We start from the raw sequence: 112,586 nt of genomic DNA, 5'->3' as shown, positions 1-112,586 counted from the left end.
TGCTGGGATGCCAGCCAGGTCACCGACTCGGATGAGGATGTGATCATCGCGCACAACTGGGACGAACTGCGGCGGTTCATGTGGGACTACGTGGGCATCGTGCGCACGAGCAAGCGCCTGCAGCGTGCCGAGCATCGCGTGCGCCTGCTACTGGACGAAATCGACGAGTTCTACAGCAACTACAAGGTCAGCCGCGACCTGATCGAGCTGCGCAACCTGGCACAGGTGGCGGAGTTGATGATCCGCTCGGCGATGCAGCGCAAGGAAAGCCGCGGGTTGCATTACACCCTGGATTACCCCGGCATGTTGGCTGAGGCCAAGGACACCATACTGAGTCCGGCCTGAAGATCGGTACCCCTTCGCGGTTAAAACCGCAAAGGGGCGACCCGGCACCTGCCTAGCGGGTCGCGACCTCAGCCCACCTGCGCCGGCTGAATTTGAGCCGTACCCGCAGACGCCGATGCTGATCCGCCCCCAGGGCATCCCCGGCAACGCATTGGCTCTCGCACAGCCAGTGCCCAGGCCTTGCGAACCGCACTACCACCAGGCCCGGCAGCGCCACGCTGTCGCGACACAGTCGCACCGCCTGCCAGCCCCCCGCACGGCTGAAAAGCTGCCAGCCAGAAGCATCCCGACGCAGGCCAGTGACGGCTTGAGCATGGGTCAGCAGTATGCGTCGGGGGATCACCCACCCGGCATGGGCCAGACAAGCGACTGAGGCAGGAAGGGAAAACCACCAAGGCAGTGCACCCAGCCACAAGGCAAGCAACGCCAGCACCTGGCAGATCAGGTAGGCCGTCAGCAGCAGGCGCGAGCCCTGCCAACGGCACTCGAAACACTCACTTGGGCTGGACACGGTCCAGAATGATGCGGACCATGCGCTGTAGCTCCGGGTCTTCGGACTCGGTACGCTCCATGAACCAGCCGAACATGTCCTGATCCTCACAGCTCAACAGGCGAACGTAGAGTTCGCGGTCGGCTTCGCTCAGGGTCGGGTAGACCTCCTGGGTGAAAGGCACCAGCAGTACGTCGAGTTCAAGCATGCCGCGGCGGCTGTGCCAGAAAAGCCGGTTGAGTTCAGTTTGTTCGACCATGGGGCCCTCCTCAAATGGGCGGCCAGTATACAGCCAGGCGCACGAAGCGGCACGAGGCGTTGGTCTAGTCACCTACCTATTTTGTTACTGGCGTTCTATGATGGCCGCCAGTCTTTAGCCACCGCGATCCCCCATGGCCGATTCCGCTTTCTACAGCCCTCTGTCCCACGAGGGCATCCTCGCCGTCCGCGGCTCCGACGCCGGCAAGTTCCTGCAGGGCCAGTTGACCTGCAACATCAACTACCTCAGCCCCGAGCAAGCAAGTCTGGGCGCCCGCTGCATGGTCAAGGGGCGCATGCAGTCGAGCTTCCGCATCCTGCCCGAAGGCAACGGCTACCTGCTGGCCATGGCCAGAGAACTGCTCGAGGCACAGCTGGCCGACCTGAAAAAATACGCCGTGTTTTCCAAGGCCACGCTCAGCGACGAAAGCGCCGCCTGGGCGCGTTTCGGCCTGCAGGGCGGTGATGCGGCGCTGCGGGCCTTGGGTTTGAAGGTGCCGACCAGCGCTGGCGCCACCGAACGCCATGAAGGCCTGATCGCCGTGGCCGTTTCTGAGGGTCGCGTGGAACTTTGGGTTCCGGCGGACGCCGCCGCCAGCGTGCGTGAAAAACTGGCAACCGCATTGCCTGAAGGGCCTCTCAACGACTGGCTGCTGGGGCAGATCCGTGCTGGCATCGGCCAGGTCATGGGCCCGACCCGTGAGCTGTTCATCCCGCAGATGATCAATTTGCAGGCGCTCGATGGCGTGAGTTTCAAAAAGGGCTGTTACACCGGCCAGGAAATCGTTGCGCGCATGCAGTACCTGGGCAAGCTCAAGCGACGTCAGTACCGCTTGCTGCTGGACCAGCAGGATATTCCTGCCCCGGGTGCGCAAATCTTCTCGCCGACCCATGGTTCATCGGTTGGCGAAGTGGTCATTGCGGCCACCACGGGCCAGAGCTGCGAACTGCTTGCGGTACTCGGTGCCGAGGCCGTGGAAGACGACAACCTGCACCTGGGCAGCCTGCAAGGCCCACGCCTGAGGGTTTCGAGCCTGCCTTACGAACTGGATCGCGACCGGGAAATCCAGCGCTGACCAGCCCGCCACCCCTGCTGTAGAGAAGTACATGAACAAGCTGGCCGAGATGGTTCAAGCACAGTTGCTGGCTGCCATCGCCAACGATGACCTGGTTCTGCCTACCCTTCCGGAAGTTGCCCTGAGCATCCGCGAGGCCGCCGAGGACACGGAAATCAGCGTTGCTGCCCTGAGCAAGGTGATTGGCCGCGATGCGGCCCTCTCCGCCCGCCTGATCAAGGTGGTGAACAGCCCACTGCTGCGGGCGGCGATCGAGGTCACCGACCTGCACACGGCCATCACCCGCCTGGGTATCAACTACAGCTGCAACCTGGCCATCGGCCTGGTGATTGAGCAGATCTTCCATGCACGCTCACCGGCAGTTGAGCAAAAATTAAGGGATATCTGGGCAAACAGCCTCGAAGTTGCGGGCATCAGCTATGAAATCTGCCGCCGCTTTACTCACCTCAAGCCTGACCAGGCCACCCTCGGCGGCCTGGTCAACCAGATCGGCGCGCTGCCAGTACTGATCTACGCCGAAGAGCACAATGAACTGCTCTCCGACCCGGTCTGCCTGCACTACGTGATCGAGCAGATCCAGCCTGTGCTGGGCGACAAGATCCTTTCGTCATGGGAATTCCCCGAGCAACTGGTGAATTTGCCAAGCCAGGTGCAGGACCTGGACCGGCGCACCGACAAAGTCGACTACATCGACGTGGTGCAGATTGCCCGCTGCCTAAGCCAGCGCGGACGCAGCAGACCGTTGGCGGCATTGCCCGCCTACCGGCACCTGGGGTTGCCGTTTGGCACGGAGCTGGAGATTGGCGAACTGCTGGAAGCGCGGAGCATGCTGCGCTAGCCAGCGCCATGTCCGCCAAAGGTTCTACGCAGGCAAGAACTCAGTCAGCGATAAAACTCACACGTACTTTCAACCCCCCATTCTCGCCGTCATGCAGACTGATCTGCGCCAGGTGCGCGCGACAGATCTCACCGACAATCGCCAACCCCAAGCCAGTCCCCTGGGCACTGCGGCGATAGAAACGCTCGAACACCCGTTCGCGCTCATCTTCGGGAATACCGGAACCATCATCTTCGACCTCCAGTACCGCTGGCGCCAAGACCCGCAAAATCACATTACCGCCCGCAGGGGTATGTGCCAGAGCGTTGTCCACCAGGTTGCTGAGCAACTCATTGAGCAAGGTCGGCTCCCCCTTGATCCATACCGGCGCCGTGGCCTCCAGCGCCAAGGCCACACCCCGTTTATGCGCCAGAGGTGCCATGGCCATGCCCAGCTCGCGGGCCAGCTGGCTGAGGTCCAGGCGCTGAGCGCCACCTTCGGCGATTGCCCGAGCGCCATTCTCCACCCGTGCCAACGATAAAAGCTGGTTGGCCAGATGGGTCAGCCTGTCAGTACCTTGGGCGGCAGACTCCAGCGTCTGGTGCCACTCTTCGGGCTGCTTGGAGCGCAAGCCCAATTCGACCCGTGCCTTGAGCGCTGCCAAAGGCGTGCGCAGTTCGTGGGCGGCCTCGGCAATGAACTGCGCCTGGCGCTCGAACTGCCCTCGCAAGCGTTCGGTGAAGTGATTCAAGGCACGCACCAGCGGGTCAAGCTCACGCTGCACCTGCACCAGCGGCAGCGCGCGCAGGTCATCCGGCTGGCGATCTTCCACGGCTTTGCGCAGACGCTCCAGCGGGCGTAGCGCCGCACTCACTGCGAACCAGACCATCCCCAATGCCCCCAGCGCCAGCATGCCCAGGCGCAGCAGGGTATCGGCCATCAGCCCGCGGGCCATCCTCACCCGCGCCTCCTCCGTCTCGGCCACACGAATTTCAGCCATGCCGTTCATGTTCGGCTCGCTGACCGCCTTGAGCAGACTGACCACGCGCACGTCCTGCCCGAGGTAGGTGGCGTTGTAGAAGCGCGCCAGCGCCGGGTAATCGTCGGTACGCGGTGTGCCCGGCGGGGGTGGCGGCAGGTTCTCGTAGCCCGAGATCAGTTTCTGGTTTATGTCCAGCACCTGGTAGTAAATGCGCCCGGCACTGTCGTAGGCAAACGTGTCCAGCGCCACGTAAGGCACGTCCGCGCTGAGCGTGCCGTCTCGCTGGGACAGGCCGGCAGCGATGGTCCGCGCCGATGCCAGCAAGGTCCGGTCATAGGCGGTATCGGCAGCCTCGCGGCCATTCCAGTAGGCGCTCAGGCCGCTGGCCAGCATCAGCACTACCAGCAACAGCGCCAGGTTGCCCAGCAAGCGCCCGCGCAGGCTGCCATTGTCACGCATCACGGTGCTCGAGCAGGTAGCCCAGGCCGCGGAACGTGACAATGGCCACCGACTGGCCGTCGAGCTTCTTGCGCAGGCGGTGGATGTAGATTTCGATGGCGTCGGGGCTGGCCTCTTCGTCGAGGCCGAAGACCTGGGCGGCCAATTGCTCCTTGCTCATCACTCGGCCGGGGCGTGCGATCAGCGCCTCAAGTACGCTCTGCTCACGGGAGGTCAGGGTCAGGTTGTCCTCGCCCAGGGCGAACCGCCGGGTATCAAGGTCATACACCAGCGGGCCGCAGCGCTGCTGGCGCTCACCACCGAGCACGCTACGCCGCAGCAAGGCCTTGACCCGTGCTTCCAATTCGGTCAGCTCAAAGGGTTTCGCCAGGTAATCATCGGCGCCAAGGTTCAGGCCATGCACCCGGTCCTTCACATCGCTGCGCGCGGTCAGCATCAGCACCGGCAGGGTCTTGCCGCGCCCGCGCAGGCGGGCCAGCACTTCAAAGCCGTCCATGCGTGGCAGGCCCACATCGAGCACGGCAACAGCATACTCCTCGCTGGCCAGGGCCAGATCGGCGGCCACGCCGTCATGCAGCACATCCACGGTCAAACCATGGCTCTTCAGGGCCTGGGCCACGCTTTCGGCCAGTTGTACGTGGTCTTCGACCAGCAGCACACGCATCGGATTCTCCCTGCTCGGGTGGGGCGGTGGCGCGGAGTGTACCGCTGTAGCCCGGTCTGTGAAGCCCCTTGTAACAAACCTTTCAGGCTGAAAGGTTAGCGAAAGGTTCGTTACCTAGCATCGCACCACGGTCGCCCTATGCGCCGAAAAAAGCACCAGCAAGGTGCATCGAATAAGAACAATAACGGAGTCATCCTCGATGCTGTCATCGCAGCCGCAGGCGTTCGCGCCTACCCGTTCCCTTTCCGCACGCCCATACGCATGCGCTTGCGCCTTCGCGCTTGCCGGCGTCGCCCCGATGAGCCAGGCCGCCTTCTTCGAAGACAGCACGGCAACCTTCGAAACCCGCAACATGTACTTCAACCGCGACTTCCGCGACGGCACCAGTGCGCAGCAATCCAAGCGCGACGAATGGGCTCAGGGCCTGATGCTCAACTTCGAGTCCGGCTACACCGACGGCACCGTGGGCTTTGGCCTGGACGCCTTGGGCATGCTCGGCATCAAGCTCGACTCAAGCCCCGACCGCGCAGGCTCCGGTCTGTTGCCGACCCACGATGATGGCAAGGCCGCCGATGAGTACTCCAAGCTCGGCCTGACAGGCAAAGTGAAAGTGTCCGAGACCGAACTGAAAATCGGCACGCTGATCCCCGAACTGCCGACCCTGCAGCCCAACGACGGGCGCATCCTGCCGCAGACCTTCGAGGGCGGCCTGGTCACGTCAAAAGAGATCAACAACCTCACCTTCACCGGCGGGCGCCTGGAGAAGGCCAAAGATCGCAATGACACCAACTGGGAAGACCTCGCTCTGAACAACAAGAATGGTCGCTTCGGCGGCACGTTCTCGGCAGACAACCTAGACCTGGCGGGCGTCGACTACCAGTTCACCGACCGCATCACCGGCAGCTACCACTTCGCCCAACTCGACGATATCTACCGCCAGCACTTCCTCGGCATGATCGCCACCCAGCCTTGGGGCCCAGGCACCTTCGGTGCCGACCTGCGCCTGGCAGTGAGCGACGATCAGGGCCAGGCCAAGGCCGGCAACATCGACAACACCACCGTCAACGGCATGTTCAGCTATGCCTTGGGCGGGCATAAAGTGAGCGCCGCCTACCAACACCTGTCAGGTGACAGCGCCTTCCCTTATGTCGATGGTGCCGACCCGTACCTGGTCAACTTCGTGCAGATCAACGACTTCGCCGGTGCCGACGAGCGCTCCTGGCAAGTGCGCTACGACTACAACTTCGCGGCGTTGGGCGTCCCCGGCCTGACCTTCATGACCCGCTACATCAACGGCGACAACGTCAGCCGCGCCGATGGCAGCGAGGGCAAGGAGTGGGAGCGCAATACCGAGTTCAAGTACGTGGTACAAAGCGGCCCGTTGAAAAACGTCGCCGTGCGCCTGCGCAACGCCACCTTCCGTTCGAACTTCGCCCGCGATGCCGACGAAGTGCGGCTGCTGGTGAGCTACAGCGTCGCCCTGTGGTAACCCATAACAACAACGCTCACGGAGATAGACGATGACCTTTTCACTGCGCCGCCTCGCCCTGGCTACCGGCTGCCTGCTGCTGGCCGGCAATGCCCTCGCCGCCGAACCCAAACGCCCCGAATGCATCGCCCCGGCCTCGCCCGGCGGCGGTTTCGACCTGACCTGCAAATTGGTGCAAAGCGCCCTTGTGCAGGAAAAGATCCTCAGCAAACCGATGCGCGTCACCTACATGCCAGGCGGTGTCGGCGCAGTGGCCTACAACGCCGTGGTAGCGCAGCGCCCGGGCGATGCCGGCACGCTGGTGGCGTGGTCCAGCGGCTCCTTGCTCAACCTGGCCCAGGGCAAGTTCGGCCGCTTCGACGAAAATGCCGTGAAATGGCTGGCGGCGGTCGGCACCAGCTACGGCGCCATTGCCGTGAAAAGCGATTCGCCCTACAAGACCCTCGATGACCTGGTCGCAGCGCTGAAGAAAGACCCGAGCAAGGTGGTGATCGGCTCCGGTGGCACCGTCGGTAGCCAGGACTGGATGCAGACTGCCCTGATCGCCAAGGCCGCCGGCATCAACCCCCGCGACCTGCGCTACGTGGCCCTGGAAGGGGGCGGTGAAATCGCCACCGCGCTGCTAGGTGGCCACATCCAGGTCGGCTCCACCGACATCTCCGACTCCATGCCACACATCCAGAGCGGCAACATGCGCATCCTTGCGGTGTTCTCGGAAAACCGCCTGGACGAGCCGGAGATGAAAGACATCCCCACCGCCAAGGAACAGGGTTACGACATCGTCTGGCCGGTGGTGCGCGGTTTCTACCTTGGGCCGAAAGTGAGCGATGAAGAGTACGCCTGGTGGAAGGACTCCTTCGACAAGATGCTTGCCTCTGAAGACTTCGCCAAGCTGCGTGACCAGCGCGAGCTGTTCCCGTTCGCCATGACAGGTGACGAACTGGACGGCTATGTGAAGAAGCAAGTGGCGGACTACAAGGCACTGGCCAAGGAATTCGGCCTGGTTCAGTAAGCCTGGGTGCCGATACTGGCCCCATCGCCGGCAAGCCGGCTCCCACAGCTACAGCGTTGCTCACACCGTGGGAGCCGGCTTACCGGCGAATAGGCCTGCACGGCCACTGCAACCTCAATGAGGATTCCCAATGATCCTGCAACGTATCTTCGCCCTGGCTTTGCTGGCGGTGTGCGCCGCCCTGGCCGTGATGGCCTGGCCCTACCAGGCGGCCTTTTCCTACGAACCGGTCGGCCCACGTGCCTACCCGCTGTTGATGCTTGGCCTGATGAGCCTGGGCCTGCTCTATCTCGCCATACGCCCCACGCCCATCGTGCACAAGGACGACGAGCCTGCGCTGGACCGCGCAACCCTGACCAAGATTACCGCCTGCGTCGGCCTGCTGCTGGTCTTCGCCAGCACCTTTGAAGCCTTGGGCTTCATCATCAGCGCCATCTTGGTTGGCATCCCTATGGCCCGCTTGTACGGCGGCCGCTGGTTGCACAGCACCCTGGTGGTGGTGGGCATGAGCCTGTTCCTCTACTGGCTGTTCGACCGCGTGATGGATGTGCCCCTGCCCCTCGGCCTGCTGAGCGTACTGGAGAACTGACAGATGGATACCTTGAGCTACCTGGGCCAGGGCTTCGGCGTCGCCCTGACCCCCTACAACCTGGTTACCGCCCTTTCGGGCACCCTCATCGGCACCGTGGTCGGCCTGCTGCCGGGCCTGGGCCCGATCAACGGCGTGGCGCTGCTGATCCCGATCGCATTCGCCCTCGGCCTGCCCCCAGAGTCGGCACTGATCCTGTTGGCAGCGGTGTACCTGGGCTGCGAATACGGCGGGCGGATTAGCTCGATCCTGCTGAATATCCCGGGCGAGGCCTCGACCGTGATGACCACCCTCGACGGCTACCCGATGGCCCGCAACGGCCTGGCTGGCGTTGCCCTGTCGCTGTCGGCGTGGAGTTCGTTCATTGGCGCACTCATCGCCACCTGCGGCATGGTGCTGTTCGCCCCGCTGCTGGCGAAATGGGCGATTGCCTTCGGGCCGGCGGAGTACTTCGTGCTGATGGTGTTCGCTATCGTTGCTTTGGGCGGCATGGCCGGGGACAAACCGCTGAAGACCTTCATCGCCGCACTGATCGGCCTGTTCCTGTCAGCGGTCGGTATCGACGCCAACAGCGGCGTATACCGCTTCACCGGTGATAGCGTGCATCTGGCCGACGGTATCCAGTTCGTGGTGCTGGTGCTGGGCCTGTTCTCGATCAGCGAAATCCTGCTGCTGCTGGAGAAGACTCATCATGGGCATCAAGCGGTCAAGGCCACAGGGCGCATGCTGTTCAACTTCAAGGAAGCGGCCTCGGTGTTCGTCGTCAACATCCGCTGCGGCCTGCTTGGGTTCATCATGGGCGTGCTGCCAGGTGCGGGAGCGACCTTGGCCAGCGCCGTGGCCTACATGAGCGAGAAGCGCATCGCTGGGGAAAGCGGCAAGTTCGGCAAGGGCGATGCCCGTGGCCTGGCTGCCCCGGAAACAGCCATCGGCGCATCCTGCTGCGGCGCGCTGGTACCAATGCTGACCTTGGGTGTTCCCGGGTCGGGCACCACGGCGGTGATGATCGGTGCACTGACCCTGTACAACATCACCCCCGGCCCCCTGCTGTTCGAACAGCAACCTGACATTGTCTGGGGGCTGATCGCTTCGCTGTTCGTCGCCAACATCATGCTGGTGATCCTGAACATCCCGATGATCCGCATCTTCACCCGCATCCTCGCCGTGCCGAACTGGGCGCTGGTGCCGGTAATCGCGATCATCACCGCGATCGGTGTATACGCGGTGCACGCCACCACCTTCGACCTGTTCCTGATGGTTGGCATCGGCATCATGGGCTACATCCTGCGCAAGCTGGACTTCCCGCTGTCGCCTATCCTGCTCGGCTTCATCCTGGGCGGCCTGATGGAGCAGAACCTGCGCCGTGCGCTGTCGATTTCCAATGGCGAGCTGGGCATTCTGTGGTCGAGCTCGATCAGCATGGGCATCTGGGTACTGGTGGTGTGCATGCTCTGCCTGCCGCTGTTGCGCATCTGGCGCAAGCGTAGCCGGCAGCGTCGGGCGATGGCCGATGCCTGATCGGTCGTTGCCGCTGTACTGGGCGACAGGGCTGGTCGGCCTGGCGGGCGGGTATCTCGCCAGCCAGGTCGGCTGGCCCTTGCCCTGGATGGTCGGCTCCTTGCTGGCGATCATCCTGGTGCGCTGCCTGACGCCCTGGCAACTTTCAGAAATCCCCAATGGCCGCAAATGCGGCCAATGCATCATCGGCTTGGGTATTGGCCTGCACTTCACCCCTGCCGTGATCGAACAGGTCGCCAGCCATTTCGTGCTGATCTTCTTTGCCGCATTGCTGACCACCGTTTCCAGCGTGGTTGGCGTGTGGTTGCTGCGGCGTACCGGCGAAGACCGTGCCACGGCATTTTTTGCCAGCATGCCCGGCGGCTCCGGGGAGATGGTCAACCTCGGCGCGCGTAACGGCGCGGTGCTCAGCCAGGTGGCTGCGGCGCAAAGCCTGCGTGTGCTGGCAGTGGTGCTGTGCGTACCGGCGCTGTTCAAATTCCTGATCGGCGACGGCGTGCCGCTCAATCATGCCGGCAGCGTCAGCTGGGGCTGGCTGGCGCTGATCGCACCGCTGGGTGTGGCGGTCGGTTTCGCCTGGCAGGGCTTGCGCCAGCCTAACCCCTGGCTGTTCGGGCCGTTGCTGGTAGCCTCCACGGTAAGCCTGGCGGGCAACCTGCAGATCGCCCTGCCCGACGGTGCCAGCCAGATCGGCCAATGGTTGATCGGCAGTGGCCTGGCCTGCCACTTCAATCGCGCATTCTTCCGCCGTGCTCCGTCGTTCTTGCTGCGCACGTTGCTCGCCACTGCGCTATGCATGCTGATCGCGGGCACTGCCGCCTGGGGGTTGAGCGTGATGACTGCGCTGGATCTGCGCTCGCTGACGCTGGGCATGATGCCGGGCGGCATTGCCGAGATGAGCCTGACCGCAGAGACATTGCAGCTGTCGGTGCCGTTGGTGACGGCGTTGCAGGTGATGCGATTGCTGTTCGTGCTGTTTCTGGCCGAACCGCTGTTCAGATGCTGGGTGAAAGGCCAGCACTGAAAGCTTTGCAGGTGATCGCCGGCAAGCCGGCCACTGAGCACCGGCTCGCCCCTTAAAGCGGCGGTAACGCCCAGTTGATCGGCGCCAGGCCACGCTGTTCGAGGAAGCCGTTGGTCCGGCTGAAATGCCCGCAACCCAGGAAGCCACGGTACGCAGACAGTGGCGACGGGTGCACCGATTTCAGCACCAGGTGCTTGGTGCCATCGATCAGTTTCTGCTTGCTCTGGGCATGTGCGCCCCACAGCAGGAACACCACATTCGGGCACTGCTCGCTGACCACCTGGATGATACGGTCGGTAAAGAATTCCCAGCCTTTCTTGGCATGCGAAGCGGCATTGGCGCGCTCCACGGTCATGGTCGTGTTGAGCAGCAGCACACCCTGCTCCGCCCAGCTCTGCAGGTAACCATGGCTGGCAATGGGAATGTTCAGGTCGCGATGCAGTTCCTTGTAGATGTTGACCAGCGATGGCGGCGTCGGCACACCCGGCTGCACCGAAAAGCACAGGCCGTGTGCCTGGCCCGGGCCGTGATAGGGGTCCTGGCCGAGGATGACGACTTTCACCTGCTCAAGCGGCGTGGAGTTGAGCGCATTGAAGATCATCGGGCCTGGCGGGTAGATTTCCTTGCCGGCGGCGTACTCCTGGCGCAGGAATTCACGCAGCTGGTGCATGTAGGGCTGGTCGAACTCGGCACGCAGGGCGTTTTTCCAGCCGGGTTCAAGTTTGATGCGATCGTCGTCAGTCATGAGGCCATCCGTAAACAATGGCGCGACACTAGGTAAGCCATCCCCCCTTGTCAATCGGTCTGACCTATGGCCTGCATGATCGCCCAGGCAAGCCATACTTGAGCGATGACTTGAACGAGGTAGTCCATGGCCATTCATTGCGAGGTACTCACCGGCGCCGATGGCGCCCGCATCGGCATTGCCACACTGGATGCGCCCAAGGCGCTCAATGCCCTGAACCTGCCGATGATCGAAGTGCTCGGCGAATACCTGCAAGACTGGGCCCGCGACCCGGGCGTTGTCTGTGTATTGCTGCGTGGCAACGGCGCCAAGGCATTCTGCGCCGGTGGCGATGTACGGGCACTGGCCCAGGCCTGCCGCGATCACCCCGGCAGCGTGCCACCGCTGGCAGCCACGTTCTTTGCCGCCGAATACCGCCTCGACTATCTCCTGCACACCTACGCCAAGCCGGTGCTGTGCTGGGGCCACGGCCATGTGCTGGGGGGCGGCATGGGGCTGTTGCAGGGGGCGGGGGTACGCATAGTCACGCCTAGCAGCCGCCTGGCAATGCCGGAAATCAGCATTGGCCTCTACCCCGACGTGGGCGCTAGCTGGTTTCTTGCGCGCCTGCCGGGCAAGCTCGGGCTGTTTCTGGGGCTGACCGGCGCCCCCATCAATGCCCGGGACGCAATCGACCTGGGCCTGGCAGACCGCTTCTTTGGCGAGCATCAACAAGAAGGGCTTATCGAAGAATTGTTGCAACTGAACTGGCAAGAGCAGACCGACCTGCAGCTGAACAGCCTGCTCAAGGCGGAGCAGCACCGCGCCTATGCCGAACTGCCGGAGGCGCAATGGCTGCCTCGGCGCCAGATGATCGATGCGCTGCTCGATGTTGCAGACCCGGCGGCCGCGTGGCGTGCGCTGGAAGGGCTCAAGCAGCATGACGACCCATTGTTGGCTGATGCAGGCCAACGCCTGCAGGAGGGCTGCCCGCTCACGGCGCACCTGGTCTGGGAACAGATCCGTCGGGCCCGGCATCTGTCATTGGCCCAGGTATTCCAGATGGAATACAGCATGAGCCTCAATTGCTGCCGTCATCCCGAATTCAGCGAAGGCGTGCGCGCCCGCCTGCTGGACAAGGACAACCAACCACGCTGGCACTGGCCGGATGTTGCGCAAGTGCCGGCCGCCGTGGTCGAGGCCCATTTTGCGAAGGTATGGGAGGGGCGCCACCCCTTGGCCGATCTTGCCTGACCTGCGCCGCTCTGCGCCCGCGTCACCCGTTACCGTTGCCAGTTGCGATCACCACCGCGCCCACCATCCGGGCGGCGATCACGATCACCCCGTCCATTGGAATGCCAACGGTCATTCTGGTACCGCCGGCTGTCATTGCGGTAATCATGCCGGTCGCGATCACGGCCGTAGTCATAACGCTGGCGATTGCCATAATCATGACGCGGGTTGCCATGCCACTGCTTCATCCCCGGCTGCGGGTGCGGACGGTATTGCGGCACGGGCGCAGGCCGGTAGTAACGCGGTGCCGGCTGGTAGTAATAGCGCGGTTGGGGGGCTACGTAATAGCGGTCATGGCGGTAATAACCCGGCGAGGCATACCGGTCAGCGGTGTAGTAATCGGTACGATAGTAACGGCCTCCCTCGTGGTAGGGCACGCAGGCGGTTGTCATCAGGCCCAACAGGGCGATCAACAGAATTCGATAGGACATGGCGGCCTCCTGGACCGCTGGGGTGCCCGTACAGCGGCGCTGCCGAGCGTCGAAGCCAAAGCGAACATCGACAAGGATTCAGACATTGCCGCCATCGTGCAGTGCCATTTGCGCAATAATTTGAAATAGCTTCGATACCCCAATAAACCTGCAGTCTTTTCCCGGCCATATCACTAGAATGAGCACCTCAATGATGCAAGCAGGCCGGCCGCAACCGTGCCTGCATTGAACACCCCGGACTAGTGTATGAATGACAGCCAGCGCTGCCCTGCCTGCGGCGCCCTCAACCAATGCACCCTGGCCGACCCGCGCACTGCGGCAGCAGCCTGCTGGTGCTACGCCGTGAGCATTGACCCCGCAGTTCTGAAGGCCCTGCCAACCGAGCTGCGCGACAAAGCCTGCCTCTGCCCGCGCTGCGCCGCAGGGGCGGCTCTGCCCGAGAACGCGCCCGCCCAGGTCGAGGCAGAAAAGCGCTAGACTGCGCGCCCCTCCCCTCGACGTCCTCGATGCCATGCGCCTTGACCGCTTCCTCGCCAACCTGCCCAGCTATAACCGCCAGCAAGTACGCCTGCTGCTGGTGCAGCGCCGCGTGCGGGTGGATGGCGAAACGGTAGCCGACCCACGGGCGGAAGTCCGCGAATTCAGTCGAATCGAGGTGGATGATCAACTGCTCCAGGCGGGGCGCCCGGCGCGCTACCTGATGCTGCACAAACCGGTCGGCTGCGTCAGCGCCACTCACGATTCACAGCATCGCACTGTACTCGACCTGCTGCCTGAGCCGTTGCGCGCGGACCTGCACATTGCCGGGCGGCTCGACTACAACACCACCGGGCTGATGATCCTGACCAACGACGGCCAATGGTCGCGGCGACTGACCCAGCCGGCGACCAAGCTGCCCAAGCACTATCTGGTGGAAACGGAAGATGAAATCGGCGCGCATTACATCGAAAAGTTTCGCGCAGGCTTCTATTTCGCCTTCGAAGACCTGACCACCCTCCCCGCGCAACTGGACATCCTTGGCCCGCGCACGGCGAGGCTGGCCATCATTGAAGGGCGGTATCACCAGGTCAAGCGCATGTTCGGGTACTTCGACAATAAGGTTGTAGGGTTGCACAGGGAAACCATGGGTGCGATACAGCTCGATCCAGGCTTGGCGCCAGGTGAGTTCCGGGCGCTAACGGCTGCGGAAATCGCCTCGGTCCAGACCGGTTGAGGCGCTGTACGGACGTCATACGACCGCCCGGCGACAAAAGTCACAATTTCACCCAGCCGGCACTTGCGTGATCCCCAACCCACTGCTTGACTCCTAACTTGTCGGTCCGCGCGTGACTCGTCAGTCACGCTGCGCGCCAAGACATCTTTTTGCCGGCTACCCAAGGCCTCGATGCCTTGGAGCACGTCAAATTGCCCGCCAAAAACAATACCGTCGACACATGTGCCAAGGATCGACACAGGGCCCGGTAATTCCTTCAGGCAAATGCCTACCTGTCATAAAGAACGTGCACCCTAGGTGACGCGAACACCCTTTTTGCGCCAGGAGTCGATGACATGAGGCCAGAAATCGCTGTACTTGATATCCAAGGTCAGTATCGGGTTTACACGGAGTTCCATCGCGCGGATGCAGCCGAGAAGACGATCATCCTGATCAATGGCTCGCTGGCCACCACGGCTTCGTTCGCCCAGACGGTGCGTAACCTGCACCCACAATTCAACGTCGTGCTGTACGACCAGCCCTACTCGGGCAAGTCCAAGGCGCACAACCGCCAGGAACGCCTGATCAGCAAAGAAGACGAGGCGCATATCCTGCTTGAGCTGATCGAGCACTTCCAGGCCGACCACGTGATGTCGTTCTCCTGGGGCGGTGCCTGCACCCTGCTGGCGCTGGCGCACCAGCCTCGTATAGTGAAAAAGGCGGTGGTCAGCTCGTTCTCGCCGGTGATCAACGAACCGATGCGCGACTACCTGAACCGTGGTTGCCAGTACCTGGCTGCCTGCGATCGCTACCAGGTCGGCAACCTGGTCAACGACACCATCGGCAAGCACCTGCCATCGCTGTTCAAGCGTTTCAACTACCGGCATGTCAGCAGCCTGGACAGCCACGAGTATGCGCAGATGCACTTCCACATCAACCAGGTGCTGCAGCATGACCTGGAACGGGCACTGCGAGGCGCGCGCAACATCGACATCCCGGTGCTGTTCATCAACGGCGACCGTGACGAGTACACCACCGCAGAAGACGCTCGCCAGTTCGGCAACCATGTCGGCAAGAGCCACTTCACGGTGATCCGTGATGCCGGGCACTTCCTGGACATGGAGAACAAGACGGCCTGCGAAGCCACCCGCAGCGCGTTGCTCGGCTTCCTCAAGCCGACCGTGCGCCAGGCACGGGCACGCACCCCGTTCAACGCCAGCCAAGAGCAGCATGCATGGGCCATCTGAGTGCATCGGCGCCCTGTAGCCATGGCCTGCAGGCTACGGGCGCCGACAGTTTTTTTCACCGGTTTATAACGAGGGCTTCTAATTCCGGGCAGGTTCTGGTAAAAAGTCGGGCGCAGACGCGGGTATAGTTTAATGGTAGAACAGTAGCTTCCCAAGCTTCCGACGAGGGTTCGATTCCCTCTACCCGCTCCACACCGCATTCCCGCATGGCGTTCAACCAACGTCATCGCTGCCCTTGAGGCGAAGATCATCCGCAAGCCGCCCTGCTTGCCGCCTTCAACAGCTCAGTACCCCAGCCTTTTCAGCAAACCCGACTCGCTTTCAGCCGGGCGATCATAAAAGCGCAGTAGCGCACCCGCCCTGTTGGTAAAGATCCCATCCACCCCTGCCTTCATGCTTGCGGCGAAGTCCTGCGCGTCATCGAGCGTATAGACGTGCACCAGCAGCCCGCGCTCATGGCTGGCCTGGTTCATCCATGGCTGAATGAGATCGGCATAGCTCTGTTCGCCCAGCTTGCTGCGCTTGGCAGAAGGCCCGGTACCGATCGCACCGCCCTGCTTGGCGAAATCCAGCCAGCGCAGGAACTCAGCCCGGCTCTTCGGTTGCTGGCGTGCATAAAAGGCGGCCTTGTCGCTTTCGCCTGAATCCGCGAAATCTTGTCCCGAGGCCGGTGCGATGGCCTTGGTACCCACCCACAGCAGCAGAATCTTCGGTACCTGCGGCATCGCCTCGTGCAGCAACGCCAGGCTGTTGCGATCGAATGTCTGCAGCACCACGCGCCCAGGCCGGTCGAGCCAGCCACGGGCCTCCAAGCGCTCTTCGAGCTGCTGCTCAATGCCTGGAAACTGGCTGGGAACCTTGGTCTCGATGTACAGACCGGGCTGGCGCTGCGGGTTGCCTTCGGCAATATCGATGACTTCGTCAAGGGTAAGGATCGAGAGTTTGGCGAACGATGCCCTGGCACGTGCCGGGTAGGCGCTGTTGAACCAGCTGCCGGCGTCCAGGGACTTGAGCTCGGCGAGGGTAAACGCACTCACCGGGCTGTGTTTGCGCTCGGGGAAACGCTCGGCGACATCGCTGGTACGTGACAGCTCATCATCGTGGACCACAACCAGCACGCCGTCGCGCGTGCGCTGCAGGTCCAGTTCCAGGTAGTCGGCGCCCAACTCGCGGGCCAACAGGTAGGCGGGCCTGGTTGATTCCGGTGCGTGGTAAGAGGCCCCGCGGTGAGCAATCACGGCCGGGTATGGTATGCCGTGGGCTCCGGCGAGGGCTTTGCCGTCCGCTGCCAGGGCCACTGAGGCCGGCCCCAGAGATGCCAAGGCCAGCATCCCGATCAAACAATTGCGCATGTGAAGTCCTCTTTCATTCTGCGAACCTTGTCGTGGCTGTGGCGCAACCCTCGCACACATTGCATGACATGCTAAAGTCGCCACCGTTTCCCGCTCCAGCGAATGGACCCATCATGCCCGCACTAGACGCCCACCTCGCCACCTGGCAGGAACTCGCCCAACGCCACCCCTGCGATGCCCTGCTACTGGGCAACGGCGCCAGCCGCGTGCTGTGGAAAACATTCGGCTATTTCTCGCTGTTCGAGGAGGCCCAGCGCGCCGGCCGCAAGAAAGGCCTGGCGATCAGCGACCAGGCCTTGTTCAAGTCCTTGGGCACCGAATTGTTCGAACCGGTGCTGAGCACGCTGAACCAGACTGTGCGCGCCAATGCCGCCCTGGCGATCAACTCTACTGCGCCGCTGAACCGCTACTACTCGATCAAGGAAGCGCTGATCCACGCCGTGCGTACCGTGCACCTGCCATGGCCGAAGATGCCAGCGACAACCTTGGCATCGATCAACCAAGCCTTGCGCGGCTACCGCAGTGTCTATACCAGCAACTACGACCTGATCCTGCCTTGGGCAGTGCAGTACGCACCCCAGGGCTTCGCCACGCTGTTCGATGAACAAGGCTTCTTCGACGTACGCCGCACCCGCAGCGAAGGGACGCGTGTGCTGCATTTGCACGGCGGCCTGCACCTGCTCAAGCTGCCCGACGGTACCACCCGTCAGCGCAGCGCCGAAAGCGCCGAGCTGCTGGACGGCTTCGCCGTGAACATTCCGGGTGAAGTACCGCTGTTCGTCAACGAAGACCGTAGTGACGAAAAACTGCGCGCCATCCGCAACTCGGACTACCTGGCTTGGTGTCTGGGCCAGTTGGCCCAGGAAAACCAGGGGCTATGCCTGTTCGGGCAGCACCTGGACAGCAGCGACCAGCATCTGCTCGACGCCATTCGCCAGGCGCGGCCGCGCCATCTTTCGATTGCCATAAGGCCGTTGAGCGAGGCTTCGGTGGTCAATCAGAAGCAGCACTTTGTGGACCGCTTTGGTGATCTGGCGGGGACAGCGCTGCATTTCTTTGATGCGGGTACGCATCCGTTGGGGTTGGCGGAGTACGCGGTTAAGATGCCAGTGCATGCAGAACACTGACAGGCGCTCGGGGACGAGCGCCACAGCCGACTTACGCTGAGATGGGGGGAATCAACCCGTCGTTGCGCAACAACGTCTCCAGGCAATGCTCCTGCACCCCATAAAACGCTTTCAGTTGCGCAATCTTCTCCAGCAGCGCTTGCGCCGCTACGGGCTGCTTGCGCTTCACCGCAAGAATCATCTTGTTCTTGTTGGTGTGCTCAAGCGAGATGAACTCGAACACCTTGGTCTCGTAACCACAGGCTTCCAGATACAGCGCGCGCAAGCTGTCGGTGAGCATCTCCGCCTGCTGCCCCAGATGCAGGCCATATTGCAGCATCGGCTGTAGCAAGCCCGGGCTGTGCAGTTGCGGGCGAATCTGCTTGTGACAGCACGGCGAGCACATGATGATCGCGGCGTTGCAACGGATTCCGGTGTGGATCGCGTAATCGGTGGCAATGTCGCAGGCATGCAGGGCGATCATCACCTCGATGGCCTCGGGTACTACGCTGCGTACGTCACCGCATTGAAACTCCAGGCCTGGGTGCTGCAGACGCGAAGCCGCTGCATTGCACAAATCGACCATGTCCTGACGCAGCTCCACCCCTGTCACCTGCGCTGCGCGGCCCAGGCTGTTGCTCAGATAGTCGTGCATGGCGAAGGTCAGGTAGCCCTTGCCTGAACCGAAATCGGCTACCCGAAGCACCTGGTCAGGCGGCACCGGCGCATTGGCCAGTGCGTGATCGAACACTTCCACGAATTTGTTGATCTGCTTCCACTTGCGCGACATGGACGGTATCAGGGCGCCTTGCGCGTCAGTCACGCCCAGATCGCGCAGGAAGGGCCGCGACAGTTCCAGGTAGCGCTTCTTCTCGCGGTCGTGGCCCGTGCCGGCAGCAGCCTCGCGCGGCGCCTGGGCACCGTGGCGCTGGAGCATCGGTTTGCCCTTCTTGCTGAAGGTCAGTTGCACTTCGCCGTCGGCGTCGAACAGGTGGGCGTTGCGAAAGCTCTGCCCCAGCAGCTCGGCGATCAGTGCCTGGGCCTGGTCCAGCGGCACGTTACGGGTGATGTCGCGGGTCTGGTGGCGGTAGACCAGCGACAGGTTGGGCTGCCCTTTTACCTGCACCGGCTTGGCGATGATCCGCTGCAGGGTCTGGTCGGCGCCGACATGGCGCGCCAGCACCAGTTTGACCAAAGTGTTGCCGTGCAAGACAGCGCTCAGCAGGTCGAGAAACTGGGCGCGCGCATCCGGCGCGGTAGAAGCGGAAGTACTGGCGGACATGGAAAACAGGTGCCTCGGATAGCGGTGAGCGCGTTGCGCAATGCCGCGCATTCTACGTTGATGCCTGGCTCAGGCGAAGGTTTTCGCGATGGGCGTGGTTCACTCTAGAATCACCAGACGGTTCGGCAGCTCGTTGCGTGCGTGGGTGCGCGGCACGTGCTCGCACAGCCGTTCACCGCAGGCGTCGATGCACTCGACAAAACCCTCCACGGTGCGGCCCTGGCGCACCTGCTCGGCAAAGCGGGCGCCAATCACTGCACGTGTGTCAGCATCGAGATAGCAATCGATACCTTGATCGACCAGGATCTCCACATGCAGCTCCACCTCGGCCACGAAGATCAGCACCCCGGCCCCCTTGGCCGTGCAATGCAGGTTCTGCTCGCGAAACTGTTGCCGGGCCAGGCGCGATGCCTGCCAGCGGCGCAGCGCAGGGGGGATCAACCAAGCGTTCAAGCGTGGGGCGCGTAGCAGCACACACAGGCCGATGAACAGCAGCACGTTGGCCACCAGCAGCCCGTGCCCTCCGGGCCAACCCAGCAGCAGTTGCATCAGGCCCGGCAACACCAGCGCCAGCACCGCGGCCCAGAACAGCGGAAGGTAAGCGTAATCATCGGCACGCCGAGCCAGCACGGTCACCAGCTCGGCATCGGTGCGCCGTTCCACGCGCGCTATGGCCTCAGCGATCTGGCGCTGCTCGTATTCGTCGAGGGGAGTCATGCCTTCGGTCTCTGATCGTTTTTATAGTTGTTGTCCCGGCACTCGGGTGATCCTCAGCGAGCGACATAATCAGGCATAATCCGCCGCTGGAATTAATGCCGGTAAATCGTACAACAATAGCCGCCTGAAAACTTCGGCCGCGCACGTATCACCGTGGATACGGCACAGGCCTCGACAACGGAATTCATGATGAAACTGTCTTTGCTGGGCCTGGCCTTGGGCCTTGCCAGTCAGGCGGCCCTCGCCGCCCCCACCGCCCCGCCCCTGCAGGACAAGCAGGCATTCATCGAGCATCTGATCAGCCAGATGACCGAGGCTGAAAAGATCGGCCAGCTGCGCCTGATCAGCATCGGCCCGGAGATGCCACGCGACAAGATCCGTGAAGAAATCGCGGCAGGCCGTATCGGCGGTACCTTCAACTCGCGCACAGCCCCTGAGAACCGGCCCATGCAGGACGCAGCCATGCGCAGCCGCCTGAAGATTCCGATGTTCTTCGCCTACGACACCATCCACGGCGAGCGCACCATTTTCCCGATCGGCCTGGGGCTGGCTGCCACCTGGGACATGGACGCCATCGCCAAGGTCGGCCGCACTTCAGCCATCGAAGCCGCCGCCGACGCTCTGGACATGACCTTTGCGCCCATGGTCGACATCGCCCGCGACCCTCGCTGGGGCCGCACCAGCGAGGGCTTCGGTGAGGACACCTACCTGACCTCGAGGATCGGCCAGGCGATGGTCCGCTCGTTCCAGGGCAGCAGCCCGGCCAACGCCGACAGCATCATGGCCATCGTCAAGCACTTCGCCCTGTATGGCGCGGTGGAAGGCGGGCGCGACTACAACACGGTCGATATGAGCCTGCCGAAGATGTACAACGACTACCTGCCGCCCTACCGCGCCGCGCTCGACGCCGGTGCCGGCGGGGTGATGGTGGCGCTGAACTCGATCAACGGCGTGCCGGCCACCTCCAATACCTGGCTGATGAACGACCTGTTGCGCAAGGAGTGGGGCTTCAAGGGCGTTACCATCAGTGACCACGGCGCCATCCAGGAGCTGATCCGCCACGGCGTGGCCCATGATGGTCGCGAAGCGGCCAAACTGGCGATCAAGGCCGGCATCGACATGAGCATGAACGACACCCTGTACGGCGAAGAGCTGCCCGGGCTGCTCAAGTCAGGCGAGGTCACCCAAGCCGAACTGGACCAGGCCGTGCGCGAAGTACTGGGCGCCAAGTACGAAATGGGCCTGTTCAAGGACCCGTACGTGCGTATCGGCAAGGCCGAAACCGACCTGAAGGATTACTACGGCGAAGACCGATTGCACCGTGACGCCGCGCGCGACGTGGCGCGCCGCAGCCTGGTGCTGCTGGAAAACCGCAAGCAGACCCTTCCGCTGAAAAAAGCCGGCACCATTGCCTTGGTCGGCCCGTTAGCCGATGCGCCGATCGACATGATGGGCAGCTGGGCTGCCGACGGTAAGCCGATGCACTCGGTCACCGTGCGCGAAGGCCTGCGCCGCGCCGTCGAGGGCAAGGCCAAGCTGGTCTATGCCAAAGGCTCCAACGTCACTGGCGACAAGGCGATCGTTGATTACTTGAACTTCCTCAACTTCGATGCCCCGGAAATCGTCGACGATCCGCGCCCGGCCGCGGTGCTGATCGATGAAGCGGTCAAGGCAGCGAAGCAGTCCGATGTAGTGGTGGCGGTGGTGGGTGAATCCCGTGGCATGTCCCACGAGTCGTCCAGCCGCACCACCCTGGAGATCCCGGCCAGCCAGCGCGAGCTGATCAAGGCCCTGAAAGCCACTGGCAAGCCGCTGGTACTGGTGCTGATGAACGGCCGGCCGCTTTCGATCGCCTGGGAACGCGAACAGGCCGATGCCATCCTGGAAACCTGGTTCGCTGGCACCGAGGGCGGCAATGCCATCGCCGACGTGCTATTCGGTGACTACAACCCTTCGGGCAAGCTGGCCATCACCTTCCCGCGTTCAGTCGGGCAGATCCCGATGTACTACAACCACACGCGCATTGGCCGCCCGTTCACCCCTGGCAAGCCGGGCAACTACACCTCACAGTACTTCGAAGAGCCAAACGGCCCGCTGTACCCGTTCGGTTACGGCTTGAGCTACAGCACCTTCGAGCTGTCGGGGCTCAACCTGTCACACAAGGACCTCAAGCGTGGCGAGACGCTGGAGGCCAAGGTGACGGTGAAGAACACCGGCAAAGTTGATGGCGAGACCGTGGTCCAGTTGTACCTGCAGGACGTAGCGGCATCCATGAGCCGCCCGGTCAAGGAACTTAAAAACTTCCAGAAAGTGATGCTCAAGGCAGGTGAGTCGCGGACCTTGGCCTTCCGCATCAGCGAAGAAGACCTGAAGTTCTTCAATGGGCAGCTGCAGCGGGTGGCTGAGCCTGGCGCGTTCAATGTCCAGGTCGGGCTGGACTCAGAGGCCGTGCAGCAAAAGAGCTTCGAACTGCTGTAACCGGTCTGCAAGCCTTACCGCCCTATCGCTGGCTTGACGGCGATAGGGCGGTACTTATACCCCCTTCATCCGGACCTGCCCCATGCAATTTTCCTTTCGCGCCCTGCGTTTGGGGCTGATCACCCTGCTGATCCTGGCCGGCACCGCGCTCAGTGCCGGCTGGGCCATGCAGCAGGCCAAGCGTCAAGCCATGGAGGATGACGCCCGCCGCGCCAGCCAACAGTTGGGGCTGTACGCTACGTCGCTGCATACCCTCATCGAACGCTATCGCGCCCTGCCCGCCGTCCTGGCGCTGGACCCGGAACTGATCCAGGCACTGCGCGGCCCGATCAGCGAGCAGGTACAGGATGCGCTCAACCGCAAGCTCGAACGAATCAATGGTGCAGCCAATTCCTCCACCCTGGAGCTGCTCGACCACACCGGGCTGGCCGTGGCGGCCAGCAACTGGCGCTTGCCCACCACCTACGTAGGCTCCAACTACGGCTTTCGTCCGTATTTCAAGCAAACCCGCAGCCAGGGCAGCGGCCGCTTCTATGCCGTGGGCGTGACCAGCGGCGTGCCGGGGTATTTCCTGTCCAGTGCAGTCACCGACGAACAAGGGCGCTTTCTCGGAGCCATGGTGGTCAAGCTGGAGTTTCCCGAACTTGAACGCGAGTGGCGCCAGGGCAGCGACATCCTGCTGGTCAGCGACGCACGCGGCATCACCTTCATCGCCAACCAGGACGGCTGGCGTTACCGCGAGCTGCAACCGCTCAGCGGGCCCGATCGGGCAGAGCTCGCCGAGACCCGCCAGTACGACAAGCAGCCGCTGGTACCGCTGCAGCATCAGGTGCTGACCCGTTTCGCCAGCAACAGCACCCTCAGCCGCGTGCAGGGGCCTGATGGGCCTGCCGAGTACCTGTGGGAAAGCCTGCCGCTGGAAAGTGAAAACTGGACCTTGCACCTGCTGCGCAAACCACAACTGGCCGCTGATGGCCGTAACGCAGCTTTGGGCGCAGCTGCCGCGTGGCTGAGTTTGGTGTTCGCCGCGCTGTTCGTCAGCCAGCGCCTGCGCCTGGCCCGCTTGCGCCAGCGCAGCCGCGAAGAGCTCAAGCGCCAGGTCGAGGAGCGCACCCGCGAACTGCGTACCGCCCAGGAGGGCCTGGTGCAGTCGGCCAAGCTGGCCGCACTGGGGCAGATGTCAGCGGCCATGGCCCACGAGATCAACCAGCCGCTGACGACCCAGCGCATGCAGCTGGAAACCCTGCGCCTGCTGCTTGATCACGGCCGCTACGACGAGGCACGCGCGGCGCTTGAACCGCTGGAACAGATGCTCACGCGCATGGCCGCGCTCACCAGCCATCTGAAAACCTTCGCCCGCAACAGCCCGGTCGGCCTGCGCGAGCGGCTGGACCTGGCGACCGTTGTCGATCAGGCCCTCCATCTGCTGGACACACGCATCCGCAGCGACGAGGTTGAAGTGGCCCTCTACCTGGCGCGCCCGGCATGGGTACGCGGCGATGCGATCCGCCTTGAGCAAGTGTTGATCAACCTGCTGCGCAACGCCCTCGACGCCATGGCCGACAAACGTTACAAACGCCTGGAAATCCGCATCGAACCCGAGCACGATCAATGGCGATTGAGCGTGCTCGACTCAGGCGGCGGGATTGCCGAGACCGACCTGGCCAGGGTGTTTGACCCCTTCTTCACCACCAAACCGGTGGGTGAAGGGCTCGGCCTGGGCCTGGCGATTTCCTATGGCATCATCCATGAGGCCGGCGGCCAGTTGCAGGCCGAAAACCTGCCAGGCGGTGCGCGCCTGAGCCTTACCCTGCCCCGCGACCTGGAGCCTGTATGTTGAATTCAGTGATCGTTGTCGATGATGAAGCCAGTATTCGCAGCGCCGTCGAGCAATGGTTGAACCTGTCCGGTTTCAACGTGCAGTTGTTCGCCCGCGCCGAGGACTGCCTGGCTCAGTTGCCCTGTCATTTTCCAGGGGTTGTCATCAGTGACGTGCGCATGCCGGGCATGGGCGGCTTGCAGCTGCTCGAGCGCCTGCAGGCCGATGATCCGGACCTGCCGGTCATTCTTCTGACCGGGCATGGCGATGTGCCGATGGCGGTCGAAGCCATGCGCAACGGCGCCTACGATTTCCTGGAAAAACCCTTCACCCCACAGCACCTGCTCGGGAGCCTGCGCCGCGCGCTGGAGAAGCGCCAGCTGGTGCTGGAGAACCGCCGCCTGCATGAGCAGGCAGACCTCAAATCGCGCCTGGAATCCACGCTTCTGGGTATGTCACAGGGCCTGCAGCTATTGCGTCGGCAGGTACTGGACCTGGCCAGCCTGCCGGTCAATGTACTTATCCGCGGCGAAACCGGCAGCGGCAAGGAACGCGTGGCCCGCTGCCTGCACGACTTCGGCCCGCGTGCCAGCAAGCCCTTCGTGGCGCTCAACTGTGCAGCCATCCCTGAATCGCTGTTCGAAGCCGAACTGTTCGGCCACGAAAGCGGTGCCTTTACCGGCGCCCAAGGCAAGCGCATCGGCAAGCTCGAATATGCCCACGGCGGCACGGTTTTCCTCGATGAAATCGAGAGCATGCCACTGGCCCAGCAGGCCAAGCTGCTGCGGGTGATCCAGGAGCAGAAGCTGGAAAGGCTGGGGGCCAATCAGAGCATCAGCGTCGACCTGCGAATTATCGCTGCCACCAAGCCCGACCTGCTCGAAGAGGCACGCGCCGGGCGTTTTCGCGAAGACCTGGCCTATCGCCTGAATGTCGCCGAACTACGCCTGGCACCGTTGCGCGAGCGGCGCGAGGACATCCCGCTGCTTTTCGAGCATTTCGCTCATGCCGCAGCACAGAAGCTCGGCCGCTCAGCCCCGCCGTTGTCGGGTATGCAACTGGCGCAGCTGCTGTCACATGACTGGCCGGGCAACGTGCGGGAGCTGGCCAATGCCGCCGAACGCCACGCGCTGGGCTTGGGTTCGCCGAGCCTTGACAGCTTGCCTGCAGGCCAGTCTTTGGTTGAGCAGATGGAAGCGTTCGAGGCGCAATGCCTGCGAGCGGCATTGCGCCTGCACAAAGGCGAAATCAAAGGCGTGATGCAAGACTTGCAACTGCCCAGGCGCACCCTCAACGAAAAGATGCAGCGCCATGGGCTGGTACGCGAGGATTTCGTTGTAAGGGAATGAGCGGAAATCCGCCTATTGGCTTATCTCAATAAGCAAAAATCCGCTCACTTTCACTCTTTTTCATAAGCTGCCCCTGCAGTTCATCACGTGCAAGCCCACGCCGATGAAACTGCGGGCGGCCAGCGGCAGCGCGGTTCCCATGGGCACGGCACGCCCGCGAAGGGCGCGACGCGCCCTCAAATGAATCACAACGCACCCGTTTGGCACACCTTCTGCAATCTCGCTGGCAAGCTGCGCTTCAGCGCGCTCCACAAAAACAACGAGAAGGTATCCCTGATGGATAACGCCACCTCCCTGCCAACCGGGGCAGCCGTCGCGCCCGCCGCAGAAAGAACCACCGCCAGCCGCCTCAAGTCGATTTTCAGCGGTTCCATCGGCAACATGGTCGAATGGTACGACTGGTACGTGTACGCCGCATTCTCGCTGTATTTCGCCAAGGCCTTCTTCCCGGCCGGCGATTCAACCGCACAACTGCTCAACACGGCCGCCATTTTCGCCGTGGGCTTCCTCATGCGCCCGATCGGTGGCTGGCTGATGGGCCTTTACGCCGACCGCAAGGGGCGCAAAGCCGCGCTGATGGCGTCTGTGCTGCTCATGTGCGCAGGCTCCCTGGTCATCGCCCTGACCCCGGGTTACGAAACCATCGGCGTCGCCGCCCCCGTCCTGCTGGTCATCGCCCGCCTGCTGCAGGGCCTGTCGGTAGGGGGTGAATATGGCACCTCGGCTACCTACCTCAGCGAAATGGCCAGCAAGGAGCGCCGTGGTTTCTTCTCCAGCTTCCAGTACGTGACCCTGATCTCCGGCCAGCTCATCGCCCTGGCGGTGCTGATCGTTCTGCAGCAGACGCTGACCACCGAGCAACTGTATGCCTGGGGCTGGCGCGTACCGTTCGTGATTGGCGCGCTGTGCGCGGTGGTCGCGCTGTACCTGCGCCGTGGCATGGAAGAAACCGCCTCGTTCACCAAGAAGGAAAAGGCCAAGGAAAGCCTGATGCGCACCCTGATGCGCCACCCCAAGGAACTGATGACCGTGGTCGGCCTGACCATGGGCGGCACCCTGGCCTTCTATACCTACACCACCTACATGCAGAAGTACCTGGTCAACACCGTAGGCATGAGCATCAGTGATTCGACCACCATCTCGGCGGCCACACTGTTCCTGTTCATGTGCCTGCAGCCGATCATCGGCGGCCTGTCGGACAAGATCGGCCGTCGCCCGATCCTGATTGCCTTCGGCGTGCTGGGCACCCTGTTCACCGTACCGATCCTCAGCACCCTGCACACCATTCAGACCTGGTGGGGCGCGTTCTTCCTGATCATGGCTGCGTTGATCATCGTCAGCGGTTACACCTCGATCAACGCCGTGGTCAAGGCCGAACTGTTCCCCACCGAGATTCGCGCCCTGGGCGTTGGTCTGCCTTACGCCCTGACCGTCTCGATCTTCGGCGGCACCGCAGAATACGTAGCCCTGTGGTTCAAGAGCGCCGGCATGGAGAGCGGTTTCTACTGGTACGTCACGGCGTGCATCGCTTGTTCGCTGTTGGTGTATGCGACCATGAAGGACACCAAGCAGCATTCGCGGATTACTACTGACTGACAGTGATCCTGCGGTTTGAAAAGGGGCGCCCAGTAACTGGGCGCCCCTTTTTTTGGTTGCTCGCAAAGCCTTTGTGATGTCGCTGGTTGCATGGCTTGAGTGTTCTGGCGCCCTTGACACTCACCCGACAGCCCAACAAATCCCCGCCTTAACCCCGAATTAATACCGCTGCTGCATCCTGCGTAGGCTGGAGAGCCCAATTGCACTCCGGAACGCATCCCTGGCGTTGCCGGGCCGTACCAAGTGCGAAGTGACAATCGGCGCGCCCAGAAACATCTGATAATTCGATTATTTAACGCCAACTTTTGCGCTTTTTAATCAAATTAATCGGCGTAGCATTGAACCCATAGAAACAAACAACCTCTTGAACCTAACGGAGCAACCACCATGAAAAACAAACTGATCCTCACCCTGGCCCTCTCGGTTTTCGCCGCTGGCGCCTTCGCCGAAGATGGCTTCGACCGCACCAACGCCCACAGCTTCGCAGCGGCCCAGAGCCAAGCGGCCACTTACGCTGAAGACGGTTTCGACCGTACCGGTGCACAACGCTTCGCCGAAGACGGCTTCGACCGCACTGGCGCCCAACGCTTCGCCGAAGACGGCTTCGACCGCACCGGTGCACAACGCTTCGCCGAAGACGGCTTCGACCGCACCGGTGCACAACGCTTCGCCGAAGACGGCTTCGACCGCACCAACGCCCACCGCATCAGCTGATCCCTGATGCGTGCAACCAGCCCGGCCTCGGTCGGGCTTGATCATTTCCAGGCGAGCACAAGCTTGGCACACTAGGCGCCTCGTCCCCTCTGGAGGTAGGGCCACAAGCCCGACAGATGTACTACTACGAACCTGCCCAAGGCCACGGCCTGCCCCACGACCCGTTCAATGCCATCGTCGGCCCACGCCCGATCGGCTGGATCTCCTCCCAGGACCGCGAAGGCCGCTTGAACCTCGCGCCCTACAGTTTCTTCAACGCCTTCAACTACATCCCCCCGATCATCGGTTTCTGCAGCGTCGGGCGCAAAGACAGCCTGAACAATATCGAGCAGACCGGCGAGTTCGTCTGGAACCTGGCCACCCGCCCGCTGGCCGAAGCCATGAACCAGAGCTGCGCAGCCGTACCGGCAGAGGTGAACGAGTTCGACTTGAGCGGGTTGACGGCAACCCCGTCGAGCCTGGTGAAGGTACCCCGCGTGGGCGAAACCCCGGTGGCCTTCGAATGCAAGGTGAGCCAGATCGTCCAGCTCAAGCGGGCTGACCAGGAACATGTGCCGAGCTGGCTGATCCTCGGCGAGGTGGTGGCGGTGCACATCGCTGAGCACCTGCTCAAGGACGGTATCTACGACACCGCGGCCGCCGAGCCGATCTTGCGAGGCGGTGGCCCGGCGGACTACTTCGAGCTGGGCAACCTTTTCAAGATGAGAAGGCCGCAGGCCTGATCACCAGACCAACTCGCCTTCTTCACCAACGCCCTTGAGGCGTTCGAGCTCGGCGCAGGCGGCCTCGTCGGCCGCCATGGCGCTCTTGAACACCTGACCGCCGAGCACCTTGTGAAAACGCGGCGCACCGCCCATGCCCAGCGCCTTGACCGCGATGGCGGCGTGGTAACCGCCGCCTTCCACCGGGACCATCGCCGAAACCGCTTCGAAATGCGGGAACTCTTTACGTGCCATGTTGCAATCCGCGTCGTTGATCGAGGGGCGGCATTCTACCCCGCGCGGCGCGGCATTCAACCGAAGGTATGCAGATCCAGGCTGCTGACCACCTGGGCCTGCACCAGCTCGCCAAACACCTGCAAAGTCGGCGACTCGAAATAACCTGTCATCGCCTGCTGGTCACGCCAACTCCCGCTGAGCAGCCACAGATCGGCATCGGCCTGCGAGCGCTGTACGGTAAAGCTTAGGCAGCCAGGCGCGCTCAGCGACGGTTCGAGCAGGTCCCGCAGACGCGCGCCGAGCTCCGCCGAACGACCGCTGCTGGCACGGATGAAAGCCAAATGGGTGACCGGTTGTAGAAGGGCCATTGCACGATCTCCTTGGAGCAGACGGACGGGAAAACCAGGCTGCCAAGGTTAGTGGCGCGCCCGCGCGGCGCGTTAGGCCATTACTGCACGTCGATTGCCTGATCCTGCCGTGCGGCAGGATCAGGCAATCGACATGCAGCTTTGGACTAGCGCCCGCCATTGCCCAAACCTATGCTGCGTCGGTCAGCAGAGGAAAGCCATCATGACCACCGCCCAGTCCATTGATCCGACCCTGGAAGTGCAACGCCAGGAACTGGCAGAGCTGATCGGACGCCATGCCGGCGAGGCCCAAGGCCCGGCGTCGGCCATCGACGACCTGTACCTGGTGCGCTACACCGAAAATGTGCGCTCGGTGCCGACCTTGGCCCAGCCGGCCCTGTGCGTCCTCGCACAAGGCAGCAAAAGCCTGTTTCTGGGCGACGAGCAGTACGCCTACGACCCGCTGCATTACATGGTGGTGTCGGTAACCCTGCCGCTCAGTGGCGCGAAGCTCGATGCCAGCCCGGAAAACCCCAGCCTGGGCCTGCGCCTGGACCTCGACCCGGCCGAGATCAGCCAGCTGATTGCTGAAAGCGGACCCATGCTGGTGCCCAATCTGCCATCGGGACGCGGCCTATATGTGGAAAGGACAGATCCGCAACTGCTCGACGCACTGCTGCGCCTGATTCGCCTGCTGGACGCCCCGCGTGACATCGCCATGCTCGCGCCGCTGATCCGCCGGGAAATCCTTTACCGACTGCTGCGCGGCTCTCAGGGCTACCGCCTGTATGAAATTGCCCTGGCCAACAGCCAAACCCACCGCGTGTGCCAAGCCATCACGTGGCTCAATCAGAATTATCAGCAACCGCTGCGCATCGAGGACCTGGCTCGGGAGGTCAACCTCAGCACGTCAACCTTGCACCACAGGTTCAAAGCCGTGACCTCCATGAGCCCATTGCAGTACCAGAAGCAGTTGCGCCTGCAAGAGGCCCGCCGGCTGATGCTCAACGATGGGCTGGAGGCAGCGGTGGCGGGTTATCGGGTGGGTTATGAAAGCCCGTCGCAGTTCAGCCGCGAGTACAGCCGGCTGTATGGCGCGCCACCGATCCGGGATGTAGCGCGGTTGCGGGCTAGTGCCGGCTGATTGTTTGAATGGTCAGCCCTCTACCACTGCCTGCCACTGGTTCTGATCGACCTGGATCAACGTCGGCCCCTTGCGCTCTACAGCACGCCCCAGGGCCGCCTGCAGCTGCTGCACATCACCAACCTGTTCCGCTTCAGCCCCCAAAGCACGAGCCACGCCGATGAAGTCCGGGGTATGGATATCCACCCCGACCGGCTCGATGGCACGATTGACCATGTATTTCTTGATCTCTTCATAGCCCTGGTTATTCCACAGCAGCACGATCAGCGGCACCTGCGCCTCCACTGCACTGGCCAGCTCCGGCAAGGTGAACTGCAGCCCACCGTCCCCGATGAGGCAAACCGCCGGAGCACGCGCGGCCGGTTGCTCGGCGCTGCCCAGCCACGCCCCCATCGCCGCCGGCAGTGCATAACCCAAGGTGCCGTAACCGGTCGAGGCATTGAACCAGCGGCGTGGCTGATCCATATCCAAGGTCAGGTTGCCGGTGTACACAGGCTGAGTCGAATCGCCCACCAGGATGGCGTTGGGCAAGCGTTCCAGAATGCTGGTCAGCAGGCGGGTCTGGCTCAGGGTTGGCTGGTCCCAGGTAGCCCGCAGTGACGTGCGCAGGCGCTGCGCGCGTGCCGCCCCCCACGTGCCATCGTGGGCAGGCTGTGGCAGGTCGTGCAAGGCATCGAGCAATGCCTGTGCTGCCAGCTCGGCATCGGCGACCAGCGCCAGCTCCGGCAGGTAATTGCGCACGGTCTGGTCCGGATCGATGTCGATGCGCAGCAGTGCGCCGGGGATATCAAAGCCGCCCTTGAACGTCACGTCGTAGTCGGTTTCAGCCAGCTCGGTGCCAATCGCCAGCACTACATCAGCCTCAGCCACCAGCGCACGGGTGGCGACCAGCGACTGGGTCGACCCGATCTGCAACGGATGGTCAGAGGGCAGCAGCCCCTTGGCATTGATGGTCAGAGCCACAGGGGCCTGCAGGTACTCGGCCATGCGTGCCAGCGCAGAGCCAGCAGCCAATGCACCGCCGCCTGCCAGGATCAAAGGCTTGCGTGCCTTGGCCAGGCGTTCGGCCATCTGTGCCACAGCCTGCGGCGCGGCGCCCGCACGGCTGCTGCGTACAGGGCGCCCCGGTAGCAGGTGGTCAGCAGGTTCGACCAGCACATCCAGCGGAATCTCGATATGTACCGGACGCGGCCGGGCGCCATCGAACACCGCAAACGCGCGCGCCAGTAACTGCGGCAAGTCATCAGCACTCATCAAGGTTTGCGAGAAGGCGGCCACCCCAGCCACCAGGGCACTCTGGTTGGGTAGCTCGTGCAGCTTGCCACGGCCACCACCCAGCTGGCTTCGCGACTGCACGCTGGAAATCACCAGCATCGGGATCGAATCAGCGTAAGCCTGGCCCATGGCAGTGGTGATGTTGGTCATGCCCGGGCCGGTGATGATGAAACATACACCCGGCTTGCCACGGGTACGCGAGTAGCCATCAGCCATGAAGCCAGCGCCCTGCTCGTGACGTGGCGTGATATGACGGATGGACGAGCCCGCCAGCCCTCGGTAGAGCTCCACGGTATGTACGCCGGGGATGCCGAAGACATGGTCCACGCCATAACCTTCGAGGAGTTTGACCAGTACTTCGCCGCACGTTGCCATCGGTTTCACCTTGGATCTTGTTGGAATCTGTGCGTATTGGACCCAACCCAAGGCTATCGCCACAAGGCAAAAAAACACATACTAGCCATGTCCTTTAATCATGGCTTGCCACGATGAAACGCCTTCCGCCCCTCCCAGCCCTGCACACCTTTCTGGTCACCGCGCAGCATTGCAACTTCACCCGTGCCGCACAGCAGCTGCATATCACCCAGGGCGCCGTCAGCCGGCAGATCGCCGGGCTCGAAGAACACCTGGGTTATGCCTTGTTCCAGCGTCAGGCCCGCGGCCTGAGCCTGACGCGTGAAGGGCAGGACTGGCTGCCGCGCGTGCAACAGGTGTTCGCCTTGATCGAACAGGGTGTGCGCGAGGTGGGCGGGCGCAGCGCGACCTTGCAGCTCAAGGCGCCGACCTGCGTGATGCGCTGGCTGTTGCCGCGCCTGATGGAATGGCAGGCACTGCGCCCGGATGTGCCGGTAGAGCTGACCACCACGGTGCAACATGGCGTGGATTTTCGGCGCGAAGGGTTCGATGCGGCGGTGGTCTATGGCAGCTTGCCCAATCATGGGCTGCGGGTGCGCAAGCTGTTCGATGAGCAACTCACGCCGGTCTGCGCGCCATCGTTACTGGCTGGGCCTTTGCCACTGAAGCAGGTCGAGGACCTGGCGCGCCATATGCTGCTGCACCCATCGCGGGATGAGCACGACTGGCGCCTGTGGCTGCAAGCGGCCGGTGCGTCACTCGACCTGCACGGGCCGAAGCAGCACTTCGAGACGCTGGACATGGCCATGGCCATGGCATCCCAGGGCACTGGGGTTGCCATTGGCGATTGGGCATTGATTGGCGATGACCTGCGCGGCGGGCGTTTGTGCATGCCCTTCGGGTTGAAGGTGACCACCGGCAAAGCCTATTACCTGGCCTGCCAGTCCAAAAGCTTGCCAGCAGGGCTGGCCGAGCTGATGGACTGGCTGGAGGGCCGTGCCGAGGCTCAGTAACCGACGGTAAACCGCTGCCGCGAATGCGCCGGTTTCTCCAGCTCATCAAGCATGGCAATGGCGTAGTCGGCAAAGGTAATCCAGCTCTTGCCATCGGCGCCGATCAGCAGGTGGTCCTTGCCCAAGGTGTAATGCCCTGTCCGCTCCCCTTCGACGAACTCAGCCGACGGCGACAGGAAGGTCCAGTCCAGGTTCTGTTCCTGGCGCAGCACCTCAAGAAAGCGTACACCGGCGCTGGCCTCGGCCTTGTAAGCCTCCGGAAAGTCCGGGCTGTCGATGACCCGATGCCCGGAAGGCAACAGCAGGCTGCCGGCGCCCCCGACTACCAACAGGCGTTTGACGCCCGCACGCTTGACCGGCTCGATGATCGCATGCGGCTCGATGGTCGAAAAATGCGCAGCGCTCAGCACCGCATCCACACCCGCCAGCGCCTTCTGCAGCGCCGCGCTGTCCTTGACGTCGAGCGCCTGCACGGTCACGCCCGCGCGCCCCTGCAGTGTCGAAGGGTCGCGGGCAATGGCGAGCACACTGTGCCCGCGGCGCAACGCCTCTTCCAGCAGTTGGCTGCCAGCGCGGCCAGTAGCACCGATGATTGCGATCTTGCTCATGAGGAACACTCCTTCAGTTGAATGGAATTACCACTTCATCTCGCCCTTGGCGACCTTGGCACCGAGCTCCAGCGAGCTCTCGTCGGCCAGGCCCGGGTAACGCTTCTTCATTGCGGCGATCAGCCCATCGGCGTCTTTGGCCTTGGCCGCTTCAACATCGAACGCCTGGATGTAGCTCGCCGTGAAATGCACGGCATCGAGCGAATGATCGCTCTGCCCCAAGTAGTGGCCGGGCACGACAGTACGCGGTGACAGCTGCTCGATATGCTTGAGCGTGCCAAGCCAATCCGCATGCGACTTGGCTGACTGGGTATCGGCCATCCACACATGGATGTTTTCGGAGACCACCACCCCACCCACCACCGCCTTGATCGACGGAATCCAGACAAAACTGCGTTCACGTTGCGGGCCATCCAGCCCCATGACTTCGAGCGGCTGCCCCTCCAGCATCAGGCGATTGCCATCGAGCACCTGTGGCACCACCAGCCGCGCCGGTTTGTCGGAGCCCATCTGCGGCCCCCAGTAAGCCAGCTTGGCATCCATGGTCTGGCGGATATGGGCAACGGTGGCGGCCGAAGCAACCACGCTGGCCTCAGGGAAGGCCTGGGTCAGGGTGTCGAGGCCGAAGTAGTAGTCCGGGTCGCCATGGCTGATGTAGATGGTCGTCAGGTGTTTGCCGCCAGCACGCAGGCGTTGCACCAGCTGTTCGGCCTGGGCCTTGCCGAACTGGGCGTCGACCAGGATGGCGTCCTTTTCGCCACTGACGATTACCGAGCTGACCGGGAAGATGGCCTCATGGCCTGGGTTGTAAATGTCCAGTTGCAACGGCTCGGCAGCCTGGGCCTGGCCAGCCAGGGCGACACATGCCAGCACCAGGCTGCGCAAGGGAGTGAATATCGACATGCTCTTTGACCGTCCTCGAGAAGAATGATCAACAGCTTAATTGCCCGATCCGTGACAAAAAATGCGATGCTCGAACATAGTTTGTTTCTGAAATCGGGCAAATCATGGACCGTCTGAACGCGATGCGCGTTTTTGTCACCGTCGTCGACCTGGGCAGCCAGTCGGCTGCGGCCGATCAACTGCAGCTGTCCCGCCCTGTGGTCTCGCGCTACCTCGCCGAGCTGGAGGACTGGGTTGGCGCACGCTTGATGCAGCGCACCACGCGCAAATTGAGCCTGACCGCCGCTGGCCTGGAGACCCTGCCCCGCTGCCGGCATCTGCTGGAACTGGCCGGCGACCTGCAGGCCGCCGTGCAGCAACCGGCGGATGCGCCCCGTGGCGCCCTGCGCATCAGCGTCAGTACCTCATTCGGCCAGGCACAACTGGTGGATGCGGTAGCCGCGTATGTGCGCCGCTACCCTGGGGTGAAAGTCGAGCTGCAGATGCTTGATCGCACGGTCAACCTGGTGGACGAGCGCATCGACCTGGCCATCCGCACCAGCAACGACCTGGACCCTAACCTCATCGCCCGGCGCCTCACTGTATGCCGCTCAGTCGTCTGCGCGGCACCCGCCTACTTGCATGAGCATGGCACCCCGCAACGGGTCGAGGAGCTGAGCCAGCACAATTGCCTGACTCATGCCTACTTCGGCCACAGCGTCTGGCATTTCGAAGTGGGCGGCCAGCCGATCACTGTGCCGGTCGAAGGTAATATCAGTGCCAACGAGGCCATGACCCTGCAGAAGGCGGCACTGGCCGGTGCAGGGGTCGCCATGCTGCCGACTTACCAGGCTGCCGCGGCCATGCGTACAGGCGAGCTGGTGCGCCTGCTGCCTTATGCACGCCCGCAGGAGCTGAACCTGAATGCGGTGTACACATCACGCAAGCATATGCCGGCGACCTTGCGCACCATGCTGGATTTTCTGGCGCAGCGGTTCAGGGACGAACCGGAGTGGGATAAAGATTTGTTGTGAACTGCCGCGCAACCGGGCTGTTGCGTCAAGCGTCCACCGGTGATTGACCTATGCTTGAGGTATCACCTGTTTTTGCAACAGGAGGTGAGCACCATGGGCATCAAATCAAGAAGAGTCGCCCTTGTCATGGCATTGACTGCAGTCGCCGGGCTGTACGGCTCAGCCTGCTGGCGCGCAGAACTGCTACGCAACCAGCCAAGCTCGGCGGCCAGTTGCGAGCAGGCGCACTGCGTGCCGCATACGGCAACCTTGAGCGCCGTCCGTTAGGTTGAACGGCGCCAGGCCGGTCACTCATCAACGCTCATGTATTCCTTGGCCCAGCGGATGTAGTCCTCAGGCTGGGTGTAGGTGTGAGAGAGTTCGGTGGCCGTGAGGTTCTCCGACTTGTTCTGCTGGCCGCGCTGCAGGCGCAGGCAGTCATAAGTGGCCTTGATCGCGGCAAAGTAGGCGGCATGTCCATCGACCACGATCCGCACGCCAAGGCGCGCCAGGCGCTCATCGTCGTGCAGGTTGGGGTTGGCGTAGGTCACCAGCATCAGGGGCACGCTCAGGTGCCCGGCAATCTGCTCGAGTTGCTCGAAGTCTTTGACGCCCACCATGCAGATCGCGTCGGCACCGGCCTTCTGGTAGCTCTGGGTGCGCACGATGATTTCTTCGGTGCTGAGTACGCCAGCGTTGGTGCGGGCGATGATCGACAGCGACGAGTCGACCCGGGCCTCCAGCGCCGCACGGATCTTGCCAACCCCCTCCTCGACCGGGATCAGGTCGGTGGACTTGCGCCCGAACTGGGCCGGCAACAGCGTGTCTTCGATGGTCAGCGCAGCCACACCGGCGCGTTCCAGTTCGATGACCGTGCGCATGACATTCAGCGCATTGCCATAACCGTGGTCGGCATCGGCGAGCACCGGCAGCTGGGCCACACGGCCGATGCGGGTAGCCTGCTCGACGAACTCACTGAGTGTGATAAGGGCGAAGTCTGGTGCAGCCAGCACCTGCAGCGAAGCGACCGACCCGCCGAGAATGCCGACTTCGAAGCCCAGGTCAGCGGCAATACGCGCCGACATTGGGTCGAACACGGAGGCCGTGTGATAGCAGGAACCTGAAGCGAGCAGCTCGCGGAAGGCAAAACGCAAATCTTGATGGGAAGCCTTGGGCATGATCACTCCGCTTATACGTGAAATTGAACGGTTGCTACCGACCCCTGAATCGGGTCTACCTGACCTGTTCCAACCGTCGCCATCTGGGCGGTCATGCTCGACATGCAGGCAGAGGAATAAAAGGTGTGGGATACAGCGGCACTGGAATCCTGCGACATCATGCTGCACCAAGCTGGTGCAACCCGCGGATTCAAGGCTCTGCGGCACATGCACGATATCACGCGGCCATGCAGCACTGGATGAATGCGCCAATGCCGATCTTGCATGGGCGATGCAGATAGTACATAGGTAGCTACCTAAGTCGGGTTACACTCGCAGCATTGATGCCGACCCGTCCGCGGGCCAGCAAAGTCACCGCCGTCGCAAACAAGGTGCCCCCGTGACCGCCGCCCTCCCCCAGACCGCCCTGCGCAACGTACTCACCGCGTTGATGCTGGCCATTTTCCTTGGTGCCCTTGACCAGACCATCGTCGCGGTCTCACTGCCCGCCATCTCCGCCCAGTTCAATGACGTCGGGCTGCTGGCCTGGGTAATTTCGGGCTACATGGTGGCGATGACCGTGGCGGTCCCTATCTATGGCAAGCTGGGGGACCTGTATGGCCGCCGGCGCATGATACTTACCGGCATCAGCCTGTTCACACTGGCCTCCATCGCCTGCGCACTGGCCCAGGACATGCAGCAGCTGGTGCTGGCGCGGGTGCTGCAGGGCATCGGTGCGGGCGGAATGGTCTCGGTGAGCCAGGCGATCATCGGCGACTTCGTGCCGCCGCGCGAGCGTGGGCGCTATCAGGGCTATTTCAGCAGCATGTACGCCGCAGCCAGTGTTGCCGGGCCGGTACTGGGTGGGTGGCTGACCGAATACCTGTCGTGGCGCTGGGTGTTCTGGATCAACCTGCCCTTGGGCCTGGTCGCCCTGTGGGCCATCCATCGCGCCTTGGAGGGTATGCCCGTGCAACGCCGTCAGGCCCAGGTGGACTATCTGGGGGCGGTGTTGCTGATCCTTGGCCTGGGCAGCCTGCTGTTGGGCATTACCCTGGTCGGCCAAGGCCATGCCTGGACTGCGCCTGCCGTAGTGGCCCTGTTCGCCTGTGCCGGGCTTGGCACAGCCTTGTTCATCGGGCATGAACGTCGTTGCCAGGAGCCGTTGCTGCCACTCGGACTGTTCGGTAACCGGGTTGCCGTGCTGTGCTGGGCGGTGATTTTCTTCGCCAGTTTCCAATCGATCTCTCTGACCATGCTGATGCCCCTGCGCTACCAGGGCATCACCGGGGCCGGGGCCGACAGCGCCGCGCTGCACCTGCTGCCCTTGGCCATCGGCCTGCCCATCGGTGCATTCACCGGCGGGCGCATGACCAGCTTCACTGGCCGCTATAAGCCGCAGATCCTCGCCGGTGCGTTGCTGATGCCGGTGGCGATCTTCGCCATGGCCATCACCCCACCGCAGTCGGGCGTACTCAGTGCGCTTTTCATGTTGTTCACAGGCATCGCCTGCGGGCTGCAGTTCCCGACATCGCTGGTAGGCACCCAGAGCGCAGTCGATAGCAAGGACATCGGCGTGGCCACCAGCACGACCAACCTGTTCCGCTCACTTGGCGGCGCCATGGGCGTGGCATGCATGTCCAGCGTACTGCTGGCACTGCTGCATCAGGGCGGGTTCGAATTGCTGGGTAATCCGTTGCTGGGGAGCCTGCAGGCGGGCGAAGCTAATCCTGCTACCCAGGCACGATTGCTGGAGACCTTCAGGCACCTGTTGCTGGGCAGCGCCACGGTGGCGCTGCTGGGGCTGGTGGCGGCAGTGGCATTGCCAGACCGGCAGTTGCGCGGGCGCTAGCGGAGCACCTTAGGTTTTAATCATCCCTTAATGCTCAGGGAAAACACTCCCTCACAATCCTTAACAAAGTGTCATTTGCGCAAAGCAGGGCTCAAGCGCAGCATATCCAGCCCGGTGTCCACCCATTTTTCGGCATCGCGCAGCAAATCGAAGCTGTCTGGCAGTAGCAACCAGCGCCCGATCAGGCCATCGACATAGGCAAACAGGGCCACGGCTGCCCGCTCTACATCAAGCCCGGCCGGCAACTGTTCACGGCGCACGGCATTGGCCAACGCCAGGGTAATGCCCTCGTGGCAATCCAGCACCGCGCTTTGGCGCTGCTGGCGAATTTCACACATGTCATCGGTGAACTCGCACTTGTGATGCAAGATCTCATTGATACGCCGGGTCCGGGCGTCGAGCACAAGCTCATTGAACACTTGCAGCAGCAGCTTGCGCATGCAGCCAAGCGGGTCCAGTTCGTCCTCGCTTTCACTGGCACGCGCCAAGTGGTCATGGGTCTCGTGCAGACTGTCGAGCAGCGCCTGCACCAACTCCGCCTTATTGTTGAAATGCCAGTAGATAGCACCGCGGGTCACGCCCGCCAGTTCGGCGATGTCAGCCAGGGTGGTTCGAGCAACCCCACGCTTGTAGAAAGCCTTTTCCGCCGCCTCGATGATCTGGGTTCGGGTTTCCTGGGCTTCTTCTTTGGTTCGACGGACCATGGCAGTACAACCTCATCTGGGCCCACAGGCACATTGCCTGTGGGGAATCCGCCGGGGTCACCTCTGAAGGGTGCCTCCGGATGGGCTAATCAAGGGGCCGGATAGTAGCCAAGTACTACCCAACGGTATTTACAAACAACCATGAATGTAAGTATATTCGTTAGTAAGCTATTTATCCACCTGATAGCATTTTTTCTGACAAGACTCTTCCATTACTCTTGAGCGTCTCCCTGCTCTAGCGACCCGAGGATCCTCATGCAATTCAAGCCAGCCGTTACCGCTCTGGTTTCCGCCGTCGCCCTGGCAACTCTGCTAAGTGGCTGTAAGAAAGAAGAAGCCGCGCCCGCAGCACAGGCTCCTCTGGTCGGCGTCGTGACAATCCAGCCCCAAGCCTTCACCCTGACGTCCGAGCTGCCGGGGCGCACCAGCGCCTATCGCGTGGCCGAAGTGCGCCCACAGGTCAATGGCATCATTCTCAAGCGCCTATTCAAAGAGGGCAGCGACGTCAAGGCCGGTCAGCAGCTGTACCAGATCGACCCTGCCGTATACGAGGCCACCCTGGCCAACGCCCAGGCCAACCTTCAGGCTACCCGCTCGCTGGCCGAGCGCTACAAGCAACTGATCGACGAACAGGCGGTGTCCAAGCAGGAATACGACGACGCCAATGCCAAACGATTGCAGGCCGAGGCCGCGCTCAAGAGTGCGCAGATCGATCTGCGCTATACCAAGGTACTGGCACCGATCAGTGGTCGTATCGGTCGCTCTTCGTTCACTGAAGGTGCACTGGTGAGCAATGGCCAGACCAATGCCATGGCCACCATCCAGCAACTCGACCCGATCTACGTCGATGTCACCCAGTCCACCGCCGAGTTGCTCAAACTGCGCCGTGACCTGGAAAGTGGCCAGCTGCAGAAGTCCGGCGACAACGCCGCGTCCGTCCAGCTGGTGCTGGAAGACGGCAGCCTGTTCAAGCAGGAAGGTCGCCTGGAGTTCTCCGAAGTGGCGGTCGACGAGACCACAGGTTCGGTGACCCTGCGCGCCATCTTCCCCAATCCTGACCACACCCTGCTGCCCGGCATGTTCGTGCACGCGCGGCTCAAGGCCGGGGTCAACAGCAATGCCATCCTGGCCCCGCAGCAAGGCGTGACCCGTGACCTCAAGGGTGCCCCCACCGCGCTGGTAGTCAACCAGGAGAACAAGGTCGAACTGCGCCAGCTCAAGGCCAGCCGCACCCTGGGTAGCGACTGGCTGATCGAGGAAGGCCTGAACCCGGGCGACCGCCTGATCACCGAGGGCCTGCAGTACGTGCGCCCGGGTGTCGAGGTCAAGGTCAGCGATGCCACCAACGTCAAGAAACCGGGCAGCCCTGATCAGGCCAGCGCGGCCAAAGCAGACGCCAAAGCGGAGTAAACCATGTCGAAGTTCTTTATCGATCGCCCGATCTTCGCCTGGGTGATCGCCTTGGTGATCATGCTGGTCGGCGCTCTGTCGATCCTGAAGCTGCCGATCAACCAGTACCCAAGCATCGCGCCGCCGGCCATCGCCATCTCCGTGACTTACCCGGGCGCCTCGGCGCAAACCGTGCAGGACACCGTGGTGCAGGTGATCGAGCAGCAGCTCAACGGTATCGACAACCTGCGTTATGTGTCCTCGGAGAGCAACTCCGACGGCAGCATGACCATCACCGCCACCTTCGAGCAGGGCACCAACCCTGATACCGCACAGGTCCAGGTACAGAACAAGCTGAACCTGGCCACCCCACTGCTGCCGCAGGAAGTGCAGCAGCAAGGTATCCGCGTCACCAAGGCAGTGAAGAACTTCCTGATGGTGATCGGCCTGGTGTCCGAAGACGGCAGCATGACCAAGGATGACCTGGCCAACTACATCGTTTCCAACATGCAGGACTCGATTTCGCGCACGGCAGGTGTCGGTGACTTCCAGGTGTTCGGTGCACAGTACGCCATGCGTATCTGGCTCGATCCGGCCAAGCTGAACAAGTTCCAGCTGACCCCGGTCGACGTCAGAACCGCGGTCGCCGCGCAGAACGTGCAGGTCTCGTCCGGCCAGCTCGGTGGCCTGCCTGCCATGCCGGGCACCCAGCTGAACGCCACCATCATCGGCAAGACCCGCCTGCAGACCGCCGAGCAGTTCGAAAATATCCTGCTCAAGGTCAACAGCGACGGTTCGCAGGTTCGCCTGCGCGATGTTGCCCAGGTCGGCCTGGGCGGCGAAAACTACGCCATCAGCGCCCAGTTCAACGGCAAGCCGGCCTCGGGCCTTGCGGTCAAGCTGGCGACCGGCGCCAACGCCCTGGATACCGCCACGGCCCTGCGCAAGACCATCAGCGACCTGGAGCCGTTCTTCCCGCCAGGGGTCAAGGCGGTGTTCCCGTATGACACCACGCCGGTGGTCACCGAATCGATCAGCGGGGTTATCCACACCCTGATCGAAGCCGTGGTCCTGGTATTCCTGGTGATGTACCTGTTCCTGCAGAACTTCCGCGCCACCATCATTACCACCATGACCGTACCGGTGGTATTGCTGGGTACCTTCGGCATCCTTGCCGCAGCGGGCTTCAGCATCAACACCCTGACCATGTTCGCCATGGTCCTGGCCATCGGCTTGCTGGTGGACGACGCCATCGTCGTGGTGGAGAACGTCGAACGGGTCATGTCCGAGGAAGGCTTGCCGCCCAAAGAGGCGACCAAGCGGTCGATGGAGCAGATCCAGGGCGCGCTGGTGGGTATCGCCCTGGTACTGTCGGCAGTGCTGCTGCCGATGGCCTTCTTCGGCGGCTCCACGGGTGTGATCTACCGTCAATTCTCCATCACCATCGTCTCGGCCATGGGCCTGTCGGTGCTGGTGGCGCTGATCTTCACCCCGGCGCTTTGCGCCACCATGCTCAAGCCACTTAAAAAGGGCGAGCACCATGTGGCCAAAAGTGGCTTCTTCGGCTGGTTCAACCGCAACTTCGACCGCAGCGTAAACGGCTACGAGCGCAGCGTTGGTACCATCCTGCGCAACAAGGTGCCGTTCCTGCTGGGCTACGCCTTGATTGTCGTGGGCATGATCTGGCTGTTCACCCGCATCCCTACCGCGTTCCTGCCTGAGGAAGACCAGGGCGTACTGTTCGCCCAGGTTCAGACCCCGGCCGGTTCCAGTGCCGAGCGCACCCAGGTGGTGATTGACCAGATGCGTGAGTACCTGCTCGAGGACGAAGCCGATACCGTATCGTCGGTGTTCACCGTCAACGGCTTCAACTTCGCCGGTCGCGGGCAAAGTTCGGGCATGGCGTTCATCATGCTCAAGCCGTGGGACGAACGCTCCAAGGAGAACAGCGTGTTCGGCCTGGCCGAGCGTGCCCAGCAGCACTTCTTCAGCTTCCGTGATGCGATGGTGTTCGCCTTTGCTCCACCTGCGGTACTGGAGTTGGGTAACGCCACCGGCTTCGACGTATTCCTCCAGGACCGTGGCGGTGTCGGCCATGCGAAACTCATGGAAGCGCGCAACCAGTTCCTGGCCAAGGCTGCCCAGAGCAAGGTGCTCAGCGCCGTGCGTCCGAACGGCCTGAACGATGAGCCGCAGTACCAGCTGACCATTGATGACGAACGTGCCAGCGCCCTGGGCGTGACCATCTCCGACATCAACAACACCCTGTCGATTGCCTTGGGTGCCAGCTACGTCAACGACTTCATCGACCGCGGCCGGGTCAAGAAGGTGTACATCCAGGGTGAACCAAACGCCCGGATGAGCCCGGAAGACCTGCAGAAGTGGTACGTGCGCAACGGTGCAGGCGAGATGGTACCGTTCTCCTCCTTCGCCACCGGTGAATGGACCTACGGTTCGCCCAAGCTGTCGCGCTACAACGGTGTCGAGGCGATGGAAATCCTCGGTGCACCGGCCCCAGGCTACAGTACCGGTGAAGCCATGGCCGAGGTGGAGCGTATCGCTGGCGAACTGCCGGACGGCATCGGCTACTCCTGGACTGGCATGTCCTACGAGGAAAAGCTTTCCGGCTCGCAAATGCCGGCACTGTTCGCCCTCTCGGTCCTGTTCGTGTTCCTGTGCCTGGCAGCACTGTATGAAAGCTGGTCGATCCCGATCGCCGTGGTGCTGGTAGTACCACTGGGCATCATCGGTGCATTGATCGCCACCAGCCTGCGTGGCCTGTCCAATGACGTGTACTTCCTGGTCGGTCTGTTGACCACCATCGGCCTGGCGGCGAAGAACGCGATCCTGATCGTGGAATTCGCCAAGGAACTGCACGAACAAGGCAAAAGCCTGTATGACGCAGCGATCGAGGCATGCCGCATGCGTCTGCGCCCGATCATCATGACCTCGCTGGCATTCATCCTCGGCGTGGTACCGTTGACCATTTCCAGCGGCGCTGGCGCGGGCAGCCAGCATGCCATCGGTACTGGGGTAATCGGCGGCATGATCAGTGCGACCGTGCTGGCCATCTTCTGGGTACCGTTGTTCTTCGTCGCAGTGTCGTCGCTGTTCGGCAGCAAAAAGCCGGAAAAGGACGCCACCCCTGAAACTCCACGCTATGAGGCTGGGCAATGACCAAGTCTTTGTTGTCCCTTGCAGTAACCGCTTTCATTCTCGGCGGCTGCTCGCTGATCCCTGACTACCAGACGCCGGAAGCACCGGTGGCTGCGCAGTGGCCGCAAGGCCCTGCGTACTCGCCGACCGAGTCGGCCGACGTGGCCGCCGCCGAACAGGGCTGGCGCCAGTTCTTCCACGACCCGGCACTGCAGCAGTTGATCCAGACTTCGCTGGTGAACAACCGCGACCTGCGCGTGGCGGCACTGAATCTTGACGCTTACCGCGCGCAGTACCGCATCCAGCGCGCCGACCTGTTCCCGGCGGTTTCGGCCACTGGCAGCGGCAGCCGCCAGCGCGTCCCGGCTGACATGTCGACCACCGGCGAAGCCAACATCACCAGCCAGTACTCGGCCACGCTAGGCGTCAGCGCCTATGAGCTGGACCTGTTCGGCCGCGTACGCAGCCTGACCGAGCAGGCCTTGGAAACCTACCTGTCCAGTGAGCAGGCGCGTCGCTCCACGCAGATCGCCCTGGTGGCCAGCGTGGCCAACGCCTACTACACCTGGCAGGCCGACCAGGCACTGTTCAAGCTGACCGAAGAGACGCTCAAGACCTACGAGGAAAGCTACAACCTGACCCGCCGCAGCAACGAAGTCGGTGTGGCTTCGGCGCTCGACCTCAGCCAGGCGCGCACCGCAGTGGAAGGGGCACGGGTCAAGTATTCGCAGTATCAGCGCCTTGTTGCCCAAGACCTCAACAGCCTGGCCGTGCTGGTGGGTACCGGCATCCCGGCCAACCTGCCCAAGCCGCTGGAGCTTGATGCCGACCAGCTGGCGGAAGTGCCGGCTGGCCTGCCGTCGGACATCCTCCAGCGCCGCCCTGACATCCAGGAGGCCGAACACCTGCTCAAGGCCGCCAACGCCAACATTGGCGCAGCGCGAGCAGCGTTCTTCCCGAGCATCAGCCTGACCGCCAACGCCGGCACCCTGAGCCCGGACATGGACGGGCTGTTCAAGGGGGGGTCGGGGACCTGGCTGTTCCAGCCGCAGATCAACCTGCCGATCTTCAACGCCGGCAGTCTGAAGGCGAGCCTGGACTACTCGAAGATTCAGAAAGACATCAACGTCGCCAAGTACGAAAAAACCATCCAGACCGCCTTCCAGGAAGTCTCCGATGGCCTGGCGGCACGCAAGACCTTCGAAGAGCAGTTGCAGGCGCAACGTGACCTGGTGCAGGCGAACCAGGATTACTACCGCCTGGCCGAACGCCGTTACCGCATCGGTATCGACAGCAACCTGACCTTCCTCGATGCCCAGCGCAACTTGTTCAGTGCACAGCAGTCACTGATCACCGATCGCCTGTCGCAGCTGACCAGCGAGGTCAACCTGTACAAAGCGCTCGGCGGTGGCTGGTACGAGCAGACCGGGCAGGCCAATCAGCAGGCATCGGCGGCAACACCGAAGAGCTGACTGTTCAGGTAAAAACAAAAAACCCACCCCTTGCGGTGGTTTTTTTGTTGCGCACGACACTGCCTGACAAACAATTAACCAACTGGAACATTCCGTTCGATTATCGCCCGCTTCCGCTTGCGACGAATTGCCTCACTGCCGCCCTCCCCGCACCATCCTCTCCAGCAACACGTTGCCAATTTGATCAAAAAACCCGCCCTGCAGGCCGCACTTTGCAGCGCACCGGTTCGCCAATAAAAACAAGAGATCCACGACAGATGAGCATTTCGCACCCCGCACGCCAGCTGCTGCCCGGCCTGTTGGCCATGTCCTGCGCCCTCCCCGCATTGGCCGCCGAAGGCGGTTTCATGGAGGACGCCAAGGCCACCCTCAACCTGCGCAACTTCTACATCAACCGCAACTTCGTCGACCCGGCTCACTCCCAGGCCAAGGGAGAGGAATGGACGCAAAGCTTCATCCTCGATGCCCGCTCCGGCTTCACCCAGGGCGTCGTAGGTTTCGGCGTGGATGTACTGGGCATGTATTCGGTCAAGCTCGACGGCGGAAAAGGCACCACCAATACCCACCTGCTACCGGTCCACGATGACGGCCGGCCCGCCGACGACTTCGGCCGCCTGGGCGTCGCACTAAAAGCCAAGCTGTCGGAAACCGAACTGAAAGTCGGCGAATGGATGCCCGTGCTGCCGATCCTGCGCTCGGATGACGGCCGCTCGCTGCCGCAGACCTTCCGCGGTGGCCAGCTCACCTCGAAAGAAATCGAGGGCCTGACCCTGTACGCCGGTCAGTTCCGCGCCAACAGCCCGCGCAACGACGCCAGCATGGAAGACATGTCGCTCAATGGCCGAGCGGCGTTCACCTCCGATCGTTTCAACTTCGGTGGTGGCGAATATACCTTCAACGACAAGCGCACGATGATCGGCCTGTGGGATGCCCAGCTCAAGGACATCTACCGTCAGCAATACATCAACCTGGTGCATAGCCAGCCCCTGGGCGAATGGACCCTGGGCGCCAACCTCGGCTATTTCATCGGCAAGGAAGACGGCGCCGAACGCGCAGGCCAGCTAGACAACCGCACGGCCTCGGCGATGCTCTCTGCACGCTACAAGGGCAACACCTTCTACGTCGGCCTGCAGAAAGTCAGCGGCGACGATGCCTGGTTGCGGGTCAACGGCACCAGCGGTGGCACCCTGGCCAACGACAGCTACAACTCCAGCTTCGACAATGCCAAGGAACGTTCCTGGCAGGTGCGCCATGACTTCAACTTCGTCACCGTCGGTATCCCCGGCCTGACCCTGATGAACCGCTACATCAAGGGTGACAATGTCACCTCTGGCAGCATCGACGACGGCAAGGAATGGGCGCGAGAAACCGAACTGGCCTACGTGGTGCAGTCGGGGTCATTCAAGGACCTTTCGGTGAAATGGCGCAACTCGACCATGCGCAGGGACTTCAGCACCAACGCGTTCGATGAGAACCGGTTGATCGTGAGTTACCCGCTGAACCTGTTGTGATCTCTTGGGCCATCAGCCATGCGGACTGGCACCATTCGCTAAGCTGATGATGGTGGTGCGCCAAAGGCTATCCTGAGCAGTATGAGTGGCCTGTGCCCGCCAACAGGGCGGCACAGGCTACCCCATGCAAACAGGCCACCCAGGGAGGAACAACAATGAAAAACCTCGTCGAACACCTGAGCCAATACGCCAGCTACCATCGCGACCCACGCAATATCGCTACCCACTTTGTCGGCATTCCGCTGATCGTGCTGGCCGTGACCATCCTGCTGTCGCGCCCGGGCTGGGACGTCGCCGGGGTCTGGCTGTCCCCTGCCCTGCTGGCAGCTGCGGCGTCGGTGTGGTTCTACCTGCGCCTGGACCTGCGTTTCGGGCTGGTGATGGGCTTGCTGCTGGGGCTGTGCCTATGGGTTGGGCAAGCACTGGCGCTGCAAAGCACCGCGCTGTGGCTCAGTGCTGGGGCAGGAGCATTTGTGGTGGGCTGGATCATCCAGTTCGTCGGGCATTATTACGAAGGCCGCAAGCCGGCGTTCGTCGACGATATCAGTGGGCTGATCATAGGGCCGCTGTTCGTGGTGGCGGAGGCGGCGTTCATGCTGGGAATGTGCCCGGCGCTCAAGCATGCAGTTGAGGCCAATGCCGGGCCGGTGGCGCTGCGCTCTGCGTAGGAGTGGCCTTGTGTCGCGAAAGGGCCGCAAAGCGGCCCCATCAATTTCAGCGACGCTGCAACCATCCTGGGGCCGCTTCGCAGCCCTTTCGCGACACAAGGCCGCTCCTACAGGTGCGTGAGCTTCACGACTGTTGGCGAGACTCTACACCCAACTCATCCCACACCGATTCTGCCAGGTGGAAGGTGGCATTGGCTGCTGGAATACCACAGTAGATAGCGCTCTGCATCAGCACTTCCTTGATCTCTTCACGGGTCACGCCGTTGTTGGCCGCCGCGCGCAGGTGCAACTTCAATTCATCGTTACGATTCATGCCGATCAACATTGCGATGGTGATCAGGCTGCGCGTATGCCGTGGCAGGCCCGGGCGTGTCCAGATATCACCCCAGGCATGGCGAGTGATCATTTCCTGGAACTCGCCATTGAAGTCGTTGAGTTTCTCCAGGCTGCGATCCACGTGGGCATCGCCGAGTACTGCGCGGCGTACTTGCATGCCGGCGTCGTAACGTTGTTTCTCATCCATGGCAGATTCCTCAGCGAGCCAGCAGGAAGTCAAGCACGCGAAGGCTGAACGCCTCGCCGATCTCGACATTGGACAGGTGCGCTGCCGGGAATTCGGCATAGGTGGCACCGATGATCGCGGCCTGCATGAAGCGGCCATGTTCCGGCGTGGTCACCACGTCCTCGGTACCGGCAACGACCAGCGTAGGCACCTGGATACGGCCGAGTTGCTCACGGTAATCGGCGTCGCGTACTGCCGCGCAGTTGGCTGCATAGCCCTGTGGAGAGGTCTGTGCGAGCATCTGGCAGATGCGCTGCGCCTGCTCAGGTTGAGCCTGGGCAAACGCGGGAGTAAACCAGCGAGCGATCGAGGCGTCGCGCAGGTCGGCCATGGCCTGCTGGCCGCCTTTGAGCACCATGTCGATGCGGGTATTCCACACTTCGTCATTGGCGATCTTGGCCGCGGTATTGCACAGGGTCAGGCTGTGCAGACGCTCGCCCGCATTGATACCCAGCCACTGGCCGATCAGGCCACCCATGGACAGGCCGACGAAGTGGGCATGCCGGATATCCAGTGCATCGAGCAGTGCCAGCACATCGCCGCCCAGTTGCTCGATGCTGTATGGGCCGTCGGTGACCAGCGAAGCGCCGTGACCGCGAGTGTCGTAACGCAGTACACGCAAGTGCTCGCTCCACAGCGGAATCTGGCTGTCCCACATGCCCAGGTCGGTCCCCAGGGAGTTGGACAGCACCAGCACCGGGGCATCGTCCGGGCCATCGAGTCGATAGTTCAGTACGCCATCGGCCAGTTGCAAATGCGCCACAGCGGTCTCCTTCAGGCAGTGAAACGTTGATGTTCAGCCACGGCGCGCGCCACCCAGACGCGGGCCTGGCCAAGGTAATGGGCAGGGTCGAGCAGACGGTCTAGCTCTTGTTCAGTCAGTTCGGCAGTCACCTGCGGCTCGTCGCCCAGCACAGCGCGCAGATGTCGCTGTTCGGCCACGGCGCGCTGGCAGCATTGCTCGAGCAAGTGATGGGCGCGGTCGCGGCCAAGGCGCTGGGCCAGAACGATGCTCACCGCCTCGGCCAGCACCAGGCCTTGGGTCAGGTCGAGGTTGCGGCGCATGCGCTCGGCGTCCACCTCCATGCCTTCGACGATCACCTGGGCCTGACGCAAGGCGCCTGAAACCAGGCAGCAGATCTCCGGCAGTGTTTCCCACTCGGCATGCCACAGGCCGAGACTGCGCTCGTGCTCCTGGGGCATGGCTGCATAAAGTGTCGATAGCAGCCCCGGCACACGGGTGGCGGCACCGATCAGCACTGCTGCGCCCACCGGGTTGCGCTTGTGCGGCATGGTCGACGACCCACCCTTGCCAGGCGCGGAAGGCTCGAACACCTCGCCCGCCTCGGTCTGCATCAGCAGGCTGACATCGCGCCCCAACTTGCCCAGGCTACCGGCAATAAGGCCCAGCACCGAGGCGAATTCCACCAGGCGGTCGCGCTGGGTGTGCCAGGGTTGCTCGGGCAAGGTCAGTTCCAACTGTGCGGCCAGGCCCTCGGCGACCGGTAGTGCTTTGCTGCCCAAGGCCGCCAAGCTGCCGGAGGCGCCACCGAACTGCAGTACCAACAAGCGCGGACGCAGCTCCTGCAGCCGTTGACGGTGGCGCGTAACGGCGCCCAGTATGCCGGCCAGCTTCATGCCCAGAGTCACCGGGGTGGCGTGCTGCAGCCATGTACGTCCCACCAGCGGTGTGTCGGCGTGCAGCAGGGCCTGGCGCGACAAGGTTTCGGCCAGCGTGGCGAGGTCAGCCTCGATCAGCGCCAGTGCATCACGCAACTGCAGCACCAGCCCGGTATCCATCGCGTCCTGGCTGGTGGCGCCCAAGTGCACATAGCGTTCGGCCTCAGGAACACCACTGGCGATCACCTTGCCCAGCGCCTTGACCAGCGGGATTGCCGAGTTGCCTGCCGTGGCAATGGCATCGGCGAGCGCGCGAACGTCAAAGCGCTCGGCCTGGCAGGCCGCCTCGATGGCCGCTACCGCGCTGTGCGGCACCAGGCCGGCAGCAGCCTCGGCACGGGCCAGGGCAGCTTCGAAATCGAGCATGCCCTGCAGACGGCCGCGGTCAGAAAAGATCTCGCGCATGGCCGGGGCGGTGAAATAGGCGTCGAACAGTAGGTTGCTCATGCAACGTCCTTAATCATCATGGTGCAGGTACGCCGCCTGTTTAGGCAGACGCAGGCTGAACAGGAACGCGATTGCCATCATCGCCGTCACGTACCAGTAAAAGGTGTTCTCCATACCCAGGCTTTTCAAGCCCAGGGCCACATACTCGGCCGAGCCGCCGAACATTGCGTTGGCTACCGCGTAAGCCAGGCCTACACCAAGCGCACGCACCTGCGGCGGGAACATCTCGGCCTTCACCAGGCCACTGATCGAGGTGTAGAAACTGACGATGCACAGTGCCAGGGTCACCAGTACGAAGGCCATGAACGGGCTGCTGACGGTCTTCAACGCCATCAGCAACGGCACGGTGAACAGCGTCCCCAAGGCACCGAACAGCAGCATCGAGTTACGTCGCCCGATACGGTCGGAGAGCATGCCGAAGAACGGCTGCATCACCATGTACAGGAACAAGGCGCCGGTCATCACGAAGCTGGCGTTCTTCGCGGTCATGCCCGCAGTGTTGACCAGGTACTTCTGCATGTACGTAGTGAAGGTATAGAAGATCAGCGAGCCACCGGCGGTATAGCCGAGCACGGTGATGAAGGCAGCCGTGTGGTTGCGGAACAGGCCTTTGATGGAGCCAGCGTCCTTGTCCTTGCGGGTTTCGGCGCTGCTGGTCTCGTGCAGCGAGCGGCGCAGCATCAGCGAGATCAGCGCAGCAATGGAACCGACCACGAACGGAATGCGCCAGCCCCAGGCGCGCAGTTCGTCTTCGGTCAGCAATTGTTGGAGGATCACCACCACCAGCACGGCAAGCAGTTGGCCACCGATCAGCGTGACGTACTGGAAGGAAGCAAAGAAGCCGCGCTGGCCGCGCAGCGCTACTTCACTCATGTAGGTCGCGGTAGTGCCGTACTCACCGCCTACCGACAGGCCCTGGATCAAACGGGCCAGCAACAGCAGCGCCGGGGCCCAGGTGCCAATGCTCGAGTAGGTGGGTAAACAGGCAATCATCAAGGAGCCGAAGCACATCATCAGCACCGAGATCATCAGGGAATTCTTGCGGCCATGGCGGTCCGCCAGGCGACCGAAGATCCAGCCACCGATAGGCCGCATCAGGAAGCCAGCGGCGAACACGCCAGCGGTATTGAGCAATTGAACAGTGGGGTCGTCAGAGGGGAAGAAGGCCGGGGCAAAATAGATTGCACAGAAGGCGTAGACATAGAAGTCGAACCATTCCACCAGGTTGCCTGAAGAGGCACCGACGATGGCGAAGATGCGCTTACTGCGCTCTTCGCCGGTGTAATAGGTTGAGGTCATGACGGCTTTACTCCTGGAGTGTGCTAAGTAGGTCTAGACATACTTAGTAACACACTCGTTCCGCTTCTGGGCTGGCTATTGGCCTTGTGTCTCATAAGTCCGGCCTCTTCGCGGGACAAGCCCGCTCTCACAAGAGAGGCGTGGTCCCCTGTGGGAACGGGCTTGTCCCGCGAAAAGGCCGGGACAGGTCAAACCCGCTCGATGGCCAACGCCAGACCTTGGCCAACACCGACACACATGGTCGCCAAGCCCTTGCGCCCACCGCTCTTCTCCAGTTGGTGCAGTGCGGTCAGCACCAGGCGCGCACCACTCATGCCCAGCGGGTGGCCCAGGGCAATTGCACCGCCGTTGGGGTTCACCTGCGGCGCATCATCGGCCACGCCCAGCTCACGCAGCACCGCCAGGCCTTGGCTGGCAAACGCTTCGTTGAGCTCGATCACATCGAAATCGCTCATGGCCACACCCAGGCGCTCGGTCAGCTTGCGCACCGCCGGTACCGGGCCAATGCCCATTACCCGTGGTGCGACACCGCCGCTGGCCATCCCCAGAACACGGGCACGCGGGGTCAGGCCGTGCTTCTTCACCGCTTCAGCCGAGGCCAGGATCAGTGCAGCAGCACCGTCGTTCACGCCCGAGGCATTGCCAGCGGTGACCGTCTTATCCGGGCCGTTGACCGGCCTGAGCTTGGTCAGTGCCTCGAGGGTGGTTTCCGGGCGCAGATGCTCATCTCGCTCGACGATGGTTTCGCCCTTCTTGTGGGCGATACGCACAGGCACGATTTCTTCGGCGAAGAAGCCGGCAGCCTGTGCTGCTGCGGCCTTCTGTTGGCTGCGCAGGGCGAATGCATCCTGGTCGGCACGCGAAACCTGGTAATCGTCTGCGACGTTATCAGCGGTTTCAGGCATGGAATCCACACCGTACTGGCTCTTCATCAGCGGGTTGATGAAGCGCCAGCCGATGGTCGTGTCTTCAAGCTTCATGTTGCGCGAGTAAGCGCTCTCGGCTTTGCCCATGACAAACGGCGCGCGCGACATGGACTCGACGCCGCCGGCAATGGCCAGCTCCATCTCGCCGCTGGCAATGGCACGGAATGCAGTACCGATGGCGTCCATACCCGAGGCGCACAGCCGGTTCAGGGTAACGCCCGGAATACTCTCGGGCAGGCCCGCCAGCAGAAGGGCCATGCGTGCCACGTTGCGGTTATCTTCACCGGCCTGGTTGGCACAGCCAAAAAACACTTCGTCGACCTGATCCCACTGCACACCCGGGTTGCGCTCGATCAGCGCCTTGAGCGGTACAGCGGCCAGATCATCGGCACGCACGCCGGCCAGGGCGCCGCCGAAGCGGCCGATGGGGGTGCGGATAGCGTCACAGATAAATACGTCGCGCATCAAGCTTCTCCTGCCAGTGGGCCATGGGCCTCGGCGGTGCGGGTTTCAAAGTCACGCAGCGCACCCAGGTCGACCTCGGTTCAGGGTGCTACGTTGGGCTCAGATTAAGGAGAGTGGCGGGTCGCTGACAATCCGATAATCGACTATCCGTGCGTTTATCGAACATATTGTCACCTAGCCATCCCTTTCCCAAGGGGCCGCAACGCGGCCCGTCAGCGCAGGCTCAGGTCGCGTCGGCGTGGCTCACCAGGCCTTTCACGATCACGCCTACCGTGGCCAGCGCAGCTGGCACCAGCAATGCCGTCAGCACCTGCTCGAAGTTCCAGCCCAGGCCAAGCAGGGTCGCACCACTCCAGGCGCCGAGGATCGCGCCAAAGCGGCCGATGCCGAGCATCCAGGAAACACCGGTGGCACGCGCTTGGGTCGGATAGAACCGCGCCGCCAGCGAAGGCATGGCCGATTGCGCGCCGTTCACACACATCCCGGCTACCAGCACCAGAGTGGCAAGCACGGTAATGTTGCCCAGGCTCTGCCCTACCGCATAAGCGAACACGCCAGCCAGCAAGTAGAAGATACCGATGACCTTGTGCGGGTTGTAACGGTCCATGGCCCAGCCTACTGCCACGGCACTGAGTACGCCACCGAACTGGAACAGCGCACCGATGAACGCGGCCTGCTCCATGCTTGCGCCGCTGTCACGCATCAGCGTCGGCAGCCAGCTGGTCAGCAGGTAGACGATGACCAGGCCCATGAAGTAGGTCAGCCACAGCAGCATCGTCCCCAGGCCATAGGCGCCGGAGAAGATCACTGCGAACACGTTGCGCGCGGCCACAGCCTTCTGTTCCGGCACACTGAAGCTGGCTGCCTGCGCAACGACGGCCGGTGCAATCGGCGCCAGGGTCTTGCGCACCTTGTCGGTACCGCGGTTGCGTACAACCAGAAAGCGTGCCGACTCAGGCAGCCAGACCATCAGCACCACAACCAGCAGCAGCGGCAGCACACCGCCCACCACCAACAGGCTATGCCAGCCGTAGGCCGGGATCATCTTCGCGGAAATGAACCCACCACCGGCCATGCCCAGGTTGAAACCGCAGAACATGCTGGTCACCAACAGCGACTTGAGGCGCTCCGGGGTGTATTCGGAAAGCAGCGTGGTGGCATTGGGCATGCCGGCACCCAGCCCGAGGCCGGTCAGAAAGCGCAGCATCAGCAACTGGTCGACGTTGCTGGCGTAGGCCGAGGCCAGGCTGAAACCACCGAACACCAATACCGCACCTACCAGCACGACCTTGCGGCCAAAGCGGTCGGCCAGCGGCCCAGACCCCAAGGCACCGAACACCATCCCGATCAATGCGGCGCTCATCACCGGGCCAAGGCTGGCGCGGTCGATGCCCCATTCCTGGGACAATGCCGGAGCGATAAAGCCCATGGCCGCAGTATCCAGACCATCGAGGAAGACAATCAGGAAGCAAAGGATCACCACGCGCCACTGGTAGCGCGACAGCGGTTGTTCATTGATGAAGGATTGAACGTCGAGGCAGTTCCCGACAGATTGCGGTTTGTTCATTGTTGTTATCCAGAAATTGGGCACAGTCGAGCCACTGCACGAGGGCAACCGGTACAGGGTTCAAAGTCGATGAAATGCGGCCTGATTCAGCCTGGATACAACGGTACTGCGTGCGGGTGCGGCCGCAGCAGCGAGGTGACAGTGGTCATGATGTGCGCCTCTTGTGTTTTTCTTGTTCGGTCGGCACAGCCGACCGCTGCGAGAGACATTAATCAGCCAATGGAGGGCGCGCAATTCGTCCAGAGCGACACTGTGCGTTTATCGAACAGGAAACGGTTGGCATGTTCGATAACAGTGCACAGCGGCACGACGGGCTGTACGTGTTTCAGCCAAACAACTGATGGCAAAGATCGCGACTGGATGCCAGCAGGATCGGCAAGAAGCGCTGTTCCAGCTCGCTTCGGCTCACACGCCCCACATGGGTACTGACATTCAACGCCGCAAGCACCTGCCCGGACGCATCATAAATCGGCACAGCAATCGAACGCAGCCCCTGCTCCAGCTCCTGATCGACCACGCACCAGCCTTGCTCACGCACCTGCTGAATGCAAGCGAACAGCGACTCCGGATCATGCAAGGTACGGCTGGTGCGGGCCTTGAGGTCGGCGCGGTCGAGGTACTCGCGCAAGCTGGTGTCGTCCATCGCTGCCAACAGAATGCGCCCCATCGACGTGCAGTAGGCCGGCAGCCGCCCACCGACTGACAGATCGACCGATATCAACCGCTCCACAGTGGCCGAGCGGGCTATATAAAGAATGTCGTCGCCTTCGAGGGTGGCCATGTTGGCAGCCTCGTGCAATTGATCGCTGATGCGGTCCAGATAGGGTTGGGCCGACATCGCCAGGGGCGTCGACGAAAGATAGGCATGGCCGAGGGTCAGCACCTTGGGCAGCAGCGAATAGGTACGCCCGTCGGTCGTGGCGTAGCCGAGCTTGATCAGCGTATGCAGGCAACGACGCACCGCCGCTCGTGGGATCTCGGTGCGGTGGCTGATCTGAGCGATGGTCAGATGGCGCTTGCGCTCCTGAAATGCCTGGATCACGGCAAGGCCCCGCGCCAGCGAGGTCATGAAGTCCGGGTCACCAGTAAATGCCTGAATACGCTTGGCTGGGGAGGCCACGATCGGCGGCGCCAAGGCAGGGGCGCTCGGGCGTACCGACTCCGGGCTGGCAGATTCGTTGGCCGGGATTTCGTCACTCATCGCTCACCTCAAAAAATTCGCTGCTTCGTGCGATTATCGAACAAACGGCCGATAATCGCAATTGACCGCTGACACGTTTACTTATACCTTTCTACTGCCACTTGTGGCTTCTTTGGAGAGACTGGTCAGGTACCCACCGTAGAAGTCCCCAGGCAACGGCCTCGTCTTTGTGCGAGGCCGTTTTTATTTCCCTGCCTGGTATCTGAACAGCAGCGAACTTTCCATGCGCCGGCCGTTCAAACTTTGCACAAGCAGCCATTACCTGCAACTTGAACGACGGTTGTAAGGGCTGGGTAAATAACACTGTCTGGCGTTTTATCGATTGCTATAATCCAGTCGGCTGGCCCGGATCCGCATTCGGGCAAGGCACTTACGGCCTGACCCTTATCCGACGACCAGCACGCCCTGTGCATGGGCAACGTGCACGTGCACGCACTACCGGCCACTTTTTACATTCAGGTACTACTGTGACGAAAGATGAACTGCGCGCGGAACTGGAGCGCCAGGCTGAACGTTACAAGGAAGTTTACGGTGGTGAAGTCACCACTTACGCCGCTCAACCGGAACCGGAGCGCAAACCTTGGCGCAAACGGGCCACGGTCCAGGATCAGGCCTTCAACCAGGAACTGGAAAAGATGGAGAAAGAGTTGCGCAACGAAGACACCTGAGCCGTTTGCCGCGGGCAATTGCATTGGCGGTCGAGGGCGGCGCTCGCGGGACCGATCGTTACCGACAGGCCGAGTATGAAATGGAATTACACAAATTTCATACAGTCGTTTGAATCATGAATAGCCATTCCCGTTTACAGGAATAAGGCGAAATTCGGCGTTTTTTGTGATTTTTAGCGAAACCTTCTACGCATTACTCCGTGGACGACAACGCTTGGAAGTCGATCAAAAGACTGCCATCGGTCAGCTGCGGGTGCATCGATTGCCAAGGTTTTCTGGCATAATCCCGCCCCCCAAATGACCGCCAGACAACCTTCATGATCGATTTATTCAGCGGACTGGATGCCTGGGTATTGGTGAGCCTGCTGCTCGCCCTGACCTTCGTGCTCGCATTCGAGTTCATCAATGGCTTTCATGACACCGCCAACGCGGTAGCCACCGTCATCTATACCAAAGCCATGCCACCACACCTGGCCGTGTTCTTCTCCGGGGTGTTCAACTTCCTTGGCGTTCTGCTGGGCGGTGTCGGGGTGGCTTACGCCATCGTTCACCTGCTGCCGGTCGAGCTGCTGATCAATGTGAACACCGGGCATGGCCTGGCCATGGTCTTCTCGTTGCTGGCTGCGGCCATCACCTGGAACCTGGGCACCTGGTATTTCGGCATCCCGGCCTCGAGTTCGCACACCCTGATCGGTTCGATCCTTGGCGTGGGCCTGGCCAATGCCCTGATCAGCGACATTCCCTTGGGTGACGGCGTCAACTGGCAGAAGGCGATCGACATCGCCATGTCACTGGTCATTTCGCCCATGGCCGGCTTTGCTGTCGCTGCGCTGTTGCTGCTCGGCCTGAAATGGTGGCGCCCGCTGTCGAAGATGCACAAGACACCGGAACAGCGCCGCAAGCTCGACGACAAGAAGCATCCACCCTTCTGGAACCGCCTGGTGCTGGTGATTTCGGCAATGGGCGTGAGCTTCGTACACGGCTCCAACGATGGCCAGAAAGGCATCGGCCTGATCATGCTGGTACTGATCGGCATTGTTCCGGCCAAGTTCGTGCTCGACCTGAACAGCACTACCTACCAGATCGAGCGCACCCGCGACGCAACGATGCACCTGAGCCAGTTCTACCAGCGCAACGCCGCCACCCTGGGCGAGTTCCTGGCACTGGGCAAGGCACAGGCCAGCGACCTCCCGGAGCAGTTCAGTTGCAACCCGCAGCAGACCGAGCCCACCATCGCAGCATTGCAATCCTCGCTGCAGGGCGTGACCGATTACCGTGCCCTGGAAGCCGACAAGCGCGTGGAAGTGCGCCGCTACCTGCTCTGCCTGGATGACACGGCGAAAAAGGTCGGCAAGCTGCCGGGGCTGGATGCACGTGAAAAGGCCGACCTCGACAAGTTGCGCAAGGACCTCACCGCCACCACCGAATATGCCCCGTTCTGGGTAATCGTTGCCGTCGCCCTGGCTCTGGGCCTGGGCACCATGGTCGGCTGGAAACGCGTGGTACTGACCGTAGGCGAGAAGATCGGCAAACAGGGCATGACCTATGCCCAGGGCATGTCGGCCCAGATCACCGCAGCATGCGCCATTGGCATGGCCAACGTGTTCGCCCTGCCGGTTTCGACCACCCACGTGCTGTCGTCCGGCGTGGCCGGCACCATGGTTGCCAACAAGAGCGGCCTGCAAGGCGGCACAGTAAAAACCATCCTGCTGGCCTGGGTATTGACCCTGCCGGCGACGATGGGCCTGGCGGCTGGCTTGTTCTGGCTGGCATCCAAGGCTATCGGCTGAGCCATAACAGTGCCGTGAAAAGGGCCGCTTTGCGGCCCATCGCCGGCAAGCCGACTCCCACAGGTACAGCGCAGCCCTCAAGAGCTGCGCGGTCCCTGTGAATGCTAACGCTTCTTGCCCCCGAGCAACGACCCCATCAACCCCCGCACCAGTTGGCGCCCCAACTGATTGGCCGCCTGACGAACCGCGGACTTGATCGCCTGCCCCGCCGCGCTCTGCAAGAAATCCCCGGCCTTGTCGACCAAGCTGTCTTCATCCGCCTTGGGCACCGGTACCGGCTCTACCGCCTCACCTTTGCGCCGGGCCAGCATTTCATACGCCGACTCCCGGTCAATCGGCTTGTCATAGCGCCCCGCCAGCGGTGACGCTGCTATCAGCGCACTACGCTCGGCCACACTCAACGGCCCGATTCGCGATTGCGGCGGCGCAATCAACACCCGCTGAACCATCGCCGGCGTCCCCCTTTCTTCAAGCGTACCCACCAGAGCCTCGCCAATCCCCAGCTCGGTCAGCACTGCCAGAGTGTCGAATGCCGGGTTGGGGCGGAAGCCGTCTGCCACGGCCCGCAGCGATTTTTGCTCTTTGGCGGTAAAGGCCCGTAGCCCATGCTGTATGCGCAACCCCAATTGGGCCAGAACGCTGTCGGGCAGATCGCCCGGCGACTGGGTGACAAAGAATACCCCCACGCCCTTGGAGCGAATGAGCCTAACCACCTGTTCCAAGCGATCCTGCAGAGCTTTCGGGGTACCGTTGAACAGTAGGTGCGCTTCGTCGAAAAACAGCGCAAGCACCGGCTTGTCGGCATCGCCTCGCTCCGGCAATTGCTCGAACAGCTCGGCCAGCAGCCACAGCAGGAAGGTGGCGTATACCTTCGGGGCCTCATGCACCAACCGGCTGGCATCGAGCAGATGAATTCGCCCACGACCATCAGCGTCCGTGCGCAATAGGTCCTCCAGTTGCAATGCCGGCTCACCGAACAGCGCTTCGGCGCCCTGCTGCTCCAGCGTTGCCAAACGACGCAAGAGTGCCTGGGTCGAGGCCGTGGTCATAAGCGCACTGTCTTCGCCCAGCAACTGGGGATTGTCTTTAAGGTGTGCCAGCAGCGCCTTGAGGTCCTTGAGATCGAGCAGCAGCAACCCGTCACGGTCGGCCACCTTGAATGCGGCATACAACGCAGCCTGCTGGCTGTCGGTCAGCTCTAGCAGATTGCCAAGCAACAGCGGCCCCATCTCACTAAGAGTAGTGCGCAGCGGGTGGCCGGACTGCCCGGCGATATCCCATAGGCTCAACGGATAGGCCTGCGCCTTGTACCCCAACCAGGGCATGCCGGCGATGCGCTCGGCCACCTTGCCCTGGGGCGCTCCAGCCGCACCGACACCGCACAGGTCTCCTTTGACATCGGCAGCGAACACTGCCACGCCGGCATCACTGAATATTTCCGCCAGGTGCTGCAAGGTTACGGTCTTGCCGGTACCGGTGGCACCGGCGACCAACCCATGGCGGTTAGCCAGGCGCATGGCTTGATGCACAGGCTGGCCATCTGGGCCGGCACCTAAAACTATGGTCGAAGTTTCCGACATCTTTTTAATCCTCTGCTCAAGCTTGCCCACCCACCAGCCGATAGCTCTGGATGATATTCGCCTTTGAAGACAGAACACCCCTGAAAGGACTTTCGGGATGTTGCACTGTTTTAAGCGGTACTCGTGCGAACGCCCGATAAAAACCTTAGCGGAACCGATCACGCCATGAACAAAAGCCTTCGTTTCAGCCACAAGATTCTTTTGGCCGCATCACTGATCGTGATACTCGCCTTCAGCCTGTTCACGCTCTACAACGACTATCTCCAGCGTAATGCCATCCGTGAAAACCTGGAGAATTATCTTGCTGAAATGGGCACATCCACTTCGAACAACATTCGCAACCTGTTCGAAGGCCGTATCAAACTGGTTGAAAACCTGGCGCAAAACATCGCCCAGCAACCTGCCATCGCAGAAACGCTGATGGGCCAAAGCGCCCTGACTTCAAGCTTCCTGACCGTCTACCTGGGCAAGGTCGACGGTGGCTTCAGCGTGCGCCCCGACTCGAAGATGCCTGATGGCTACGACCCACGCACTCGCCCCTGGTACAAGGATGGCATGAGCGCCCCGGGCGCCATCCTCACCGAGCCCTACATCGACATGACCACCAACCAGATGGTCATCGGCATCCTCAGCAAAGTGTCCACGAGTGTCGGCGTGGTCGGTGGCGACCTGGCCTTGGACGGCCTGGTGCAGATCATCAACTCGCTGAATTTCGGCGGCATGGGCTACGCCTTTTTGGTCAACGACCAAGGCAAGATTCTGGTGCACCCGGACAAGTCGCTGGTCATGAAATCGTTGTCGGACCTGTTCCCGCAGCACACGCCGAAACTGACCGGCGAGCTCACTGAAATCGAGGCCGATGGCCAGACCCGCCTGCTGTCCTTCACCCCGATCAAGGGCCTGCCATCGGCCAACTGGTACATCGGCCTGTCGGTGGACAAGGACAAAGCCTTTGCCATGCTCAGCAACTTCCGTACTTCGGCGGTCATCGCCACTGTGGTGGCGGTTGTGATCATCATCGGTTTGCTGGGCCTGCTGATCCGCGTGCTGATGCAACCCTTGCTCACCATGACCCGCGCCATGGAAGACATCGCCGAAGGTGAAGGCGATCTGACCAAACGCCTGAAAATCCACCAACATGATGAGTTCGGCATCCTCGGCACCGCCTTCAACCGCTTCGTCGAGCGCGTCCACGGCTCGATCCGTGAGGTGTCCTCGGCCACCGAGCAGGTCAACGAAGTGGCGCTACGCGTGATCAGCGCCTCCAACTCGTCGATGACCAACTCGGACGAGCAGTCCAACCGCACCAACAGCGTTGCCGCGGCCATCAATGAACTAGGTGCCGCCGCCCAGGAAATCGCCGGCAATGCCGCCCAGGCCTCGCAGCATGCAAGCTCTGCACGACTGCTGGCTGAAGAAGGTCAGCAGGTAGTGACGCGCAATATCGAGGCGATGAATCGCCTGTCGGACCTGATCGTCACCTCCAGCGCGCACATCGAGACGCTCAACAGCAAGACGGTGAACATCGGCCAGATCCTCGAAGTGATCACCAGTATCTCCCAGCAGACCAACCTGCTGGCGCTGAACGCCGCCATCGAAGCCGCACGGGCTGGAGAAGCCGGGCGCGGTTTTGCCGTGGTCGCAGACGAAGTGCGTAACCTGGCGCACCGTACCCAGGAGTCGGCGCAACAGGTACAGGCGATGATCGAGGAACTGCAGGTTGGTGCGCGCGAGTCGGTCGATACCATGGGCCAGAGCCAGCGCCACAGCCAAGACAGCATGGCGATCGCCAACCAGGCGGGTGAGCGACTGGACAGCGTGACCGTGCGCATCGGTGAAATCGACGGCATGAACCAGTCGGTGGCCACTGCAACCGAAGAGCAGACAGCCGTGGTCGACTCGATCAACATGGACATCAATGAGATCAACATGCTCAACCAGGAAGGGGTCGAGAACCTGCAAGCTACCCTGCGTGCGTGCTCGGACCTGGAGCAGCAGGCCACCCGCCTCAAACAGCTGGTAGGCAGCTTCCGCATCTAGCCGCAAGCTGCAAGCTGCAAGTAAAAGCGGGTATGGCGCCACCTTTTGCTTGTAGCTTGTAGCTTGCAGCTCCCACCCAACCCAACCGAACAAACTATCCTTCAGGTAGGTCAACCTTAGGCGCGTCATCCCCGGCCTGTTACAGCCCGATGACGGACCAAAAGTCGATCCCGGAGGGATGCTGATCGTGCACATCGCTGACATCACCATGTTCTACGCCCCGGCCAGCGGCGGCGTACGCACTTATCTTGATGCCAAACACCACCGTCTCGACGCCATTGAGGGCGTACGCCACAGCCTGTTGATTCCCGGAGCCAGCGCTCGCCAGGAAGACGGCATCTATCAGGTTCCGGCTCCACCCCTGCCGTTCGGCAAAGGCTACCGCTTCCCGGTGCGGCTGGCCCCCTGGTGCAATGTACTGCGCGGCCTCAAGCCCGACCTCATCGAGGTGGGTGACCCCTACCTGACCGCCTGGGCGGCCCTTGAGGCGCGGCGTCAGCTGGATGTACCCGTGATCGGTTTCTATCACTCCGACTTGCCGCTGCTGGTCAGCAACCGTATGGGCAACTGGTTCACGCCAAATGTCGAAGCCTATGTCAGCAAGCTGTACGGAAATTTCGACCGAGTGCTGGCGCCCAGCCAGGTGATGGCCGACAAACTTCGCCGCCTGGGCGTGCGCGATGTCCATGTGCAGCGCCTGGGCGTCGATCTGGCCACGTTCAACCCGCAACACCGTGACCCGCAACTGCGCGCCGAACTGGGTATCCCCGATACCACCCGCCTGCTGATCTTCGCCGGCCGTGGCTCGCGGGAAAAAAACCTGCCCGTGCTACTCGATTGCATACAGCGCCTTGGCCGCCCTTACCACCTGTTGCTGGTGGGCTCGAACATGCCAGCCAACGTCCCTGACAACGTCAGCGTGATCAATCACTTCTGCGCGCCACAGGACGTCGCCAGGCTGGTGGCCAGCGCAGACCTGCTGGTGCATGCCGGCGACCAGGAAACCTTCGGCCTGGTCATCCTTGAAGCAATGGCCAGCGCCACTCCCGTGGTGGCCGTGCACGCCGGGGCCTTCGGCGAGATCGTCAATGAGCAGTGCGGGCGCCTGTGCCGGGCAAACGATGGGCAGGCCATGGCCACTGCAGTGCGTGAGGTGTTCGAAGCCGGCGTGCGCAAGCTCGGGGCCCAGGCCCGCTGCCATGTGGAGCAGCATTATTCATGGGATAATGTCGTCGCCGGTCTGCTGCAGCACTATCAAGCGGTGCTTGGCCATCAACCGCAGGTACGCGCCCATGCTTGAGCCCAGCGCCGCGCCGGGCAGCCTGATGCTTGTGCTGCACGACATCTCGCCCGAGACCTGGCCGGACTACCAGCCCTTCGTTCAGGCGGTCGATGAAATGGGCCATGTACCCATGACCTGGCTGGTAGTGCCGAACTTCCATCACCGCAACCCGCTGGCAGGCTCCCCCGCATTCTGCCGCTTGCTCGAACGACGCCTGGCGCGTGGCGATGAACTTGCGCTGCATGGCTTGTATCACACCGACGATGGGCCATCGCCGAGCAGCCTGCGTGAGTACTTCATGCGCCGCCTGTACACCCATGAAGGCGAGTTCTATGCCTTGAACCAAGCGCAGGCCATGCAACGCCTGGAGGCCGGCCTTGAAGTCTTCGCCCGGCAAGGCTGGCCCGTCGCCGGTTTCGTCGCCCCGGCCTGGCTGATGAGCCAAGGGACCCGCCAGGCCCTGAGCCAACTGCCGTTGCGCTACACCAGCACCCCGCAGCACCTCTATCGTTTGCCCGACTTCGCCGCGTTCAATGCCCCTGGCTTGGTCTGGAGTGCCCGTAGCGCCTGGCGCCGCCGTGTGTCGCAGACGGTCTGTGACTGGCAGTGCAGGCGCTGGCGCAACGCTGAAACCCTTCGCCTTGGGCTGCATCCGGTGGATATGCGCCACCGCTCGTCACGAGATTACTGGCTGCGAACGCTGGACAAGCTGCTGATGCAAGGGCGCGAACCCCTGACCAAGTCGGCCTGGCTACAGCGCCAGGCAAACGGATGAACCGTCTGGGCTGGCTGGCCATGGCTCTGGTGATGGCCATGGTGATACCGGCCCTGCTGGGGGGGAGCGAAATGCTGCCCAGGATCAAGGCCTTCGACCTCGGCCTGATGCTGACTCTGCTGGGCATGATCCTGCTGTGCTGGGTAATCAATGCCGTGCGCCTGCGTCTGCTGCTTGGCCAGCAGGGAACAAAGCTTGGACATCTACGCAGCCTCGGCGTAGTGATGGCCACCGAATTCGCCATTTGCACCACCCCAGGCGGCAGCGGTGGGCCGCTGACACTCATGGCGTTGCTGGCGCGTGACCGTATCGGCCCGGCACGCAGCGGCGCGGTGTTTGCCATGGATCAGTTGAACGACCTGCTGTTCTTCTTCTGTGCCATGCTGGCAATAGCCGGTTATGCACTGTTCCACACCCTTGGCCGCAGCCAGCAGGACATGCTGCTGGGCAGCGCCCTGCTGCTGTGCTCGGCACTGGTGGCAATTTTGGCGCTGCTACGTTATCGACGGACGGTGATGCGCTTCAATGGGCGGCTTTTGCAGCGCATGAGGATAGCGCCGGCGCGCAAACGGCGCTGGGCACGCAAGGTGTTGCATTTCATCGATGCCTTGGCACAGACCTGGCGGCTCCCCAAAAGCACACTAGCGTTTGTGTTTACCCTCACCTGCGCGCACTGGAGCCTGCGCTACAGCGTGCTGTACCTGGTATTGCGAGGCTTGGGCGTGGAGTTGTCGTGGATTCCGAGCTTTCTGGTGCAGATGCTCTCGCTCAGCGCCGGGCAGTTCAGCCTGCTGCCGGGCGGAGCCGGGGCCGCCGAGCTGACATCGGCAAGCCTGTTGACGCCCTTGGTGGGCAGCTCCACAGCTGCCGCAGCGATCCTGATCTGGCGAGCGGTCACTTTCTATTTTTATCTGCTGGCCGGTGGGCCGGTGTTTGTCTGCCTGCTAGCGCGTCCCCTGCTGGAGCGCTGGCGGCGTCAGGCGGGCTGAGTTGGCGCCAGAGCTCGGCGGCGCCGGGGAAATCGGTGCCGTCCTGTTCGCTCAGGGCGTCGGGGTCGTAGCGGGAAAGGCAGCCTTCACCGAGGATGGGCGGTACTGATGCGGTGGGTTTGTTGCGTGCGCTGGGCATGTGAGATCCCCTGCATAGCCGGGGCTGCGCTGCAGCCCCAAAGCCGGTATCAATCGAACACGACAGTCTTGTTGCCGTGCACCAGCACGCGGTCTTCCAAGTGATAGCGCAGGCCACGGGCAAGCACCATCTTCTCGACGTCGCGGCCGAAGCGGACCATGTCCTCGATGCTGTCGGCATGGCTCACACGCACCACGTCCTGCTCGATGATCGGGCCGGCGTCCAGCTCTTCAGTCACGTAGTGGCAAGTCGCACCAATCAGCTTCACCCCACGCAGGGCGGCCTGATGGTAAGGCTTGGCGCCGACGAACGACGGCAGGAAACTGTGGTGGATGTTGATGACTTTTTCGGCGTAATCCTGGCACAGCTGCGGTGGCAGGATTTGCATGTAACGCGCAAGCACCACCACATCAGCCGCATGCTCCTGAACCAGGCGCGACACTTCAGCAAACGCAGGCGCCTTGTCTTTCGGGTCGACCGGTACATGGAAGAACGGGATGCCGTGCCACTCGACCATGCTGCGCAGGTCGTTGTGGTTGGAAATCACGCAGGGGATCTCGCAATCCAGTTCATCGGTGTGCCAGCGATGCAACAGATCAGCCAGGCAGTGGGATTCGCGGCTCGCCATCAGCACCACACGCTTTTTCTGAGCCGAGTCAGTAATGCGCCAGGCCATGGAAAACTCTTCGGCGATGGGCGAGAAGGCTTCACGGAAAGCCTCGATACCGAATGGCAGCGATTCGGCGCGGATTTCATGGCGCATGAAGAACCAGCCGCTCTGCTCATCGGAGTGGTGGCTCGCTTCGTTGATCCAGCCATTGTACAAAGCCAGGAAATTACTGACTTTCGCCACGATACCAACACGGTCGGGGCAAGCGATCACCAGACGATAGGTGCGCATGAATAAGACTCCAGAACTTCGCAAAGGCGCTCATTCTAGCGGCACGCCCGGAAAAACGCAGTAATCATTGCACCCCGCCACCGCCGCCTCCTCGCTTACACGCAAGCAGCGGCACGCAGCAACAGCGAGGGCGAAACATGACGAATTACGGGGGCTAATGTAAATATTTTTTTAACCTTGAGATATTTTGTCACAGCCACATAAACAGTTGACGAACTGATTAATAGGTTTACTTGAGAGTTTCGCCTGTCTATTATTGCTCCACACATTCCGAACACGCATTAAGGAACACTCCATGTCCCTGATCAACGAATACCGCGCCACCGAAGAAGCCATCAAGGAACTTCAGGCCCGCCTGGCCAACCTGTCGCAGGATGACAAGCTGAAAAAAGAACTGGAGTTCGAAGGCAAACTGCGCACACTGATGGGCGAATACTCCAAATCGCTGCGCGACGTCATTGCCCTGCTCGACCCAGAATCGAAACTGAGCAAAGGGCCACGTGGCGCAGTCAAGACCACCGCCACCAAACGTGCGCGCAAGGTCAAGCAATACAAGAACCCGCACAATGGTGAAGTGATCGAAACCAAAGGCGGCAACCACAAAACCCTGAAAGAGTGGAAAGCCAAATGGGGTGGCGACGTGGTTGAAAGCTGGGCGACCCTGCTGGACTGATTGTCCGCTTGATCGCTGTACTGCTTAAAACAAGAACGCCGGCACGATGCCGGCGTTTTTGTTTACCTGTACAAAACCACTCAAAAATTGATGGCAAATTGCTCGGCCAGTTGTCGGGCATGCGCCTGCCAGGCATCCAATACCTGCCGCCCTGCCTCGTCCGCGTTGGCCCAGGCGCTTTGGCGTGCCTGCTCGAAGTCACCAAGCGTGTTCGGCGCACCCCATTGCGGATCGCTCAATCGCTGCTGGCAGAAACCATACCAGCGTTGCCGCTCTTCGCTATTCAAGGTCTCCGGGAAGTTGCGCGCCCGATACCGGAATAACAACTCGGGCATGCGCGGGTCATCGAACATCCAGTGGCCTTGCCCCAACTGTGCAGGGTCCAGCGTTCTTACTTGTTCGCACAGCCGGCGATCGCGGTCGCCGAGAAACCCTTCATACAATTGCTGTTCCGGATCTTCACTCGGGACAAAGTCTTCCTTGCCGTAAATGTGTTCCAGCTTGTGTTGCCAAGCGTTCTGTTGATTGGCCAACTCTTCAGCGCGTGATTGTACGAGCGCCAAATCGATACCGAGCCGTTGCTGATCGGCCGCGCGCAATACCGAGAGCGGGGCCACTACCGGGCAGCGATTGATCTGCACCAACTTCAGCGGTATGGGTAATTGCCCGTCAGACAATTCCTCACGGCGGGTGTACAAGCGTTCCCGAATTACCTCGGCACTTTCCCTTAATAAGGGTAGGGTTTCCTGTTGCAGGTCGCACACAATCAGCGCGTTGCGATTACGTGGGTGCCAGGCCAAAGGCAAGACCACCCCCAGATAACTGCGCGCCGCCGAGAAGCGCCCCGATATATGCACCAACGGCTGCAGCAGACGGATTTGCTCCATCACTTTGTGCTTGCTGCGCAACTGGAACAGCCACTCATACAACTTGGGTTGCTTGTGCCGGATCAAGCGTGCCAGAGCGATGGTAGCCCGCACGTCGGAAAGTGCCTCGTGTGCATGCCCATGATCGATGCCATTGGCCTTGCTGAGCAGTTCAAGACGCAGGCTGGTGCGCCCGTCCTGTTGCGGCCAGACGATGCCTTCAGGGCGAAGGGCATAAGCAGTGCGTACCACATCGATCAAGTCCCAGCGGCTATTGCCGCCCTGCCACTCCCGGGCATACGGGTCGAAGAAGTTGCGGTACAGGCTGTAGCGGGTAACTTCGTCGTCGAAGCGCAAGGTGTTGTAACCGGCGCCGCAGGTCCCGGGGAGGGCCAGTTGCGCATGCACCCGAGTCATGAACTCGGCTTCGCCCAGGCCTTGGCTGGCCAGTTGCTGCGGGGTGATGCCTGTAACCAGGCAGGCCGCCGGGTGCGGCAGGATATCGTCGCTAGGGCGGCAATAAAGACTGATCGGCTCGTCGATCTCATTGAGCTCGAAGTCGGTGCGCACACCGGCAACCTGCAACGGCCTGTCGCAGCGGGGGTTGATACCGGTGGTTTCGTAGTCGTGCCAGAAAATGCTTGAGGTCACGGGGACGTCCTGATCAAAGGTCGCCCCGATTCTAACGGACGCGGCCTCAGACGGAAGCGTTGGCCGGATGGAAACTGAAATAGACGCGCAATGAACGCACGAAATCATCGTACTCGCGCGGCGCCTGCAGCAGCATGAAGCCCGAATCGTAATGGCCTGGCGTCTGGTCCTCACGGCACCACAGGCAACTGGCGGTCAGGTTGATGAACTGAACGCCGCCACCGGGCAGCGGCAGGCGTAACTGTAGCTCGAAGTCGGGCCCCACCAGCACCGGCAGCTGGCTGATCAACATCAAGCCATCTTCCGAGGCATTGCCCAACTGCCCGATCGGCTGATCGGTAAAGCGGTTGAAGACCCTCAGTACGCAAGGTAACTGATGGCGTTCGATATGACGCTGATTGAACATGGTCACAATTGCAGTCCGTACCCGATGCCAGGAATACGAGGTACTGGCGGTTGTTGTAACAACTGAGTTACAGGTTAGCGCAGCGCATGCGGCAAATCCCGTGAAATAAACGATACCTTCGTGTTAACGCCAAGGAGAGGTACTCACCGGGTTGGCCATCGCAGCCTCGCCAGCGCGGTAGTGGCCCAGCTTCTCCAGGGTCTGCAGTCGCGCCTTGGCCCGGTATGCATACTCGTTGCGCGGATATTGCTGGATCAGGTACTCATAGGTCTGCGCAGCGTCCACGAAAAGCTTCTGGCGCTCCAGGCACTGGCCACGCAGCAACGACACTTCCGGATGGATGAACGGCCGCGCGCGGCTGGTACGGTCGACTTGTGACAGCTCGAGCATGACCCGTTGGCAATCGCCACGGTCGTACGCACGATAGGCGTTGTTCAGATGGTGGTCCATGGACCAGCGGGTACAGCCGACGGCGCTGGCCGCCAGGGCGAAAACGATCAGGGCTCGCATGGGGATCTCCTTTAATAAAGAGTATATCGGCGTGCCGGTATATTTCTTCAGCTTGCAACTTGCAGCTTGCAACTGCCCTACCTTACCCGCCTGCAGGTAGTGCAACGGAACAATGACTACAGCGCGATTCAGGAGTAGCCTTTCGCTGCGCTTCACTATAGGAGTCTGTGCATGACCATCCGCCGTACCAAAATCGTCGCCACCCTCGGCCCCGCCAGCAACTCGCCGCAAGTGATCGAACAGCTGATCCTCGCCGGCCTGGACGTGGCACGCCTGAACTTTTCCCACGGCACCCCGGACGAGCACAAGGCGCGCGCCCGCCTGATCCGTGAAATCGCTGCCAAGAACGGCCGCCATGTCGCATTGCTGGGCGACCTGCAGGGTCCGAAGATCCGCATCGCCAAGTTCAGCAACAAGCGCATCGAACTGAAAATCGGTGACAAGTTCACCTTCTCCACCGCCCACCCGCTCACCGAAGGCAACCAGGACATCGTCGGTATCGACTATCCCGACCTGGTCAAGGACTGCGGCGTTGGCGACGAACTGCTGCTCGACGACGGCCGTGTGGTCATGCGCGTCGAGACCGCTACCGCTGATGCGCTGCACTGCGTGGTGATCATCGGTGGCCCGCTGTCAGACCACAAAGGCATCAACCGCAAAGGTGGCGGCCTGACCGCGCCGGCCCTGACCGAGAAAGACAAGGCCGACATCAAGCTGGCCGCGGAAATGGACCTGGACTACCTGGCCGTGTCCTTCCCGCGTGACGCCAGCGACATGGAGTATGCCCGCAAGCTACGCGACGAGTCCGGCGGCAGCGCCTGGCTGGTGGCCAAGATCGAGCGTGCCGAAGCCGTTGCCGACGACGAAACCCTCGACAAGCTGATCGCCGCCTCCGATGCCGTGATGGTTGCCCGTGGCGACCTGGGCGTGGAAATCGGCGACGCTGAGCTGATCGCTATCCAGAAGAAGATCATTCAGCACGCTCGCCGCAACAACAAGGCGGTGATCGTGGCGACCCAGATGATGGAGTCGATGATCCAGAACCCGATGCCGACCCGCGCCGAAGTGTCCGACGTGGCCAACGCCGTGCTGGACAACACCGATGCGGTGATGCTGTCGGCCGAAAGCGCCGCCGGTTCCTACCCGATCGAAGCGGTCCAAGCCATGGCGCGCATCTGCTTGGGCGCTGAAAAGCACCCGACCAGCCAGAAGTCCAGCCACCGTCTGCACACCACCTTCGAGCGCTGCGACGAGAGCATCGCCCTGGCGGCAATGTACACTGCCAACCACTTCCCCGGCGTCAAGGCGATCATCGCCCTCACCGAAAGTGGCTACACCCCGCTGATCATGTCGCGCCTGCGCTCGCACGTACCGATCTACGCACTGTCGCCGCACCGCGCTACCCAGGCACGTGCGTCGATGTTCCGCGGCGTCTACCCGATCGCGTTCGACCCGGCTTCGCTGCCGGCCGACAAGGTCAGCCAGGCGGCAGTCGACGAACTGCTCAAGCGTGGCCTGGTGGAGCAAGGCGACTGGGTGATCCTGACCAAGGGCGACAGCTACCACACCATCGGTGGTACCAACGGCATGAAGATCCTGCATGTCGGTGATCCGCTGGTCGGCTGATCTGCCTCAACCGGCGCCGCTCTGCGGCGCCGGTTCAATCACTGCACACCGTCTTCAGGCATGCTCGACGAACACATCGGCAAATACCTGATTCCTCGGTACCCCCGCAATGAAAAGCCGCCGCGCGAAACGCTCTACACTTCCCGGCGAGCCACACACCAACGCGATAGTCTGCCGCGATGATGGCCGCAATGTCGCCAGCGCTGCATCCAGCTGATCCGCCAGTACCTGCTCGACACTCACGCCTTCGATGTGCATCAACGGCTCAGCCAGGTAATGCCCTGCGTTATCATGCGCCACATGCATCACTCTGATTTCCCCCCGATGCCCCTGCCGCAACGCCTCGCGCAAGATGCCCCACAACGGTGCAAGCCCGGTACCTGCCGCCAGCAGCCACAGCGCTTGCGCCTGCCAGTCCAGGTCGTAATACAGCGCCCCACCCCGCAGTTCCCCCAAGCGCAACGTATCGCCAACCTGCAGCCCACGGGCCTTGTCGCAAAAGGCGCCCGGGCGCTGGCAGTCGATATGGAACTCCAGGAACTCATCTTCGCCCGGCAGGCTTGCCAAGGAATAGGGCCGGGCCACCGGACCGTTCCACAGCACCACATGCTGACCGGCCTGATAACGCAATGCCCGCTCCGGCCGCAGGCGCAAGCGCAGCACATCACCCGACCAGTCCAGCGCACAGACCTGTGCAGGAATGCCGTCCTGCAGAGGGTCGAACACCGCTACGCGCAGGTCGTCAATCACCCGGCACTGGCATGCCAGCCGCCAGCCCTGTGCGTGTTTTTCCAGCGCCAGGGCCTCGGGCATTGCATCGGCGGGTTGCCCGTCCAGGCAATGCACCAGGCAGGCGTGACAGCTACCTGCACGGCAGCTGTAGGGCACATTCAGCCCCGCGTCGTTCAGGGCATCGAGCAGATTGCTGCCGGTGGGCACCGTCCAGCGGCGCTCGCCCACACAGAGTTCAGGCATGGTCATCACTTCTCCGGCTATACATCGCCACTCTAAGGCAAGCCGGCATCGGCAGCAAAAAGGATGCCCATCGCCTGCCGACCATGGTCCAGACCACACGCAGGTGTTTCGCAGGCACAGGCGCGCTATACTGCCGCGCCTTTTTGCGTCGGCCTGACCTGTCGACGCCTTGCCAGGCGTTTCGACACGCAGGTGTGCAGTGTCGGAAGGCCTTTACGAATGTTCCCGTCTTTAAGAGGAGCGCGCTGCATGACCGTGATCAAGCAAGACGACCTGATTCAGAGCGTCGCCGACGCCCTGCAATTCATTTCGTACTACCACCCCGTCGATTTCATCCAGGCGATGCACGAGGCCTACCTGCGTGAAGAGTCGCCTGCCGCGCGCGACTCCATCGCCCAGATCCTGATCAACTCGCGCATGTGCGCCACCGGCCACCGCCCGATCTGCCAGGATACCGGTATCGTCACCGTATTCGTGCGCGTCGGCATGGACGTGCGCTGGGACGGCGCCACCCTGAGCGTCGACGACATGATCAACGAAGGTGTGCGTCGCGCCTACAACCTGCCTGAAAACGTTCTGCGTGCCTCGATCCTGGCCGACCCGGCCGGTGCCCGCAAGAACACCAAGGACAACACTCCAGCCGTCATCCACTACTCGATCGTCCCAGGCGACAAGGTCGAAGTCGATGTGGCAGCCAAAGGCGGCGGCTCGGAAAACAAGTCGAAGATGGCCATGCTCAACCCGTCCGACTCGATCGTCGACTGGGTCCTGAAGACCGTCCCGACCATGGGTGCCGGCTGGTGCCCGCCTGGCATGCTCGGCATCGGCATCGGCGGTACCGCCGAAAAAGCCGCGGTCATGGCCAAGGAAGTGTTGATGGAGTCCATCGACATCCATGAACTCAAAGCCCGTGGCCCGCAGAACCGCCTCGAAGAGATCCGCCTGGAGCTGTTCGAGAAGGTCAACCAGCTGGGTATCGGCGCCCAGGGTCTTGGTGGCCTGACCACCGTGCTCGACGTCAAGATCATGGACTACCCGACCCACGCCGCATCCCTGCCGGTGTGCATGATCCCCAACTGCGCCGCCACCCGTCACGCGCACTTCGTGCTCGACGGTTCCGGCCCGGCCGAGCTGGAAGCCCCGTCGCTGGACGCCTACCCGGAAATCGTCTGGGAAGCCGGCCCGAGTGCCCGCCGCGTCAACCTCGACGACATCACCCCGGAAGAAGTGGCCAGCTGGAAGCCGGGCGAGACCATCCTGCTCAACGGCAAGATGCTCACCGGCCGCGATGCCGCGCACAAGCGCATGGTCGAGATGCTCAACCGTGGTGAAACACTGCCGGTTGACCTGAAAGGCCGCTTCATCTACTACGTCGGCCCGGTCGACCCGGTCGGTGACGAAGTGGTAGGCCCGGCTGGCCCGACCACCGCCACCCGGATGGACAAGTTCACCCGCCAGATCCTTGAACAAACCGGCCTGCTGGGCATGATCGGCAAGTCCGAACGTGGCCCGACCGCCATTGAAGCGATCAAGGACAACAAGGCCGTGTACCTGATGGCCGTCGGTGGCGCTGCCTACCTGGTGGCCCAGGCGATCCGCAAGTCCAAGGTTCTGGCCTTCGCCGAACTGGGCATGGAAGCGATCTACGAGTTCGAAGTCAAAGACATGCCAGTCACCGTCGCGGTGGACAGCAACGGTGAGTCGGTGCACATCACCGGCCCTGCGCTGTGGCAGAGCAAGATCGCCGAAAGCCTGGCGGTAGAAGTCAAGTAATCGGTATTGGGGCCGCTTTGCGGCCCCATTCACGCAATCCGCTCGAACTGCTCAGGCCAATCGCGCCTGGTAAATACCTGCCCCTGCTCCCTCACCCGCCGGACCGCTCCCAGATCCACATCGCATACCAGCCACTGGCTGCCCGCAAGGCTCAACGTTTCACTTTCACAAACCACCCCATTGCCCGGCATGCCATGATCCGGCGGCACGAACAATCCCGCACGCCCAATGTTCTCATCCAGCGCCGGTGACCACTGTGCCAACCCCACGGTCGGGCTCTGTAACACCGCAATCTGGTTTTCCAGCGCACGCGCCTGAATTCCGATGCGCACGCGGTGGTAGCCGGCCTCGGTATCGGTACAACTGGGTGCCAGAATCAGGTCGGCACCCGCTTCGGCCAAGTGCCGCGCCAGCATCGGGAACTCATTGTCATAGCAGATCAGGATGCCCAGGCGACCGAGGCCCGTATCGAACACCCTCAGCCCCTGGCCCGCGGTAATGCCCCATTGTTCACGCTCGAAACGGGTCATCATGAGTTTGTCCTGATGCCCCAGCACACCCTCAGGGCCGAATAGCCAGGCTCGGTTGCGGTAGTGCCCATCATTGTCCAGTACCGGTAGGCTACCCGGCTGCAGGTAGACACCCAAGCGCCGGGCGATATCTTCGCACAGCTCCAACCAGGGCTCGATCAACGGCTGGACACCGGCAATGGAGGCTTTGAGGTCGCCGCGCTGGTCGGCAGGCAACTGGCCACTGAGCACCAGGCCGGCGTATTCGGGCAACAACAACAGTTGAGCGCCCGCCTCCGCCGCCTCGGCGCATACGCGTTGCAGGTGCCCGGCATAAGCATCCCAGGTTTCATGCAACTCGATGGCGTACTGGCAGGCCGCCACACGGATCATATCGGCAGTTCCTTGAGCCAGAACGACATGATCTTGTTGCTGCTTTCCGGCTCGTCCAGGTCGCGCCAGGCGTAATGAGTGCGCAGGGACGGGTCATGCAGGAAGCCCCGGTTTCGCCAAAACCCGTGCAATGGCTTGTAGTTGGCAGGCCGCCTGGGATGCACGCCAGGGCGCTCGACGGTGCAGAACGCGCAATAATCGAATTCGGCCAGCTTGTGCGCATAGGACTCGCGCTCAATGAAGAAGCGTACACCCAGGCCTTGGCCACGGTATTCGGGCAGTACCAGCGATTCGCCAAAGTAGTACACACTGGCGGGGTCGCGCCCCTGCGCCAGGAACGGCTGCTGGAACTGGGAGGCAACATCCACCAGCGGCACGCCGGTCGAGGCGCCAACCACCTGGCCCTTGTCCAAGGCCAGCACTACCAGGCTGCGGCCCGAGCGAGCATAGGCTGCCAGGTACTCGGATTCATACTCCAGCGTGCCGTCATAGAGATAGGGGAACTCGCGGAAAACGGTCAGGCGCAGGCGAGCGAGGTCATCGATGTAAGGCGCGATAGCGGCGCCGTGCAACAGGCGTATTTCCATGCTTGGCGGTCGTTTTGTCGATGTGGATGACGCGCTCGGCTAAGCCGGGCTTGAGGGGAAACCCTATCATCCGAACCAATGCTCCACCTTTTCCCTACACGACAGGAACTGTTCCATGACCGCTACCGAACTGGTAAATGCTTACTACGCAGCCTTCAATGCCGGGGACATGCCTGCCTTCCTTTCATTGCTCAGCGAAGACGTGATTCACGACATCAACCAGGGCGAGCGGCAAATGGGCAAGGCCAGGTTTGCCGCGTTCATGCACAAGATGAACCGCTGCTACCGCGAGCGCCTGGCCGATATTGTGGTGATGCAGAATACCGACGGCAGCCGGGCGGCGGCCGAGTTCACCGTACATGGCGAGTACCTGGCCGATGATGAGGGGTTGCCAGCGGCCAACGGGCAGACCTACGTGCTACCGGCAGGCGCCTTCTTCTACATTCACTGCGGGAAAATTGCCCGGGTAAGCAACTACTACAACCTCAATGACTGGGTTGAGCAGGTGGGTTGAACCCACTGGCCCTAGCGCCGGCAAGCCGGCGACGAGGCCAGCTCAGCTGATACGCGTCCCCAGTACCTTGAGGAAGGCCGCAAGCCATGCCGGGTGTGCCGGCCACGCTGGAGCTGTCACCAGGTTGCCATCCACGTGAGCCTGGTCCACGGCGATGTCGATGAACTTCCCCCCTGCCAGACGTACCTCCGGCGCACACGCCGGATACGCACTGCACTCACGCCCTTCCAGCACGCCAGCCGCCGCCAGCAACTGCGCACCATGGCAAACCGCCGCAATCGGCTTGCCGGCCTGGTCGAAAGCTTTGACCAGCGCCAGCACACGCTCATCCAGGCGCAAGTACTCCGGAGCTCGGCCACCAGGGATCAGCAAGGCGTCGTAGCTTTCGGCACGGACCTGGACGAAATCATGGTTCAGGGCAAAGTTGTGTCCAGGCTTCTCGCTGTAGGTCTGCTCGCCTTCAAAATCGTGGATCGCCGTGCGCACCGTCTGGCCCGCGATTTTCTCCGGGCACACCGCATGCACCGTGTGGCCCACCATGCTCAAGGCCTGGAAAGGCACCATCGCCTCGTAGTCCTCGACGTAGTCGCCCACCAGCATGAGAATCTTTTTCGCGGTCATCGCATCCACTCCTTCGGTAGTTTGGGGAACAACCACTGCACGATAGTCTGCTTCAGTCACGACGGTCGAGCAGGTTGACCACCAGGCGGTCCATCCAGCCCCACATCCGCTGCTTCAAACGACGCCACAGTGGCCGTGCGTGCCAGTGGTCAAGATCGACTTCTTCACTGAGGGCGAAATCGCGCTCGAAGCTGGCGATCACGGCCGCGGTCAGCGGCGGGTCTAATGCCTCGACATTGGCCTCTAGGTTGAAGCGCAGGTTCCAGTGATCGAAGTTGCAGGAGCCGACGCTGACCCAATCATCCACCAGCGCCATCTTCAGATGCAGGAAGCAGGGTTGGTATTCGTAGATCCGTACGCCGGCGCGCAACAATCGAGGGTAGTAGCGATGGCCAGCGTAACGCACAGACGGATGATCGGTTCGCGGACCGGTGAGCAGCAGGCGTACATCGACACCCTTGCCTGCCGCCCGGCGCAGCGAACGGCGCACGCTCCAGGTTGGCAGAAAGTAAGGTGTGGCCAGCCAGACCCGCTGTTTACCGCTGTTGAGCGCGCGCACCAGCGAATGCAAGATGTCACGGTGCTGGCGGGCGTCGGCATAGGCCACGCGGCCCATGCCCTGGCCTTGCACCGGCACCTTGGGCAGGCGCGGCAGGCCGAAGCCTTCAGCGGGGCGCCAGGCAGTACGGCGGTTGTTGGCCTGCCACTGGCGGTTGAACAGCAGCTGCCAATCGCTGACCACCGGGCCTTGCATCTGCACCATCACCTCATGCCACTCGCTGGTCGCTTCACCCGGCGTCCAGAACTCATCGGTGACACCGGTACCACCTACCACCGCCAAGCGTTCGTCAACCAGCAGCAGCTTGCGATGGTCGCGATACAGATTACGCAGGCCGCGGCGCCAGCGCAGGCGGTTGTACCAGCGCAGGTACACACCGGCATCCAGCAGGCGTTGGCGCAAAACCGAATTGAAAGCGAGCGAGCCGTAGTCATCGAACAGGCACCGCACGCGTACACCGCGCCGGGCCGCCTGCTCCAGTGCCTCGACCACAGCCTCGGCGCAGGCACCGGCCTCGACCAGGTACAACTCAAGATCGACCTGGGCTTGAGCACCCACGATCGCCTGGAGCATGCGTGGAAAGAATGCGGGGCCGTCGATCAGCAGTTCGAACTGGTTGCCATCGCGCCAGGGAAAGACCGGCCCCGGCATGTCAGCGGGCGTTGAAAATCAGCACCGCATTGACCGGTACCGTCGGGTTGATGGATTTGAGCTTGGCGAACTTGCGCAAGGTTTCCAAGCCGGGCAGCAGGCCGAAATCGTGGGCGTGCAGTATCAACGGCTCAAGGGTCACCACCTGGAAGCGCCGCGCATCGAGGCGGGTTGCCAGCAACAAGGCGTTGTAGCTGTGCGACTGGCCATGCAACGTAACGGTCAGCGGCAGGCGCAATTCGATCTGCGCGCCGTCGGCCAGGTCGTTTATCGGCCGCAGGTCGAGCTGGGCCTTGACCGTCGCTTCGGCAAAGCGACCGACCTCGAACAGGTCCTCACGCATGCGCTCGTCCCGTAGCGGGATACCACTGCTCACCGAATCCATCTCGATACGCAGCCCGGCTGCGCCTTTGCGGTCGACGGTGCCATGCAGCACCAGAAAACGATGGACCTCGGCCGTATCGCCGTTCTTGCCGGTGACGAATGAAAGGCGTGAGGATTCACCATCGAGGTGCCAATTGGCGTGGGCGGGCAGGCACAGAGCCAGCAATAGGACGGGTAAAAGACGGGGCAGCTTGAACATGAGAGATCTCGTGAAACCAGACCGCCAACCTTACCCGGCCGTCTTCATGGCAGCAAGCGGCAGCCAACCTGCGCGCCCTGCCATGCCGCCTGATTGCGCTGGCCCAGCCCTGCAGCACTGACCAGACGCTGCTGGCTATCCTCCTCCAGCATGCTCAACGGCAACCACTGCGCTACATAACCCCGACAATAGGCGCGGTCCAAGCCCATGACAAAACGGCAGGAGCAATACTCCTTGGCCGAATAAGCCGAAAGAATACCCGGGAAATCCGCCAATGCCTGGCGTTCCAGCCAGGCCCAGCCCAGTAAGGCAACCATCACCAGCCCCAGCAGGCGCTTCATGCACCCTCCTTGGCCAGCGCTGTCAGCACACGCTTTAGCAGTTCGTTATGGCTGTAACTGCCATCACGGTCATCGGCGTAGCGGACGATGACCAGCTTGCGGGTCGGCAGTATGTAAAGGGCCTGGCCCCAGTGGCCGAGGGCGGCATAGGTGTCTGCCGGCGCGTCAGGCCAAGGCAAAGTACTGCCCGGCAGTGGCTGGTTGAGCCACCAGTGGCCACCCGGGTTGGCTTCGCCGGGCAGCGGTGTGGCCTGCCTGAACAGGGTACGATTGAAGGCAACCCAGCTTGCCGGCAGCAACTGACGGGCACCCCAGCGCCCTTCACGCTGCATCAACAGGCCGATGCGCGCCAGGTCGCGGGCACTGAGGTAGAGGTAGGAGGAGCCAACGAAGGTGCCACTGCCATCGCGCTCCCAAACGGCGCTGTGAATGCCCAGCGGGGTGAACAGCGCCTGCCAGGGGTAGTCAGGGTAAGAACTGCCCTTGAGCATGCCGCGCAATGCGGCGGCCAGGACATTGCTGTCGCCACTCGAATAAATGAATCGCTGCCCGGGCTTTTCGGCAACGGGCCTTGCAGCAGTATAAGCCGCCATGTCATGGCGCCCGCGGGTATAGAGCATGGCCACCACCGAGGATTTCAGCGGTGCGTATTCGTAGTCCTCCTGCCAGGCCAGGCCACTGGCCCAATGCAACAGATCGGCCAGACGCACGTCGGGGTGTGCTTGCATGGGTGGGTAAAAGCGGGCCGCAGGGTCCTGCAGCTGAAAACGGCCCTCACCTTGGGCCACGCCCAGCACTGTCGCCAGCACGCTTTTGCTCACCGACCAAGTCAGGTGGGCGGTTTTCGCGGTGGTAGGCGCGGCATACCGTTCGTGCAGGATACGGCCGTCGCGAATGATCAGCAGGGCGTCGCTGCGAATGCCGCTGCGCTTGGTGGCGTTGCGTTCAGGGAAGGCATAGCTGTCGACAGCCTGCCAGTCGATGGCCGTGATGTCGGCCTGCCAATCCGGTAGGGGCCAATCCTCAGCCCTGGCCGAACCGACGGCCACCGCCAGGATCATCAACCCTGTCTTCAACATAAACGCCTCTTGGGGTCGCAAGGCGACCCGGGTTTTCAACGGATCAGGCGATCCTGGCAGGCGTTCATGACAATCCGGCAGCCTCCCAAGCCTTGGCCAAGCGCTTTTCCCGAGCAGCCGTCGCCAGCGCCATCACCCCTTGATCCCGCTGCCATAGCTGCGCCCATTGCGCCGGTCCGGCCGACAGCGCTTTGTCGATGGCCCCCTTCAGTGCCTGAAACTGCGCAAACAAGCCCCCCAGCAACAAATGGCAGCCGGCACTGTCGGCGCACTGGCGGCTGGCCTCGGCGCAGCCGGCCAACAAGGCAATCAGGCGCAACCGCAGTTCCTGTTGCCAGGTGCATTCCTGCGCTACGCCATACAACCAGGCAACCATCGCCGCCAGCACGTACAAATCTTCCAGTGAGCGAAACGGTTTAACGTACGCATCCCAACCATCACCGGCCAACAACTCGCAGGCAGCCTGGCGCAGCTGCAGGCGCCCGTGGCCGACCTCAGGCATCAATGGCAGGGTCGGCAACGCCTCCAGAGTCACCCCTGGCTCACCCGGATAAACCACCCCCAGGCTCAGGCGCGGTGCTTCACCCTGCCCTTCGCTGCGCGCCGCCACCAGCAGCCATTCGGCGTCAAGCCCGGCGGTCACGAAGTCCTTGCTGCCGGTCAGGCGCAAACCCTCCAGGCGCGTCTGCATGTCCGCAGGGCGCACGCTACGCCGCTCGGTGGCGCATAACGCGCCGAGACTGGCAGGGGCGCTAGGCCACAGCATGCGCAAGGCGGCCTGGTAGCCAATGAGAAACGCCAGGCCGGGTGTGGCCATGGCGCGCCCAGCCAGCACCGCCAGCTCGAACGGGGCGCACCCACCGAGGCGCTCGAGCTGCGCGGCATATGTCTCACCCAAAGTACCGGCCAGAGGCTGGCGAAAAGGATCGTTGAGTCGTTGCAACCAGGCCATCGGACGCTCCTCTCATAAGCGCTTTTCAGGGCGTGTCACGCAAGCATCACCAAAGGTTCACAGGGGTGACACCGCGGCTACCTAGGCTGACTTTGCACAACAAAGCCGACCGGCCGCAACCCTTCATGGCTGGCTTAGGGAGACTCGCAATGACTCGGACAGCTCGCTCTGGCGACAACAGCACTGAACGCCGTCTGCAAGCCGAACGCCTGGTCGGCGCCGCGGCCCTGCAGGAAGCACAGGCCCTGCGCTACAAAGTGTTCAGCGCAGAATTCAAGGCCAGGCTCAAGGGCGCTGAACTGGGCCTGGACATGGATGACTACGACGTACATTGCCAGCACATCGGTGTACGCGACCTGAGCACCGGCGAACTGGTCGCCACCACCCGTCTACTCGATCATGAGGCCGCCAGCAGCCTGGGGCGCTTCTACAGCGAAGAAGAATTCAGCCTGCATGGCCTGCTGCAACTGCAGGGCCCAATCCTCGAACTGGGCCGCACCTGCGTCGACCCCGACTACCGCAACGGCGGCACCATCGCCGTGCTCTGGGGCGAGCTGGCCGAAGTACTCAACGAGGGCCGCTACAGCTACCTGATGGGCTGCGCGAGCATCCCCATGCAGGATGGCGGGGTCCAGGCTCATGCCATCATGCAACGCCTGCGTGAGCGCTACCTGTGCAACGAACACCTGCGTGCGGAGCCGAAGAACCCGCTGCCCACTCTGGCCCTCCCGAACAATGTCATCGCCGAAATGCCGCCGCTGCTGAAGGCCTACATGCGCCTGGGTGCGAAGATCTGCGGTGAACCCTGTTGGGATGAGGACTTCCAGGTTGCCGACGTGTTCATCCTGCTCAAGCGTGATGACCTCTGCCCACGTTACGCCCGCCACTTCAAGGCAGCGGTCTGATGCGTAAACTGCGGGTGTTCGCCCGCCTCGCAAGGCTGTTGCTGGTGCTGCTCTTCGGCATGCTCATGGCCAGCGTGATCGCCATCGGTGAACGCATGGGCATGAAGGCCTCCAGCGAGCGTCGCCAGCGCTGGACCTGCCTGTTCATGAAACGCCTGGTCGCTGCCCTGCCCTTCGACGTGCGGGTAATCGGTGAACTGCCCAAACGGCCGATGTTGTGGGTCAGCAACCACGTGTCCTGGACCGATATCCCGCTGCTCGGCATGCTGCTGCCGCTGTCGTTTCTGTCCAAGGCCGAAGTCCGCCACTGGCCCGTGGCTGGCTGGCTGGCAGAGAAAGCCGGCACATTGTTCATCCGTCGCGGCGGCGGCGACAGCCAGCGCTTGCGTGAACAGATCAGCGCACAACTGGGCGACGCCAGGCCGCTGTTGATCTTCCCCGAGGGCACCACTACCGACGGGCGCCAGTTGCGGACCTTCCATGGGCGTTTGCTGGCAGGCGCCATCGATCAAGGTGTGGCGGTGCAGCCTGTTGCCATTGAGTACCTGCGCAACGGCGAGGCTGACCTGGTTGCGCCGTTCATTGGTGATGATGACCTCGTGTCACACCTGATGCGGCTATTCGCCGAGCCGCGGGCTGAGGTGTGCATCCACCTGTTGCAGCCGATCAGCAGCGTGGAAAAAGAACGCGCAGCGTTGGCATTTCAGGCGCAGCAGGCTATCCACATGGCGTTGTTCGGGGTTGGCGAAGTCGAGGTAGCGGCGCGCCGGCAGGCCCGGGCTGCTTGATGCTTGATTGGCAGCACACCGCTATCTGCCAGACCTCTGTGCCGCGGCAAACGTCTGCAACTGCGGATAGAACTCACGGAAATCAGCCAGCAACGGCTCGTACAAGTGCTCAAGCTCCGCCATCACTCCCATCATGCCCTCAGGTCGGGACAAGCGTCGCCCAATGCCGTTGAAGACCTGCTCCAGGGTGGAAAAATTGCCATACGCCCCCAGCCAGTCATCTGCGGCCATCAAGGGCGCAATGCGTGCCAGCCGCCCTGGCAACTCGGGCTCGGCCAGCAACACGCGATAGAACGCACCGGTAAACTGCTCCAGCGACTGTTCGGCATAGTCGCCCCAGTGCTGCGCCAGGCAATGGTCGAAGAACACATCCACAATGATCCCGGCATAGCGGCGCCGCTCCCGGGGGAACCGCGCCAGCGCCGCCAACACCAACGGGTGCTGATCGGTATAGCTGTCGATGTGCCGATGCAGCCGAATGGCGGCCTCCAGCGTCGGCGCAAAGCGCCCCTCCAGCGAGCCTTTGACAAAATCGCCATACAGGCTGCCAAGCAGTTGTTGCGGCGCCGGGCCGCCCAGGTGCAGGTGTGCGAGGTAGTTCATGGGCGCAGTTTAGCACTGCTCATACGTATATCGTTATAACGCGATATAACGATTCGCGCTCAGCTCAGAACCACTTCATATTTCTATATCGCGAAATACCGATTTATATTTCGCCATATCGCGATATACCGCTACACCACGAGCCCCACACCATGCCTCTCGATCTCGACGACATAATAAAAGCCCTGGCCCACCCGGTCCGGCGAGAAATCCTCAACTGGCTCAAAGACCCGGCAGCGCACTTTCCCGCCCAGCACCACAGCACCGAACACGGTGTCTGTGCCGGGCAGATCGATCAACGCTGCGGCCTGTCGCAGTCGACCGTTTCTGCCCACCTGGCGACGTTGCAGCGCGCAGGCCTGATCAGCAGCCAGAAGGTCGGCCAGTGGCATTTTTTCAAACGCAACGAAGCCACCATCCAGGCGTTCCTCGAACAACTGCGCCAAGCGCTTTGACAAGGCAGGTAACCCGTTATGACCACGCTTTTCGATCCGATCACACTGGGCGATGTGCAACTGCCCAACCGCATCATCATGGCGCCGCTGACCCGCTGCCGCGCCGACGAAGGCCGGGTGCCCAACGCGCTGATGGCCGAGTACTACGTGCAGCGCGCCAGCGCCGGGCTGATCCTCAGTGAAGCGACCTCGGTCACTCCCATGGGCGTGGGCTACCCTGATACGCCAGGCATCTGGAACGACCAGCAGGTACGCGGCTGGAACAACGTGACCAAGGCCGTGCATGGCGCGGGCGGTCGTATATTCTTGCAACTCTGGCATGTCGGCCGCATTTCCCACCCCAGCTATTTGAACGGTGAACTGCCGGTGGCTCCCAGCGCCATCCAGCCCAAGGGCCATGTCAGCCTGGTGCGCCCGATCACCGAATACCCGACTCCACGGGCCTTGGAAAGCGAAGAGATCGCCGACATCGTCGAGGCTTACCGCAGTGGCGCAGAGAACGCCAAGGCTGCCGGTTTCGATGGCGTGGAAATCCACGGTGCCAACGGCTATCTGCTCGACCAGTTCCTGCAGAGCAGCACCAACAAGCGCACCGACCGCTACGGTGGTTCACTGGAAAACCGTGCCCGCCTGCTGCTGGAAGTGACAGACGCAGCCATCGGCGTGTGGGGCGCAGGCCGTGTCGGCGTTCACCTTGCGCCGCGCGCAGACTCCCATGACATGGGTGATGCCGACCGCGCCGAGACCTTCTCCTATGTAGCGCGGGAACTGGGCAAGCGGGGTATCGCCTTCATCTGCTCTCGGGAGAAGGAAGCCGATGACAGTATCGGCCCGCTGATCAAAGCAGCGTTTGGTGGCCCTTACATCGTCAACGAGCGGTTCGACAAGGCCAGTGCCAATGCCGCGCTGGCCAGTGGCAAGGCGGATGCGGTGGCGTTCGGTGTGCCGTTCATTGCCAACCCGGACCTGCCGGCACGGCTGGCGGCCGATGCGCCGCTGAACCAGGCGCACCCGGAAACCTTCTATGCAAAAGGGCCGGTGGGGTACATCGATTACCCGCGGTTGTAAGTAAGATCGCCGGGGCCGCTTTGCGGCCCTTCGCGACACAAGGCCGCCCCGACAGTCGACCGCTCAATTTCGTGTAGGAGCGGCCTTGTGTCGCGAAAGGAGGGCGAAGCCCTCCCCAAAGGCCCTAAGGCCTCAAGGCCGAGCATTGATCTGCTGCTGCAAATTCTGAATCTGGCTCTGCAGAGTATTGAAATTACGCGTGGTCTGCCCACGAAACGCATCGAACTCCTGCACCGAAGCGCCACTTGCTGCCGCCGTAGCCGGGCGATTGTCTACCTGGCTCTTCAACACCAGCACGTCCTGCTCCAGGCTCTCGATCGCCGCTTTCGGGTTGCCCTGCTTCTTCAGAGCGGCCACCTCCTCACTAAGGCTCTTGAGCTGCCCATCAAGCTTGCCGCCATCCACCTGGCCCGACTTCAACGCCGCCAGCTCCGCATTCACCGCCTTCAACTGCGCCTGTAACTGGGTTTGCAGTTCAGTTACCGCCTTTTGCTGCTCGCGGGTATCGGCCAGCACCTGCTCCAGACGTTTGCCCAGATCACCCGCCTGCCCGGCTACTCCCTGCTGCTGCTTGCTCTGCTCGGCCAGGCTGGCCTGCAGTTGGCGGATCTGCAGCTTGAGCGCCTCGCTGCCGGTGCTGGTAGAGCTCTCAGTGGCAGCGACCTTGCCACTGATCGCCTGCAAGCGTCCCGCTGCTTCCTCGCTGATGCGCGCAAAGCTTTCCTGAGTGGCCACCAGTTGCTGCTCCATCAGCGAGATTTGCTGAAAGCTCCACCAGCCGAGCCCGGCCAGCGCTATGAACGCAGCACCCAGCAATGCCCACAGAGGGCCCGTACTGGCGGGCCTGACGGCCTTCTGGCGGTTGCGCGACACACGCGCCGGCAACAGTTCGTCATCATCCGGAGTGCCGGCACGCAGGGTTGGCACATCATCAAAATCGTCGTGGGCATCGTTACGCATGGATAGTTTCAACCGCGGTAGTAGCAAAGAGGCATGAGTATAAACCGCTCAAGCGGCGCACTGATGACCATCATCCTGGCGCCTGGTTCACTGGCCAATGGGCTGGTGCTTCCACCACGCGCAAAATTCATCCAGCGCCGTCCACAGGCTGACCTTGGGCTGATAGTCCAGATACTGCCGGGCGCGGCTGATATCCAGGGTGAAATCGCGGTTCATCACTTGCATCCCCAAGCGCGTGAGGGTGGGCTGGGGTCGCCCGGGCCAGAGCATGCAAGCGGCCTCGTTCAGCGCCGCCATGCTGTAGGCCAGGCCGTAGGCGCGATAACGGGTTACCTGCGGCAACTGCATCTGGCGCATTACGTAATTGACCACATCCCACAATGGCAACGGTTGGCCATTACTGATGTTGTAAGCCTGCCCTAACGCGCGATCATCGGCGAACAGCGCGCCAAGCAGTGCCTCATTGAGATTGTGCACGCTGGTGAAATCGACTTTGTTCAGGCCGTTGCCGATGATCGCCACACGGCCCTTGCGCTGCATCTGCATCAGCCGCGGGAAAATACTGGCATCACCGGCTCCTGTTACAAAGCGCGGGCGCAGCGCCAGAACTTCAAGCCCGAACTCCTGGGCGCCGAAGACCTTTTGTTCAGCAAGGTGTTTGGTCTGCGCGTAATGATGGTGAAAGCGGCGCGGCACCTGGTCTTCGCGGATATCCAGGCGCGAACGGCCATTGAAGTAGATCGAGGGCGACGAAAGGTGCACCAGGCGACGAACATGCTCCTTCAGGCAGCCCTCGACCACGTTCTCGGTGACCACCACATTGCCCTGGTAAAAATCCTGATAGCGCCCCCAGGTGCCCACCGCCCCCGCGCAATGCACCACCGCCTCCACGCCCTGGCACAGGCGCCGGGCCAGTTCGGCGTCACCGAGGTCGCCGGGGATGAACTGCGCACCGCGCTTGACCAGGTGCTCGACGCCCTCGGCGCGTCGGCCGCTGACCCGCACATCCAGGCCTTGCTCCAGGGCAAAGCGCGCAAAGCGCCCGCCGATGAAGCCGCTCGCGCCAGTGACCAGAATTCGCATGTAACACTCCGCCTCAGATTTCAGATGCAACAGACGCCGGCCGTCACTACAAGGGCACCAGCCAACGCTGTGCCGTGTGCCGCAGGTGTTCGGTCAGTTGCGCGAGCAGTTGCCCGCCGTTGCGCCAATGATGCCAGTACAGCGGCACGTCGATGGGGGTATCGGCACAAATTTCCACCAGTCGCCCACCACTCAACTGCTCACGGGCCTGCAACTCAGGCACCAGGCCCCAGCCCAGGCCGGCTTCGGTCATGCGCAGGAAGCCTTCGGACGACGGGCAAAGGTGGTGCAGGAAGCCATCCTCGATCCCTAGAGAAGCAAGGTATCGGTGCTGCAGAAAATCGTCCGGGCCGTAGACGATAGCCGGCGTGCGGGCCAAGCGCCGGGCCTCGAAGCCCAGTGGGAAATAACGTGCCATGAATGCAGGGCTGGCCAGCGCCCGGTAGCGCATGGCGCCCAGCGGCATGCTGCGGGCGCCGGCCACCGGCCGCTCACTGCCGCACAGGCAGGCCGCCACCTCCCCGGCACGCATGCGCTTCAGGCCGACTTCCTGGTCTTCCACCACAAGGTCCGTGAGTACCTGCTGCTCGGCGCAGAACGAACCCACCGCGCCTGCCCACCAGGTCGCGAGGCTATCAGCGTTGAGCGCAATGCGCAGACGCTCTGGCATGCCTTCCTCATCCAGTGCCGGTACCTGGCGCTGCAGGTCACGTTCGAGCAGCCGCACCTGCTGCACATGGTTGAGCAACTGGCGCCCTACCTCGGTCGGGTTCGGTGGCGCGGCGCGCACCAGCACCGGCTGGCCGACCCGCGCTTCGAGCAGCTTGATGCGCTGTGAAATAGCCGATTGCGACAGCCCCAGCACCTGCGCTGCACGTTCGAAACCACCTTGCTCGATCACTGCAGCGAGCGCGGCCAGCAGCTTATAGTCGAACATCGATTTTCCTAATGACGGATCAGCATTATTTGTTTTTCTTATACAGGGTCGCTCCCCACAATAGCCAGCATCTTCTCTGGAGTATCTGCCATGTGGCAAAGCTATCTGAACGGCATGCTGGTGGCCTTCGGCCTGATCATGGCCATTGGCGCACAGAACGCCTTCGTCCTGGCGCAGAGCCTGCGTCGTGAACACCACCTCCCGGTGGCAGCACTGTGCATCGTCTGCGACGCATTGCTGGTAGCCGCCGGGGTGTTCGGCCTGGCCACGGTGCTGGCGCATAATCCGACGCTGCTGGCGATTGCTCGCTGGGGTGGCGCGGTGTTTCTGCTCTGGTATGGCGCCAAGGCGCTGCGCAGTGCATGCTCCAAACAGAGCCTGCAGCATCAGCAAGGCCAAGGCATGCGCTCGCGGCGTGCGGTGCTGCTCAGTGCACTGGCCGTTACCCTCCTGAACCCGCATGTCTACCTGGACACTGTGTTGCTGATCGGCTCCCTAGGCGCCCAGCAGACAGTGCCGGGCGCCTATGTGGCAGGGGCCGCCAGCGCTTCGCTGCTATGGTTCTCGACTTTGGCGATCGGTGCTGCATGGCTGGCGCCCTGGCTGGCCCGCCCGGCCACTTGGCGGATGCTCGACCTGATGGTGGCAGTGATGATGTTCGCCGTGGCGGCGCAGTTGATCTTTACTTGAGCTGCAAGCTTGAAGCTTGCATCGGAGCGCCACCCGTCGGCGGCAGGCAACCGCTCTGGAACCTCTATTCCCTATCTTTGTTGCGTGGTTATGCGTCGGGGCTGGTGCTATGATCCAGCCCTTGCGTCGCAAAGAGTACAAACTCGCTGACGCACATAGGGCCGCCCGTGATCGGCCTTGCGCAAACCGCGAACTAGACCTGAATCAGGAGATCCACCATGGCTTTTGAATTGCCGCCGCTGCCGTACGCCCACGATGCCCTGCAGCCGCACATCTCCAAGGAAACCCTGGAGTATCACCACGACAAGCACCACAACACCTACGTCGTGAACCTGAACAACCTGGTCCCAGGCACCGAATTCGAAGGCAAGACCCTGGAAGAGATCGTCAAGAGCTCTTCGGGCGGCATCTTCAACAACGCCGCTCAAGTCTGGAACCACACCTTCTACTGGAACTGCCTGTCGCCAAACGGCGGTGGCCAGCCTACCGGTGCACTGGCTGAAGCCATCAACGCCGCGTTCGGTTCCTTCGACAAGTTCAAGGAAGAGTTCACCAAGACTTCGGTTGGCACCTTCGGTTCCGGCTGGGGCTGGCTGGTCAAGAAAGCCGACGGCTCCCTGGCCCTGGCCAGCACCATCGGTGCCGGCTGCCCGCTGACCAGCGGCGACACCCCGCTGCTGACCTGCGACGTCTGGGAACATGCTTACTACATCGACTACCGCAACCTGCGTCCGAAGTACGTCGAAGCATTCTGGAACCTGGTCAACTGGGCCTTCGTTGCCGAGCAGTTCGAAGGCAAGACCTTCAAGGCCTGATTGCTGGCGCCTTGAACAAGAAACCCGGCCATGCGCCGGGTTTTTTTATGGCCAGTGACGACATCACAGACTCCCAATGAACAGTTTTCCCGGCGGCTCTTGCTCCCCCCGCATAGCGCGCTAACATCAAACGTCTGAAAGTTCGCTACAGCGCACTCAAGTTGCAGGGTCAGGCAACCGATACATTGCTCAGGGCAGCCCCATCGGCCGATAGTGTATCGCCAAGGTTAATGGCAAAATGATGTCATGCGCATGGATTAAGGAACCCCCCATTGAAGCTGGAATTGCGGAACAGCTTATCGGTCAAGTTGCTCAGGGTCGTGCTCCTTTCGGCGCTGGCGGTCGGTGTCGTTCTTAGCTGCGCGCAGATCGTTTATGACACCTACAAGACCCGCCAGACTGTCGACAGCGACGCCCAGCGCATCCTCGATATGTTCCGCGACCCCTCGACCCAGGCGGTCTACAGCCTTGACCGGGAAATGGGCATGCAGGTCATGGAAGGCCTGTTCCAGGACGAGTCTGTTCGCCAGGCTTCCATCGGCCACCCCAATGAAACCATGCTCGCCGAGAAGTCCCGCCCGCTGCAGGACTCTCCCGTACGCTGGCTAACCGACCTGCTCCTTGGCCAGGAACGCACCTACACCACTCAACTGGTCGGCCGCGGCCCCTACAGCGAGTACTACGGTGACCTGAGCATCACCCTGGACACTGCCGCCTACGGTGAAGGATTCCTGCTCAACGCCATCATCATCTTCATTTCCGGCGTGCTGCGCGCCTTGGCCATGGGCCTGGTGCTGTACCTGGTCTACCACTGGCTGCTGACCAAACCGCTGTCGAAAATCATCGAGCACCTCACCCAGATCAACCCTGACCGCCCCAGCCAGCACCAGATCCCGCTACTCAAAGGCCATGAAAAAAACGAACTGGGCATCTGGGTCAATACAGCCAACCAGTTGCTGGCCTCGATCGAGCGCAATACCCATCTGCGCCACGAAGCCGAAAACAGCCTGCAACGCATGGCCCAATACGACTTCCTGACCGGCCTGCCGAACCGCCAGCAGCTACAGGCACAGCTCGACAAGATCCTTACAGACGGCTGCCGCCTGCAGCATCGCGTCGCCGTACTGTGCGTGGGCCTGGATGACTTCAAAGGCATAAACGAGCAGTTCAGCTATCAGGTCGGCGACCAATTGCTGCTCGCCCTGGCTGACCGCCTGCGCGCCCACAGTGGCCGCCTGGGGGCGCTAGCGCGCCTGGGAGGCGACCAGTTCGCCCTGGTGCAGGCCAATATCGAACAGCCCTACGAGGCCGCAGAACTGGCGCAGAGCATCCTCGATGACCTGGAGGCGCCGTTCGACCTGGATCACCAGCAGATTCGCCTGCGCGCCACCATCGGCATCACACTATTCCCCGAAGACGGCGACAGCACCGAGAAGCTGCTGCAAAAGGCTGAGCAGACCATGACCTTGGCCAAGGCCCGCTCGCGCAACCGCTATCAGTTCTACATCGCCAGCGTCGACAGCGAGATGCGTCGGCGCCGTGAACTGGAAAAGGACCTGCGCGAGGCGCTGTCGCGCAACCAGCTATTCCTTGTCTACCAGCCGCAGATCAGCTACCGCGATCACCGCGTGGTCGGCGTCGAAGCCTTGCTGCGCTGGCAGCATCCTGAACTTGGCATGGTCCCGCCGGACCAGTTCATCCCGCTGGCCGAACAGAACGGCAACATCATCCCCATCGGCGAGTGGGTACTCGACCAGGCCTGCAGGCAACTGCGCGAATGGCACGATCTTGGCTTCAGCGAACTGCGCATGGCAGTCAACCTGTCCACCGTGCAACTGCATCACAACGAGCTTCCGCGTGTGGTCAACAATCTGCTGCAGGCTTACCGTCTGCCACCGCGCAGCCTGGAACTGGAGGTGACCGAAACCGGCCTGATGGAAGATATCAGCACCGCCGCCCAGCATCTGCTCAGCCTGCGCCGCTCCGGGGCGATGATCGCCATTGACGACTTTGGCACCGGTTACTCGTCGCTCAGTTACCTCAAGTCGTTGCCACTGGACAAGATCAAGATCGACAAGAGCTTCGTCCAGGACCTGTTGGATGACGATGACGATGCCACCATCGTTCGGGCAATTATCCAGTTGGGCAAGAGCCTGGGCATGCAGGTGATCGCCGAGGGCGTAGAGACGTCCGAGCAGGAAGCCTACATCATCGCCCAAGGCTGCCACGAAGGTCAGGGCTATCACTACAGCAAGCCACTGTCGGCACGCGAGCTGACCAGTTTCCTGCGTCAGGCCCAGCGCAATCAGGTTTCTGCGTTATAACCCCTGCCCCTGCTGGTTCCAGGCCGTTGCCGGCAATTACATAATTGCGCCCCCACCCCTTTACAGCAAATGCAAATCTTTCGCATGATGTTGTAGTTTTACGTGCCACGGCGCACTGTCCAACCACACGACGCAGGGAAACCAATAATGATTCGTATGCCTCTGGCCTCCGCCAGTCTGCTGGCCATCGCCATCGCTCTCGCCGGTTGCGGTGAAAGCAAGGACGACAAGGCCGCCGCACCGCAAGCTGCGGCACCTGCTGCTGCGAGCACCGCGGCCGCAGCACCGGCTGCTGTCGACGAAGCGGCCGGCAAGGCCGTGGTCAAGCATTACACCGAGATGGTCTACGCCGTTTACAGCGACTCGCTGAACACCGCCAAGTCCCTGCAAAGCGCCATCGATGCATTCCTCGCCAAGCCCAACGACGACACCCTCAAAGCTGCCAAAGAAGCCTGGGCTGCAGCACGCGTACCGTACCTGCAGAGCGAAGCCTTCCGCTTCGGCAACACCATCATCGACGACTGGGAAGGCCAGGTGAACGCCTGGCCGCTTGACGAAGGCCTGATCGACTACGTCGACAAGAGTTACGAACATGCTCTGGGCAACCCGGCTGCAAGCTCCAACATCATCGCCAACACCGAGATCCAGGTCGGTGAGGAGAAGGTCGACGTCAAGGACATCACCCCTGAGAAGCTGGCCAGCCTGAATGAACTGGGCGGCTCCGAAGCCAACGTCGCCACTGGCTACCACGCCATCGAATTCCTGCTCTGGGGCCAGGACCTCAACGGTACCGGCCCGGGCGCAGGCAACCGTCCTGCTTCCGACTACCTCGAGGGTAAAGGCGCCACCGGCGGCCACAACGAGCGTCGCCGCGCCTACCTGAAGTCGGTCACCGAGCTGCTGGTCAAAGACCTTGAAGAAATGGTCGGCAACTGGGCCCCGAACGTAGCCGACAACTACCGCGCCACGCTGGAAGCCGAGCCCGCCACCGACGGCCTGCGCAAGATGCTGTTCGGTATGGGCAGCCTGTCGCTGGGCGAACTGGCTGGCGAGCGCATGAAGGTCTCGCTGGAAGCCAACTCGCCGGAAGACGAGCAGGACTGTTTCAGCGACAACACCCACTACTCGCACTTCTACGACGCCAAAGGCATCCGCAATGTCTACCTGGGCGAGTACACCCGCGCCGACGGTACCAAGCTGACCGGCCCGAGCCTGTCGTCGCTGGTGGCCAAGGCCGACCCGGCTGCCGACGCTACCCTCAAGGCCGACCTGGAAGCGACCGAGGCGAAGCTTCAGGTAATTGTCGACCACGCGCTCAAAGGCGAGCACTACGACCAACTGATCGCTGCCGACAACGCGGCCGGCAACCAGGTCGTGCGTGATGCCATTGCCTCCCTGGTCAAGCAGACCGGCGCGATCGAGCAGGCTGCGGGCAAGCTGGGCATTGCCAACCTGAACCCGGACACTGCCGATCACGAGTTCTGATTCGGCATTGGCAGGCAAAAGGCTAACGCCAGTCAGTTAGCGTTAGTAGGGCTGCTACGCAGCCCATCGCCGGCGAGCCAGCTCCTACCGGGACCGCGCAGTTCTTGAGTTCTGCGCTGTACCTGTGGGAGCTGGCTTGCCTGCGGCAGGGCCGAAACTGACACCAGTTTCATCCAGCAATTGCAAATTCCTCTTATTCAAACATTCTCAGCCTGCTAAGCTTGCACGCCGGTTTTTCGCCCAAGCCCAGGATTTTTCATGTCCTTGTCGCTGTCCCGACTCTCCCCTCTGCTGCTGGCCCTTGCCCTTGCCGCCTGTGACGACGCCCCGCGTTTCACTCAGGCAGAGCCTGGCGAAGCGCTGTCCGGTGGCCAGGCGACTGTCCAGCGCAGTGACCGCAATGCCTTTTCCCTGCCCTCGGCCAACCTGTCGCCCGAGCGCCGCCTAGACTTTGCCGTAGGCAACAGCTTTTTCCGCAACCCCTGGGTGATCGCTCCGTCCACCACCACTGCACGCGATGGCCTGGGCCCACTGTTCAATACCAACGCCTGCCAGAACTGCCACGTACGCGATGGCCGCGGCCATCCGCCAGAGCCTGGCGACAGCAATGCGGTGTCGATGCTGGTGCGGCTGTCGATCCCTGACCAGCCTTATCTGGCAAAAGAAATCGAGCGCCTGGGCGTGGTTCCGGAGCCTGTCTATGGCACCCAGTTACAGGACATGGCCAACCCTGGCGTGGCCCCGGAGGGCAAGGTGCGCGTGACTTACGATAATCAGACCGTCACCTTCAGGGACGGCCATCAGGTCGAACTGCGTCGCCCTACCCTGCAAATCACCCAGCTCAGCTATGGGCCGATGCACCCTGACACCCGGTTCTCTGCACGCGTGGCACCGCCCATGATCGGCCTGGGCCTGCTCGAAGCCATTCCCGAAGCTCAGATTCTGGCCAACGAAGACCCCGACGATCGCAACCGCGACGGTATTCGCGGCCGGGCCAACCGGGTTTGGGACGACGCCCAGGGCAAGACAGTGGTCGGTCGCTTCGGCTGGAAGGCCGGGCAACCGAACGTCAAACAGCAGAACGTGCACGCCTTTGCCGGTGACATGGGTTTGACCAGCACCCTGCAACCCCGGGACGACTGCACCCCGGCGCAGCTCGATTGCCTTGCAGCCCCCAATGGCGACGGCGCCGAGGGCGAAAAGGAAGTCAGCGACAACATCCTGCGCCTGGTCACTTTTTACACCCGCAACCTGGGCGTGCCAGCCCGGCGCGATGTCGGCGCCCCGCAAGTGCTGGCCGGCAAGAGCCTGTTCTACCAGGCCGGCTGCCAGGGTTGCCACACCCCGAAGTTCACCACTGCCGCCGACGCCACCGAGCCAGAGCTGGCCGGGCAAGTGATCCGCCCCTACAGCGACCTACTGCTGCACGACATGGGCCCGGGCCTTGCCGACGATCGCACCGAATTTGCCGCCAACGGCCAGGACTGGCGAACCCCACCGCTGTGGGGCATCGGCCTGAGTCCAGCGGTCAGTGGCCACACCCAGTACTTGCATGATGGCCGCGCCCGCAACCTGCTCGAGGCTGTGCTCTGGCACGGCGGCGAAGCGCAGGCAGCGCGCGATCATGTTTTGACCTTCAATGCCGAGCAGCGCGCTGCGTTGCTGGCCTTCCTGAACTCACTTTAAAGCGCAAGGAGCCGGGCATGTTCCGACCCAAACTGTTGTTCACCAGCCTCGCCGCACTCGCTCTCGGTGCCTGCTCGCCGCAGGACCCGCAGGCGGTGACGTCCGCCGCCATCGCCAAGCAGGTGATCCTGCCGACCTACAGCCGCTGGGTCGAAGCCGACCGGCAACTCGCCGCCAGCGCCCTGGCCTACTGCGAGGGCAAAGAGAGCCTGGACACCGCGCGCGCTGATTTCCTCAACGCGCAAAAAGCCTGGGCCGAGCTGCAGCCGCTGCTGGTCGGTCCGCTGGCCGAGGGCAACCGCGCCTGGCAGGTGCAGTTCTGGCCCGACAAGAAGAACCTGGTCGGTCGCCAGGTCGAGCAGTTGGTCAATGGCGACAAGCCGATCGACGCCCAAACCCTGGGCAAGTCCAGCGTCGTGGTCCGCGGCCTGTCGGCCTACGAATACATCCTGTTCGACAGCAAGCCGGATGTCGCCACCGCCGAACAGAAAGCCCGCTACTGCCCGCTGCTGGTTGCCATTGGTGAGCACCAGAAGGCCTTGGCTGAAGAGATCCTGAAAGGCTGGAACAGCACCGACGGCATGCTCTCGCAAATGACCAAGTTCCCCAACCAGCGCTATGCCGACTCGCACGAGGCGATCGCCGACCTGCTACGTGCACAGGTGACTGCGCTGGATACCCTCAAGAAGAAGCTCGGCGCACCGATGGGCCGCCAGAGCAAAGGCATTGCGCAGCCACTGCAGGCCGAAGCCTGGCGCAGCCACGCCTCGCTGAGAAGCCTGGAAGCCAGCCTCAAGGCCGCCCAGGCGGTCTGGGTCGGGGTCGACAACCAGGGCCTGCGCGGCTTGCTGGGCAGCGACCAGAAAGCCCTGGCGCAAAAGATCGACGACGCCTACGCTACCTCGCTGAAACTGCTGACCGATAACCAGAAGACCCTGGGCGAGTTGCTGGCTGACGAAGATGGCATGCAGCGCCTCAACCAGATCTACGACAGCCTCAACGTCGTTCACCGCCTGCACGAAGGCGAACTGGCCAAGGCGTTGAACATCCAGCTGGGCTTCAATGCCAACGACGGTGACTGATCATGCTGCGACGCCAGGCACTCAAAATCGGTAGCGTTCTGCTCAGCGCCCTGACCTTGGGAGGCTGGAGCCTGATGCGCAACAAAGGCAGCGATCCTTTGCTGCTGTCGGCGCGTGACGATGGCGACGGCAAGCACTATGCCGTCGGCTTCCGTCTGGACGGCACCCAGGTGTTCAGCACCCAGGTGGCCCAGCGTTGCCATGCCATCATCAACCATCCAGAACTGCCGATCGCCCTGTTCGTCGCCCGCCGTCCCGGTACCGAAAGCTACCTGATCAACCTGCGCGACGGGCGCTTGTTGCAGACCGTCTCGTCGCAGCCTGACCGGCATTTTTACGGCCACGCCGTGATTCATAAAGGCGGCGAATGGCTGTACGCCACCGAGAATGACACTACAGATCCCGGGCGTGGCGTACTAGGCGTGTACCGCTTCGAAGGTGAACGCCTGGTACATACCGGCGAGATCCCCACCCACGGCGTCGGCCCTCATGAAGTGGCATGGCTGCCCGATGGCGAGACCCTGATCGTGGCCAATGGCGGTATCCGGACCGAGGCCGAAAGCCGGGTCGAGATGAACCTCAACGCCATGGAGCCGAGCCTGGTGTTGATGCGTCGCGACGGCACCTTGATCAGCAAGGAAACCCTGGCCCAGCAGATGAACAGCGTGCGCCACCTGGCAGTGGGTAGCGATGGCACCATCGCCGCATGCCAGCAGTTCATGGGCGATGCCGATGAAACTGCCGAGCTGCTGGCAATCAAGCGCCCAGGCGAGCCGTTCAAGGCTTTCCCGGTGCCAGAGCGCCAGTTGCAAGCCATGGCCCAGTACACTGCCAGCGTCGCCATCCACAGCGACCTGCGCCTGGTGGCACTGACGGCGCCGCGGGCCAACCGCCTGTTCGTCTGGGACCTGGACAGTGGCGCAGTCAGGCTGGATGCGCCGATGCCGGACTGTGCCGGGGTCGGGGCGGTGAAGGATGGTTTTGTCGTGACGTCCGGGCAGGGACGTTGCCGTTTCTATGATTTTCGCAAGCAGGAACTGATCGGCCAGCCGATGGATTTGCCTTCCGGTTTCTGGGACAACCACCTGCACCTGGTCTGATCAAGACTGCGCGCTCCTACGGGGGCGCAATCCATTTCCCCTCAATCGAAAAACAGTCAATACTTCCCCCATCCGCACGTGGGCAGGACTGCCCGTTGTCGTGTCAAAACCAATAACAACCTCGCATCCAAGGAACCGGACTTATGCTGCGCCGCCGCATGCTCATCATGTTGGCCGTCGTTCTGCTGATCGTGTTGGCCCTGGGGGGCTACAAGGCCTTCTCGATCTACCAGCAGATCCAGATGTTCACTGCCCCCAAGCCCCCCATCACCGTGGCGGCGGCCATGGCCGAGCAACGCCAGTGGCAGCAGCGCCTGCCCGCGGTCGGCAGCCTCAAGGCCCTGCAGGGTGTCGAGCTGAGCCTCGAGGTGGAAGGCATCGTCCAATCCCTGCACTTCGACTCGGGTCAGAAGGTCAAAGCCGGGCAACTGCTGCTCAAGCTCAATGACGATCAGGAAACAGCCCTGCTGGGGACCGCCCAGGCCGACCTGGGGTTGGCCAAAGTGGACTTCGGCCGCGGCAGTCAGCTGGTGGGGGATTCGGCCATCTCTCGTGGTGAATATGACCGCCTTACCGCGCAATACCGGCGCAACCAGGCAGTGGTCGACCAGCTCAAGGCCTCGAAAACCAAGAAGAGCATCAGTGCCCCGTTCAGCGGCACGATCGGCATCCGCCAGGTGGATGTGGGTGATTACCTGGCGGCCGGCTCGGTGATCGCTACCCTGCAGGACCTTTCCAGCCTTTACGTCGATTTCAACGTACCGGAGCAGGCACTGCCCCAGCTGAGCCTCGGCCAGCAGGTACAGGTGCAGGTGGCGGCCTACCCTGGCCAGACCTTCCCTGCCAGCCTCAGCGCCATCAACCCCAAGGTTGAAGAGAGCACGCGCAACCTGCTGGTGCGCGCGACCATGGCCAATCCCGATGGCAAGCTGCTGCCGGGCATGTTCGCCAACCTGCTGGTCCTCCTGCCTGACCCGCGCCCACAGGTGGTGGTCCCCGAAAGCGCCATCACCTACACGCTGTATGGCAATTCCGTGTATGTCGCCACGCCGAAGAAAGACAAGGACGGTAACCCCGAGCGGGACGACAGTGGCCAGCCGCAGCTCAGCGCCGAACAGCGCAGCGTGCAGACTGGCGAGCGACGCGATGGTGTGGTGGTGATCAGCAAAGGGCTCGCAGCGGGCGAACAGGTGGTCACCGCCGGCCAATTAAAGCTGAGCCCTGGCGCGGTTATCCGCATCGGCCAGGACGCAGCGCTCGAACCCGAACAAGGCGCCCCGCGCGCGGACTGACCAGGAGGCAGGCATGGCGTTCACCGACCCGTTCATCCGCCGCCCGGTGCTGGCCAGCGTGGTCAGCCTGCTGATCCTCCTGCTGGGTTTTCAGGCCTGGAACAAGCTGCAGATCCGCCAGTACCCGCAGATGGAAAACGCCCTGATCACGGTGACCACCGCCTACCCGGGAGCCAATGCCGAAACCATCCAGGGCTACATCACCCAACCGCTGCAGCAGAGCCTTGCCAGCGCCGAAGGCATCGACTACATGACCTCGGTGAGCCGGCAGAACTTCTCGATCATCTCCATCTATGCGCGTATCGGCGCCGACAGCGACCGCCTGTTCACCGAATTGCTGGCCAAGGCCAACGAAGTACGCAACCAGCTGCCGCAAGACGCAGAAGACCCGGTATTGAGCAAAGAAGCCGCAGATGCCTCGGCGCTGATGTACATCAGCTTTTACAGCAAGGAAATGAGCAACCCGCAGATCACCGACTACCTGTCACGGGTCATCCAGCCGAAACTTGCAACCTTGCCGGGCATGGCCGAGGCCGAGATCCTCGGCAACCAGGTGTTCGCCATGCGCATCTGGATCGACCCGGTCAAACTGGCAGCATTCGGCCTTGCCGCCACTGACGTGACCAGCGCCGTACGCCGCTACAACTTTCTCGCCGCCGCTGGTGAGGTGAAGGGCGAATACGTGGTCACCAGCATCAACGCCAACACCGAACTGAAGTCGGCCGAGGCTTTTGCCGCATTGCCCCTCAAGACCTCCGGCGACAGCCGGGTCTTGCTCGGTGATGTGGCACGGGTCGAGATGGGAGCGGAAAATTACGACACCGTCAGCTCGTTCGATGGCACGCCTTCGGTCTACATCGGCATCAAGGCCACCCCGGCCGCCAACCCGCTGGAGGTGATCAAGGAAGTACGCCGCATCATGCCGGAGCTGGAAAGCCAGTTGCCGTCCGCGCTCAAGGGGTCGATTGCCTATGACGCCACGCTGTTCATCCAGGCCTCGATCGACGAAGTGGTCAAGACCCTTGGCGAAGCGGTGCTGATCGTCATCGTGGTGGTATTTTTATTCCTCGGCGCACTGCGCTCGATACTGATCCCGGTGGTGACCATCCCACTGTCGATGATCGGGGTGCTGTTCTTCATGCAGATGATGGGCTATTCGCTCAACCTGCTAACCCTGCTGGCAATGGTACTGGCCATCGGCCTGGTAGTGGACGATGCCATCGTCGTGGTGGAAAACATCCACCGGCACATGGAAGAAGGCAAATCGCCGTTGGACGCCGCGCTGGAAGGTGCGCGAGAAATCGCCATGCCAGTGGTGTCGATGACCATCACCCTGGCCGCGGTTTACGCACCTATCGGCTTCCTGACCGGGCTCACCGGCGCCTTGTTCAAGGAGTTCGCCCTGACCCTGGCAGGGGCGGTGATCATCTCTGGCGTCGTCGCCCTTACCCTGTCGCCGATGATGTGTGCCCTGCTGTTGCGTCGGGAGCACAATGCCAGCGGGCTGGCCCATCGCCTTGACGTGCTGTTCGAGCGGATCAAGGGCCGCTACCAGCGCCTGCTGCACAGCACCCTGAACAGCCGCCCGGTGGTGCTGGTTTTCGCTGTGATCATCCTGTGCCTGATCCCGGTGCTGCTCAAGTTCACCCAGAACGAGCTGGCACCGAACGAGGATCAGGGGGTCATTTTCATGATCAGCAGCTCGCCACAACCAGCGAACCTCGACTACCTCAATGCCTACACCGACCAGTTCACCCCATTGTTCAAGGCCTTTCCCGAATACTACTCGTCGTTCCAGATCAACGGATTCAACGGCGTGCAGAGCGGCATCGGAGGTTTCCTGCTCAAGCCTTGGAACGAGCGCGACCGCACGCAAATGGAGTTGCTGCCCCTGGTACAGGCCAAACTCGACAATATCAGCGGCCTGCAGATCTTCGGCTTCAACCTGCCGTCACTGCCGGGGACCGGCGAAGGCCTGCCGTTCCAGTTCGTCATCAATACCGCAGGTGATTACCCGGCGCTGCTGGAGGTTGCCCAACGGGTCAAGGAACGCGCCCAGGCATCGGGCAAATTTGCCTTCCTCGACATCGACCTGGCGTTCGACAAGCCCGAGGTGGTAGTCGACATCGACCGCGCCAAGGCTGCGCAGATGGGTGTATCCATGGACGTCCTTGGCGGCACCCTGGCGACCTTGCTGGGCGAGGGGGAAATCAACCGCTTCACCCTCGAAGGCCGCAGCTACAAAGTCATCGCCCAGGTCGAACGGCCCTACCGCGACAACGCCGGCTGGCTCAACAGCTATTACGTCAAGAACGACCAGGGCCAACTGCTGCCACTGTCGACCCTGATCACCCTTAGCGACCGAGCACGCCCGCGCCAGCTCAACCAGTTCCAGCAACTGAATTCGGCGATCATCCAGGGTGTGCCTTTGGTCAGCATCGGAGAAGCCTTGCAGACGGTACGGGATATTGCTGCCGAGCAGGCGCCGGACGGGTTCTCCTTCGACTACGCCGGCGCGGCACGGCAGTACATACAGGAAGGCAGCGCGCTGTGGGTGACCTTCGGCCTGGCGCTGGCGATCATCTTCCTGGTACTGGCGGCACAGTTTGAAAGCTTCCGCGACCCGCTGGTGATTCTGGTGACGGTACCGCTGTCGATCTGCGGGGCGCTGTTGCCGCTGTTCCTAGGTGTCTCCAGCATGAACATCTACACCCAGGTCGGGTTGGTGACGCTGATCGGGCTGATCAGCAAGCACGGTATCCTGATCGTCGAGTTCGCCAACCAGTTGCGTGAGGAAAAAGGGCTGAGCGCAAGGGACGCTATCGAGGAAGCTGCGGCCATTCGCCTACGCCCGGTGCTGATGACCACCGCCGCAATGGTATTTGGCATGGTGCCGCTGATTCTGGCGACCGGGGCCGGGGCGGTGAGCCGTTTTGACATCGGTACGGTGATTGCGACGGGGATGTCGATCGGGACCTTGTTTACCTTGTTTGTGCTGCCGTGTATTTACACCCTGTTGGCGCACAAGACAGCGCCGACGGAACCTGTTGTTGCATGAGCTGGCCAACTCGAGAAAGCAAAGGCCCCGCAATAGCGGGGCCTCTTGGTCTAAAAGCAGGCTTAGCCTACAGGCCGCAAGCCTTGCCGCAGCCCGAACAGAAGCAACAGCAAATCTTGGTCCGGCTGGGCCTGAATCTGCTGCTTCACGTCCCTGGGCAACGCGCATTGTTCTGCCTGTTCAGCCTTGCTGAACACCACGGGCCGCGGCTCTTCCCAGGCAGCGACCGCCACGGTGGTCACAGCCAAGCCGGCTATCAGAAACAAAGCTCGAGCGATTTCTAGTTTCATTACCCTAACCCTTTGACAGCGCTGCCAAACGCCATCTGGTAAAAGTAGAGCAATGATTGCCATTCCGCGTCATTTAGCGACGAATGGCGGCGCAACTGACGCAGGTCATTACCCGCCGCGCGCTGGCAGCTGATACGGCGGCGGCACTTCTCCAGATCGAGCAATGCCACTTCAACACTAGCCTGTTCGCCCTCGCCGATCACCTTGACGAAGACGTGCTTGCCATACAGGCAACCATGCTGCCAATGGCCCAGGTGCATGCGTGCCAGGTTGTCAGCCAACTCCTTGAGCATGCGTTCATGCACCACTTGCGGGTAATGCTCGCGCGCCCCTTGGGCATGCCAGGCATCGAGTTCGATGAAACCATCGAGCGCTTCGCTGACCAGCAGTGCACGCCATTGGCGGTCGGCATCGCGCTCGGCCCCGCAAAATACAATGCGCGGGACACGCACGCCCAATTGCTCGAAGCTGTTCAGCGCGTCGAGCTCACGCAGCACCGTCGGCCTGCCGAATGGGTGCAACAGGCTGCGGTAGATGTGCCCGACCTGGCGCTTGGCATACAGCAACTTGCCATCGGCATCGTTAAGGCGTTGCACGCCACTTTCACCACCACGGCGCTGATTCGGTTCCTCGACCCATTCGCCCTGCTGACGCCAGTAATAATCGAAGCGTGACTCCCCGCTTTGGGCTACAGCCATCAAACACTACCCCTTACGCAATACATAGACCCGCCACATGGCATAGAACGGCAGGAAATCGAGGCGTTCCTGGATTCTGAAGCCGGCGGCCTTGAATTCTTCTTCGACTGTCTCTGCCGGTAACACGAAACGATTCTGGTAGCTGCCCGGCTCCGCTTTGGCACTGCGCCGTAGCTCGAGCTTTTGACGCCGCCAGGCCTTGAAGTTTCCATCCACCCACAATGACAGGATTACGCTGTCCCGGCTAACCCTTTGAAACTCCGAAAGAATCGTTTTCCTGTGGGCCGCCTCGCCGATGTGGTGAAACAAGCGCATGCAGAAAATGCTGTCGACCGAGTTGTCCGGCAAGTCGATGGCGAACGCTGACGTTTGCAAAGGGCGTACCCGCGCTACCACCTCTGGCGGTTGTGCCGCACAGGCTGTCTCGATCATTGCCTCGGAATTGTCGGCACCGATGATCACCCTGTTGGGTTTTTCTGCCAGCAGCGGCCAGAAACGGCCCGCGCCGCAAGGCAGGTCCAGCACCAACCCCGGTTCTCCGGCCAGCGCCAAGGCGCGACGGGCCAATTGCTCATCGCGCTTATGGGAAAGGCGACGTGCCAGACCATCTTGGTGCTTGAGAAAATACTCCCGAGCATGCTGCTGGTCGTACTTCTTGGAAAATTCGAGTTTGATAGGGCTACGCATTGGGCATCTCCTGGCTCCATTGCAAGCACCTTAAGGAACACGGCGTAGGAAACAGGTCATACCAATGTGAAAAAAGTGTTATCCCTAAAGGAATATAGCCCAGCAATTTACTCGCACAGCTTTGACGGATCGGACTTTTCAGCGCTTTGGCTCAAGTCCACCTGAAAGCGGCAACCATGGGGGGCTGTAGAGGTCAGCGTAACGCGCCATCCCTGATCGTCACAGATCCGTTGTACCAGCGATAAGCCAAGGCCCAGACCTTCGCCACGTCGCTCATCACCACGCACGAAGGGTTTGAACATCGCTTCGCGCTGCTCCTCCGGAATGCCGACCCCGCTGTCTTCGACGCTGAACCCATTGGCTTCAAGACTCAGGCGGATGTAACCACTGTCGGTGTAGTGCGCAGCGTTGCGCAAAAGGTTGCCCATCACCGATTGCAGGAACGTCGCGTTATACAGCAGCGGTCCTGCACTGACGCGGCCATCGAAGTACAGCGTCAGCCCTTTCTGCTCGATGGTATCGCGCCATACGCCAATCAGATCGTCGGCCACCTCGCGCAGCGTCGCTTGGGAGGCCACGGCACCCTGGTCACGCTGGGCACGGGCGAGCATCAGGAAGGTTTTGACCAACTCACGCATTTCTTCGGTAGCCCGGGCGATGCGCTCAACCTGGCTACGTGAGCGGCTATCCAGACTGGGGTTTTCGATCAACAGCTCGCAGGAGGTGGCCAGAACCATCAGCGGCGTGCGCAATTCGTGGCTGACATCACTGGTGAACAGACGCTCGCGGGTCAGTGCATCGCGCAAACGGCCAAGCGTATCGTCGAAGGCCACTGCTAGCTGGCCGACTTCATCGGCTGCGTAATCGGGTGCCAAGGGCGGTGCCAGGCCAAGCAGCTGATCACGATGGCGTACTTGCCGCGCCAGGCGGATCACCGGTGCCATCACTCGTCGCGCCAGCAGCCAGCCGAGAAACACTGCCAGGACCAGGCTGAGCACAAAACCCACCACGACGACGGCGAACAGTACCCGTTCGCGCTCTTCGAAATCGCTCTGGTCCTGCAGCAATACGTAATGTCGGCCGTCTACGATTTCCACCATTGCGTGGTAGGAAAGCTGGTCACGGAATACCTCATGAAAGCCTGCATCGAGGTGGCGCAAGTCTTTTGGCAGCTCGAAGTCATCGCGCCCACCGCTGAAGTAGAACAACTGGTCAGGGCGCGGCCGATGGCTCCAGTCACTGATGCTGTCCATACGCAACAGACGCTGCAGGTCGCCGCCCAGCACCGAGGAGATCAAGCGCTCTTCAACCAGATGGACAGTGGCGACGATACCGAAGGCGAACGCCCCAGCCACCAGCGCGCTCATCAGCGCAAACGCGATGATGATGCGCTGCGCCAGGCTTTGCTTAAACTCCATCGCGACCCTCGGCGAGGCGATAGCCGACGCCATGGACGGTATGCAGCAACGGCTTTTCGAACGGTTTGTCGATTACTTGGCGCAGCTGGTGTACATGGCTGCGCAAGCTGTCGCTGTCGGGGCAATCATCACCCCACAACGCCTCTTCCAGTACCTCGCGGCGCAACACGTGGGGGCTTTTCTGCATCAGCACGGCGAGCAGCTTGAGGCCGACAGGGTTGAGCTTGAGCAAGCGCCCCTGGCGGGTGACTTCGAGGGTATCAAGGTCGTAGCTCAGGTCGGCAACCTGCAGGGTGCGCCGCCCGCCACCCTGGGCGCGACGCAGCACGGCTTCGATGCGCGCGGCGAGTTCGGACAGGGCGAACGGTTTGAGCAGGTAATCGTCGGCGCCGGAGCGGAAGCCCTGCAGGCGGTCGTCGAGTTGGTCGCGGGCGGTCAGCATGATCACTGGCGTATCGCGACGGGCATCCTCGCGCAGGCGCTTGCACAGGGTGTAACCGTCGATTCCAGGCAGCATGATATCGAGCACGATAAGGTCGTAATGCTCGGTGGCAGCCAGGTGCAAACCTGACAGGCCGTCCTGGGCGCAGTCGACGGTGTAGCCCTTCATGCCCAGATAATCAGCCAGGTTGGCAAGGATATCGCGGTTGTCTTCAACCAAAAGAATGCGCATCGGGTTCTCCTGTGCGGCGCTTCGCTGTGGTGCGCGGCAGGCGCAGCTTAAGGCCATCGCCCGGACAGTGCCAGTGCTGGTAGAAATTCAGCGAAGTTGACGCAAACGAAAAAGCCCCGATTCTCACGAATCGGGGCTTTTTCCTGTTACAGGGGGGTGAGGCTGGCTTACATCATGCCGCCCATACCGCCCATGCCGCCCATGTCTGGCATGCCGCCAGCTGGCTTGTCTTCCGGCAGATCTGCAACCATGGCTTCGGTGGTGATCATCAGACCGCCGATCGAAGCAGCTGCTTGCAGGGCCGAACGGGTGACCTTGGCTGGGTCAAGGATACCCATCTCGATCATGTCGCCGTATTCGCCGGTAGCAGCGTTGTAGCCGTAGTTACCCGAACCTTGCTTGACCTTGTCGGCCACAACGCTTGGCTCATCGCCGGCGTTGGCAGTGATCTGGCGCAGCGGCGCTTCAACAGCGCGACGCAGCAGGGCGATACCGACGTTCTGGTCTTCGTTGTCGCCTTTGAGGTCGACAATGGCGGCCAGAGCGCGAACCAGGGCAACACCACCGCCAGGCACCACGCCTTCTTCGACGGCTGCACGGGTAGCGTGCAGGGCGTCTTCAACGCGGGCTTTCTTCTCTTTCATTTCAACTTCGGTGCCAGCACCGACCTTGATCACGGCAACACCGCCAGCCAGCTTAGCCAGGCGCTCTTGCAGCTTCTCACGGTCGTAGTCCGAAGAGGTTTCTTCGATCTGAGCACGGATCTGCTTGACGCGTGCTTCGATGTCGGCGTCAACGCCAGCACCGTCGATGATGGTGGTGTTTTCCTTGGACAGGATAACGCGCTTGGCGTTACCCAGGTGCTCCAGGGTAGTGGTTTCCAGGGTCAGGCCGATTTCTTCGGAGATCACCTGGCCGCCGGTCAGGACGGCGATGTCCTGCAGCATGGCCTTGCGACGGTCGCCAAAACCTGGTGCCTTGACTGCAGCAACCTTGACGATACCGCGCATGTTGTTGACGACCAGGGTAGCCAGAGCTTCGCCTTCGACGTCTTCAGCAACGATCAGCAGTGGGCGGCCGGCCTTGGCAACGGCTTCCAGAACTGGCAGCAGCTCACGAATGTTGGAGATTTTCTTGTCAACCAGCAGCAGCAGCGGGCTTTCCAGCTCGGCAACCATGGTGTCCGGCTTGTTGACGAAGTAAGGCGACAGGTAGCCGCGATCGAACTGCATGCCTTCTACGACGGACAGTTCGTTTTCCAGGCCCGAGCCTTCTTCAACGGTGATCACGCCTTCTTTGCCGACTTTTTCCATGGCTTCAGCGATGATTTCGCCGATGGAGTTGTCGGAGTTGGCGGAGATGGTGCCAACCTGAGCGATTGCCTTGGAGTCGGCGCATGGCTTGGACAGGTTTTTCAGCTCGGCGACGACGGCAGCGGTGGCCTTGTCGATGCCGCGCTTGAGGTCCATCGGGTTCATGCCGGCAGCGACGGCCTTCAGGCCTTCGTTGACGATGGCCTGAGCCAGAACGGTCGCGGTGGTGGTGCCGTCACCGGCAGCATCGTTGGCCTTGGAAGCGACTTCCTTGACCAACTGGGCGCCCATGTTCTCGAAGGCGTCTTTGAGCTCGATTTCTTTGGCGACGGAAACGCCGTCCTTGGTGATGGTCGGCGCGCCGAAGCTCTTGGCCAGAACCACGTTGCGGCCTTTCGGGCCCAGGGTCGCTTTTACCGCGTCAGCCAGAACGTTGACGCCAACCAGCATTTTTTTACGGGCGGAATCGCCGAATTTTACGTCTTTAGCAGCCATGATCGTTTAATCCTTGAAATTCTTTGGAGTAACGGGAAGTCGGGGAAATCAGCCTTCGACAACGGCGAGGATTTCGTTCTCGCTCATTACCAGCAGGTCTTCGCCATCGACTTTCACGGTGTTGCTGCCCGAGTAAGGGCCGAAAACCACTTTGTCACCCACTTTGACGGCCAGCGCACGTACTTCGCCGTTGTCCAGGATGCGACCGGTGCCGACGGCGACAACTTCGCCACGGTTTGGTTTTTCAGCGGCCGAACCCGGCAGGACGATACCGCCAGCGGTTTTCGATTCTTCTTCGCTGCGACGGATGACTACGCGGTCATGCAGAGGACGAAGCTTCATTGTCGATCTCTCCCAATTTGTGGTTTTCATCGGCCGGTGTCGACACCGGCGGGTTGATGCGGTCCGGCGTTGCCGGGGGTGGCCCGCGACGGGCGAACCACCTGTGTATTGTCTGGTGTTGCCACCAGAAACCTTGCGGTGACCACATACATGAGGCCGGCATGATCAATTACAAGGCTTGCTACAGAAATTTTTTCAACGAGCAGAAAAGCTTGGGGCCGCAAAGCGGCCCCAGGATGTCTACTTGTCGCGACGCTCGTATTCGCCTTCGATCACATTGGGCCGGTGGCCGCTGTCGCGCGGCTGTGCCTGAAAGGGGTCATCCTGAAACGCCCGCTGGCGCATGGCCTGGGCCTCGGCACGCTGACGCATCTTGCGCGCGGCAAGGTGGCGGGTGAAGGGCAGCAGGCAGAGCAGGCCCAGCACGTCACTGATGAAGCCCGGGAGCAGCAGCAGGCCACCACCCACCGCCAGCATCAGGCCCTGGAACATGTCCTCGGCGGGCAGTTCGCCACGCTGCAGGCTCTCACGGGCACGCAAGGCGGTGGCCAGGCCAGCCACACGCATTACCAGCACACCCAAAGCGGAACCTGCGATGATCAACAGCAACGCCGGGAAGAAACCGATGGCTGCGCTGACCTTGACGAAGACGAACAACTCCAGCACAGGGAAAAGCAGAAACAGCAGTAGAAAAACACGCATCAAGGATTCCTCGACGGAAGACTATCTTCCTTTAAGACCATCAGATGGATGCGTGCGCTCGGTTTTTCAAGCTTCGATTTCTGTCGCGGCCGGCCATTGGTCGGCGCGCGCCAGCAAAACCAAGGCTTCGCGAACTTGTGTCGGCGTATTGCAATTGCTTGGGAAAGCTAGCCAATGGATACCTTGGCCTATGCGCAGGTGCATGCCTTCGCTGTCGATGCCAACCATCTGTGCTGGCGCGCTGCACGGCAAGTCGCTCAGTTCGACGTAGTGGGCGATGGCGTTGGCATGGTCGCTGTTCATGTGCTCGATCATGCTGGCCTCCGCCTTGCCGGCGAAGGGGTTGGCCAACGTCACTTGGTCGAGCCAGTGGATCGCACCGAAGCCACCTATGTAACGATGGCGCACCGGCTGAAGCACCCAGAAATCGAAATCGTGCGCCTTGTGATAGTTGGCGGCATCGGGGAAGTAACGGTAATAGCGTTCGGCAGCGGCGTCGACGGTAGCCTCATCGACCAGTTTGTGGGCCTCGGCCATGATGGTCAGGCGGCCAACGGCCTGCACATCCTCGGCTTCCCGCTCCCCCACCAGCAAGGAGCACTTCGGGTCTTTCTGCAGGTTGTGGGTGTGCTGGGCGATGCGACTGATGAGGATCAGCGGGTTGCCTTCGGCATCCAGGCAGTAAGGTACCACCGACCCGAACGGGAAGCCGGGCATGGACTTGGAATGGGTCGAGAGTACACCGCGGTACTCCTTGAGCAGCAGTTCCCGGGCGGGGCGGATGGCCTTTTGACTCACGTCTGACTCCTCGACAGGTAGCTATTGGGTTGCAAGCTACCTGTTAGCTTCAAGCTTCAAGCTGCAAGCTGCAAGCTGCAAGCTGCAAGAAAAAGCAGGAGCGAGGCGCCCTGCCACTAGCTTTCGCTTGCAGCTTGAAGCTGACCTATCACCAGGTCACACCGAAGCCTGCGGTATAGCGCGTTTTGTCCAGGTCACTCTCACGCGTGCCAGTGATGATGTCTTTTTCTGCCTTGAGGTTGAGCGAGGCCCATTCGGTCACTTTGTAGCGCAGGCCCACCTCGGCATCCAGCGAATAGTCGGCAACGCCCCCCAAAGGCTTGGCGAACTCGCCATTGGTGAACAGCTGGACATTCTTGCCGATCAGGTAACGGGTGTAGTCCCACTTCACAGCTGCCGAGTAGAAGTTGTCCTTGCCGCCATCCTGGTATTCGAAGTCGGTGCGGTTGATCAGTGAGCCAAGCGAGAACGCGCCCAGTTCGTCATCCCAGAACTGGTAACCGGGGCCGGTACCCACGGTGCGCTGGCGCGCCAGATCCTCGATGTGATCACGCTTGTACTCAAGACGCCCCTGCCAGAACCACTTCTCGGTGATGAAGCGATCGAGCGCGTACTCTGCGCTCCAGTTGTTGGCCGTGGTGACGTCGTCCTTGGTCTCGCGGTTGTACTCACCTTCAGCGTTGTGCCGCCAGCGGCCATGGCGGGCCGTGGTCTTGAAGCCGATGTCATAGTCGTCGGTATCGTTCTCGGCACGTTTGTAGTCCAGCGCGGCATCGACATTACCTTTCCACACCAGGTCCTCGACCACAGGCTTGGGCTTCATGATCTGCTCGATGCTGGCAAGTTCTACAGTCTTGGGCGTCTCACCGTTGGCCAGGGTCACCTTGCCAGGCTCGGCGGCCTTCAACGACTTGGCCCGTTCGCCGTTGTAGGCGTCCTGCTTGACCAGCAGCTCCTGGTCGCTCTCCAGGGTCTGGACCTGTTTCCAGTCCAGCGAGACAGAACCACCGTATGGGGTCTCCAGCAGCAGCTTGCCACCGTCAAAGACGCGAATCTTACCGCTCAACCGGTCCCCGTTCTTCATCCACACGGTGTCGGCGAACGCAGGAGCAGCGCACAGGGAAGCGGTCAACAGGCACAACAAGGATCTAGAATGCATAAGCGGGGTACGGGTTCGATTAGACGAAAAAGCCGGGCATTATCCGGATGCCGACGACCAGAGCAAGGAATGACCCACCATAATGCTGTTGAGTTCAATACACATTTGCCGTGACCACTGGTCCGGTTTCACTAGAGGCCAGGGCTGCCGGGATGTCTGAGGCACATGGGCACGCGCTGGAAACGCCCGAGGCCCGACGAACGGCGCTGTATTCCGTGCTGGGCCAGGTGCCAGAAGGCAAGGTGGTCAGCTACGGCCAACTCGCCGAATTGGCAGGGCTTGGCCGAGCGGCACGTTGGGTTGGAAAGACCCTTGGTCAGCTCCCTGCGGACACCCGTCTACCGTGGCACCGTGTACTGGGTGCCGGCGGTCGTCTGAGCCTGGCGCTGGGGACTCCTTCGGGTGATGAACAAAGGGCGCGACTGCGTGCGGAGGGCGTGAATGTAGCCAATAATCGTGTGGATATGATGCGTCATGGCTGGCGCCCAATGGAGCACAGCGGTTAGAGTGCGCGTTTTGTTTTCGCAAAGTTGAGGCAGATGTTGGCCCATGCCCCGTAAAACCTGGCGCGCTGCGCTCGCTGCCTATGCCAGCCCGTCAACCCTGGTGCTTCTGCTGCTCGGCTTTGCTGCCGGTCTGCCCTATATGCTGGTGTTTTCGACCCTGTCGGTGTGGCTGCGCGAAGCTGGCGTGGCGCGCGAAACCATTGGCTATGCCAGCCTGATCGGCCTTGCCTATGCCTTCAAATGGGTATGGTCGCCGTTGCTCGATCAGTGGCGGTTGCCACTGCTGGGTGGGCTGGGTCGCCGGCGCTCGTGGCTGTTGCTGTCACAGGCACTGGTGGTGATCGGCCTGGTGGGCATGAGCCTGTGTGACCCTCAGCAACATCTGTCGTGGCTGATCGCTTTGGCCGTGCTGGTCGCGTTCGCGTCTGCCACCCAGGACATCGCCGTCGATGCCTATCGCCTGGAGATCGCCGACGATCAACGCCAGGCCGCCCTGGCCGCAAGCTACATGGCCGGTTACCGGATCGCTGCGCTGCTCGCCACCGCTGGCGCTCTGTTCTTTGCCGAATGGTTCGGCTCCACCGGTTTCAGCTACTTGCACAAAGCCTGGGCCGGCACTTACGTACTGTTCGGCGTGATGATGCTGCCTGCGCTGTTTACCACGCTGGTGATGCGCGAACCTCCCGTGCCATTGCGCACCCAGTTGTCGGCAGCGCGCTACGGGCTTATTCACCAGCTGGCCTCGGTGTTTGTGCTTATCATCCTGCTGGTGTCGGTACCGGCAAGCTTCACCCAGCTGTTCAACACCGACTGGGCCAGCGTCATCTTCGGCAATGCCACACCACTGGACCTGCTGCTCGAAGACCGCGCCTTCCTGCGTCTTATCCTCTATGTGCTGCTGAGCTGGGCGTGCCTGTCGAGCATGGGCCGTCGCGGCCTGGCGCCAGTGCTGACGCCAGTCAACGACTTCATCACCCGCTATCGCTGGCAGGCCCTGCTGCTGCTGGGCCTGATCGCCACCTATCGGATGTCGGACACGGTGATGGGCGTCATGGCCAACGTGTTCTACATCGACATGGGCTTCACCAAGGATCAGATTGCCAGCGTCAGCAAGATCTTCGGCCTGATCATGACCTTGGTGGGCGCAGGTGCAGGTGGGCTGCTGATCGTGCGTTTCGGCATACTGCCGATACTGTTCATCGGCGGGGCGGCCTCGGCGGGCACCAACATCCTTTTCCTGATGCTGGCCGACATGGGTCCGAACCTTCAAATGCTGGTGGTGACCATTTCGCTGGACAACTTCAGCTCGGGCCTGGCGACATCGGCATTCGTCGCCTACCTGTCGAGCCTGACCAACCTGAAGTTCTCGGCCACGCAATATGCCCTTCTCAGCTCGATCATGCTGCTGTTGCCACGCCTGATCGGCGGCTATTCGGGGGTGATTGTCGAGAAGTTCGGTTATCACGACTTCTTCCTGATCACCGCACTGCTGGGTGTACCGACCTTGATCCTGATCGCCTTGCAATGGCGACAGGAAGCGGGCCGCGGGAAACAGGCACCTGTGGAGAACTCGGCGACCGAGCAGCCCTGAGGGGGCCAGTGCAATCGCTACTGAGCGACAGCCCCCTCATCAGGCCGGCTACCTACCACAAACCACAGCGGCCAGAGCGCCAGCGCCCCCGCTACACCTGCCGCCAGGGCAAAGTGCATCAAGCTCGCACCTGCTCCGATCATCGCCATCAGCGCTCCACCCAAACCCAGCAAGGCAATGGTGATCATCCCCAGCATCGCAGACACCAAACCTTTGCTCTGATCGCTGGAGAACAGCGTCATGCGGTACAGCACCGCATTGGCTACGCCCAGGCCCAGGGCATACAGCGACATGCCCGCCACCACGCTGGTCACGGTGGGCCAGTACCAGGTGGCCAGCACCATCAGGCACAAACCTGCCAGGTATGGCCACAGCGCACCGCGCACCAGCGCCGGCAACGGATAGCGGTCAGCGATACGGTTGATGATCAGGTTGCCGAGGATCAGCCCTCCGAATACCGGCAACTGCCACAGGGCGTATTCCATCGTGCTGAGCCCCTCATCGTGGATAAGCAACACGGGTGAGAGGCCGATCCAGCCGATCAGCGGCAGCCCCACCAGGCCCAAAGCCGCGCTGCCGGCGACGAAACGCCGGTTGGCCAGCAGCTGGCCATAGCCCGCCAGTAGCGGCAGCAGCTGGATCGGTGTGAACGCCAGGCGTGAGCCGTCACGCCGCTCCACGCCCAAGGTCTCGGGCATCAAGCGGTAGAGCAGGCCCCACACCAACACAGCGCCAACGGCGAACGCCACGAACAGCCAGCGCCAGTCCAGCCATTGCAACATCAGGGTACCCACCAGCGGGCCGAGCAGTGGCGACAGCAAGGCAATATTGGCCAGCAATGCCATCATCCGCACCGCATCGGCCTCGCTGAACGCTTCGTTCAAGGCCGGGTAGCTGACTGTCACCACAAAACCCAGGCCGATACCCTGCAATAGCCGCAGCAGGTTGAAAAGGCCAATGTCCTGCACCCAATAGGTGGCCAGGCAAGCCGCACCAAAGAGCGCGCAACCGGCCAGCAGCAGCGGACGACGGCCATAACGGTCGGCCAGCGGGCCGATCAGCCACTGCAGTACCACACCACCGAGCAGGTACAGGTTCAACGCGTGCGGGATGTATTCGGGGCTGGCGTTCAGATGGTCGACCACCACCGGCATGGCCGGCATGACGGCGTCGCTGGCCAGGTAGGTCAGCAGTTCGAACAAGGCCAGGGTCAGGCCGAACAACAGGGCTCTGAGAGGGGTGATGTACAGCAATGGTTTCATGGTGGATATCGGTGCAGAGGCAGGTGGGGTCAGGCTATATGCCAGAAATGACGCGGCTTGGCTGTGAACAAGTGTAACGACAAGGGGCCGCTGCGCGCCCCAATCGCCGGCATGCCGGCTCTCACAAGCTCACTGCAAGCATCAGGCGCAGTGCATTACCTGTGGGAGATTCTATGGTTGAAAACAACGGTCTTTAGGCCGTTCTGCTTACGTATTCCTCCTTCTTCTTCATCAG

General features: G+C 62.0%; 106 protein-coding genes and 1 tRNA gene (1 of these 107 running past the window's edge). 55 read left to right on the top strand and 52 right to left on the bottom strand.

The window, feature by feature from the left end; translation table 11 throughout:
* On the top strand, positions 1–345 hold the 3' end of the coding sequence (gene nadB, locus ACW4TB_RS14000; RefSeq protein ID WP_012312986.1) for an L-aspartate oxidase. Its footprint begins 1,260 nt before the window's first position; only the last 345 of its 1,605 coding nucleotides appear in the window; the start codon falls outside the window, past its left edge; its stop codon occupies positions 343–345.
* Positions 346–397: 52 nt separating this feature from the next.
* On the opposite strand, the gene ACW4TB_RS13995 is transcribed toward nadB, so the two are convergent.
* The gene (locus ACW4TB_RS13995) at positions 398–856 is read right to left on the bottom strand and encodes a protein YgfX (protein ID WP_254467209.1); all 459 of its coding nucleotides are present in this window, start codon (positions 854–856) and stop codon (positions 398–400) included.
* Complete coding sequence (locus ACW4TB_RS13990) at positions 840–1,094, bottom strand: FAD assembly factor SdhE (protein WP_008094993.1); 255 nt, start codon at positions 1,092–1,094, stop codon at positions 840–842. The genes ACW4TB_RS13995 and ACW4TB_RS13990 overlap by 17 nt, the downstream gene beginning before the upstream one ends.
* Before the next feature lie 133 nt (positions 1,095–1,227).
* On the opposite strand from ACW4TB_RS13990, the gene ygfZ reads away from it, so the two are divergent.
* Together ygfZ and ACW4TB_RS13980 are read left to right on the top strand one after the other, a co-directional pair.
* Positions 1,228–2,169, top strand: a complete 942-nt coding sequence (ygfZ, locus tag ACW4TB_RS13985; protein ID WP_012312984.1) for a CAF17-like 4Fe-4S cluster assembly/insertion protein YgfZ — start codon at positions 1,228–1,230, stop codon at positions 2,167–2,169.
* A gap of 31 nt (positions 2,170–2,200) precedes the next feature.
* Positions 2,201–3,007: an HDOD domain-containing protein gene (locus ACW4TB_RS13980; RefSeq protein WP_012312983.1), complete on the top strand. Its 807-nt coding sequence runs from the start codon at positions 2,201–2,203 to the stop codon at positions 3,005–3,007.
* A gap of 40 nt (positions 3,008–3,047) precedes the next feature.
* Here ACW4TB_RS13980 and ACW4TB_RS13975 read toward each other — a convergent pair whose 3' ends face one another.
* Together ACW4TB_RS13975 and ACW4TB_RS13970 are read right to left on the bottom strand one after the other, a co-directional pair.
* On the bottom strand, positions 3,048–4,427 hold the full coding sequence (locus tag ACW4TB_RS13975; RefSeq protein ID WP_279929543.1) for a sensor histidine kinase: 1,380 nt from the start codon (positions 4,425–4,427) through the stop codon (positions 3,048–3,050).
* The gene (locus ACW4TB_RS13970; RefSeq protein ID WP_012312981.1) at positions 4,420–5,091 is read right to left on the bottom strand and encodes a response regulator; all 672 of its coding nucleotides are present in this window, start codon (positions 5,089–5,091) and stop codon (positions 4,420–4,422) included. The genes ACW4TB_RS13975 and ACW4TB_RS13970 overlap by 8 nt, the downstream gene beginning before the upstream one ends.
* Positions 5,092–5,389: 298 nt before the next feature.
* On the opposite strand from ACW4TB_RS13970, the gene ACW4TB_RS13965 reads away from it, so the two are divergent.
* The 5 genes from ACW4TB_RS13965 to ACW4TB_RS13945 all read left to right on the top strand — a co-directional run bounded on the left by ACW4TB_RS13965 (position 5,390) and on the right by ACW4TB_RS13945 (position 10,723).
* Entirely contained in the window at positions 5,390–6,580 is a 1,191-nt protein-coding gene (locus ACW4TB_RS13965) for an OprD family porin (protein WP_455842999.1), read from the top strand.
* A 31-nt stretch (positions 6,581–6,611) separates the two neighbouring features.
* Positions 6,612–7,592, top strand: a complete 981-nt coding sequence (locus ACW4TB_RS13960; protein ID WP_012312979.1) for a Bug family tripartite tricarboxylate transporter substrate binding protein — start codon at positions 6,612–6,614, stop codon at positions 7,590–7,592.
* Between the two features lie 130 nt (positions 7,593–7,722).
* A complete protein-coding gene (locus tag ACW4TB_RS13955; protein WP_204919869.1) occupies positions 7,723–8,181 on the top strand; it encodes a tripartite tricarboxylate transporter TctB family protein in 459 nt (152 codons plus the stop codon).
* 3 nt (positions 8,182–8,184) lie between these two features.
* Complete coding sequence (locus ACW4TB_RS13950) at positions 8,185–9,699, top strand: tripartite tricarboxylate transporter permease (RefSeq protein WP_279929533.1); 1,515 nt, start codon at positions 8,185–8,187, stop codon at positions 9,697–9,699.
* Complete coding sequence (locus tag ACW4TB_RS13945; protein ID WP_279929530.1) at positions 9,692–10,723, top strand: AbrB family transcriptional regulator; 1,032 nt, start codon at positions 9,692–9,694, stop codon at positions 10,721–10,723. Before ACW4TB_RS13950 ends, ACW4TB_RS13945 begins: the two co-directional genes overlap by 8 nt.
* A gap of 52 nt (positions 10,724–10,775) precedes the next feature.
* On the opposite strand, the gene ung is transcribed toward ACW4TB_RS13945, so the two are convergent.
* The gene (ung, locus tag ACW4TB_RS13940; protein WP_012312975.1) at positions 10,776–11,468 is read right to left on the bottom strand and encodes a uracil-DNA glycosylase; all 693 of its coding nucleotides are present in this window, start codon (positions 11,466–11,468) and stop codon (positions 10,776–10,778) included.
* A 126-nt stretch (positions 11,469–11,594) separates the two neighbouring features.
* Between ung and ACW4TB_RS13935 the strand changes: the two genes are divergently transcribed.
* Complete coding sequence (locus ACW4TB_RS13935; RefSeq protein ID WP_279929528.1) at positions 11,595–12,701, top strand: enoyl-CoA hydratase/isomerase family protein; 1,107 nt, start codon at positions 11,595–11,597, stop codon at positions 12,699–12,701.
* A gap of 29 nt (positions 12,702–12,730) precedes the next feature.
* Here ACW4TB_RS13935 and ACW4TB_RS13930 read toward each other — a convergent pair whose 3' ends face one another.
* On the bottom strand, positions 12,731–13,171 hold the full coding sequence (locus tag ACW4TB_RS13930; protein WP_012312973.1) for a hypothetical protein: 441 nt from the start codon (positions 13,169–13,171) through the stop codon (positions 12,731–12,733).
* A 246-nt stretch (positions 13,172–13,417) separates the two neighbouring features.
* Here ACW4TB_RS13930 and ACW4TB_RS13925 point away from each other — a divergent pair, with 246 nt between their 5' ends.
* From ACW4TB_RS13925 to ACW4TB_RS13910, 4 genes are all read left to right on the top strand, one after another.
* A complete protein-coding gene (locus tag ACW4TB_RS13925) occupies positions 13,418–13,648 on the top strand; it encodes a cysteine-rich CWC family protein (RefSeq protein WP_012312972.1) in 231 nt (76 codons plus the stop codon).
* Between the two features lie 34 nt (positions 13,649–13,682).
* Positions 13,683–14,384 (top strand): pseudouridine synthase, encoded by a 702-nt coding sequence (locus ACW4TB_RS13920; protein ID WP_012312971.1) that lies wholly within the window; start codon positions 13,683–13,685, stop codon positions 14,382–14,384.
* 335 nt (positions 14,385–14,719) lie between these two features.
* On the top strand, positions 14,720–15,610 hold the full coding sequence (locus ACW4TB_RS13915) for an alpha/beta fold hydrolase (RefSeq protein WP_012312970.1): 891 nt from the start codon (positions 14,720–14,722) through the stop codon (positions 15,608–15,610).
* 118 nt (positions 15,611–15,728) lie between these two features.
* A tRNA-Gly gene (locus ACW4TB_RS13910) sits at positions 15,729–15,802 on the top strand.
* 92 nt (positions 15,803–15,894) lie between these two features.
* Here the strand turns inward: ACW4TB_RS13910 and ACW4TB_RS13905 are convergent.
* Positions 15,895–16,962, bottom strand: a complete 1,068-nt coding sequence (locus ACW4TB_RS13905) for a glycerophosphodiester phosphodiesterase (RefSeq protein ID WP_279929521.1) — start codon at positions 16,960–16,962, stop codon at positions 15,895–15,897.
* A 113-nt stretch (positions 16,963–17,075) separates the two neighbouring features.
* Between ACW4TB_RS13905 and ACW4TB_RS13900 the strand changes: the two genes are divergently transcribed.
* The gene (locus tag ACW4TB_RS13900; RefSeq protein WP_279929520.1) at positions 17,076–18,089 is read left to right on the top strand and encodes a DUF4917 family protein; all 1,014 of its coding nucleotides are present in this window, start codon (positions 17,076–17,078) and stop codon (positions 18,087–18,089) included.
* A gap of 31 nt (positions 18,090–18,120) precedes the next feature.
* On the opposite strand, the gene ACW4TB_RS13895 is transcribed toward ACW4TB_RS13900, so the two are convergent.
* Both ACW4TB_RS13895 and ACW4TB_RS13890 read right to left on the bottom strand, forming a co-directional pair.
* The gene (locus tag ACW4TB_RS13895; protein WP_012312967.1) at positions 18,121–19,350 is read right to left on the bottom strand and encodes a class I SAM-dependent methyltransferase; all 1,230 of its coding nucleotides are present in this window, start codon (positions 19,348–19,350) and stop codon (positions 18,121–18,123) included.
* A 99-nt stretch (positions 19,351–19,449) separates the two neighbouring features.
* A complete protein-coding gene (locus ACW4TB_RS13890) occupies positions 19,450–20,067 on the bottom strand; it encodes a TPM domain-containing protein (RefSeq protein ID WP_279929516.1) in 618 nt (205 codons plus the stop codon).
* A gap of 186 nt (positions 20,068–20,253) precedes the next feature.
* Here ACW4TB_RS13890 and bglX point away from each other — a divergent pair, with 186 nt between their 5' ends.
* The 6 genes from bglX (at position 20,254) to ACW4TB_RS13860 (ending at position 28,745) form a co-directional block, all read left to right on the top strand.
* Positions 20,254–22,545: a beta-glucosidase BglX gene (bglX, locus tag ACW4TB_RS13885; RefSeq protein ID WP_012312965.1), complete on the top strand. Its 2,292-nt coding sequence runs from the start codon at positions 20,254–20,256 to the stop codon at positions 22,543–22,545.
* An 82-nt stretch (positions 22,546–22,627) separates the two neighbouring features.
* Positions 22,628–24,385 carry an ATP-binding protein gene (locus ACW4TB_RS13880; protein WP_012312964.1) on the top strand — a complete coding sequence of 586 codons (1,758 nt, stop codon included), beginning with the start codon at positions 22,628–22,630 and terminating at the stop codon, positions 24,383–24,385.
* Positions 24,379–25,713: a sigma-54-dependent transcriptional regulator gene (locus ACW4TB_RS13875; protein WP_012312963.1), complete on the top strand. Its 1,335-nt coding sequence runs from the start codon at positions 24,379–24,381 to the stop codon at positions 25,711–25,713. Before ACW4TB_RS13880 ends, ACW4TB_RS13875 begins: the two co-directional genes overlap by 7 nt.
* A gap of 276 nt (positions 25,714–25,989) precedes the next feature.
* Entirely contained in the window at positions 25,990–27,309 is a 1,320-nt protein-coding gene (locus ACW4TB_RS13870; RefSeq protein ID WP_042111891.1) for an MFS transporter, read from the top strand.
* 387 nt (positions 27,310–27,696) lie between these two features.
* On the top strand, positions 27,697–28,023 hold the full coding sequence (locus tag ACW4TB_RS13865) for a hypothetical protein (protein WP_279929510.1): 327 nt from the start codon (positions 27,697–27,699) through the stop codon (positions 28,021–28,023).
* Between the two features lie 116 nt (positions 28,024–28,139).
* Positions 28,140–28,745, top strand: a complete 606-nt coding sequence (locus ACW4TB_RS13860) for a flavin reductase family protein (RefSeq protein ID WP_012312960.1) — start codon at positions 28,140–28,142, stop codon at positions 28,743–28,745.
* Here ACW4TB_RS13860 and ACW4TB_RS13855 read toward each other — a convergent pair whose 3' ends face one another.
* The gene (locus ACW4TB_RS13855) at positions 28,746–28,979 is read right to left on the bottom strand and encodes a hypothetical protein (protein WP_012312959.1); all 234 of its coding nucleotides are present in this window, start codon (positions 28,977–28,979) and stop codon (positions 28,746–28,748) included.
* 56 nt (positions 28,980–29,035) lie between these two features.
* Positions 29,036–29,329: a putative quinol monooxygenase gene (locus ACW4TB_RS13850; protein ID WP_012312958.1), complete on the bottom strand. Its 294-nt coding sequence runs from the start codon at positions 29,327–29,329 to the stop codon at positions 29,036–29,038.
* 202 nt (positions 29,330–29,531) lie between these two features.
* On the opposite strand from ACW4TB_RS13850, the gene ACW4TB_RS13845 reads away from it, so the two are divergent.
* On the top strand, positions 29,532–30,452 hold the full coding sequence (locus tag ACW4TB_RS13845; protein ID WP_254467202.1) for an AraC family transcriptional regulator: 921 nt from the start codon (positions 29,532–29,534) through the stop codon (positions 30,450–30,452).
* 12 nt (positions 30,453–30,464) lie between these two features.
* Here the strand turns inward: ACW4TB_RS13845 and ACW4TB_RS13840 are convergent, their stop codons facing one another.
* The gene (locus tag ACW4TB_RS13840) at positions 30,465–32,102 is read right to left on the bottom strand and encodes a 5-guanidino-2-oxopentanoate decarboxylase (protein WP_279929505.1); all 1,638 of its coding nucleotides are present in this window, start codon (positions 32,100–32,102) and stop codon (positions 30,465–30,467) included.
* 113 nt (positions 32,103–32,215) lie between these two features.
* Between ACW4TB_RS13840 and ACW4TB_RS13835 the strand changes: the two genes are divergently transcribed.
* Positions 32,216–33,094 (top strand): LysR substrate-binding domain-containing protein, encoded by an 879-nt coding sequence (locus tag ACW4TB_RS13835; protein WP_012312955.1) that lies wholly within the window; start codon positions 32,216–32,218, stop codon positions 33,092–33,094.
* On the opposite strand, the gene ACW4TB_RS13830 is transcribed toward ACW4TB_RS13835, so the two are convergent.
* Positions 33,088–33,702 (bottom strand): NAD(P)-dependent oxidoreductase, encoded by a 615-nt coding sequence (locus ACW4TB_RS13830; protein ID WP_012312954.1) that lies wholly within the window; start codon positions 33,700–33,702, stop codon positions 33,088–33,090. The two genes, ACW4TB_RS13835 and ACW4TB_RS13830, sit on opposite strands and share 7 nt — an antisense overlap.
* A gap of 27 nt (positions 33,703–33,729) precedes the next feature.
* On the bottom strand, positions 33,730–34,605 hold the full coding sequence (locus ACW4TB_RS13825; protein WP_012312953.1) for an MBL fold metallo-hydrolase: 876 nt from the start codon (positions 34,603–34,605) through the stop codon (positions 33,730–33,732).
* A gap of 104 nt (positions 34,606–34,709) precedes the next feature.
* Here ACW4TB_RS13825 and ACW4TB_RS13820 point away from each other — a divergent pair, with 104 nt between their 5' ends.
* Both ACW4TB_RS13820 and ACW4TB_RS13815 read left to right on the top strand, forming a co-directional pair.
* Entirely contained in the window at positions 34,710–35,618 is a 909-nt protein-coding gene (locus ACW4TB_RS13820; RefSeq protein ID WP_012312952.1) for a LysR family transcriptional regulator, read from the top strand.
* 126 nt (positions 35,619–35,744) lie between these two features.
* Complete coding sequence (locus tag ACW4TB_RS13815) at positions 35,745–35,885, top strand: hypothetical protein (RefSeq protein ID WP_279929733.1); 141 nt, start codon at positions 35,745–35,747, stop codon at positions 35,883–35,885.
* Between the two features lie 20 nt (positions 35,886–35,905).
* Here ACW4TB_RS13815 and ACW4TB_RS13810 read toward each other — a convergent pair whose 3' ends face one another.
* Entirely contained in the window at positions 35,906–36,775 is an 870-nt protein-coding gene (locus ACW4TB_RS13810) for an isocitrate lyase/PEP mutase family protein (RefSeq protein ID WP_012312950.1), read from the bottom strand.
* Positions 36,776–37,154: 379 nt separating this feature from the next.
* Between ACW4TB_RS13810 and ACW4TB_RS13805 the strand changes: the two genes are divergently transcribed.
* The gene (locus ACW4TB_RS13805; protein ID WP_012312949.1) at positions 37,155–38,606 is read left to right on the top strand and encodes an MDR family MFS transporter; all 1,452 of its coding nucleotides are present in this window, start codon (positions 37,155–37,157) and stop codon (positions 38,604–38,606) included.
* 71 nt (positions 38,607–38,677) lie between these two features.
* On the opposite strand, the gene ttgR is transcribed toward ACW4TB_RS13805, so the two are convergent.
* Entirely contained in the window at positions 38,678–39,310 is a 633-nt protein-coding gene (ttgR, locus tag ACW4TB_RS13800) for an efflux transport transcriptional regulator TtgR (RefSeq protein WP_012312948.1), read from the bottom strand.
* Between the two features lie 255 nt (positions 39,311–39,565).
* Here ttgR and ttgA point away from each other — a divergent pair, with 255 nt between their 5' ends.
* From ttgA to ACW4TB_RS13775, 5 genes are all read left to right on the top strand, one after another.
* Positions 39,566–40,720 carry a toluene efflux RND transporter periplasmic adaptor subunit TtgA gene (ttgA, locus tag ACW4TB_RS13795; RefSeq protein ID WP_012312947.1) on the top strand — a complete coding sequence of 385 codons (1,155 nt, stop codon included), beginning with the start codon at positions 39,566–39,568 and terminating at the stop codon, positions 40,718–40,720.
* A 3-nt stretch (positions 40,721–40,723) separates the two neighbouring features.
* Positions 40,724–43,876: a multidrug efflux RND transporter permease subunit TtgB gene (ttgB, locus tag ACW4TB_RS13790; RefSeq protein ID WP_012312946.1), complete on the top strand. Its 3,153-nt coding sequence runs from the start codon at positions 40,724–40,726 to the stop codon at positions 43,874–43,876.
* Entirely contained in the window at positions 43,873–45,327 is a 1,455-nt protein-coding gene (locus ACW4TB_RS13785) for an AdeC/AdeK/OprM family multidrug efflux complex outer membrane factor (protein ID WP_012312945.1), read from the top strand. The genes ttgB and ACW4TB_RS13785 overlap by 4 nt, the downstream gene beginning before the upstream one ends.
* 257 nt (positions 45,328–45,584) lie before the next feature.
* Entirely contained in the window at positions 45,585–46,838 is a 1,254-nt protein-coding gene (locus tag ACW4TB_RS13780; RefSeq protein ID WP_012312944.1) for an OprD family porin, read from the top strand.
* A 155-nt stretch (positions 46,839–46,993) separates the two neighbouring features.
* Complete coding sequence (locus ACW4TB_RS13775) at positions 46,994–47,506, top strand: Mpo1 family 2-hydroxy fatty acid dioxygenase (RefSeq protein ID WP_012312943.1); 513 nt, start codon at positions 46,994–46,996, stop codon at positions 47,504–47,506.
* 124 nt (positions 47,507–47,630) lie between these two features.
* Here ACW4TB_RS13775 and pcaC read toward each other — a convergent pair whose 3' ends face one another.
* From pcaC to pcaR, 7 genes are all read right to left on the bottom strand, one after another.
* Positions 47,631–48,029 carry a 4-carboxymuconolactone decarboxylase gene (gene pcaC, locus ACW4TB_RS13770; protein WP_012312942.1) on the bottom strand — a complete coding sequence of 133 codons (399 nt, stop codon included), beginning with the start codon at positions 48,027–48,029 and terminating at the stop codon, positions 47,631–47,633.
* Positions 48,030–48,039: 10 nt separating this feature from the next.
* Entirely contained in the window at positions 48,040–48,831 is a 792-nt protein-coding gene (gene pcaD, locus ACW4TB_RS13765; RefSeq protein WP_115273673.1) for a 3-oxoadipate enol-lactonase, read from the bottom strand.
* Positions 48,832–48,842: 11 nt separating this feature from the next.
* On the bottom strand, positions 48,843–50,195 hold the full coding sequence (locus ACW4TB_RS13760) for a 3-carboxy-cis,cis-muconate cycloisomerase (protein ID WP_012312940.1): 1,353 nt from the start codon (positions 50,193–50,195) through the stop codon (positions 48,843–48,845).
* A gap of 9 nt (positions 50,196–50,204) precedes the next feature.
* The gene (locus tag ACW4TB_RS13755; protein ID WP_012312939.1) at positions 50,205–51,494 is read right to left on the bottom strand and encodes an MFS family transporter; all 1,290 of its coding nucleotides are present in this window, start codon (positions 51,492–51,494) and stop codon (positions 50,205–50,207) included.
* A gap of 188 nt (positions 51,495–51,682) precedes the next feature.
* Complete coding sequence (gene pcaF / locus ACW4TB_RS13750) at positions 51,683–52,885, bottom strand: 3-oxoadipyl-CoA thiolase (protein WP_012312938.1); 1,203 nt, start codon at positions 52,883–52,885, stop codon at positions 51,683–51,685.
* A gap of 223 nt (positions 52,886–53,108) precedes the next feature.
* On the bottom strand, positions 53,109–54,452 hold the full coding sequence (locus ACW4TB_RS13745; RefSeq protein WP_279929491.1) for an MFS transporter: 1,344 nt from the start codon (positions 54,450–54,452) through the stop codon (positions 53,109–53,111).
* Between the two features lie 325 nt (positions 54,453–54,777).
* On the bottom strand, positions 54,778–55,653 hold the full coding sequence (gene pcaR, locus ACW4TB_RS13740; RefSeq protein ID WP_012312936.1) for a pca regulon transcriptional regulator PcaR: 876 nt from the start codon (positions 55,651–55,653) through the stop codon (positions 54,778–54,780).
* 467 nt (positions 55,654–56,120) lie between these two features.
* On the opposite strand from pcaR, the gene ACW4TB_RS13735 reads away from it, so the two are divergent.
* Both ACW4TB_RS13735 and ACW4TB_RS13730 read left to right on the top strand, forming a co-directional pair.
* A complete protein-coding gene (locus tag ACW4TB_RS13735; protein ID WP_012312935.1) occupies positions 56,121–56,321 on the top strand; it encodes a hypothetical protein in 201 nt (66 codons plus the stop codon).
* A 317-nt stretch (positions 56,322–56,638) separates the two neighbouring features.
* The gene (locus ACW4TB_RS13730; RefSeq protein ID WP_012312934.1) at positions 56,639–58,111 is read left to right on the top strand and encodes an inorganic phosphate transporter; all 1,473 of its coding nucleotides are present in this window, start codon (positions 56,639–56,641) and stop codon (positions 58,109–58,111) included.
* A gap of 104 nt (positions 58,112–58,215) precedes the next feature.
* Here ACW4TB_RS13730 and ACW4TB_RS13725 read toward each other — a convergent pair whose 3' ends face one another.
* Entirely contained in the window at positions 58,216–59,691 is a 1,476-nt protein-coding gene (locus tag ACW4TB_RS13725) for a helicase HerA-like domain-containing protein (protein ID WP_012312933.1), read from the bottom strand.
* A 165-nt stretch (positions 59,692–59,856) separates the two neighbouring features.
* On the opposite strand from ACW4TB_RS13725, the gene ACW4TB_RS13720 reads away from it, so the two are divergent.
* The 4 genes from ACW4TB_RS13720 (at position 59,857) to ACW4TB_RS13705 (ending at position 64,777) form a co-directional block, all read left to right on the top strand.
* Positions 59,857–61,731: a methyl-accepting chemotaxis protein gene (locus tag ACW4TB_RS13720; protein ID WP_279929484.1), complete on the top strand. Its 1,875-nt coding sequence runs from the start codon at positions 59,857–59,859 to the stop codon at positions 61,729–61,731.
* 187 nt (positions 61,732–61,918) lie between these two features.
* Positions 61,919–63,031, top strand: a complete 1,113-nt coding sequence (locus ACW4TB_RS13715) for a glycosyltransferase family 4 protein (protein WP_012312931.1) — start codon at positions 61,919–61,921, stop codon at positions 63,029–63,031.
* Complete coding sequence (locus tag ACW4TB_RS13710; RefSeq protein WP_012312930.1) at positions 63,024–63,788, top strand: DUF2334 domain-containing protein; 765 nt, start codon at positions 63,024–63,026, stop codon at positions 63,786–63,788. Before ACW4TB_RS13715 ends, ACW4TB_RS13710 begins: the two co-directional genes overlap by 8 nt.
* Positions 63,785–64,777: a lysylphosphatidylglycerol synthase transmembrane domain-containing protein gene (locus ACW4TB_RS13705; RefSeq protein ID WP_254467198.1), complete on the top strand. Its 993-nt coding sequence runs from the start codon at positions 63,785–63,787 to the stop codon at positions 64,775–64,777. Before ACW4TB_RS13710 ends, ACW4TB_RS13705 begins: the two co-directional genes overlap by 4 nt.
* A gap of 188 nt (positions 64,778–64,965) precedes the next feature.
* Here the strand turns inward: ACW4TB_RS13705 and purU are convergent, their stop codons facing one another.
* A complete protein-coding gene (purU, locus tag ACW4TB_RS13700; RefSeq protein ID WP_012312928.1) occupies positions 64,966–65,817 on the bottom strand; it encodes a formyltetrahydrofolate deformylase in 852 nt (283 codons plus the stop codon).
* A gap of 295 nt (positions 65,818–66,112) precedes the next feature.
* Between purU and mvaT the strand changes: the two genes are divergently transcribed.
* Complete coding sequence (gene mvaT / locus ACW4TB_RS13695) at positions 66,113–66,490, top strand: histone-like nucleoid-structuring protein MvaT (RefSeq protein ID WP_012312927.1); 378 nt, start codon at positions 66,113–66,115, stop codon at positions 66,488–66,490.
* An 80-nt stretch (positions 66,491–66,570) separates the two neighbouring features.
* On the opposite strand, the gene sbcB is transcribed toward mvaT, so the two are convergent.
* The 3 genes from sbcB to ACW4TB_RS13680 form a co-directional block, all read right to left on the bottom strand.
* Positions 66,571–68,007 (bottom strand): exodeoxyribonuclease I, encoded by a 1,437-nt coding sequence (sbcB, locus tag ACW4TB_RS13690; RefSeq protein ID WP_012312926.1) that lies wholly within the window; start codon positions 68,005–68,007, stop codon positions 66,571–66,573.
* 46 nt (positions 68,008–68,053) lie between these two features.
* Positions 68,054–68,413 (bottom strand): PilZ domain-containing protein, encoded by a 360-nt coding sequence (locus ACW4TB_RS13685; RefSeq protein WP_012312925.1) that lies wholly within the window; start codon positions 68,411–68,413, stop codon positions 68,054–68,056.
* A 123-nt stretch (positions 68,414–68,536) separates the two neighbouring features.
* A complete protein-coding gene (locus tag ACW4TB_RS13680) occupies positions 68,537–68,923 on the bottom strand; it encodes a hypothetical protein (protein ID WP_012312924.1) in 387 nt (128 codons plus the stop codon).
* Positions 68,924–69,094: 171 nt separating this feature from the next.
* Between ACW4TB_RS13680 and pyk the strand changes: the two genes are divergently transcribed.
* A complete protein-coding gene (gene pyk, locus ACW4TB_RS13675; RefSeq protein ID WP_012312923.1) occupies positions 69,095–70,549 on the top strand; it encodes a pyruvate kinase in 1,455 nt (484 codons plus the stop codon).
* A 54-nt stretch (positions 70,550–70,603) separates the two neighbouring features.
* Here pyk and ACW4TB_RS13670 read toward each other — a convergent pair whose 3' ends face one another.
* Positions 70,604–71,530, bottom strand: coding sequence for an iron-sulfur-binding ferredoxin reductase (locus ACW4TB_RS13670; protein WP_012312922.1), 927 nt, complete (start codon positions 71,528–71,530; stop codon positions 70,604–70,606).
* 243 nt (positions 71,531–71,773) lie between these two features.
* Here ACW4TB_RS13670 and ACW4TB_RS13665 point away from each other — a divergent pair, with 243 nt between their 5' ends.
* Positions 71,774–73,297 carry a fumarate hydratase gene (locus tag ACW4TB_RS13665; RefSeq protein ID WP_012312921.1) on the top strand — a complete coding sequence of 508 codons (1,524 nt, stop codon included), beginning with the start codon at positions 71,774–71,776 and terminating at the stop codon, positions 73,295–73,297.
* Positions 73,298–73,326: 29 nt separating this feature from the next.
* On the opposite strand, the gene ACW4TB_RS13660 is transcribed toward ACW4TB_RS13665, so the two are convergent.
* Complete coding sequence (locus ACW4TB_RS13660; protein WP_012312920.1) at positions 73,327–74,199, bottom strand: carbon-nitrogen hydrolase family protein; 873 nt, start codon at positions 74,197–74,199, stop codon at positions 73,327–73,329.
* On the bottom strand, positions 74,196–74,786 hold the full coding sequence (locus tag ACW4TB_RS13655) for a GNAT family N-acetyltransferase (protein WP_012312919.1): 591 nt from the start codon (positions 74,784–74,786) through the stop codon (positions 74,196–74,198). The genes ACW4TB_RS13660 and ACW4TB_RS13655 overlap by 4 nt, the downstream gene beginning before the upstream one ends.
* A gap of 115 nt (positions 74,787–74,901) precedes the next feature.
* Here ACW4TB_RS13655 and ACW4TB_RS13650 point away from each other — a divergent pair, with 115 nt between their 5' ends.
* Entirely contained in the window at positions 74,902–75,300 is a 399-nt protein-coding gene (locus tag ACW4TB_RS13650) for a nuclear transport factor 2 family protein (RefSeq protein ID WP_012312918.1), read from the top strand.
* A gap of 42 nt (positions 75,301–75,342) precedes the next feature.
* Here ACW4TB_RS13650 and ACW4TB_RS13645 read toward each other — a convergent pair whose 3' ends face one another.
* From ACW4TB_RS13645 to ACW4TB_RS13620, 6 genes are all read right to left on the bottom strand, one after another.
* Positions 75,343–75,921 (bottom strand): DJ-1/PfpI family protein, encoded by a 579-nt coding sequence (locus tag ACW4TB_RS13645; protein ID WP_012312917.1) that lies wholly within the window; start codon positions 75,919–75,921, stop codon positions 75,343–75,345.
* Positions 75,922–75,973: 52 nt separating this feature from the next.
* Complete coding sequence (locus ACW4TB_RS13640; protein ID WP_012312916.1) at positions 75,974–77,131, bottom strand: phospholipase D-like domain-containing protein; 1,158 nt, start codon at positions 77,129–77,131, stop codon at positions 75,974–75,976.
* Position 77,132: 1 nt separating this feature from the next.
* Positions 77,133–77,714: a YceI family protein gene (locus ACW4TB_RS13635; protein ID WP_012312915.1), complete on the bottom strand. Its 582-nt coding sequence runs from the start codon at positions 77,712–77,714 to the stop codon at positions 77,133–77,135.
* 44 nt (positions 77,715–77,758) lie between these two features.
* Complete coding sequence (locus ACW4TB_RS13630; protein ID WP_012312914.1) at positions 77,759–78,055, bottom strand: hypothetical protein; 297 nt, start codon at positions 78,053–78,055, stop codon at positions 77,759–77,761.
* A complete protein-coding gene (locus ACW4TB_RS13625) occupies positions 78,052–79,134 on the bottom strand; it encodes a serine hydrolase domain-containing protein (protein ID WP_254467197.1) in 1,083 nt (360 codons plus the stop codon). Before ACW4TB_RS13625 ends, ACW4TB_RS13630 begins: the two co-directional genes overlap by 4 nt.
* A 64-nt stretch (positions 79,135–79,198) precedes the next feature.
* Positions 79,199–80,086: an acyl-CoA dehydrogenase family protein gene (locus tag ACW4TB_RS13620; protein WP_254467196.1), complete on the bottom strand. Its 888-nt coding sequence runs from the start codon at positions 80,084–80,086 to the stop codon at positions 79,199–79,201.
* 149 nt (positions 80,087–80,235) lie between these two features.
* On the opposite strand from ACW4TB_RS13620, the gene olsB reads away from it, so the two are divergent.
* Both olsB and ACW4TB_RS13610 read left to right on the top strand, forming a co-directional pair.
* A complete protein-coding gene (olsB, locus tag ACW4TB_RS13615; RefSeq protein WP_012312911.1) occupies positions 80,236–80,991 on the top strand; it encodes an L-ornithine N(alpha)-acyltransferase in 756 nt (251 codons plus the stop codon).
* Positions 80,991–81,779: a lysophospholipid acyltransferase family protein gene (locus ACW4TB_RS13610; protein WP_012312910.1), complete on the top strand. Its 789-nt coding sequence runs from the start codon at positions 80,991–80,993 to the stop codon at positions 81,777–81,779. The genes olsB and ACW4TB_RS13610 overlap by 1 nt, the downstream gene beginning before the upstream one ends.
* A gap of 21 nt (positions 81,780–81,800) precedes the next feature.
* Here ACW4TB_RS13610 and ACW4TB_RS13605 read toward each other — a convergent pair whose 3' ends face one another.
* Complete coding sequence (locus ACW4TB_RS13605; protein WP_012312909.1) at positions 81,801–82,382, bottom strand: acyl carrier protein phosphodiesterase; 582 nt, start codon at positions 82,380–82,382, stop codon at positions 81,801–81,803.
* A 152-nt stretch (positions 82,383–82,534) separates the two neighbouring features.
* Between ACW4TB_RS13605 and ACW4TB_RS13600 the strand changes: the two genes are divergently transcribed.
* The gene (locus tag ACW4TB_RS13600; RefSeq protein ID WP_012312908.1) at positions 82,535–82,837 is read left to right on the top strand and encodes an ArsR/SmtB family transcription factor; all 303 of its coding nucleotides are present in this window, start codon (positions 82,535–82,537) and stop codon (positions 82,835–82,837) included.
* Between the two features lie 18 nt (positions 82,838–82,855).
* A complete protein-coding gene (locus ACW4TB_RS13595) occupies positions 82,856–83,905 on the top strand; it encodes an alkene reductase (RefSeq protein ID WP_012312907.1) in 1,050 nt (349 codons plus the stop codon).
* A 132-nt stretch (positions 83,906–84,037) separates the two neighbouring features.
* Here the strand turns inward: ACW4TB_RS13595 and ACW4TB_RS13590 are convergent, their stop codons facing one another.
* The 3 genes from ACW4TB_RS13590 to ACW4TB_RS13580 all read right to left on the bottom strand — a co-directional run bounded on the left by ACW4TB_RS13590 (position 84,038) and on the right by ACW4TB_RS13580 (position 86,885).
* Positions 84,038–84,865 (bottom strand): hypothetical protein, encoded by an 828-nt coding sequence (locus tag ACW4TB_RS13590; RefSeq protein ID WP_012312906.1) that lies wholly within the window; start codon positions 84,863–84,865, stop codon positions 84,038–84,040.
* An 87-nt stretch (positions 84,866–84,952) separates the two neighbouring features.
* On the bottom strand, positions 84,953–85,948 hold the full coding sequence (locus ACW4TB_RS13585; RefSeq protein ID WP_012312905.1) for an NAD-dependent epimerase/dehydratase family protein: 996 nt from the start codon (positions 85,946–85,948) through the stop codon (positions 84,953–84,955).
* Positions 85,949–85,994: 46 nt separating this feature from the next.
* A complete protein-coding gene (locus ACW4TB_RS13580; protein WP_012312904.1) occupies positions 85,995–86,885 on the bottom strand; it encodes a LysR family transcriptional regulator ArgP in 891 nt (296 codons plus the stop codon).
* A gap of 90 nt (positions 86,886–86,975) precedes the next feature.
* Here ACW4TB_RS13580 and ACW4TB_RS13575 point away from each other — a divergent pair, with 90 nt between their 5' ends.
* The 9 genes from ACW4TB_RS13575 to ACW4TB_RS13535 all read left to right on the top strand — a co-directional run bounded on the left by ACW4TB_RS13575 (position 86,976) and on the right by ACW4TB_RS13535 (position 100,417).
* Positions 86,976–87,575 carry a LysE/ArgO family amino acid transporter gene (locus tag ACW4TB_RS13575; protein ID WP_012312903.1) on the top strand — a complete coding sequence of 200 codons (600 nt, stop codon included), beginning with the start codon at positions 86,976–86,978 and terminating at the stop codon, positions 87,573–87,575.
* 218 nt (positions 87,576–87,793) lie between these two features.
* Positions 87,794–88,390, top strand: coding sequence for a superoxide dismutase (locus ACW4TB_RS13570; protein WP_012312902.1), 597 nt, complete (start codon positions 87,794–87,796; stop codon positions 88,388–88,390).
* A gap of 272 nt (positions 88,391–88,662) precedes the next feature.
* On the top strand, positions 88,663–90,714 hold the full coding sequence (locus ACW4TB_RS13565) for a putative bifunctional diguanylate cyclase/phosphodiesterase (protein ID WP_012312901.1): 2,052 nt from the start codon (positions 88,663–88,665) through the stop codon (positions 90,712–90,714).
* 147 nt (positions 90,715–90,861) lie between these two features.
* A complete protein-coding gene (locus ACW4TB_RS13560; protein WP_254467194.1) occupies positions 90,862–92,199 on the top strand; it encodes an imelysin family protein in 1,338 nt (445 codons plus the stop codon).
* Between the two features lie 258 nt (positions 92,200–92,457).
* Positions 92,458–93,885, top strand: coding sequence for a di-heme oxidoreductase family protein (locus ACW4TB_RS13555; protein WP_279929458.1), 1,428 nt, complete (start codon positions 92,458–92,460; stop codon positions 93,883–93,885).
* Between the two features lie 17 nt (positions 93,886–93,902).
* A complete protein-coding gene (locus ACW4TB_RS13550) occupies positions 93,903–94,967 on the top strand; it encodes an imelysin family protein (protein WP_012312898.1) in 1,065 nt (354 codons plus the stop codon).
* Positions 94,968–94,969: 2 nt separating this feature from the next.
* Positions 94,970–96,067 (top strand): DUF1513 domain-containing protein, encoded by a 1,098-nt coding sequence (locus tag ACW4TB_RS13545; protein ID WP_012312897.1) that lies wholly within the window; start codon positions 94,970–94,972, stop codon positions 96,065–96,067.
* A 143-nt stretch (positions 96,068–96,210) separates the two neighbouring features.
* Positions 96,211–97,359, top strand: a complete 1,149-nt coding sequence (locus ACW4TB_RS13540; RefSeq protein ID WP_254467192.1) for an efflux RND transporter periplasmic adaptor subunit — start codon at positions 96,211–96,213, stop codon at positions 97,357–97,359.
* Positions 97,360–97,372: 13 nt separating this feature from the next.
* Positions 97,373–100,417, top strand: a complete 3,045-nt coding sequence (locus ACW4TB_RS13535) for a multidrug efflux RND transporter permease subunit (protein ID WP_455828376.1) — start codon at positions 97,373–97,375, stop codon at positions 100,415–100,417.
* Positions 100,418–100,479: 62 nt separating this feature from the next.
* Here ACW4TB_RS13535 and ACW4TB_RS13530 read toward each other — a convergent pair whose 3' ends face one another.
* The 10 genes from ACW4TB_RS13530 to ACW4TB_RS13485 form a co-directional block, all read right to left on the bottom strand.
* Positions 100,480–100,707 carry a hypothetical protein gene (locus ACW4TB_RS13530; RefSeq protein WP_012312894.1) on the bottom strand — a complete coding sequence of 76 codons (228 nt, stop codon included), beginning with the start codon at positions 100,705–100,707 and terminating at the stop codon, positions 100,480–100,482.
* The gene (locus ACW4TB_RS13525; RefSeq protein ID WP_012312893.1) at positions 100,707–101,405 is read right to left on the bottom strand and encodes a lipopolysaccharide kinase InaA family protein; all 699 of its coding nucleotides are present in this window, start codon (positions 101,403–101,405) and stop codon (positions 100,707–100,709) included. The genes ACW4TB_RS13530 and ACW4TB_RS13525 overlap by 1 nt, the downstream gene beginning before the upstream one ends.
* A gap of 6 nt (positions 101,406–101,411) precedes the next feature.
* A complete protein-coding gene (locus ACW4TB_RS13520) occupies positions 101,412–102,092 on the bottom strand; it encodes a class I SAM-dependent methyltransferase (RefSeq protein ID WP_254467189.1) in 681 nt (226 codons plus the stop codon).
* A 107-nt stretch (positions 102,093–102,199) separates the two neighbouring features.
* On the bottom strand, positions 102,200–103,510 hold the full coding sequence (locus tag ACW4TB_RS13515; protein ID WP_012312891.1) for a sensor histidine kinase: 1,311 nt from the start codon (positions 103,508–103,510) through the stop codon (positions 102,200–102,202).
* A complete protein-coding gene (gene colR, locus ACW4TB_RS13510; RefSeq protein ID WP_003255215.1) occupies positions 103,500–104,183 on the bottom strand; it encodes a two-component system response regulator ColR in 684 nt (227 codons plus the stop codon). Before colR ends, ACW4TB_RS13515 begins: the two co-directional genes overlap by 11 nt.
* A 167-nt stretch (positions 104,184–104,350) precedes the next feature.
* A complete protein-coding gene (gene groL, locus ACW4TB_RS13505; protein WP_012312890.1) occupies positions 104,351–105,991 on the bottom strand; it encodes a chaperonin GroEL in 1,641 nt (546 codons plus the stop codon).
* 48 nt (positions 105,992–106,039) lie between these two features.
* Positions 106,040–106,333: a co-chaperone GroES gene (locus ACW4TB_RS13500; protein WP_009395550.1), complete on the bottom strand. Its 294-nt coding sequence runs from the start codon at positions 106,331–106,333 to the stop codon at positions 106,040–106,042.
* A gap of 240 nt (positions 106,334–106,573) precedes the next feature.
* The gene (locus ACW4TB_RS13495; RefSeq protein ID WP_012312889.1) at positions 106,574–107,035 is read right to left on the bottom strand and encodes an FxsA family protein; all 462 of its coding nucleotides are present in this window, start codon (positions 107,033–107,035) and stop codon (positions 106,574–106,576) included.
* A 66-nt stretch (positions 107,036–107,101) separates the two neighbouring features.
* Complete coding sequence (locus tag ACW4TB_RS13490; protein WP_012312888.1) at positions 107,102–107,833, bottom strand: HugZ family pyridoxamine 5'-phosphate oxidase; 732 nt, start codon at positions 107,831–107,833, stop codon at positions 107,102–107,104.
* A gap of 148 nt (positions 107,834–107,981) precedes the next feature.
* On the bottom strand, positions 107,982–108,965 hold the full coding sequence (locus ACW4TB_RS13485) for a DUF481 domain-containing protein (protein WP_455842998.1): 984 nt from the start codon (positions 108,963–108,965) through the stop codon (positions 107,982–107,984).
* A 179-nt stretch (positions 108,966–109,144) separates the two neighbouring features.
* On the opposite strand from ACW4TB_RS13485, the gene ACW4TB_RS13480 reads away from it, so the two are divergent.
* Together ACW4TB_RS13480 and ACW4TB_RS13475 are read left to right on the top strand one after the other, a co-directional pair.
* Positions 109,145–109,498, top strand: coding sequence for an MGMT family protein (locus ACW4TB_RS13480; protein WP_279929444.1), 354 nt, complete (start codon positions 109,145–109,147; stop codon positions 109,496–109,498).
* A 43-nt stretch (positions 109,499–109,541) separates the two neighbouring features.
* Complete coding sequence (locus ACW4TB_RS13475; RefSeq protein WP_012312885.1) at positions 109,542–111,089, top strand: AmpG family muropeptide MFS transporter; 1,548 nt, start codon at positions 109,542–109,544, stop codon at positions 111,087–111,089.
* Between the two features lie 17 nt (positions 111,090–111,106).
* Here ACW4TB_RS13475 and ACW4TB_RS13470 read toward each other — a convergent pair whose 3' ends face one another.
* Positions 111,107–112,351, bottom strand: a complete 1,245-nt coding sequence (locus tag ACW4TB_RS13470; RefSeq protein ID WP_012312884.1) for an MFS transporter — start codon at positions 112,349–112,351, stop codon at positions 111,107–111,109.
* Positions 112,352–112,586 lie beyond the last annotated feature (235 nt).

The sequence above is a fragment of the Lelliottia jeotgali genome (assembly GCF_977070485.1).
This window is presented reverse-complemented; position numbering and strand designations above follow the sequence as displayed.

What these genes read in the sequence shown, in the direction of transcription:
- ACW4TB_RS13990 (WP_008094993.1), bottom strand. Translation starts at nt 1,094, where the DNA reads ATGGTCGAACAAACTGAACTCAACCGGCTTTTCTGGCACAGCCGCCGC.
- ygfZ (WP_012312984.1), top strand. Translation starts at nt 1,228, where the DNA reads ATGGCCGATTCCGCTTTCTACAGCCCTCTGTCCCACGAGGGCATCCTC.
- ACW4TB_RS13980 (WP_012312983.1), top strand. Translation starts at nt 2,201, where the DNA reads ATGAACAAGCTGGCCGAGATGGTTCAAGCACAGTTGCTGGCTGCCATC.
- ACW4TB_RS13975 (WP_279929543.1), bottom strand. Translation starts at nt 4,427, where the DNA reads ATGCGTGACAATGGCAGCCTGCGCGGGCGCTTGCTGGGCAACCTGGCG.
- ACW4TB_RS13970 (WP_012312981.1), bottom strand. Translation starts at nt 5,091, where the DNA reads ATGCGTGTGCTGCTGGTCGAAGACCACGTACAACTGGCCGAAAGCGTG.
- ACW4TB_RS13965 (WP_455842999.1), top strand. Translation starts at nt 5,390, where the DNA reads ATGAGCCAGGCCGCCTTCTTCGAAGACAGCACGGCAACCTTCGAAACC.
- ACW4TB_RS13960 (WP_012312979.1), top strand. Translation starts at nt 6,612, where the DNA reads ATGACCTTTTCACTGCGCCGCCTCGCCCTGGCTACCGGCTGCCTGCTG.
- ACW4TB_RS13955 (WP_204919869.1), top strand. Translation starts at nt 7,723, where the DNA reads ATGATCCTGCAACGTATCTTCGCCCTGGCTTTGCTGGCGGTGTGCGCC.
- ACW4TB_RS13950 (WP_279929533.1), top strand. Translation starts at nt 8,185, where the DNA reads ATGGATACCTTGAGCTACCTGGGCCAGGGCTTCGGCGTCGCCCTGACC.
- ACW4TB_RS13945 (WP_279929530.1), top strand. Translation starts at nt 9,692, where the DNA reads ATGCCTGATCGGTCGTTGCCGCTGTACTGGGCGACAGGGCTGGTCGGC.
- ung (WP_012312975.1), bottom strand. Translation starts at nt 11,468, where the DNA reads ATGACTGACGACGATCGCATCAAACTTGAACCCGGCTGGAAAAACGCC.
- ACW4TB_RS13935 (WP_279929528.1), top strand. Translation starts at nt 11,595, where the DNA reads ATGGCCATTCATTGCGAGGTACTCACCGGCGCCGATGGCGCCCGCATC.
- ACW4TB_RS13930 (WP_012312973.1), bottom strand. Translation starts at nt 13,171, where the DNA reads ATGTCCTATCGAATTCTGTTGATCGCCCTGTTGGGCCTGATGACAACC.
- ACW4TB_RS13925 (WP_012312972.1), top strand. Translation starts at nt 13,418, where the DNA reads ATGAATGACAGCCAGCGCTGCCCTGCCTGCGGCGCCCTCAACCAATGC.
- ACW4TB_RS13920 (WP_012312971.1), top strand. Translation starts at nt 13,683, where the DNA reads ATGCGCCTTGACCGCTTCCTCGCCAACCTGCCCAGCTATAACCGCCAG.
- ACW4TB_RS13915 (WP_012312970.1), top strand. Translation starts at nt 14,720, where the DNA reads ATGAGGCCAGAAATCGCTGTACTTGATATCCAAGGTCAGTATCGGGTT.
- ACW4TB_RS13905 (WP_279929521.1), bottom strand. Translation starts at nt 16,962, where the DNA reads ATGCGCAATTGTTTGATCGGGATGCTGGCCTTGGCATCTCTGGGGCCG.
- ACW4TB_RS13900 (WP_279929520.1), top strand. Translation starts at nt 17,076, where the DNA reads ATGCCCGCACTAGACGCCCACCTCGCCACCTGGCAGGAACTCGCCCAA.
- ACW4TB_RS13895 (WP_012312967.1), bottom strand. Translation starts at nt 19,350, where the DNA reads ATGTCCGCCAGTACTTCCGCTTCTACCGCGCCGGATGCGCGCGCCCAG.
- ACW4TB_RS13890 (WP_279929516.1), bottom strand. Translation starts at nt 20,067, where the DNA reads ATGACTCCCCTCGACGAATACGAGCAGCGCCAGATCGCTGAGGCCATA.
- bglX (WP_012312965.1), top strand. Translation starts at nt 20,254, where the DNA reads ATGATGAAACTGTCTTTGCTGGGCCTGGCCTTGGGCCTTGCCAGTCAG.
- ACW4TB_RS13880 (WP_012312964.1), top strand. Translation starts at nt 22,628, where the DNA reads ATGCAATTTTCCTTTCGCGCCCTGCGTTTGGGGCTGATCACCCTGCTG.
- ACW4TB_RS13875 (WP_012312963.1), top strand. Translation starts at nt 24,379, where the DNA reads ATGTTGAATTCAGTGATCGTTGTCGATGATGAAGCCAGTATTCGCAGC.
- ACW4TB_RS13870 (WP_042111891.1), top strand. Translation starts at nt 25,990, where the DNA reads ATGGATAACGCCACCTCCCTGCCAACCGGGGCAGCCGTCGCGCCCGCC.
- ACW4TB_RS13865 (WP_279929510.1), top strand. Translation starts at nt 27,697, where the DNA reads ATGAAAAACAAACTGATCCTCACCCTGGCCCTCTCGGTTTTCGCCGCT.
- ACW4TB_RS13860 (WP_012312960.1), top strand. Translation starts at nt 28,140, where the DNA reads ATGTACTACTACGAACCTGCCCAAGGCCACGGCCTGCCCCACGACCCG.
- ACW4TB_RS13855 (WP_012312959.1), bottom strand. Translation starts at nt 28,979, where the DNA reads ATGGCACGTAAAGAGTTCCCGCATTTCGAAGCGGTTTCGGCGATGGTC.
- ACW4TB_RS13850 (WP_012312958.1), bottom strand. Translation starts at nt 29,329, where the DNA reads ATGGCCCTTCTACAACCGGTCACCCATTTGGCTTTCATCCGTGCCAGC.
- ACW4TB_RS13845 (WP_254467202.1), top strand. Translation starts at nt 29,532, where the DNA reads ATGACCACCGCCCAGTCCATTGATCCGACCCTGGAAGTGCAACGCCAG.
- ACW4TB_RS13840 (WP_279929505.1), bottom strand. Translation starts at nt 32,102, where the DNA reads ATGGCAACGTGCGGCGAAGTACTGGTCAAACTCCTCGAAGGTTATGGC.
- ACW4TB_RS13835 (WP_012312955.1), top strand. Translation starts at nt 32,216, where the DNA reads ATGAAACGCCTTCCGCCCCTCCCAGCCCTGCACACCTTTCTGGTCACC.
- ACW4TB_RS13830 (WP_012312954.1), bottom strand. Translation starts at nt 33,702, where the DNA reads ATGAGCAAGATCGCAATCATCGGTGCTACTGGCCGCGCTGGCAGCCAA.
- ACW4TB_RS13825 (WP_012312953.1), bottom strand. Translation starts at nt 34,605, where the DNA reads ATGTCGATATTCACTCCCTTGCGCAGCCTGGTGCTGGCATGTGTCGCC.
- ACW4TB_RS13820 (WP_012312952.1), top strand. Translation starts at nt 34,710, where the DNA reads ATGGACCGTCTGAACGCGATGCGCGTTTTTGTCACCGTCGTCGACCTG.
- ACW4TB_RS13815 (WP_279929733.1), top strand. Translation starts at nt 35,745, where the DNA reads ATGGCATTGACTGCAGTCGCCGGGCTGTACGGCTCAGCCTGCTGGCGC.
- ACW4TB_RS13810 (WP_012312950.1), bottom strand. Translation starts at nt 36,775, where the DNA reads ATGCCCAAGGCTTCCCATCAAGATTTGCGTTTTGCCTTCCGCGAGCTG.
- ttgR (WP_012312948.1), bottom strand. Translation starts at nt 39,310, where the DNA reads ATGGTCCGTCGAACCAAAGAAGAAGCCCAGGAAACCCGAACCCAGATC.
- ttgA (WP_012312947.1), top strand. Translation starts at nt 39,566, where the DNA reads ATGCAATTCAAGCCAGCCGTTACCGCTCTGGTTTCCGCCGTCGCCCTG.
- ttgB (WP_012312946.1), top strand. Translation starts at nt 40,724, where the DNA reads ATGTCGAAGTTCTTTATCGATCGCCCGATCTTCGCCTGGGTGATCGCC.
- ACW4TB_RS13785 (WP_012312945.1), top strand. Translation starts at nt 43,873, where the DNA reads ATGACCAAGTCTTTGTTGTCCCTTGCAGTAACCGCTTTCATTCTCGGC.
- ACW4TB_RS13780 (WP_012312944.1), top strand. Translation starts at nt 45,585, where the DNA reads ATGAGCATTTCGCACCCCGCACGCCAGCTGCTGCCCGGCCTGTTGGCC.
- ACW4TB_RS13775 (WP_012312943.1), top strand. Translation starts at nt 46,994, where the DNA reads ATGAAAAACCTCGTCGAACACCTGAGCCAATACGCCAGCTACCATCGC.
- pcaC (WP_012312942.1), bottom strand. Translation starts at nt 48,029, where the DNA reads ATGGATGAGAAACAACGTTACGACGCCGGCATGCAAGTACGCCGCGCA.
- ACW4TB_RS13760 (WP_012312940.1), bottom strand. Translation starts at nt 50,195, where the DNA reads ATGAGCAACCTACTGTTCGACGCCTATTTCACCGCCCCGGCCATGCGC.
- ACW4TB_RS13755 (WP_012312939.1), bottom strand. Translation starts at nt 51,494, where the DNA reads ATGACCTCAACCTATTACACCGGCGAAGAGCGCAGTAAGCGCATCTTC.
- pcaF (WP_012312938.1), bottom strand. Translation starts at nt 52,885, where the DNA reads ATGCGCGACGTATTTATCTGTGACGCTATCCGCACCCCCATCGGCCGC.
- ACW4TB_RS13745 (WP_279929491.1), bottom strand. Translation starts at nt 54,452, where the DNA reads ATGAACAAACCGCAATCTGTCGGGAACTGCCTCGACGTTCAATCCTTC.
- pcaR (WP_012312936.1), bottom strand. Translation starts at nt 55,653, where the DNA reads ATGAGTGACGAAATCCCGGCCAACGAATCTGCCAGCCCGGAGTCGGTA.
- ACW4TB_RS13730 (WP_012312934.1), top strand. Translation starts at nt 56,639, where the DNA reads ATGATCGATTTATTCAGCGGACTGGATGCCTGGGTATTGGTGAGCCTG.
- ACW4TB_RS13725 (WP_012312933.1), bottom strand. Translation starts at nt 59,691, where the DNA reads ATGTCGGAAACTTCGACCATAGTTTTAGGTGCCGGCCCAGATGGCCAG.
- ACW4TB_RS13720 (WP_279929484.1), top strand. Translation starts at nt 59,857, where the DNA reads ATGAACAAAAGCCTTCGTTTCAGCCACAAGATTCTTTTGGCCGCATCA.
- ACW4TB_RS13710 (WP_012312930.1), top strand. Translation starts at nt 63,024, where the DNA reads ATGCTTGAGCCCAGCGCCGCGCCGGGCAGCCTGATGCTTGTGCTGCAC.
- ACW4TB_RS13705 (WP_254467198.1), top strand. Translation starts at nt 63,785, where the DNA reads ATGAACCGTCTGGGCTGGCTGGCCATGGCTCTGGTGATGGCCATGGTG.
- purU (WP_012312928.1), bottom strand. Translation starts at nt 65,817, where the DNA reads ATGCGCACCTATCGTCTGGTGATCGCTTGCCCCGACCGTGTTGGTATC.
- mvaT (WP_012312927.1), top strand. Translation starts at nt 66,113, where the DNA reads ATGTCCCTGATCAACGAATACCGCGCCACCGAAGAAGCCATCAAGGAA.
- ACW4TB_RS13685 (WP_012312925.1), bottom strand. Translation starts at nt 68,413, where the DNA reads ATGTTCAATCAGCGTCATATCGAACGCCATCAGTTACCTTGCGTACTG.
- ACW4TB_RS13680 (WP_012312924.1), bottom strand. Translation starts at nt 68,923, where the DNA reads ATGCGAGCCCTGATCGTTTTCGCCCTGGCGGCCAGCGCCGTCGGCTGT.
- pyk (WP_012312923.1), top strand. Translation starts at nt 69,095, where the DNA reads ATGACCATCCGCCGTACCAAAATCGTCGCCACCCTCGGCCCCGCCAGC.
- ACW4TB_RS13670 (WP_012312922.1), bottom strand. Translation starts at nt 71,530, where the DNA reads ATGACCATGCCTGAACTCTGTGTGGGCGAGCGCCGCTGGACGGTGCCC.
- ACW4TB_RS13665 (WP_012312921.1), top strand. Translation starts at nt 71,774, where the DNA reads ATGACCGTGATCAAGCAAGACGACCTGATTCAGAGCGTCGCCGACGCC.
- ACW4TB_RS13660 (WP_012312920.1), bottom strand. Translation starts at nt 74,199, where the DNA reads ATGATCCGTGTGGCGGCCTGCCAGTACGCCATCGAGTTGCATGAAACC.
- ACW4TB_RS13655 (WP_012312919.1), bottom strand. Translation starts at nt 74,786, where the DNA reads ATGGAAATACGCCTGTTGCACGGCGCCGCTATCGCGCCTTACATCGAT.
- ACW4TB_RS13650 (WP_012312918.1), top strand. Translation starts at nt 74,902, where the DNA reads ATGACCGCTACCGAACTGGTAAATGCTTACTACGCAGCCTTCAATGCC.
- ACW4TB_RS13645 (WP_012312917.1), bottom strand. Translation starts at nt 75,921, where the DNA reads ATGACCGCGAAAAAGATTCTCATGCTGGTGGGCGACTACGTCGAGGAC.
- ACW4TB_RS13640 (WP_012312916.1), bottom strand. Translation starts at nt 77,131, where the DNA reads ATGCCGGGGCCGGTCTTTCCCTGGCGCGATGGCAACCAGTTCGAACTG.
- ACW4TB_RS13635 (WP_012312915.1), bottom strand. Translation starts at nt 77,714, where the DNA reads ATGTTCAAGCTGCCCCGTCTTTTACCCGTCCTATTGCTGGCTCTGTGC.
- ACW4TB_RS13630 (WP_012312914.1), bottom strand. Translation starts at nt 78,055, where the DNA reads ATGAAGCGCCTGCTGGGGCTGGTGATGGTTGCCTTACTGGGCTGGGCC.
- ACW4TB_RS13625 (WP_254467197.1), bottom strand. Translation starts at nt 79,134, where the DNA reads ATGTTGAAGACAGGGTTGATGATCCTGGCGGTGGCCGTCGGTTCGGCC.
- ACW4TB_RS13620 (WP_254467196.1), bottom strand. Translation starts at nt 80,086, where the DNA reads ATGGCCTGGTTGCAACGACTCAACGATCCTTTTCGCCAGCCTCTGGCC.
- olsB (WP_012312911.1), top strand. Translation starts at nt 80,236, where the DNA reads ATGACTCGGACAGCTCGCTCTGGCGACAACAGCACTGAACGCCGTCTG.
- ACW4TB_RS13610 (WP_012312910.1), top strand. Translation starts at nt 80,991, where the DNA reads ATGCGTAAACTGCGGGTGTTCGCCCGCCTCGCAAGGCTGTTGCTGGTG.
- ACW4TB_RS13605 (WP_012312909.1), bottom strand. Translation starts at nt 82,382, where the DNA reads ATGAACTACCTCGCACACCTGCACCTGGGCGGCCCGGCGCCGCAACAA.
- ACW4TB_RS13600 (WP_012312908.1), top strand. Translation starts at nt 82,535, where the DNA reads ATGCCTCTCGATCTCGACGACATAATAAAAGCCCTGGCCCACCCGGTC.
- ACW4TB_RS13595 (WP_012312907.1), top strand. Translation starts at nt 82,856, where the DNA reads ATGACCACGCTTTTCGATCCGATCACACTGGGCGATGTGCAACTGCCC.
- ACW4TB_RS13590 (WP_012312906.1), bottom strand. Translation starts at nt 84,865, where the DNA reads ATGCGTAACGATGCCCACGACGATTTTGATGATGTGCCAACCCTGCGT.
- ACW4TB_RS13585 (WP_012312905.1), bottom strand. Translation starts at nt 85,948, where the DNA reads ATGCGAATTCTGGTCACTGGCGCGAGCGGCTTCATCGGCGGGCGCTTT.
- ACW4TB_RS13580 (WP_012312904.1), bottom strand. Translation starts at nt 86,885, where the DNA reads ATGTTCGACTATAAGCTGCTGGCCGCGCTCGCTGCAGTGATCGAGCAA.
- ACW4TB_RS13575 (WP_012312903.1), top strand. Translation starts at nt 86,976, where the DNA reads ATGTGGCAAAGCTATCTGAACGGCATGCTGGTGGCCTTCGGCCTGATC.
- ACW4TB_RS13570 (WP_012312902.1), top strand. Translation starts at nt 87,794, where the DNA reads ATGGCTTTTGAATTGCCGCCGCTGCCGTACGCCCACGATGCCCTGCAG.
- ACW4TB_RS13560 (WP_254467194.1), top strand. Translation starts at nt 90,862, where the DNA reads ATGATTCGTATGCCTCTGGCCTCCGCCAGTCTGCTGGCCATCGCCATC.
- ACW4TB_RS13555 (WP_279929458.1), top strand. Translation starts at nt 92,458, where the DNA reads ATGTCCTTGTCGCTGTCCCGACTCTCCCCTCTGCTGCTGGCCCTTGCC.
- ACW4TB_RS13550 (WP_012312898.1), top strand. Translation starts at nt 93,903, where the DNA reads ATGTTCCGACCCAAACTGTTGTTCACCAGCCTCGCCGCACTCGCTCTC.
- ACW4TB_RS13545 (WP_012312897.1), top strand. Translation starts at nt 94,970, where the DNA reads ATGCTGCGACGCCAGGCACTCAAAATCGGTAGCGTTCTGCTCAGCGCC.
- ACW4TB_RS13540 (WP_254467192.1), top strand. Translation starts at nt 96,211, where the DNA reads ATGCTGCGCCGCCGCATGCTCATCATGTTGGCCGTCGTTCTGCTGATC.
- ACW4TB_RS13535 (WP_455828376.1), top strand. Translation starts at nt 97,373, where the DNA reads ATGGCGTTCACCGACCCGTTCATCCGCCGCCCGGTGCTGGCCAGCGTG.
- ACW4TB_RS13530 (WP_012312894.1), bottom strand. Translation starts at nt 100,707, where the DNA reads ATGAAACTAGAAATCGCTCGAGCTTTGTTTCTGATAGCCGGCTTGGCT.
- ACW4TB_RS13525 (WP_012312893.1), bottom strand. Translation starts at nt 101,405, where the DNA reads ATGGCTGTAGCCCAAAGCGGGGAGTCACGCTTCGATTATTACTGGCGT.
- ACW4TB_RS13520 (WP_254467189.1), bottom strand. Translation starts at nt 102,092, where the DNA reads ATGCGTAGCCCTATCAAACTCGAATTTTCCAAGAAGTACGACCAGCAG.
- ACW4TB_RS13515 (WP_012312891.1), bottom strand. Translation starts at nt 103,510, where the DNA reads ATGGAGTTTAAGCAAAGCCTGGCGCAGCGCATCATCATCGCGTTTGCG.
- colR (WP_003255215.1), bottom strand. Translation starts at nt 104,183, where the DNA reads ATGCGCATTCTTTTGGTTGAAGACAACCGCGATATCCTTGCCAACCTG.
- groL (WP_012312890.1), bottom strand. Translation starts at nt 105,991, where the DNA reads ATGGCTGCTAAAGACGTAAAATTCGGCGATTCCGCCCGTAAAAAAATG.
- ACW4TB_RS13500 (WP_009395550.1), bottom strand. Translation starts at nt 106,333, where the DNA reads ATGAAGCTTCGTCCTCTGCATGACCGCGTAGTCATCCGTCGCAGCGAA.
- ACW4TB_RS13495 (WP_012312889.1), bottom strand. Translation starts at nt 107,035, where the DNA reads ATGCGTGTTTTTCTACTGCTGTTTCTGCTTTTCCCTGTGCTGGAGTTG.
- ACW4TB_RS13480 (WP_279929444.1), top strand. Translation starts at nt 109,145, where the DNA reads ATGTCTGAGGCACATGGGCACGCGCTGGAAACGCCCGAGGCCCGACGA.
- ACW4TB_RS13475 (WP_012312885.1), top strand. Translation starts at nt 109,542, where the DNA reads ATGCCCCGTAAAACCTGGCGCGCTGCGCTCGCTGCCTATGCCAGCCCG.
- ACW4TB_RS13470 (WP_012312884.1), bottom strand. Translation starts at nt 112,351, where the DNA reads ATGAAACCATTGCTGTACATCACCCCTCTCAGAGCCCTGTTGTTCGGC.